Origin of the sequence: Novosphingobium rhizosphaerae (assembly GCF_050920675.1) — a bacterium.
Classification (GTDB): Bacteria; Pseudomonadota; Alphaproteobacteria; order Sphingomonadales; family Sphingomonadaceae; genus Novosphingobium; species Novosphingobium rhizosphaerae.
In genome coordinates, this window is the sequence record NZ_CP137861.1 from 2,856,905 (window position 1) to 2,969,750 (window position 112,846).

The 112,846-nt window shown below is 65.9% G+C and carries 108 protein-coding genes, 3 tRNA genes, 2 pseudogenes and 2 riboswitches (2 of these 115 cut by a window edge); of the genes and pseudogenes, 67 read left to right on the forward strand and 46 right to left on the reverse strand.

The window, feature by feature from the left end; genetic code table 11:
* Both dprA and topA read left to right on the forward strand, forming a co-directional pair.
* Positions 1-252 carry the 3' portion of a DNA-processing protein DprA gene (gene dprA, locus R9J51_RS13025; protein WP_179504684.1) on the forward strand. 888 nt of this gene lie to the left of the window's left edge, so 252 of the gene's 1,140 nt are visible here — the last part of the coding sequence; its start codon lies off the left edge, out of view; its stop codon occupies positions 250-252.
* A 107-nt stretch (positions 253-359) separates the two neighbouring features.
* The gene (gene topA, locus R9J51_RS13030) at positions 360-2,957 is read left to right on the forward strand and encodes a type I DNA topoisomerase (RefSeq protein ID WP_179504685.1); all 2,598 of its coding nucleotides are present in this window, start codon (positions 360-362) and stop codon (positions 2,955-2,957) included.
* Positions 2,958-3,003: 46 nt separating this feature from the next.
* Here the strand turns inward: topA and R9J51_RS13035 are convergent, their stop codons facing one another.
* The 6 genes from R9J51_RS13035 to lepB all read right to left on the reverse strand — a co-directional run bounded on the left by R9J51_RS13035 (position 3,004) and on the right by lepB (position 9,596).
* Entirely contained in the window at positions 3,004-4,362 is a 1,359-nt protein-coding gene (locus tag R9J51_RS13035; protein WP_432787455.1) for a glycosyltransferase family 39 protein, read from the reverse strand.
* 355 nt (positions 4,363-4,717) lie between these two features.
* Positions 4,718-6,184, reverse strand: a complete 1,467-nt coding sequence (locus R9J51_RS13040) for a hypothetical protein (RefSeq protein WP_179504687.1) — start codon at positions 6,182-6,184, stop codon at positions 4,718-4,720.
* 14 nt (positions 6,185-6,198) lie between these two features.
* Positions 6,199-7,002 carry a hypothetical protein gene (locus R9J51_RS13045; protein ID WP_179562276.1) on the reverse strand — a complete coding sequence of 268 codons (804 nt, stop codon included), beginning with the start codon at positions 7,000-7,002 and terminating at the stop codon, positions 6,199-6,201.
* 56 nt (positions 7,003-7,058) lie between these two features.
* Positions 7,059-7,982 carry a GTPase Era gene (gene era / locus R9J51_RS13050; protein ID WP_169474397.1) on the reverse strand — a complete coding sequence of 308 codons (924 nt, stop codon included), beginning with the start codon at positions 7,980-7,982 and terminating at the stop codon, positions 7,059-7,061.
* Between the two features lie 76 nt (positions 7,983-8,058).
* The gene (gene rnc, locus R9J51_RS13055; protein WP_432787457.1) at positions 8,059-8,778 is read right to left on the reverse strand and encodes a ribonuclease III; all 720 of its coding nucleotides are present in this window, start codon (positions 8,776-8,778) and stop codon (positions 8,059-8,061) included.
* The gene (lepB, locus tag R9J51_RS13060) at positions 8,733-9,596 is read right to left on the reverse strand and encodes a signal peptidase I (protein ID WP_432787994.1); all 864 of its coding nucleotides are present in this window, start codon (positions 9,594-9,596) and stop codon (positions 8,733-8,735) included. Before lepB ends, rnc begins: the two co-directional genes overlap by 46 nt.
* A gap of 172 nt (positions 9,597-9,768) precedes the next feature.
* On the opposite strand from lepB, the gene pgi reads away from it, so the two are divergent.
* The 3 genes from pgi to R9J51_RS13075 all read left to right on the forward strand — a co-directional run bounded on the left by pgi (position 9,769) and on the right by R9J51_RS13075 (position 13,877).
* Positions 9,769-11,295, forward strand: coding sequence for a glucose-6-phosphate isomerase (gene pgi / locus R9J51_RS13065; RefSeq protein ID WP_179504689.1), 1,527 nt, complete (start codon positions 9,769-9,771; stop codon positions 11,293-11,295).
* Between the two features lie 106 nt (positions 11,296-11,401).
* Complete coding sequence (gene gorA, locus R9J51_RS13070) at positions 11,402-12,760, forward strand: glutathione-disulfide reductase (protein ID WP_179504690.1); 1,359 nt, start codon at positions 11,402-11,404, stop codon at positions 12,758-12,760.
* Between the two features lie 91 nt (positions 12,761-12,851).
* Positions 12,852-13,877, forward strand: a complete 1,026-nt coding sequence (locus R9J51_RS13075; protein ID WP_179504691.1) for an NAD-dependent epimerase/dehydratase family protein — start codon at positions 12,852-12,854, stop codon at positions 13,875-13,877.
* Positions 13,878-13,884: 7 nt separating this feature from the next.
* Here R9J51_RS13075 and R9J51_RS13080 read toward each other — a convergent pair whose 3' ends face one another.
* The 8 genes from R9J51_RS13080 to R9J51_RS13115 form a co-directional block, all read right to left on the reverse strand.
* Positions 13,885-14,631 carry a molybdopterin-binding protein gene (locus tag R9J51_RS13080; protein ID WP_179504692.1) on the reverse strand — a complete coding sequence of 249 codons (747 nt, stop codon included), beginning with the start codon at positions 14,629-14,631 and terminating at the stop codon, positions 13,885-13,887.
* Positions 14,628-15,422 (reverse strand): cytochrome b/b6 domain-containing protein, encoded by a 795-nt coding sequence (locus tag R9J51_RS13085; protein WP_349237450.1) that lies wholly within the window; start codon positions 15,420-15,422, stop codon positions 14,628-14,630. Before R9J51_RS13085 ends, R9J51_RS13080 begins: the two co-directional genes overlap by 4 nt.
* 70 nt (positions 15,423-15,492) lie before the next feature.
* Positions 15,493-16,473 (reverse strand): phytoene/squalene synthase family protein, encoded by a 981-nt coding sequence (locus tag R9J51_RS13090; protein WP_218843470.1) that lies wholly within the window; start codon positions 16,471-16,473, stop codon positions 15,493-15,495.
* A 5-nt stretch (positions 16,474-16,478) separates the two neighbouring features.
* Complete coding sequence (locus R9J51_RS13095) at positions 16,479-17,060, reverse strand: TIGR00730 family Rossman fold protein (protein WP_168554860.1); 582 nt, start codon at positions 17,058-17,060, stop codon at positions 16,479-16,481.
* Complete coding sequence (locus tag R9J51_RS13100) at positions 17,057-18,535, reverse strand: phytoene desaturase (RefSeq protein WP_168554861.1); 1,479 nt, start codon at positions 18,533-18,535, stop codon at positions 17,057-17,059. Before R9J51_RS13100 ends, R9J51_RS13095 begins: the two co-directional genes overlap by 4 nt.
* Positions 18,536-19,732 carry a lycopene beta-cyclase CrtY gene (gene crtY, locus R9J51_RS13105; protein WP_179504693.1) on the reverse strand — a complete coding sequence of 399 codons (1,197 nt, stop codon included), beginning with the start codon at positions 19,730-19,732 and terminating at the stop codon, positions 18,536-18,538.
* A gap of 93 nt (positions 19,733-19,825) precedes the next feature.
* Positions 19,826-21,076, reverse strand: coding sequence for a PepSY-associated TM helix domain-containing protein (locus R9J51_RS13110; protein ID WP_179504694.1), 1,251 nt, complete (start codon positions 21,074-21,076; stop codon positions 19,826-19,828).
* Between the two features lie 5 nt (positions 21,077-21,081).
* Positions 21,082-23,151 carry a TonB-dependent siderophore receptor gene (locus R9J51_RS13115; RefSeq protein ID WP_179504695.1) on the reverse strand — a complete coding sequence of 690 codons (2,070 nt, stop codon included), beginning with the start codon at positions 23,149-23,151 and terminating at the stop codon, positions 21,082-21,084.
* 407 nt (positions 23,152-23,558) lie between these two features.
* Between R9J51_RS13115 and thiC the strand changes: the two genes are divergently transcribed.
* Positions 23,559-25,424, forward strand: a complete 1,866-nt coding sequence (gene thiC, locus R9J51_RS13120) for a phosphomethylpyrimidine synthase ThiC (RefSeq protein WP_179504696.1) — start codon at positions 23,559-23,561, stop codon at positions 25,422-25,424.
* A gap of 118 nt (positions 25,425-25,542) precedes the next feature.
* The gene (locus R9J51_RS13125; protein WP_246865904.1) at positions 25,543-26,040 is read left to right on the forward strand and encodes a glycine zipper 2TM domain-containing protein; all 498 of its coding nucleotides are present in this window, start codon (positions 25,543-25,545) and stop codon (positions 26,038-26,040) included.
* A gap of 110 nt (positions 26,041-26,150) precedes the next feature.
* Here R9J51_RS13125 and R9J51_RS13130 read toward each other — a convergent pair whose 3' ends face one another.
* The 8 genes from R9J51_RS13130 to R9J51_RS13165 form a co-directional block, all read right to left on the reverse strand.
* Positions 26,151-26,444, reverse strand: coding sequence for a hypothetical protein (locus tag R9J51_RS13130; protein WP_168554866.1), 294 nt, complete (start codon positions 26,442-26,444; stop codon positions 26,151-26,153).
* Positions 26,445-26,689: 245 nt separating this feature from the next.
* Positions 26,690-27,118: an OsmC family protein gene (locus R9J51_RS13135; RefSeq protein WP_169474405.1), complete on the reverse strand. Its 429-nt coding sequence runs from the start codon at positions 27,116-27,118 to the stop codon at positions 26,690-26,692.
* A 61-nt stretch (positions 27,119-27,179) separates the two neighbouring features.
* Complete coding sequence (locus R9J51_RS13140; protein WP_168554868.1) at positions 27,180-27,482, reverse strand: alkylphosphonate utilization protein; 303 nt, start codon at positions 27,480-27,482, stop codon at positions 27,180-27,182.
* Between the two features lie 87 nt (positions 27,483-27,569).
* Positions 27,570-27,932, reverse strand: a complete 363-nt coding sequence (locus R9J51_RS13145; RefSeq protein ID WP_168554869.1) for a hypothetical protein — start codon at positions 27,930-27,932, stop codon at positions 27,570-27,572.
* Positions 27,933-27,945: 13 nt separating this feature from the next.
* Positions 27,946-28,164 (reverse strand): hypothetical protein, encoded by a 219-nt coding sequence (locus R9J51_RS13150; protein WP_168554870.1) that lies wholly within the window; start codon positions 28,162-28,164, stop codon positions 27,946-27,948.
* A 138-nt stretch (positions 28,165-28,302) separates the two neighbouring features.
* Complete coding sequence (gene dapD / locus R9J51_RS13155) at positions 28,303-29,139, reverse strand: 2,3,4,5-tetrahydropyridine-2,6-dicarboxylate N-succinyltransferase (RefSeq protein ID WP_179504697.1); 837 nt, start codon at positions 29,137-29,139, stop codon at positions 28,303-28,305.
* A 41-nt stretch (positions 29,140-29,180) separates the two neighbouring features.
* Positions 29,181-29,858 (reverse strand): pyrimidine 5'-nucleotidase, encoded by a 678-nt coding sequence (locus R9J51_RS13160; protein ID WP_168554872.1) that lies wholly within the window; start codon positions 29,856-29,858, stop codon positions 29,181-29,183.
* A gap of 59 nt (positions 29,859-29,917) precedes the next feature.
* Positions 29,918-31,084 carry a PQQ-dependent sugar dehydrogenase gene (locus R9J51_RS13165; RefSeq protein ID WP_179504698.1) on the reverse strand — a complete coding sequence of 389 codons (1,167 nt, stop codon included), beginning with the start codon at positions 31,082-31,084 and terminating at the stop codon, positions 29,918-29,920.
* A 10-nt stretch (positions 31,085-31,094) separates the two neighbouring features.
* Between R9J51_RS13165 and R9J51_RS13170 the strand changes: the two genes are divergently transcribed.
* From R9J51_RS13170 to folP, 3 genes are all read left to right on the forward strand, one after another.
* Positions 31,095-31,724, forward strand: a complete 630-nt coding sequence (locus R9J51_RS13170) for a ribonuclease HII (protein WP_179506462.1) — start codon at positions 31,095-31,097, stop codon at positions 31,722-31,724.
* Positions 31,725-31,953: 229 nt separating this feature from the next.
* Positions 31,954-33,093 (forward strand): site-specific DNA-methyltransferase, encoded by a 1,140-nt coding sequence (locus tag R9J51_RS13175; protein WP_179504699.1) that lies wholly within the window; start codon positions 31,954-31,956, stop codon positions 33,091-33,093.
* Between the two features lie 18 nt (positions 33,094-33,111).
* Positions 33,112-34,221, forward strand: a complete 1,110-nt coding sequence (folP, locus tag R9J51_RS13180) for a dihydropteroate synthase (RefSeq protein WP_179504700.1) — start codon at positions 33,112-33,114, stop codon at positions 34,219-34,221.
* Between the two features lie 31 nt (positions 34,222-34,252).
* On the opposite strand, the gene R9J51_RS13185 is transcribed toward folP, so the two are convergent.
* Complete coding sequence (locus R9J51_RS13185; protein ID WP_168554876.1) at positions 34,253-35,671, reverse strand: sigma-54-dependent transcriptional regulator; 1,419 nt, start codon at positions 35,669-35,671, stop codon at positions 34,253-34,255.
* Between the two features lie 143 nt (positions 35,672-35,814).
* Between R9J51_RS13185 and R9J51_RS13190 the strand changes: the two genes are divergently transcribed.
* The 13 genes from R9J51_RS13190 to gcvPB all read left to right on the forward strand — a co-directional run bounded on the left by R9J51_RS13190 (position 35,815) and on the right by gcvPB (position 47,012).
* On the forward strand, positions 35,815-35,937 hold the full coding sequence (locus R9J51_RS13190) for an aa3-type cytochrome c oxidase subunit IV (RefSeq protein ID WP_210425463.1): 123 nt from the start codon (positions 35,815-35,817) through the stop codon (positions 35,935-35,937).
* A 15-nt stretch (positions 35,938-35,952) separates the two neighbouring features.
* Complete coding sequence (locus R9J51_RS13195; RefSeq protein ID WP_179506463.1) at positions 35,953-37,071, forward strand: NAD(P) transhydrogenase subunit alpha; 1,119 nt, start codon at positions 35,953-35,955, stop codon at positions 37,069-37,071.
* Between the two features lie 2 nt (positions 37,072-37,073).
* Positions 37,074-37,529, forward strand: coding sequence for an endonuclease domain-containing protein (locus tag R9J51_RS13200; protein WP_432787995.1), 456 nt, complete (start codon positions 37,074-37,076; stop codon positions 37,527-37,529).
* On the forward strand, positions 37,529-37,813 hold the full coding sequence (locus tag R9J51_RS13205) for a proton-translocating transhydrogenase family protein (RefSeq protein WP_110761118.1): 285 nt from the start codon (positions 37,529-37,531) through the stop codon (positions 37,811-37,813). The genes R9J51_RS13200 and R9J51_RS13205 overlap by 1 nt, the downstream gene beginning before the upstream one ends.
* Complete coding sequence (locus R9J51_RS13210; protein WP_179504702.1) at positions 37,813-39,225, forward strand: NAD(P)(+) transhydrogenase (Re/Si-specific) subunit beta; 1,413 nt, start codon at positions 37,813-37,815, stop codon at positions 39,223-39,225. Before R9J51_RS13205 ends, R9J51_RS13210 begins: the two co-directional genes overlap by 1 nt.
* 38 nt (positions 39,226-39,263) lie before the next feature.
* On the forward strand, positions 39,264-39,599 hold the full coding sequence (locus R9J51_RS13215) for a hypothetical protein (RefSeq protein WP_179504703.1): 336 nt from the start codon (positions 39,264-39,266) through the stop codon (positions 39,597-39,599).
* Positions 39,600-39,719: 120 nt separating this feature from the next.
* Positions 39,720-40,415, forward strand: a complete 696-nt coding sequence (locus R9J51_RS13220; RefSeq protein ID WP_169474412.1) for an aspartate/glutamate racemase family protein — start codon at positions 39,720-39,722, stop codon at positions 40,413-40,415.
* 5 nt (positions 40,416-40,420) lie between these two features.
* The gene (locus R9J51_RS13225) at positions 40,421-41,584 is read left to right on the forward strand and encodes a deoxyguanosinetriphosphate triphosphohydrolase (RefSeq protein WP_179504704.1); all 1,164 of its coding nucleotides are present in this window, start codon (positions 40,421-40,423) and stop codon (positions 41,582-41,584) included.
* A complete protein-coding gene (locus R9J51_RS13230) occupies positions 41,577-42,269 on the forward strand; it encodes an NAD(P)H-binding protein (protein WP_179504705.1) in 693 nt (230 codons plus the stop codon). Before R9J51_RS13225 ends, R9J51_RS13230 begins: the two co-directional genes overlap by 8 nt.
* A gap of 38 nt (positions 42,270-42,307) precedes the next feature.
* Positions 42,308-42,415: riboswitch (glycine riboswitch) on the forward strand.
* A 1-nt stretch (position 42,416) separates the two neighbouring features.
* Positions 42,417-42,541, forward strand: a riboswitch (glycine riboswitch).
* Between the two features lie 32 nt (positions 42,542-42,573).
* Positions 42,574-43,719 carry a glycine cleavage system aminomethyltransferase GcvT gene (gene gcvT / locus R9J51_RS13235; protein ID WP_179504706.1) on the forward strand — a complete coding sequence of 382 codons (1,146 nt, stop codon included), beginning with the start codon at positions 42,574-42,576 and terminating at the stop codon, positions 43,717-43,719.
* A complete protein-coding gene (gcvH, locus tag R9J51_RS13240; protein ID WP_179504707.1) occupies positions 43,719-44,090 on the forward strand; it encodes a glycine cleavage system protein GcvH in 372 nt (123 codons plus the stop codon). The genes gcvT and gcvH overlap by 1 nt, the downstream gene beginning before the upstream one ends.
* A 4-nt stretch (positions 44,091-44,094) precedes the next feature.
* Positions 44,095-45,453, forward strand: coding sequence for an aminomethyl-transferring glycine dehydrogenase subunit GcvPA (gene gcvPA, locus R9J51_RS13245; RefSeq protein WP_179504708.1), 1,359 nt, complete (start codon positions 44,095-44,097; stop codon positions 45,451-45,453).
* Positions 45,450-47,012 (forward strand): aminomethyl-transferring glycine dehydrogenase subunit GcvPB, encoded by a 1,563-nt coding sequence (gene gcvPB, locus R9J51_RS13250; protein WP_179504709.1) that lies wholly within the window; start codon positions 45,450-45,452, stop codon positions 47,010-47,012. Before gcvPA ends, gcvPB begins: the two co-directional genes overlap by 4 nt.
* A 79-nt stretch (positions 47,013-47,091) precedes the next feature.
* Here the strand turns inward: gcvPB and R9J51_RS13255 are convergent, their stop codons facing one another.
* Positions 47,092-47,229 (reverse strand): entericidin A/B family lipoprotein, encoded by a 138-nt coding sequence (locus tag R9J51_RS13255; RefSeq protein ID WP_168554887.1) that lies wholly within the window; start codon positions 47,227-47,229, stop codon positions 47,092-47,094.
* A gap of 92 nt (positions 47,230-47,321) precedes the next feature.
* Positions 47,322-48,248, reverse strand: a complete 927-nt coding sequence (locus R9J51_RS13260; protein WP_179504710.1) for a DMT family transporter — start codon at positions 48,246-48,248, stop codon at positions 47,322-47,324.
* A 103-nt stretch (positions 48,249-48,351) separates the two neighbouring features.
* On the opposite strand from R9J51_RS13260, the gene R9J51_RS13265 reads away from it, so the two are divergent.
* Complete coding sequence (locus R9J51_RS13265) at positions 48,352-48,609, forward strand: hypothetical protein (RefSeq protein ID WP_179504711.1); 258 nt, start codon at positions 48,352-48,354, stop codon at positions 48,607-48,609.
* A 3-nt stretch (positions 48,610-48,612) separates the two neighbouring features.
* Here R9J51_RS13265 and R9J51_RS13270 read toward each other — a convergent pair whose 3' ends face one another.
* Complete coding sequence (locus R9J51_RS13270; RefSeq protein WP_168554890.1) at positions 48,613-50,112, reverse strand: CpaF family protein; 1,500 nt, start codon at positions 50,110-50,112, stop codon at positions 48,613-48,615.
* Between the two features lie 157 nt (positions 50,113-50,269).
* Positions 50,270-51,889 carry a hypothetical protein gene (locus R9J51_RS13275; protein WP_218847414.1) on the reverse strand — a complete coding sequence of 540 codons (1,620 nt, stop codon included), beginning with the start codon at positions 51,887-51,889 and terminating at the stop codon, positions 50,270-50,272.
* A gap of 102 nt (positions 51,890-51,991) precedes the next feature.
* Here R9J51_RS13275 and R9J51_RS13280 point away from each other — a divergent pair, with 102 nt between their 5' ends.
* Complete coding sequence (locus tag R9J51_RS13280; RefSeq protein WP_169474961.1) at positions 51,992-52,306, forward strand: HNH endonuclease; 315 nt, start codon at positions 51,992-51,994, stop codon at positions 52,304-52,306.
* A gap of 23 nt (positions 52,307-52,329) precedes the next feature.
* Here the strand turns inward: R9J51_RS13280 and R9J51_RS13285 are convergent, their stop codons facing one another.
* Complete coding sequence (locus R9J51_RS13285) at positions 52,330-53,160, reverse strand: winged helix-turn-helix domain-containing protein (protein WP_246865906.1); 831 nt, start codon at positions 53,158-53,160, stop codon at positions 52,330-52,332.
* Between the two features lie 315 nt (positions 53,161-53,475).
* Here R9J51_RS13285 and R9J51_RS13290 point away from each other — a divergent pair, with 315 nt between their 5' ends.
* From R9J51_RS13290 to R9J51_RS13300, 3 genes are all read left to right on the forward strand, one after another.
* Complete coding sequence (locus R9J51_RS13290) at positions 53,476-54,798, forward strand: MFS transporter (RefSeq protein WP_179506464.1); 1,323 nt, start codon at positions 53,476-53,478, stop codon at positions 54,796-54,798.
* Positions 54,795-56,900, forward strand: coding sequence for an alpha-galactosidase (locus R9J51_RS13295; protein WP_432787463.1), 2,106 nt, complete (start codon positions 54,795-54,797; stop codon positions 56,898-56,900). The genes R9J51_RS13290 and R9J51_RS13295 overlap by 4 nt, the downstream gene beginning before the upstream one ends.
* A gap of 70 nt (positions 56,901-56,970) precedes the next feature.
* On the forward strand, positions 56,971-58,131 hold the full coding sequence (locus R9J51_RS13300; RefSeq protein ID WP_179504713.1) for a glycoside hydrolase family 68 protein: 1,161 nt from the start codon (positions 56,971-56,973) through the stop codon (positions 58,129-58,131).
* Positions 58,132-58,169: 38 nt separating this feature from the next.
* On the opposite strand, the gene R9J51_RS13305 is transcribed toward R9J51_RS13300, so the two are convergent.
* Entirely contained in the window at positions 58,170-59,138 is a 969-nt protein-coding gene (locus R9J51_RS13305; RefSeq protein ID WP_248291632.1) for a LacI family DNA-binding transcriptional regulator, read from the reverse strand.
* A 74-nt stretch (positions 59,139-59,212) separates the two neighbouring features.
* On the reverse strand, positions 59,213-59,449 hold the full coding sequence (locus R9J51_RS13310; RefSeq protein WP_179504714.1) for a hypothetical protein: 237 nt from the start codon (positions 59,447-59,449) through the stop codon (positions 59,213-59,215).
* 13 nt (positions 59,450-59,462) lie between these two features.
* On the opposite strand from R9J51_RS13310, the gene R9J51_RS13315 reads away from it, so the two are divergent.
* Entirely contained in the window at positions 59,463-61,937 is a 2,475-nt protein-coding gene (locus tag R9J51_RS13315; protein WP_169474424.1) for a TonB-dependent receptor domain-containing protein, read from the forward strand.
* A gap of 122 nt (positions 61,938-62,059) precedes the next feature.
* Here the strand turns inward: R9J51_RS13315 and R9J51_RS13320 are convergent, their stop codons facing one another.
* Positions 62,060-63,004 (reverse strand): ROK family protein, encoded by a 945-nt coding sequence (locus tag R9J51_RS13320; RefSeq protein ID WP_168554895.1) that lies wholly within the window; start codon positions 63,002-63,004, stop codon positions 62,060-62,062.
* Between the two features lie 336 nt (positions 63,005-63,340).
* Between R9J51_RS13320 and zwf the strand changes: the two genes are divergently transcribed.
* The 7 genes from zwf (at position 63,341) to R9J51_RS13355 (ending at position 69,473) form a co-directional block, all read left to right on the forward strand.
* Positions 63,341-64,789, forward strand: coding sequence for a glucose-6-phosphate dehydrogenase (gene zwf / locus R9J51_RS13325; RefSeq protein WP_179504715.1), 1,449 nt, complete (start codon positions 63,341-63,343; stop codon positions 64,787-64,789).
* The gene (locus R9J51_RS13330; protein WP_432787465.1) at positions 64,782-65,411 is read left to right on the forward strand and encodes a 6-phosphogluconolactonase; all 630 of its coding nucleotides are present in this window, start codon (positions 64,782-64,784) and stop codon (positions 65,409-65,411) included. The genes zwf and R9J51_RS13330 overlap by 8 nt, the downstream gene beginning before the upstream one ends.
* Entirely contained in the window at positions 65,408-67,231 is a 1,824-nt protein-coding gene (edd, locus tag R9J51_RS13335; protein ID WP_179504717.1) for a phosphogluconate dehydratase, read from the forward strand. Before R9J51_RS13330 ends, edd begins: the two co-directional genes overlap by 4 nt.
* Before the next feature lie 28 nt (positions 67,232-67,259).
* Positions 67,260-68,228 (forward strand): glucokinase, encoded by a 969-nt coding sequence (locus tag R9J51_RS13340; protein WP_168554899.1) that lies wholly within the window; start codon positions 67,260-67,262, stop codon positions 68,226-68,228.
* A 68-nt stretch (positions 68,229-68,296) separates the two neighbouring features.
* Positions 68,297-68,668, forward strand: coding sequence for a tRNA-binding protein (locus tag R9J51_RS13345; RefSeq protein WP_168554900.1), 372 nt, complete (start codon positions 68,297-68,299; stop codon positions 68,666-68,668).
* Positions 68,665-69,117, forward strand: coding sequence for a DUF488 domain-containing protein (locus R9J51_RS13350; protein ID WP_179504718.1), 453 nt, complete (start codon positions 68,665-68,667; stop codon positions 69,115-69,117). Before R9J51_RS13345 ends, R9J51_RS13350 begins: the two co-directional genes overlap by 4 nt.
* 5 nt (positions 69,118-69,122) lie before the next feature.
* Positions 69,123-69,473, forward strand: a complete 351-nt coding sequence (locus R9J51_RS13355; RefSeq protein WP_218847413.1) for an ankyrin repeat domain-containing protein — start codon at positions 69,123-69,125, stop codon at positions 69,471-69,473.
* 155 nt (positions 69,474-69,628) lie between these two features.
* Here the strand turns inward: R9J51_RS13355 and aroB are convergent, their stop codons facing one another.
* Both aroB and R9J51_RS13365 read right to left on the reverse strand, forming a co-directional pair.
* Entirely contained in the window at positions 69,629-70,747 is a 1,119-nt protein-coding gene (aroB, locus tag R9J51_RS13360) for a 3-dehydroquinate synthase (RefSeq protein ID WP_179504720.1), read from the reverse strand.
* A complete protein-coding gene (locus R9J51_RS13365) occupies positions 70,738-71,319 on the reverse strand; it encodes a shikimate kinase (RefSeq protein WP_179504721.1) in 582 nt (193 codons plus the stop codon). Before R9J51_RS13365 ends, aroB begins: the two co-directional genes overlap by 10 nt.
* A gap of 59 nt (positions 71,320-71,378) precedes the next feature.
* Between R9J51_RS13365 and R9J51_RS13370 the strand changes: the two genes are divergently transcribed.
* Genes R9J51_RS13370 through R9J51_RS13385 form a run of 4 tightly spaced genes read left to right on the forward strand, consistent with a single transcriptional unit; the run spans position 71,379 to position 75,413 of the window.
* Positions 71,379-71,615 (forward strand): hypothetical protein, encoded by a 237-nt coding sequence (locus R9J51_RS13370; protein ID WP_179504722.1) that lies wholly within the window; start codon positions 71,379-71,381, stop codon positions 71,613-71,615.
* Positions 71,612-73,501, forward strand: coding sequence for a hypothetical protein (locus R9J51_RS13375; RefSeq protein WP_179504723.1), 1,890 nt, complete (start codon positions 71,612-71,614; stop codon positions 73,499-73,501). The genes R9J51_RS13370 and R9J51_RS13375 overlap by 4 nt, the downstream gene beginning before the upstream one ends.
* A 56-nt stretch (positions 73,502-73,557) precedes the next feature.
* Positions 73,558-74,415 (forward strand): tyrosine recombinase, encoded by an 858-nt coding sequence (locus R9J51_RS13380; RefSeq protein WP_432787996.1) that lies wholly within the window; start codon positions 73,558-73,560, stop codon positions 74,413-74,415.
* A gap of 50 nt (positions 74,416-74,465) precedes the next feature.
* Complete coding sequence (locus R9J51_RS13385; RefSeq protein WP_169474436.1) at positions 74,466-75,413, forward strand: acetyl-CoA carboxylase carboxyltransferase subunit alpha; 948 nt, start codon at positions 74,466-74,468, stop codon at positions 75,411-75,413.
* A 172-nt stretch (positions 75,414-75,585) separates the two neighbouring features.
* Here the strand turns inward: R9J51_RS13385 and R9J51_RS13390 are convergent, their stop codons facing one another.
* Both R9J51_RS13390 and R9J51_RS13395 read right to left on the reverse strand, forming a co-directional pair.
* A complete protein-coding gene (locus R9J51_RS13390) occupies positions 75,586-75,768 on the reverse strand; it encodes a Flp family type IVb pilin (protein WP_168554907.1) in 183 nt (60 codons plus the stop codon).
* Between the two features lie 98 nt (positions 75,769-75,866).
* On the reverse strand, positions 75,867-76,049 hold the full coding sequence (locus R9J51_RS13395) for a Flp family type IVb pilin (protein WP_168554908.1): 183 nt from the start codon (positions 76,047-76,049) through the stop codon (positions 75,867-75,869).
* 111 nt (positions 76,050-76,160) lie between these two features.
* Between R9J51_RS13395 and R9J51_RS13400 the strand changes: the two genes are divergently transcribed.
* From R9J51_RS13400 to R9J51_RS13435, 8 genes and pseudogenes are all read left to right on the forward strand, one after another.
* Positions 76,161-76,637 (forward strand): NUDIX domain-containing protein, encoded by a 477-nt coding sequence (locus R9J51_RS13400; protein WP_179504724.1) that lies wholly within the window; start codon positions 76,161-76,163, stop codon positions 76,635-76,637.
* Between the two features lie 50 nt (positions 76,638-76,687).
* Positions 76,688-76,764, forward strand: a tRNA-Arg gene (locus tag R9J51_RS13405).
* A gap of 57 nt (positions 76,765-76,821) precedes the next feature.
* Positions 76,822-76,898: transfer RNA gene (locus R9J51_RS13410), tRNA-Arg, on the forward strand.
* A 73-nt stretch (positions 76,899-76,971) separates the two neighbouring features.
* Positions 76,972-77,048 (forward strand) — tRNA-Arg (locus R9J51_RS13415).
* A 470-nt stretch (positions 77,049-77,518) separates the two neighbouring features.
* Positions 77,519-78,403, forward strand: a pseudogene (pdhA, locus tag R9J51_RS13420) (pyruvate dehydrogenase (acetyl-transferring) E1 component subunit alpha); the annotation flags it as partial.
* A gap of 712 nt (positions 78,404-79,115) precedes the next feature.
* A pseudogene (locus R9J51_RS13425) lies at positions 79,116-79,886 on the forward strand (pyruvate dehydrogenase complex E1 component subunit beta); the annotation flags it as partial.
* A gap of 23 nt (positions 79,887-79,909) precedes the next feature.
* Positions 79,910-80,476 carry a hypothetical protein gene (locus R9J51_RS13430; RefSeq protein WP_179504726.1) on the forward strand — a complete coding sequence of 189 codons (567 nt, stop codon included), beginning with the start codon at positions 79,910-79,912 and terminating at the stop codon, positions 80,474-80,476.
* A gap of 79 nt (positions 80,477-80,555) precedes the next feature.
* Positions 80,556-81,029: a hypothetical protein gene (locus R9J51_RS13435; RefSeq protein WP_168554913.1), complete on the forward strand. Its 474-nt coding sequence runs from the start codon at positions 80,556-80,558 to the stop codon at positions 81,027-81,029.
* A gap of 13 nt (positions 81,030-81,042) precedes the next feature.
* Here R9J51_RS13435 and R9J51_RS13440 read toward each other — a convergent pair whose 3' ends face one another.
* The 5 genes from R9J51_RS13440 to R9J51_RS13460 are packed head-to-tail and all read right to left on the reverse strand — an operon-like array spanning position 81,043 to position 86,450.
* Positions 81,043-81,891 (reverse strand): HAD-IIA family hydrolase, encoded by an 849-nt coding sequence (locus tag R9J51_RS13440; RefSeq protein ID WP_432787466.1) that lies wholly within the window; start codon positions 81,889-81,891, stop codon positions 81,043-81,045.
* Positions 81,888-83,360, reverse strand: a complete 1,473-nt coding sequence (locus R9J51_RS13445; RefSeq protein ID WP_179504727.1) for a biotin carboxyl carrier protein — start codon at positions 83,358-83,360, stop codon at positions 81,888-81,890. Before R9J51_RS13445 ends, R9J51_RS13440 begins: the two co-directional genes overlap by 4 nt.
* A complete protein-coding gene (locus tag R9J51_RS13450) occupies positions 83,357-84,709 on the reverse strand; it encodes a biotin carboxylase N-terminal domain-containing protein (protein ID WP_179504728.1) in 1,353 nt (450 codons plus the stop codon). The genes R9J51_RS13445 and R9J51_RS13450 overlap by 4 nt, the downstream gene beginning before the upstream one ends.
* A gap of 12 nt (positions 84,710-84,721) precedes the next feature.
* Positions 84,722-85,183: a biotin/lipoyl-containing protein gene (locus tag R9J51_RS13455; RefSeq protein ID WP_218843473.1), complete on the reverse strand. Its 462-nt coding sequence runs from the start codon at positions 85,181-85,183 to the stop codon at positions 84,722-84,724.
* 19 nt (positions 85,184-85,202) lie between these two features.
* Positions 85,203-86,450 (reverse strand): Tm-1-like ATP-binding domain-containing protein, encoded by a 1,248-nt coding sequence (locus R9J51_RS13460; protein WP_169474442.1) that lies wholly within the window; start codon positions 86,448-86,450, stop codon positions 85,203-85,205.
* 123 nt (positions 86,451-86,573) lie between these two features.
* On the opposite strand from R9J51_RS13460, the gene R9J51_RS13465 reads away from it, so the two are divergent.
* From R9J51_RS13465 to R9J51_RS13530, 14 genes are all read left to right on the forward strand, one after another.
* Positions 86,574-87,461 carry an IclR family transcriptional regulator domain-containing protein gene (locus R9J51_RS13465; RefSeq protein ID WP_168554916.1) on the forward strand — a complete coding sequence of 296 codons (888 nt, stop codon included), beginning with the start codon at positions 86,574-86,576 and terminating at the stop codon, positions 87,459-87,461.
* Positions 87,462-87,551: 90 nt separating this feature from the next.
* Positions 87,552-88,565, forward strand: coding sequence for a zinc-dependent alcohol dehydrogenase family protein (locus tag R9J51_RS13470; protein WP_179504729.1), 1,014 nt, complete (start codon positions 87,552-87,554; stop codon positions 88,563-88,565).
* A gap of 138 nt (positions 88,566-88,703) precedes the next feature.
* Positions 88,704-89,276 carry a VOC family protein gene (locus R9J51_RS13475; RefSeq protein WP_246865908.1) on the forward strand — a complete coding sequence of 191 codons (573 nt, stop codon included), beginning with the start codon at positions 88,704-88,706 and terminating at the stop codon, positions 89,274-89,276.
* Entirely contained in the window at positions 89,273-90,550 is a 1,278-nt protein-coding gene (locus R9J51_RS13480) for an MFS transporter (RefSeq protein ID WP_179504730.1), read from the forward strand. The genes R9J51_RS13475 and R9J51_RS13480 overlap by 4 nt, the downstream gene beginning before the upstream one ends.
* A gap of 31 nt (positions 90,551-90,581) precedes the next feature.
* Entirely contained in the window at positions 90,582-91,121 is a 540-nt protein-coding gene (locus tag R9J51_RS13485) for a hypothetical protein (protein WP_432787468.1), read from the forward strand.
* Positions 91,118-91,510 carry a helix-turn-helix transcriptional regulator gene (locus tag R9J51_RS13490; protein WP_432787469.1) on the forward strand — a complete coding sequence of 131 codons (393 nt, stop codon included), beginning with the start codon at positions 91,118-91,120 and terminating at the stop codon, positions 91,508-91,510. Before R9J51_RS13485 ends, R9J51_RS13490 begins: the two co-directional genes overlap by 4 nt.
* Positions 91,511-91,658: 148 nt before the next feature.
* Positions 91,659-94,220, forward strand: coding sequence for a TonB-dependent receptor (locus R9J51_RS13495; protein ID WP_168554920.1), 2,562 nt, complete (start codon positions 91,659-91,661; stop codon positions 94,218-94,220).
* Between the two features lie 56 nt (positions 94,221-94,276).
* Positions 94,277-94,810, forward strand: coding sequence for a 2,4'-dihydroxyacetophenone dioxygenase family protein (locus tag R9J51_RS13500; RefSeq protein ID WP_168554921.1), 534 nt, complete (start codon positions 94,277-94,279; stop codon positions 94,808-94,810).
* A gap of 16 nt (positions 94,811-94,826) precedes the next feature.
* Positions 94,827-95,363 carry a 2,4'-dihydroxyacetophenone dioxygenase family protein gene (locus R9J51_RS13505; protein WP_168554922.1) on the forward strand — a complete coding sequence of 179 codons (537 nt, stop codon included), beginning with the start codon at positions 94,827-94,829 and terminating at the stop codon, positions 95,361-95,363.
* A 10-nt stretch (positions 95,364-95,373) separates the two neighbouring features.
* Positions 95,374-95,907: a 2,4'-dihydroxyacetophenone dioxygenase family protein gene (locus R9J51_RS13510; RefSeq protein WP_168554923.1), complete on the forward strand. Its 534-nt coding sequence runs from the start codon at positions 95,374-95,376 to the stop codon at positions 95,905-95,907.
* Between the two features lie 16 nt (positions 95,908-95,923).
* Complete coding sequence (locus tag R9J51_RS13515; protein ID WP_179504732.1) at positions 95,924-97,015, forward strand: Rieske 2Fe-2S domain-containing protein; 1,092 nt, start codon at positions 95,924-95,926, stop codon at positions 97,013-97,015.
* 29 nt (positions 97,016-97,044) lie between these two features.
* Positions 97,045-97,884 carry an SDR family NAD(P)-dependent oxidoreductase gene (locus R9J51_RS13520; RefSeq protein WP_169474446.1) on the forward strand — a complete coding sequence of 280 codons (840 nt, stop codon included), beginning with the start codon at positions 97,045-97,047 and terminating at the stop codon, positions 97,882-97,884.
* Positions 97,884-98,891, forward strand: coding sequence for an alcohol dehydrogenase catalytic domain-containing protein (locus tag R9J51_RS13525; RefSeq protein ID WP_179504733.1), 1,008 nt, complete (start codon positions 97,884-97,886; stop codon positions 98,889-98,891). Before R9J51_RS13520 ends, R9J51_RS13525 begins: the two co-directional genes overlap by 1 nt.
* Before the next feature lie 77 nt (positions 98,892-98,968).
* Positions 98,969-100,102 carry a ThuA domain-containing protein gene (locus tag R9J51_RS13530; protein ID WP_179504734.1) on the forward strand — a complete coding sequence of 378 codons (1,134 nt, stop codon included), beginning with the start codon at positions 98,969-98,971 and terminating at the stop codon, positions 100,100-100,102.
* Here the strand turns inward: R9J51_RS13530 and R9J51_RS13535 are convergent, their stop codons facing one another.
* Both R9J51_RS13535 and R9J51_RS13540 read right to left on the reverse strand, forming a co-directional pair.
* Positions 100,103-100,831: a glutamine amidotransferase gene (locus R9J51_RS13535; RefSeq protein ID WP_179504735.1), complete on the reverse strand. Its 729-nt coding sequence runs from the start codon at positions 100,829-100,831 to the stop codon at positions 100,103-100,105.
* A 20-nt stretch (positions 100,832-100,851) separates the two neighbouring features.
* Positions 100,852-103,173, reverse strand: a complete 2,322-nt coding sequence (locus tag R9J51_RS13540) for an aminotransferase class III-fold pyridoxal phosphate-dependent enzyme (RefSeq protein ID WP_179504736.1) — start codon at positions 103,171-103,173, stop codon at positions 100,852-100,854.
* Between the two features lie 171 nt (positions 103,174-103,344).
* Between R9J51_RS13540 and R9J51_RS13545 the strand changes: the two genes are divergently transcribed.
* Positions 103,345-104,640 (forward strand): MFS transporter, encoded by a 1,296-nt coding sequence (locus R9J51_RS13545; RefSeq protein ID WP_179504737.1) that lies wholly within the window; start codon positions 103,345-103,347, stop codon positions 104,638-104,640.
* Here R9J51_RS13545 and R9J51_RS13550 read toward each other — a convergent pair.
* Positions 104,606-105,538 carry a LysR family transcriptional regulator gene (locus R9J51_RS13550; RefSeq protein ID WP_179504738.1) on the reverse strand — a complete coding sequence of 311 codons (933 nt, stop codon included), beginning with the start codon at positions 105,536-105,538 and terminating at the stop codon, positions 104,606-104,608. The genes R9J51_RS13545 and R9J51_RS13550 overlap by 35 nt on opposite strands.
* Before the next feature lie 100 nt (positions 105,539-105,638).
* Here R9J51_RS13550 and R9J51_RS13555 point away from each other — a divergent pair, with 100 nt between their 5' ends.
* The gene (locus R9J51_RS13555) at positions 105,639-106,751 is read left to right on the forward strand and encodes an S-(hydroxymethyl)glutathione dehydrogenase/class III alcohol dehydrogenase (RefSeq protein WP_168554932.1); all 1,113 of its coding nucleotides are present in this window, start codon (positions 105,639-105,641) and stop codon (positions 106,749-106,751) included.
* A gap of 79 nt (positions 106,752-106,830) precedes the next feature.
* Here the strand turns inward: R9J51_RS13555 and R9J51_RS13560 are convergent, their stop codons facing one another.
* Complete coding sequence (locus R9J51_RS13560; RefSeq protein WP_179504739.1) at positions 106,831-107,895, reverse strand: Rieske 2Fe-2S domain-containing protein; 1,065 nt, start codon at positions 107,893-107,895, stop codon at positions 106,831-106,833.
* 98 nt (positions 107,896-107,993) lie between these two features.
* Between R9J51_RS13560 and R9J51_RS13565 the strand changes: the two genes are divergently transcribed.
* Positions 107,994-108,662: a TetR family transcriptional regulator gene (locus R9J51_RS13565; RefSeq protein ID WP_179504740.1), complete on the forward strand. Its 669-nt coding sequence runs from the start codon at positions 107,994-107,996 to the stop codon at positions 108,660-108,662.
* Here the strand turns inward: R9J51_RS13565 and R9J51_RS13570 are convergent.
* Positions 108,652-110,961: a TonB-dependent receptor gene (locus R9J51_RS13570; protein WP_432787470.1), complete on the reverse strand. Its 2,310-nt coding sequence runs from the start codon at positions 110,959-110,961 to the stop codon at positions 108,652-108,654. The two genes, R9J51_RS13565 and R9J51_RS13570, sit on opposite strands and share 11 nt — an antisense overlap.
* 108 nt (positions 110,962-111,069) lie before the next feature.
* On the opposite strand from R9J51_RS13570, the gene R9J51_RS13575 reads away from it, so the two are divergent.
* Positions 111,070-112,002 (forward strand): LysR substrate-binding domain-containing protein, encoded by a 933-nt coding sequence (locus R9J51_RS13575; RefSeq protein WP_169474455.1) that lies wholly within the window; start codon positions 111,070-111,072, stop codon positions 112,000-112,002.
* Positions 112,003-112,045: 43 nt separating this feature from the next.
* Entirely contained in the window at positions 112,046-112,513 is a 468-nt protein-coding gene (locus R9J51_RS13580) for a hypothetical protein (RefSeq protein WP_179504741.1), read from the forward strand.
* Between the two features lie 168 nt (positions 112,514-112,681).
* Here the strand turns inward: R9J51_RS13580 and putA are convergent, their stop codons facing one another.
* Positions 112,682-112,846 carry the end of a trifunctional transcriptional regulator/proline dehydrogenase/L-glutamate gamma-semialdehyde dehydrogenase gene (putA, locus tag R9J51_RS13585; RefSeq protein WP_179504742.1) on the reverse strand. Its footprint extends 3,498 nt past the window's final position, so the window shows 165 of its 3,663 coding nt (coding positions 3,499-3,663); its start codon lies off the right edge, out of view; the stop codon is at positions 112,682-112,684.

Here is a 112,846-nt window from a genome sequence, read left to right on the forward strand (position 1 = left end):
GTGGAGAGCTTCACCGGTACCCCGCGCTCCACGTTCCACGAGCCGCCCGCGCCGGCGGCTTTTGATAGTGGCGCTGCGACGAACGACGACCCGGCCGATATCATTGCCCTGCTGGGCACGGCGCCAGTGCCGGTGGACGAACTGGTGCGCCTGAGCGGCGCACCGGCCGGATCGGTGCAACTGGCGCTGATCGAACTGGAACTGGCCGGGCGCCTGGTCCGCCATGCCGGAGGGCGCGTATCGCTTGCCTGAACCCTTCCTGAAAATCGGAGGCCGGAAGATCGGGGGCTTGACGCCGCCGTCCAACCGCTCCCACCCTCGTACGCACGTATACGCGTAAGGACGTTTTGCCAGTCGCCATGCAGCTTGTCATTGTAGAATCCCCGGCCAAGGCCAAGACCATCGAGAAGTACCTTGGCCCCGGCTTCAAGGTCCTGGCCTCTTACGGCCACATCCGCGACTTGCCGGTCAAGGACGGGTCCGTGCGCCCGGATGAAGACTTTGCCATGGATTGGGAGCTCTACGGCGACAAGCAATCGCGGGTGAAGGCGATCACCGACGCCGCCAAGGAGGCTGATGGCCTGATCCTGGCAACCGACCCTGATCGCGAGGGCGAGGCGATTTCCTGGCACGTGCGCGAACTGCTGGCCAAGCGCCGCGCGCTGCCCAAGAATGTGTCTCGCGTGACGTTCAACGCCATCACCAAGCTGGCGGTGACCACGGCGATGAAGGCCCCGCGCGAGCTGGACCAGGACCTGATCGACGCCTATCTGGCGCGCCGCGCACTGGACTATTTGTTTGGCTTCACGCTTTCGCCCGTGCTGTGGCGCAAGCTGCCAGGGGCCAAGTCTGCCGGGCGCGTGCAATCGGTGGCGCTGCGTCTGATCGTGCAGCGCGAGCGCGAGATCGAGACGTTCAAGGCGCAGGAATACTGGTCTGTTGCCGCGCGCATGGAGCATGACGGCACGCCCTTTGTGGCGCGGTTGGTCAAGTTCGATGGCAACAAGCTCGACCGTCTGTCGCTGGGCGACGAAGGCAGCGCCATGGCCGCCAAGGCCGTGGTGGAAGCGGGCAATTTCCGGGTGGAAGAGGTGGATGTGCGGCCCACCCGGCGCAATCCCTCGCCCCCGTTCACAACTTCTACCCTGCAGCAGGAAGCCGCGCGCAAGCTGGGCTTTTCGGCCAGCCACACCATGCGCGTGGCGCAGACGCTCTATGAAGCGGGTGCCATCACTTATATGCGTACCGATGGCGTCCAGATGGACCCGAGCGCCATCGACGCCGCGCGCCGGGCGATTTCCGATCGCTACAACGGCCATTTCCTGCCCGAAAAGCCGCGCATTTATGAAACCAAGGCCAAGAACGCCCAGGAAGCGCACGAGGCCATCCGCCCGACCGATTTCACCCGCGACCACTATGGCAGCGGCGATGAGGCGCGGCTCTACGACCTGATCTGGAAGCGCGCGCTGGCCAGCCAGATGGCATCCGCTGCCATCGAGCGCACCACCGTGACCCTGCGCGAAGGCACCGGCAAGCACGAGCTGCGCGCCACCGGCCAAGTGGTGAAGTTCCCCGGCTTCCTCGCGGTCTACGAGGAAGGGCGCGACCAGAAGCCCGATGCCGAGGATGACGACAGCAACCTGCTGCCGATCATGAACAAGGGCGATTGCCCGAAGAAGCACGGCGTCGATGCCACCCAGCACTTCACCCAGCCGCCGCCGCGCTATTCCGAAGCGAGCCTAGTCAAGCGCCTGGAAGAACTCGGCATCGGCCGGCCTTCCACTTATGCCGCCACGCTTCAGGTGCTGAAAGACCGCGCCTATGTGCGGATCGAGAAGAACCGCTTCTTTGCCGAGGAAAGCGGGCGCATGCTCACCGCGTTCCTCGAACGCTTCTTCGAGCGCTATGTCGCCTATGAATTCACCGCGGGCATGGAAGACGAGCTGGACGACGTTTCCGGCGGCCGCGCCGCGTGGAAGCAGGTGCTGGCCGAATTCTGGCGCGATTTCAAACCCAAGTCTGACGAGGTGATGGAGAAGAAGCCCAGCGAGGTGACCGCTGAGCTCGACGTCTTCCTGGAAGATTATCTCTTCCCGCCGCGTGCCGACGGGCACGATCCGCGCGAGTGCCCCAAGTGCGGCAACGGCCGCCTGGCGCTGCGCGGTGGCCGCTATGGCGCGTTCGTGGCGTGCTCCAACTATCCCGAGTGCAAGTTCACCCGCAAGTTCGCCCAGCCGGGCGGCGAGGGCGATGGCGGCGAGGGCGAGGATGCCGCGCTGGGCAAGGACCCCGAAACCGGGCTGGAAGTGACGCGGCGCACCGGGCGCTTTGGCCCCTATATCCAGCTTGGCGAGGGCAAGGAGGCCAAGCGCGCCTCGATCCCCAAGGACATTCCCGAACTCGACCTGGAATGGGCGCTCAAGCTGCTCAACCTGCCGCGCGAAGTGGGCGTGCACCCGGAAAGCGGCAAGCCGATCACCGCCTCGATCGGGCGCTATGGCCCCTATCTGGCGCACGATGGCAAGTATGCCCGCCTCAAGTCGACGGCAGAGGTGTTCGACACCGGCATGAACGCGGCGGTGGTGCGCCTGGCCGAGGCGGCCAGCGGCGCCGGCGCGCGGGGTTCGCGCGCGGCGGCCGAACCGCTCAAGACCTTTGGCCCGCACCCGACTTCAGGTGGGGAAATCAAGCTGATGGCCGGGCGCTATGGCCCCTATGTCACCGATGGCACGACCAACGCCACGCTGCCGCGCGACAAGCAGCCCGAAAGCCTGACGCCCGCCGAAGCGATCGCCCTGATCGACGAGCGCGCGGCGAAGGGGCCGGCCAAGGGCAAGAAGGCGCCGGCGAAAAAGGCAGCGCCCAAGAAGGCCGCCGCCGCGAAGAAGGAACCGGCGGCCAAGAAGGCGCCTGCTGCCAAGAAAGCGCCGGCCAAGAAGAAGGCCGCAGCGGAATGATCATGCGGTTGGCAGGCCTGCTGGTTTCAGCCGGCCTGCCAACCGATCAGCGCGGGCGGTAGAGGCCGTAGCGCTCGTTCCCCAATGTCATTTCGGCAAAGCGCACATAGTCGCGGGCCAGGGCCTGGTTCACGATCGTGCGCGTTTGTCTATTGGGCAGGTAAAGGTCTTCCTCGCTGGCTTCGGAAACCTGCACCACATCCGGGCGCGCGGCCATGATCCGCGCGACTTCGGTGGCCGGATCGGCACCAACCGCCGGAGCTTCGGTCCAGGTGTTGAGATGGTTGGGAAAGGCAAAGCGCGTGGGGATGCAGGCATCCACCCCGCGATACAGCGCCGGCGCGCCGTCGAACTGGAAATAGCAGCCGCCGTGCACATTGGCGCGCAGCAAGGCGATGGCGCGATGGTATTGGTCTGCCGTGCCATGGTTCTCCACCGCGCCAGCCATCACCACCAAGCCGCCGATCGCGCTGGCCAGCAGCAGGAACCGCCCGCTCCAGCGTGCCTGCCACGGCTTGCCGCCGCGCACCGCTGCCGCCAGCGTCGGGGCCGCCAAGACGGCCAGCGGTGCGAGCAGGGGCCCGGCATAGTGATCGTACCAGGTGCCGAACGCGAGGAAGCCGAGCACCGCTGCCCCGGCCCAGCAGCCCAGCACGCGGCGCGCGCGCGACCGGATAAGATCGCCCCGCGCCGCACGGCGCAAGGGATCGAACGCGATGGCCAGCGCAAAGGGCGATAGCCCCGCCGAAAGCTTGAGCAGCCGGCGCCAACTGGGGGCGCCATCGGGCAGGCGTTCGAGCACGGAGGTGAAATTGGCGAACACGAAGGCGTGGGCCTGCCCCTGCAGGGCATAGGCAGCGAAAGCCGCCAGCGTCGGCGCGAGCGCAAGGCCGCACCACAGCAGCGCCGCGCCGGCCAGCCGGGGCAGGGGCCAGCGCGCGTGCCAACCGCGGGCCAGCAGCAACACCCCCAGCGCCATGCCTTCGAACACCGCCGCATACTTGATCTGCAGGGCCAGGCCGATCAGCGTCATCGCCACGCCGCCCAGACGGAGCAGCGCGGCCGTGTCTTCCTGCTGCCAGCTGCGCAGCACCAGCAGGGCCGCCAGCGCCACCAGCGGGTTGTAGAACACCGGCGACTGGCCCAGGGCGCAGTTGAATGCCGGCATCGCGCAGACATAGACCATCCCGGCGAGCCAAGCCCCGCGTGGCGGTGCCAGTTCCAGCGCCAGCCGCCTGACCACCAGCGCCGCGGCTGCGGTGCTGGCAATGCCCGCCAATTGATAGGCGATCACCGGATCGCCTGGCAGCGCGTGGAACAGGCGATAGAGCGCAAACAGGCCCAGCGGCTTGCGGTCCCAGATGTCGATGAACGGCACGGCCCCATGCGCCCATCGATCGGCCACGAGGAGATAGAACTCTTCGTCAACGTGAACCAGCGGATTGCCAAGGAGAAGTAGGCGAAATATCAGCGCAATGCTGAAATACTCAAGAAAAAGTCTGAAATGATGAATATTCGCACCGGCTAACGATGGCTCTATGGCGAAAGATCTTTGCTGCGGCAGGTGTAGTTGTCTGCCTGCGAATTTGATCATTTTCATTTCCGACTTTTTCAGAGATAATTATTAGTCTAAATTGTCGGATTTGGCAGGGCAAGGGCTGTGGGCGTTATTATCGCATTATAACGTCATGCGGCGCGTTTAATGCAAATATCGCAGCCGTGTGGCAGCCGCTGCCCCGCCGGGGCGGCGCCATGGCGTATCAGCGCGCGGCGAAAAGGCCGAAAGAGCGCGTGCCGAGCTTCAGCGTGGTAACTCGGCGATAGTTGCGGGCCAGTGCATCGAGCACCACGGCGCGTGTGCGCAAGTTCGGAGCATAGGGACGGGGCGATTCGTCGATCACCACCGCACCAGGGCGGGCCGCCATGATGCGCTGCACTTCTGTGCGCGTGTCGATGCCCAGCGCGTCCTCCTCGAACCGGGTGGACAAGTGCGCGGGGAAGGCAAAGCGCGTGGGCAGGCACGATCCCGTGGCGCTATAAAGCGCGCTGTCGCCTTCGTAGACATAGAGGCAATGGCCCGCGTCGATATGCGGCCGGATGATCGATGCCGCGCGATCCAGATCGTTGGTCGTGCCAAACTTGTGCGCCTGCACCGCCGTTGCACCCAGGCCCGCACACAAGCCCACCACGAACAGGGCCCGCCGCAAAAAGCCGGTGGGCCGGCACGTGCCGTCAAGCACCGGCGCGGCCAGGATGGCCAGCGGCAAAAGCACCGGCGCGACATAGTGATCATACCAGGTGCCCGGCGCGAGGAAGCCGGCAACGGACAGCCCCAGCCACAGGCACAGGCCTCGCCGAGCCGCGGCACTGCCCGAACATTGCGGATCGATCCGCGAGCCCAGTGCGAGGGCAAGGTAAAAGGGAATGAGTGCCATGGCCACCTTGAACAGGCGGAAGGACGCTTCGGCCCAGTCCTGGCCACGATTGAGCACCGACAGGAAATTGGCCGTAAAGAACGTCTGTCCCTGTCCGTCGGCGGCATAGGCGGCAAAGATGATCACCGTGGGCAGCAGGGCCAGGCCGATCCAGGCAAGCCCGGCCGCGGCGATGCGTGGCCAGCGCCACCCGGCCCGCCAGGCAGTCCACAGCAGCATCAGGCCAAAGCCCATGCCCTCGATCACCACGCTGGTCTTGATCTGCAGGGCAATGCCCACCAACGCCATGGCCAGGCAGCCGCGCCGCCACAGCGCCGGATCGGCCGGAGCCTGCCCCGGTTGGGGTGCGGGCGCGCACGCGCTGGCCATCGCATCGATCACCATCAGCCCCGCCAGCATCATCGGCAGGTTGTAGAACACCGGCGCCTGGCCCATGCCGCAATTGAACGCCATGAGGTAGATCAGATAGGCCATGCCCGACAGCATCGCGCCACGGGGCCCCGCCAGATGCCGCGCGCAGCGTGCGATCACCACGGCCGTGGCGGCGGCCGCTGCGATGGCCATGATCTGGTAGGCCAGCACGCCGTTGCCCGGCAGCGCCCGCGCTGCGGCATAGATCAGGAACAGGCCCAGCGGCTTGCGATCCCACAGGTCCACATAAGGCAGGACACCGTGCCACAGTTGATCGCCCATCAGCAGGTAGAACTGTTCGTCGGCGTGAAACAGCGGATCGCCCAGCCATGGGGCACGCAACACCAACGCAACCAGGAAAAACACCGCAAAGGCCCGCATGTGCAACGTTTCCGTCAGGGGAGGGCCGCTGCCACGGTATCAAGTTCGCCCTGCGGGACCACGATGGCCCCAGCGCGTGGGCGATCGAGATCGAGCACGGTGACATAGGCTGCGCAAAGCAGCACGAAAAGCGCAAGGGCGGCTGCCGCATGGCGGCGGCTGGATGCGTCCGGGCCATAGCCCAGGATGCCTGCCCCGGCACAGCAATAGAGCGCCAACAGCATCAAGACTTCGGCCGGAAGACGCGCGCTGCGCTCGGCATGGCGGGCAGTGGCGATGTCCCCCAGGCTGTTCCAGGCCGAAACCAGCACCGGCCCGCGCGTGTCGGGCGGCATGGTCCGCAAGGTGCCGATCAGGTGATCGCCGAACATGGTGCCCAGCGTTGCCGCCCGCCCCACGGCGGCTTCCCATTCGGCATCGTCGGGGACGCGCCCGGCCTCGGCGCGGGCACGCGCATATGTGCCCAGCAGCCGCGCCAGCGGGGCGCGCTGCGCCTCGTCCAGCAGGCCAAGGCGCGAGGCCATGGTGCCAAAGGCGTTGGCTTCGTCGAGCGCCAACTGGCGGCGATGTTCGTAACGGCCGATCGCCAGGCTGAAGGCAAACGCCATCAACAGCGCGAGCAGCCCGAAAACCCCTGAAAGAACAGCCCCCTGGTCGCTGCGCCGGATGCCCTGATCCGGTGCGGCGGTGCCTGGCGCGGCCGCTTCGGTCCGTTCCAGCCAGGCATGCAAACGCGCCCCGCCCAAATAGGCCAGGACCATGGCCACCAGCAGAGCCAGGCCCAAAGCGCCCAGCGGTGTCCGGTCAAACACGGTCATGGATCCCGTCAACATCCCTTCAGGCTGCGCCAGCCCAGGTGGCGGGTCAAGCGCCATTACTTCACCCAGTCGAGACCGATTTCCTCGTAGATTTCGCGGCTGTCGGCCCAGTTCTCTTCGACCTTAACGTGGAGGAAGAGATGAACCTTCGCACCCAAAAGATCGGACAACTCTTTTCTCGCGGCTTCGCCGATGGCCTTGAGCTTGGCGCCACCCTTGCCGAGCACGATCCCGCGCTGGCTGTCGCGCGCGATGACGATCTGCTGGTGAATTTCCACCGAGCCATCGCGGCGGTGCTGATAGCTTTCAGGGCGCACCGCGCTGTCATAGGGCAGTTCGTCGTGCAACTGGCGATAGAGTTGCTCGCGCGTGATTTCGGCGGCGAGCAGGCGTTCCGAGGCGTCGGACACCTGGTCTTCGGGATAGTGCCAGGGGCCCTGCGGCATCAGACCGGCCAGCCGCGTCTTCAGTTCGGCTACGCCATCGCCGGTCAGCGCCGATACGAAGAACACTTCGTCGAACTGTCCGGCGCCGCTCAGTTCCTCGGCCATGACCAACAGCGGTTCCTTGGGGGTGGCGTCCACCTTGTTGAGCACCAGGAACTTGCGTTCGGGCCGTCCGGCCAGCGAAGCCAGGATCGGTTCGAGGTATTCGCGCTTCTTCTTGCGCGCGTCCACCACCAGCAGGATGGCATCGGCCTCGCTTGCGCCTTCCCAGGCGGCGTTGACCATCGCGCGGTCGAGCCGGCGCTTGGGCTCGAACAGGCCCGGCGTGTCGGCCAGGATGATCTGCGCCGGGCCTTCCAGGGCAATGCCCATCAGGCGGGCGCGGGTGGTCTGCGCCTTGGCCGAAACGATCGCCACCTTCTGGCCGACTAAGGCATTGACGAGCGTGGACTTGCCGGCATTGGGCGCGCCGATCACGGCCACCAGGCCGCAGGATTGTTCGGATTCGGCGGGGTTGGAAACGATATCGATCATGGAAACAGGATGAACCTCATCGCGCCCGGCCGCAATGGCCGAGCGCAGGATATGGGAATTGGGCGTGTGGCTTTGTTCAGGCGAACTGCTTGAGAAAATCGCGGGCGGCTGCCGTTTCGGCTTCCTGCTTGCTGCTGCCGCGGGCCTGTGCTTCGCCCACGCCTTTCACTTCCACGCTCACCGTGAAAATTGCGGCATGGTCGGGCCCGTCGCGGCTGACCAGGGTATAGACCGGCGGCTTGCGGCGGTTGCCCGCCGCCCATTCCTGCAAGGCGGCCTTGGGATGCTTGCGCTGCCCGGCACCGGTCCGCATCGGCTTGTCCCAGCAGCGGCGCACGAAATCGCGCGCGGCGGGAAAGCCGCGTTCCAGGAACAGCGCGCCGATCAGGGCTTCCATCACGTCGCCCAGGATATTGTCGCTGTCGGCGCCGCCATCGTCGCGCGCCTGCTTGCCCAGGCGGATATGTGTCGGCACGCCCAGCGTGCGGGCCACGTCGGCGCAGGTTTCACGGCTGACCAGGGCATTGAGGCGTTGCGAGAGCTTGCCTTCGGCAGCGTCGCTCGCTTCGTGCAGCCAATCGGCGATCGCCAGGCCAAGCACCCGGTCGCCCAGGAATTCCAGGCGCTGGTAATCGCGGCTTTCGCCCAGCGAACCGTGGGTGAGCGCTTCATGCCAAAGCGCCGGCTGTTGCACCGGCGCCTGGGTCAATTCCGCCAGGAAGGCGGCGGTCTCGGGGGACAGGGGCGTGCTCAGAACAGGCCCCCGATGCGGTTCCAGCGCAGCGCGGTAAACCACGTCCAGGGCAGGAACCAGTTGGCCGACCCGTCGGTGGACCACATCACGATGGTGGCGCGGCCCACCAGGTTGTCCTGCGGGACCAGGCCGATGCCGCCGCCTTCGATGGCGGGGAAGCGGCTATCCATCGAGTTGTCGCGGTTGTCGCCCATCAGGAACAGCTTGCCTGCGGGCACGACGACCGGCGGCGTATCGTCCTGCGGGCGATAGCCCAGGTCGAGCACGTTGTAGGTCTTGCCGCCGGGCAGGGTTTCCTGGAATTGCGGATAGTGGCAGGTCTGCGTGCCATCGGCCTCGGTCACCGCGAAATCGGGTGAGATGCATTCGGTGTTGGCCGAAACCCGGATCACGAAATCGGCGATCTTCACCTTGGGCACGGCCTTGCCGTTCAGGTGCAGCACCCCGCCGATCATCTGCACGGTATCGCCCGGCACGCCGATGACGCGCTTGATATAGTCCACGTCGTTGCCCGGCGGGGCCTTGAAGATCACCACGTCACCACGATTGGGCTGGCCGGCGAAAATGCGCTTGGGCAAGAGCGGCACGCTGAACGGCAGGGAATACTTGGAAAACCCATAGGGCCACTTGGCCGCCAGCAGGTAATCGCCGTTTTCCAGCCGGGGCAGCATCGATTCCGACGGGATGTTGAAAGGCGAGAAGAAGAAGCTGCGGAAGATCGCCACGATCAGCACCAGCTTCACCAGGAACACCGGGAAGCTGTCTTCCTTCTTCTGCTTCTTCGCCGGCGCGGCCGGAATGGGCTGCGGGGCCGTGGGCTGTTCCACCGTCGGGCTGGCGGGTTCGGGCGTGTCGTTCATCGGCTGGGTCATGTGGAGGGCAAGGGCATCCGTCAAGAAGGAATGCACCTGCCATAGTCCCAGGCAAATACGTTTGCACGATCCGTTCGTCGAGCCACGCGCCCGCTTGGAAGATTGTGTGCAAGCGGGCATGAGGGGCGCGACCCCGCAACCGTTAAAGGACACCAGGACAATGGCAGCACAGGACCAGGCCACGCTGTGGCACGCGCTGGAGACGCTGGAGGTGCCCACTCTTGCCGCGCTGTTTGACGATGCCGCGCGCTTGGATCGCTATGCCACCACGCTCGATCTGCCCGGTGGCCCGATTCGCTTTGACTGGGCCAAGACCCATCTTTCCGCGCCAGTCGAAGCCATTCTGGCCGATCTGGCCCAGGCAACCGATTTCGTCGGCAAGCGGGCGGAACTGCTTGCGGGCGCCAAGATCAACAACACCGAAGGCCGCGCGGCCGAACACACCGCCCAGCGCGGCGTGGGCGCCGAAGCCAGCGTGGAAGAAGCCCAGGCCCTGCATGCCCGCATGGCGCTGCTGGTCGACGCCATCCACGAAGGCGTGCTGGGTGACGTGAAAAGCCTGATCCACATCGGCATCGGCGGTTCGGCGCTGGGCCCGGCCCTGGCGATCGATGCGCTGGCGCGCGAAGAGGCCAAGGTGGCCGTGCACGTGGTGTCCAACATCGATGGTTGCGCGCTGGAGCAGGCGATGTCGCGCTGCGATCCGGCGACCACCCTGATTGCCGTCGCGTCCAAGACCTTCACCACCACCGAAACCATGACCAATGCCCACAGCGCGCTGGAATGGCTGCGCGAAGGCGGCGTCGCCGATCCCTATGGCCGCGTGATCGCGCTGACCGCCGCGCCGGAAAAGGCGGTGGAATGGGGCGTGGACGAAACCCGCATCCTGCCGTTTTCCGAAACCGTGGGCGGGCGCTATTCGCTGTGGTCCTCCATCGGATTCCCGGTCGCGCTGGCGCTGGGCAACGAGGCGTTTGCCCAGTTCCTGGCGGGCGCCAAGGCCATCGACGAGCATTTCCGCGACGCCCCGATCGGCGAGAACGTGGTGGTGCGCGCCGCTTTTGCCGATCTGTTCTATACCCAGGCGCGCGGTTGCCAGACCCGCGCGGTTTTCGCCTATGACGAGCGCCTGGCCCTGCTGCCCGATTATCTCCAGCAGCTCGAGATGGAATCCAACGGCAAGCGCGTGCTGGCCGACGGATCGCCGCTGACGCGGCCCAGCGCCCCGGTCACCTGGGGTGGCGTCGGCACCGATGCCCAGCACGCCGTGTTCCAGTTGCTGCATCAGGGCACCCACCTGATCCCGGTGGATTTCCTTGCCGTCAAAGTGCCGGGCCACGATCTTGATCCGGTGCACCACAAGATCCTCTTGTCCAACTGCTTTGCGCAAGGCGCCGCGCTCATGGCGGGCCAGGCGAGCGAGGATGGCGCGCGCGCCTATCCGGGCAACCGCCCTTCGGCCACGATCCTGTGCGATGAACTCAACCCCGCCACGCTCGGCGCGCTGATCGCTTTCCACGAACACCGCGTGTTCGTTTCGGCGATGCTGCTGGGCATCAATCCGTTCGACCAGTTCGGCGTCGAACTGGGCAAGGCGATCGCCAAGAAGATCGATGCCGGCGGCGGCGAAGGGTTTGACGCCAGCACCGAAGCGCTGCTTGCCGAAGCCGGGATCGGCGTGGATTGAAAGTTAGCTGACCTAATCAATTAATCGCCATGCAGGGACTGGCGCCGGAGGGGCATCGTTGCCATATCCGGCGCCAGTTTTCGATTCAGCAAGACGAGGCCCTGCCATGACCGATCCCGCTTACGACTATGACCTGTTCGTGATCGGGGCCGGATCGGGCGGGGTGCGCGCCAGCCGCATCGCCGCCGGCTATGGCGCGCGCGTTGCCGTGGCCGAGGAATATCGCGTGGGCGGCACTTGCGTGATCCGCGGCTGCGTGCCCAAGAAGCTGCTGGTCTACGGCTCGCACTTTGCCGAGGAATTGCAGGACGCGGCCAATTACGGCTGGACCGTGGAAAAGATGACGTTCGATTGGCCCACGCTGCGCGATGCCGTGGCGAAGGACGTGGATCGGCTGAACGCGGCCTACACCAACACGCTCAATTCCAACAAGGTCGAGCATTTCCTGGAACGCGCCACGATCACCGGGCCCAACAGCGTCAAGCTGGCCAGCGGGCGCGAGATCACCGCGAAATACATCCTGGTGGCCGTGGGCGCCTGGCCGGTGATGCCCGAGATCGAGGGCGTGGAGCACTGCATCACCTCGAACGAGGTGTTTCATCTCGAAAGCCTGCCGCGCCGCGTGGTGATTGCCGGCGCTGGCTATATCGCGCTGGAATTTGCCGGCATCTTCAATGCCCTGGGCAGTCACGTCACGGTGGTGAACCGCAGCGAGACAATCCTGCGCGGCTACGACGCCGCGCTGCGGGATCGCCTGCTGCAGATCACCATGGCGCGCGGCATCGAATACAAGTTCAACTGCGGGTTCGAACGCGTGGAAAAGCAGGAGGATGGCAGCCTGCTGGTCTTCATGAAGGGCCAGCCCGATCCGCTTCACGCCGATGCCGTGCTGGTGGCCACCGGCCGCCGCCCCAAGACCGATGGCCTGGGGCTGGAAAACGCCGGGATCGCGCTTGGCACGCACGGTGAGATCGTGGTGGACGACGGCGCGCAAACGTCGTGCCCCAGCATCTTTGCGGTGGGCGACGTCACCAATCGCGTGCAACTGACGCCGATCGCCATCCGCGAAGGGCATGCCTTTGCCGATCGCGTGTTCGGCGGCAAGGACACGCGCGTATCCTATGATTGCATCCCCAGCGCCGTGTTCTCGCAGCCCCCGCTTGCCAGCGTGGGCCTTAACGAAGCGCAGGCCCGCGAAAAGCTGGGCAGCAACGTCAAGATCTTCACCTCGGATTTCCGCCCGATGAAGAACATTTTCGGCCATCGCCCCGAACGCGGGCTCTACAAGCTGGTCGTCGATGCCCAGACCGACAAGGTGCTGGGCGTGCACCTCATCGGCCCCGATGCGCCCGAAGTGCTGCAGGCCGCCGCCATCGCGGTGAAGGCCGGGCTGACCAAGGCCGATTTCGACGCCACCGTGGCGCTGCACCCATCGATGGCCGAAGAGCTTGTGCTGATGCGATAAACCGGTAACTGCTGCGTTAACCCAACTTGGCCGTTGAACTGTGGCGCAGGTGCGGTAGGCTGTGCGCGAAGATGGGTTGGGGGCAGGAACCATGGAAGATGTCGGCGGGACCGTGCTCGTCACGGGCGGGTCTGGCTACATTGCCGGATACATCATCCGCGCGCTGCTGGACGATGGCTGGACCGTCAACACCACGGTCCGCGATCTGGGCCGCGAGGCGCAGTTGCGCGCCCAGCTGGGCGGCAGCTATGCCTCGCTGCGGTTCTTCCAGGCAGACCTGATGGCCGACGCGGGCTGGCGCGCGGCACTGCACGGATGCAGCCACGTCTGCCACGTCGCGTCACCGTTGCACGTCAATGCCCCGCGCCACGAAGACGAACTGGTGGTGCCGGCGCGTGAAGGGGTGCTGCGCGCCTTGCGCTTTGCCCACGCGGCCGGGGTGAAGCGCTTTGTGCAAACCTCGTCGGTGGCGGCGATCGCCTATGGCCATGGCAAGGGCATCCGCCGCTATACCGAGGCCGACTGGACCGACCTGGATGGCCCGGGCGTCCATGCCTATGCCAAGTCCAAGACCGTGGCCGAACGCGCCGCGCGCGAATGGATCGCGCAGTATGGCCAGGGCATGGAATTCGTCTCGGTCAATCCCTCGGTCGTGCTCGGCCCGGTGTGGAGCCGCGACTATTCCGCCTCGATCGAACTGGTGCGGCAATTGCTGGCCGGCACCGTGCCGGGCTGCCCGGACCTGGGCTTTGGCGTGGTGGACGTGCGCGATGTGGCCGCCTTGCACCTGCGCGCACTGACCGAGCCCGGCATCGACGGCGAGCGCTTCATCGCCTCCGGCCCGTTCCTCAAGATGATCGACGTGGCGCGCATCCTGCGCCAGGAACTGGGCCGCGGGGCACGCCGCGTGCCGATGCACCGGGTGCCCGACTGGATGGTCCACGCCATGGGCCTGGTCAGCCCGATGATCCGCCAGGTCACCACCGAACTGGGCAATGTGCGCGATACCGACGCCGGCCATGCCCGCACCCGCCTGGGCTGGGCCACGCGGCCGGTGGAACAGACCATCGCCGATTGCGCAAGCAGCCTGATCGAAACGCGCGTGGTGGCGGCCTGACTCTGCGTCAGATCCCCGCCCACCATTGGTAGCCGGAGTGGTCTTCCCAATAGCCACCCTTACCGCCGTAAAGCCCGGCGAGCGTGGCGACGAGCTCCACCCGCATGACGTATTTCGCCTGCTTGTAGCCAAGCTGCCGTTCCACGCGCAGGCGCAGCGGCGCGCCGTGGCCCACTGACAGCGGCTGGCCGTTCATGCTGTGGGCCAGGATCGTCTGCGGATGCAGCGCTTCGGCCAGGTCGATCGATTCGTAATAGGGCGTGCCGGAAAAATCGTCGGCACAGTGGAACACGGCGTAGCGTGCCTGGGGCAGGGCGCCGGCGCCGTGGAGCAGCAGGCCCAGTGGCACCCCGGTCCACTGGCCGATCGCGCTCCACCCTTCCACGCAATCGTGCCGGGTGATCTGGGTGCGCTGGGGCAAGGCCCGCAGTTGCGCCATCGTCAGGTCCATGGGCCGCGCCACCAGGCCGTCAACACGCAGGCGCCAATCGGCAAAGCCACGCTCCAGCTGCGCGAGATACGCCGCAGCCGTCGGGCGGGTGTTGCCGTTGACGCGGAACACCGGGGAAATGTCTGCGGCGGAAAATTCTGGGGCCAGGGCATTGCCGGCCACCAGTCGCTGCGCGCTGCGGCTGGCCTTTTCACCCAGCGAAAGCACGCTTTTTGCCGTGGGCGAGGCAACGATGCGGTCGCAGCCCGACAGCAAAAGGCCGCCCGATCCGGCCAGCAGCGCACGGCGGGAAAAGCCGCTCATGGCGTGCGCTCCGGCGGCAGGCGATACCAGCCGGTGATCATCGCGCGCAACTCGTTGATCGGCCCGGCGAGCACCACCATGACGAGGTGTACCAGGATGAACAGCGCCAGGCCGGCCGCGCACAGGAAATGCAGCGAGCGCGCCGATTGCCGCCCGCCCAGCACATCGAGCAGCCAGGGCAGCGCGGCATTCATGGTGGGCGACATCGCCAGGCCCGTCGCCACCATCATCGGCAGCAGTACGAAAATGACGGAGAGATAGGCGATCTTCTGCAGCGGGTTGTAGCGCCGGGCCGCTTCGCCACGTGGCAGGCGGCCACGCAGATGTTCGGTCACGTCATGCCACAGCGCACGCGGGCGCCGTTCTTCGCGCGACAATCCCAGATCGCGGCGCAAGTGCCCGGAAACCAGTGCATAGACCAGGAACCCAGCCAGGCTCGCCACCAACACCCACGCGCCCAGGAAATGCCACCCGCGCGCCAGCGAGAGGTTGTAATGCCCCGGCAGCGTGACCAGCGGCGGAAAGGCCAGTGCGGTACTCTGGGCATAGCCGACCAGGCCGGTGCTGGGAATCTCGTGCCCGCCCAGGGCCACGAAACCGTGCGTCCCATGATTGCCGATTTCCAACCATGCGGGATCGAAATTCGCCCCGTCCTTGCCCCAATAGAGCCGCGGATGCGCGTTGAAGATCATCATTCCGCTCATCAGCATGATGAAAATGGTCAAGGCATTGATCCAATGCCACAGGCGCACGGGCCAGCGAATGCGCAGGATGAGAGGTGAGCGGTTCACGGACCGGGTCATGCCATGAAGCGGGCCTGGCGTCATCCCGTGTTCGACGAACGCCCAGCGAGGCGTGGGTTCAGCCCCAGGGCTTGGCCTCTGCCAGCGCGATCAGGCTTTTGCGCGTGTGCCGGCGCGCCTGGGCACCGCGGTGGCAGCTGGCGGGCACGGGGCGCAGCGCCCGCCAGCCGGCGCGACCGATCCAGGCGAGCTTGGCCTTGGCCGAAACCACGGTGCGGCTGTGCCACGCCTTGTCCCCGCGCGCGGCCACCTTGCGGGCAATGTCGCCATAGATCCCGGCCGCCGCCAGGATCGCCCAGCGCTGGCGCGGGCGCAGCCGCCCGGCACCAACGCGCGCCGAACATTCGTGCGCCTGTGCCATGTCACACAGCCGGCGGGCCAGGCCGGCGAGCGTCTCGCGGTGGTGCGGCTTCAATTGTTCGCCCGGCGGCAGGTCTGCTTCGGCCAGCCATTCGGCCGGCAGATAGCAACGCCCGGCGGCATCGTCTTCGGCCAGATCGCGCGCAATATTGGCCAGCTGGAACGCCAGCCCCAGGTCTGCCGCGCGGTCCAGCGTGTCTTCGTCATCGGGTGAAACGCCCATGACCACGGCCATCATCACCCCCACCGCGCCTGCCACGTGCCAGCAATAGCGCATGAGGTCTGCCTCGGTGCGTGGCTGCCAATCGGCTGCGTCGAGCGCGAAACCGCCGATCACCGCCTCGGCCATGGCCATGGTCAAACCCGTTTCGCGCGCCACCAGGCCCAGCGCGTCGAACGCAGGGTTACCCGTGGCTTGCCCCGCCATGGCCTGCGCGGTCAGCCGGCGCACAAGGGCAAGCCGCTCGGCCGCGCCGGATTGGTCCCCCAGCGCGCCGCCCATGTCCTGCGCATCGACAATATCGTCGCAGGCGCGGCACCAGGCATAGAGCAGCCACACCCGCTCGCGCGTGACGCGATCGAACAGGCTGGAGGCAGCCGCGAAACTCTTGGAGCCGCGCCGGATCGTGTCGCGCGCGGCGGCGACCAGCGCGGCGCGATCGGGGATGGCAGAAACCATGGGGTTTACAGGTCCGAAGCCTGCATCGCGATGATCGGGCGGTGCGGCTCGTGCGCGGTCATCCGCGCCAGCAGCAGGTCAAGATCGTGTTCGGCCACCATGATCCCGGCATGGGCCGGACGGATGAAGCCCACTTCGATCATGTGGCGGTTGAATGCGAGCAGGTGATCGTAAAAGCCAAAGGCATTGAGCACGCCCACCGGCTTGGTGTGATAGCCCAGCTGTGCCCAGCTGATCGCTTCCCACAGCTCGTCCATCGTGCCAACGCCGCCCGGCAGCGTGAGAAACCCATCGGCCAGATCCACGAAAGCCTGCTTGCGCGCGTGCATGCCCGGCACCACGTCAAGCCGGGTCAGGCCATGGTGCGCCACTTCCGCGCCGACCAGGGCCTGCGGGATCACGCCGATCACTTCGCCACCGGCGGCCAGGGCGCCGTCGGCCACCGCACCCATCAGGCCCAAGCGGCCACCGCCATAGACGACGCCGATGCCGCGTTCGGCCAGTTGCCGGCCGACATCTGCTGCGAGTGCCACATAGCGCGGATCGGTGGGACTGGCCGAGCCGCAGTAAACCGCAATGCGTTTCATCGCAGATCCTCCAGCATCAGCTTGGCTGTGGCCTTGGCGCTGCCCACCACGCCGGGGATGCCGGCGCCGGGATGGGTGCCAGCGCCCACCAGGTAGAAATTGGCAATGTCGTCGTCGCGGTTGTGCGCACGGAACCAGGCGCTTTGCGTCAACAGCGGTTCCAGGCTGAACGCCGCGCCCTGGTAGGCCGAAAGGTCGGCCGCGAAATCGGTCGGCGCATAGTGGAACTTGGTCACGATGCGGCTGTGGATGTCGGGGATAAGGCGCCGGCCCACTTCATCGAGGATGCGCTTTTCCAGAAGCGGCCCCACTTCGGCCCAATCCACCGGCAGCTTGCCCATGTTGGCCACGGGCACCAGGGCATAGAACGTGCTCATCCCCTCGGGCGCCATGCCTGGATCGGTGACGGTGGGATGGTGCAGGTAGATCGAGAAATCCTGCGGCAGCACGCCGTGCTGATAGATATCCTCGAGCAGTCCCTTATACCGCGGGCCGAACAGGATCATGTGGTGCGGGATGCCCGGCCAGGTGCCTTCGATGCCGAAGTGCACCACGAACAGGCTGGGCGAAAATTTCTTGCGCTTGAGCGCGCGGGCCCGCTTCTTGCCGGTGGCGCTATCGCCCAGCAGATCGCGATAGGTGTGCATGATATCGCCGTTGGAGGCGACGGCATCGAAATTGCCGTGCCAGCCGCTGGCGGTGTGTACGCCGGTGACCCGGTTGCCCAGGGTTTCGACGCGCACCACCGGGTCGCCCATGCGCACTTCGCCGCCGATCCGCTGGAATTGCGTGACCATGCCGGCGATCAGGCGGTTGGTGCCACCCTTGGCCCACCACACGCCGCCATCCTTTTCCAGCTTGTGGATCAGGGCATAGATCGCGCTGGTGCTCATCGGGTTGCCACCCACCAGCAGGGTGTGGAAGCTGAACGCTTCGCGCAGTTTTTCGCTTTCGATGAATTTCGACACCATCGAATAGACCGAACGCCAGGCCTGGTATTTGGCCAGGGCAGGGGCGGCCTTGAGCATGCTGGCAAAGTCAAGGAACGGCACCGCGCCCAGCTTGACATAGCCTTCCTCGAACACGCCGGCGGAATAGTGCAGGAATTCCTCGTACCCGGCCACGTCGCGCGGGGAAATCTTGGCAATCTCGGCGCGCAGCGAGGTTTCGTCGTTGGAATAGTCGAAGTTGGTGCCGTCGGCCCAGTTGAGCCGATAGAACGGCATGACCGGCATGAGTTCGACATCGTCGGACAGCTTGTGCGCCGTCAGGCCCCACAGTTCCTGCAGGCAGGCCGGATCGGTGATCACCGTGGGCCCGGCATCGAACGTGAAGCCATCGCGCTGCCAGTGATAGGCACGGCCGCCCGGCTTGTCGCGCGCTTCGATCAGGGTGGTCTGGATGCCGCCCGCCTGCAGGCGGATGGCCAGGGCCAGGCCGCCGAAACCGGCGCCGATCACGCATGCTCGTTTCATCTACTTGCGCATCCCTGCCAGAGTAAGAGGCCGTGGGCGCGGCCCCGAACCGGTCAGCACCGCCAGAGCGCGGGAGACCGGAACCGGGGGACGGCCCAGGAAAATACGGGCACGATCCAGCACGGTGCTGCGCCCGGCATAGAACCGTTCGATCAACGCCGTGTCGAGACGATAGAAATGTTCCATCATGCGATAACGCGACAGTGGCTCTGCCGCCTGGAACAGCATGGCCGACAGCAGGCGGCCAAACCCGCTGCGTTGCCAATGGCACCGTGACCAGGTTTCGCTGAACGCCGCGAGCGCCGCGTGGCTCAGGTCCGGCTGCTGGGCCAGGGCCAGGGCAAAGCGCACCGCTTCGGGCACGGAATAGCTGGTGACGGGATGGAACAGGCCCGCGCGGGTGCCGGCGCGGGCGATCTGCCCGCCCGATGAACGCCAGAACGCGTCCCAATCGCCTGCGGCCACTACCGGCAAGACCCCTTGCTCTTCGTGCAGCACGCTGGCGACCGTCCAGCCCTGGCTGCGGGCATAGGCGCCGATCCGTCCGGCCAGCGCGGGCTGGTCGATCGTCGGACTATCGGAATAATAGGTGTCTTCGATGAAGATTTCGTCCGGCCCGAACGGCAGGCAATAGACGAAGCGATAGCCATCGACCTGCTCGACCGTGGCATCCATCACGATCGGTTTGGCCAGGCCATGCGGCTCTGCCAGCTTGACCCGCTGGCCCAGGAATTTCTGCCACCCGCCCGAAAGCTGGCCCTGCAGGCGGATGCCGCGCGCATCGATCACCGCGCCACATTCGATCCGCGTACCGTCGGCAAGGGTGACCGCGCCAGTGCCCGCGGCCAGCACGCGCGCGCCGGTCAGGATGGCATCGGCCGGCAGCGCGGCGCGGATGGCCGCGTCAAAACGGGCCGACGTCATCGAATAATAGCTGGTGGCAAGATCGCGCCGATACTTGGGAAAGCGCACGCTGTAACCCGACCATGCGCCATCGACCATGGCGGCCAGCAGGTCTCGCCCGGCCTTGCCCACATCCGATCCAAAGAACGACCACACGTGGTTGCCGCCCAGGACATGGTCCTGTTCAACCAGGACGAGTTGGCAATCGGGACGGGCCTTGCGCAGGGCAAGCGCGATCAATCCCCCGGCAAGGCCCCCGCCCAGGATCGCGATGTCGGCATGGCGTATGCTCATCACCATGGCGTTAAGCCAGGCGGGCCGCCCATGCAACCGCCCCAAAGGGCCTTGCTGTGGAGCGGGCCGTTTTTCTGGCCTAAGCCGATGCATTCATGCCTGAAGCGGGCGCCGCGCGGTCTTGAACTTGCGCCCGGCGCGCGCCGATCGCTTGCGCAACCAGATCAGCACGCCGGTGACCGACAATATCGTGGTGCCAAAGCCGATCACGGTCACCGCAATGCGCCAGGCCAGCCCGCCCACCTGCGCCATGTGCAGTGCCACGATCCAGGTGGTGAAGGTATCGGCGCCGTTGGCACCGGTGGGCAGCGATACCGCCCGCAGGGCGCCGGTTTGGCCATCGAACACGATGCGGGTGCCGCCGCCGTCGCGCGTTACGTCGGCACTCGATTTGACACCATAGACATAGAGGCCAGAGGTCGGCACGTACCACAACCAGGCGCGTCCATCGCCGGGCAGGGCCAGGCCGCGCCGGGCGGATTCCTGCTGCGCCAGATCCGCGCCGCGCCGCGCGGCCGCCGAAAAATCCAACGCCGGGGTCCAGCGCGGGGTGGGCAACACGGCCTTTTCGACCAGCGCCTCGGCGTCTTGCGCGCCCAGCAGGTCCATGACCGGGCGATAGACCTGCGGCAGGTTGAACGACACGCTCGACAGCGCAAAGACCAGCAGGATCGGCCAGAGCCACAGGCCACCCGCGCGATGCAGGTCGAACGTCAGCTTGTAGCCCGTGGTGGGGCGGCGCACTTTCCAGCTCGGCCGCCAGCGCCGCCAGAACCCTGCCGCTTTCAGCGCGCCGGGCGGCAGCGTCAGGTAGAAGCCCACGAAGCAATCGACCGTCCACACCAACGCTGCCAAGCCCATCGCGAACAGGCCCCAGGGTCCCAGCGCCAGCGAATAGTGCAGGCGATAGAGAAACGGCATGAGGTTCACGAGGCCCTGTTCGATCGCGCCGTTGCGGCGATGGCCTTGTTCCTCGCCCGTCCAGGGATTGATGAACACATCGTCCCAGTCGGGGCGGTCGGCGCGTTCCAGGCCGGTCTGCGGGTCGATCCAGGTGGCATAGAGCCGGTCGGCCCGGCCCGGTTCGCGCGTGAGATAGAGGAAATCGACGCGCGCGGAAGGATGCCGGGCGAGCATGGCAGAGCGCACCACCAGCGGATCCATCGCTGCCAGGCCCGGCTGGGGCGGCGCGGCGTTCTGCATGGCAGGGGCCATCGCCGCGTCGATTTCCGAAAACCACGGCAGCAGGGAGCCGGTCAGCCCCGCCACCGCCAGGAACAGGGCCAGTGTCAGCCCCGCCCAGCGATGGACGATGACCCAGAACGGACGGCCGGGCAGCGCCATGGCGATCAGAACGTCACGCGCACAGAGCCGGTCACGTTGCGCGGCGCGGCGTAATAGGCCTGGGTCCAATAGAGGCTGGTCAGGTACTTGTGGTTGGTCACGTTGGCCACGTTCAGATTGAACTGAACGTTCTCGTTCAATTTATACCCCGCCTGCAACTGCAGCGTGGCATAATCGCCCTGGCGCACCGTGCCCGAATAGATCGTGTCCTGCCACTTGACCGCCGCACCGAGCTGCAGCGGCTCCACCGGGTTCCAGCGCAGCGCCAGGTTGGCGGTGTTGCGCGGCACATAGGTGCGCACTTGCGTGCCGGCGCCATCGTCCATCTTGAGCGTGGTGGCGCCGGCCTGGATGGTGAGGGTGGAGGTGATCTTGCCGCCCACTTCGGCTTCCACCCCGCGGCTCACCGCGCGGATGCCGTTGTAGAGAGTCTGGCCTGTGGCGGTGTCATAGCTGCCGGCGTCGGCCAAGTTGCTTTGTTCCGCGCGGAACCAGGCGACCGAGCCGAACAGGCCGCCGCCGGGCGTCTGCGCCTTGATCCCGGCTTCATAGCTCTTGCCCTTGGCCGCGCCCAAGGGCTTGCGATCCAGGTCGAGATTGGCCTGGGGGGCGAAGATGCTGGAATAGCTGGCATAGAGATTGACGCCGGGCAGGGCCTTGTAGGTCACGCCGACGAAGGGGCTCAGCGCCTTTTCATTCTTGTCGGTGCTGACGCCGAAGCTGATGCCCCGCGTCTTTTCCACCAGGTAGTTGGCACCAAGCAGCACGCTGAGTTGGCCGGTGAGCGCCACATCCGTGGCCCCGCGCAGGCGCCATTGGCGATCCTCGGTGTGTTCCTGCTGTACCAGCGCGCCAAACGCGGGCAGGGCCACTTCGCTGCCGGTCCAACTGCCGGGCAGGCCGGGGATTTCGCCCCAGGACGGATCGCTGGCATCGGCCGGGCGGCCATAATATTCATAGGTGCCCACGGTGCGCTGCACGCCCAGGGTCAGCTGCTGGTCGCGGCCGAACAGGCGATAATGGCCCTGCACGCTGCCGTCATAGATCCAGCCCTTGGCAACCGGCGCATAATTGCCGGGATAGCCGTAGAGCCCGCCCCATGCACCGGTCTGGCTATCCTGCGTGGGGGTGCCATAGACATAGAACAGGCGGGAGTCTTCGGAATGGTATTTGCGCGTGACATGCGCGCGCGCGCTCCAGCCGGGCGCAAAGTCCCAGGTCAACTGACCATAGGCGGTCTGGTCGTGGGTGGTCCAATAGGTCCAGTCCATCGTCGTGGAGGCGCTGCTGTCGAATTCCAGCTGGTTGCCGTTGCTGTCTTGCAGCGGCAGGGCGCCCCACATCACGCCGGTGGACTTGCCATCCTGGCGCATGTAGCCGGCCGAAAGGTGCAGGTTGGGCGTGATTTCCCCATCAAGCACGCCCGAAATCGCGGTGCGGCGATGGTGGTAGCTGCGCAGGTAGGAATCGCCGTCCTGCGCCGCGCCGGTCACCCGCACGGCCCACTTGCCATCGGCCGTCAGCGGCAGGTCGAGATCGAATTCGGCGCGCTTCTTGTTCCACGAGCCATACGACAGTTCGGCCGACATGTGACGCTCGCCGGTGGGATGGCGGCGGTGGTAGTTGATCGTGCCCGAAGGGTTGCCCGCCCCGGTCAGCAGCGCGTTGGCGCCGCGCACCACTTCCACATTGTCCCACATCACCGAATCCTGGGCGCCGATCGTCGGGCCCCAGATATTGGGCAGGCTGATGCCGTCGATCATGGCGTCGACGATGTCGAACCCGCGCGCGTTGTAATAGGTGCGCTCGGTTTCGACCTGATCGACGTTGACGCCGGTGACATAGCGCAAAAGCTGGTTGGTTTCGTCGAGGGCGAAGTCATCGAGGAACTTGCGGTCGACGACGCTGACCGATTGCGGCGTATCCATGATGGTGAGTGCCAGGCCCGTGGCACCGGTGGCCACGGTCTGGCCGGTCTCGCCGTTGACCACGATGGTGCGGTCCTTGGCCGCGTCCGCTTCGGCAGCGCTTTCGGCGCCTTCTGCGCGGGCCGGGCTGGTAGCGAGCACTACCATCGACACGCCGCAAGCAAGCGCTGCGCGCCGAAATTGCGAGGGGGCCATCATGTTTATCCTTCCTGAACAACGATCCGTGAAGGCCCGCTAATGCGAATGGTTATCACGTGTCAAGGCGAGTGATAATCATTTTCAATAAATGTCAGCGGAAACGCGCAGGTCGTCCCGGGCAGGGCGGTGGGCTTGCAGGGCGCCATGCTTGGCCCTAGAATGGTTGCACCCCGGGGAGCCAGTGGCCGGGCGGTGCGCAAGCATTGCCAGGTTGATCGATAGGCTGAGAGGGGCTGGTCACGCAGCCCGACCCGTTGAACCTGAACCCGTTAGCACGGGCGGAGGGAGGGCCGGCCGACGCGTTTTCGCCCAGTGCCACAAGCCTTTCGTTCGTCCACACGAAAGGAACCTCGTGTATGGCCGATCTCAATTTCCCACTCGAAATTGGCGTGACCACCGGCCCGATCCGCGGCAGCCGCAAGATCCATGTGGAATCGCCGCGCTTTCCCGGCCTGACCGTGGCGATGCGCGAAATCGCGCTGGAGCCTGGCTGCGGCGAGCCACCGCTGCGCGTCTATGATACCTCGGGCCCTTACAGCGATCCGCGCATCGCGATCGACATCCGCGCCGGCTTGCCGCGCCTGCGCCACGATTGGATCGTGGGCCGGGGTGACGTTGAAACCTATGCAGCGCGCGAAGTGAAGCCAGAGGACAATGGCTTGAAAGGGCCGGATCGTTCGGGCGGCGTGCCGGCATTCCCCAACGTGAACACGGCTCCGTTGCGCGCCAAGGCCGGCGGCAACGTGACGCAGATGCACTATGCCCGCAAAGGCATTGTCACGCCCGAGATGGAATACGTGGCGATCCGCGAAAACCTGGGCCGCAAGCAGTTAAAGGAAGCGCTGGTGCGTGACGGGCAGGATTGGGGCGCCAGCATTCCCGATTACGTCACCGCCGAATTCGTGCGCGACGAAGTGGCCCGTGGCCGTGCGATCATTCCCAGCAACATCAACCACCCGGAAAGCGAACCGATGGCGATCGGCCGCAATTTCCTGGTCAAGATCAACGCCAATATCGGCAATTCGGCGGTGGCATCCGATGTCGCGGCCGAAGTGGACAAGATGGTCTGGTCGATCCGCTGGGGCGCGGACACGGTGATGGACCTTTCCACCGGGCGCAACATCCACGACACGCGCGAATGGATCCTGCGCAACAGCCCGGTCCCGATCGGCACCGTGCCGATCTACCAGGCGCTGGAAAAGGTCGGCGGCATCGCCGAAGACCTGAACTGGGACATTTTCCGCGACACGCTGATCGAGCAGGCCGAGCAGGGGGTGGACTACTTCACCATCCACGCCGGGGTACGCCTGCCGTTCATTCCGATGACGGCCAAGCGGGTCACCGGGATCGTCAGCCGGGGCGGCTCGATCATGGCCAAGTGGTGCCTCGCGCACCACCGTGAGAGCTTCCTCTACGAGCATTTCGACGAGATTACCGAGATCATGAAGGCCTATGACATCGCCTATTCGCTGGGCGATGGCCTGCGTCCGGGCAGCGTGGCCGACGCCAACGACGAAGCGCAGTTTGCCGAGCTCTATACCCTGGGCGAACTGACCAAGCGCGCCTGGGCTCAGGACGTGCAGGTGATGATCGAGGGGCCGGGCCATGTGCCGATGCACAAGGTCAAGGAAAACATGGACAAGCAATTGGCCGCTTGCGGCGAAGCGCCGTTCTACACGCTCGGGCCGCTCGTCACCGATATTGCGCCCGGCTATGACCATATCACCAGCGGCATTGGCGCAGCCATGATCGGCTGGTTCGGCACGGCCATGCTCTGCTACGTCACGCCCAAGGAGCATCTGGGCCTGCCCGATCGCGACGACGTGAAGGTTGGCGTGGTCACCTACAAGCTGGCGGCCCACGCGGCCGACCTGGCCAAGGGGCATCCGGCGGCCAAGCTGCGCGACGATGCACTGAGCCGCGCCCGCTTTGAGTTCCGCTGGCGCGACCAGTTCAATCTCAGCCTCGATCCCGAAACGGCCGAGCAGTACCACGACCAGACCCTGCCCGCCGAAGGGGCCAAGACCGCGCATTTCTGCTCGATGTGCGGGCCCAAGTTCTGCTCGATGAAGATCACGCAGGAAGTGCGCGAATTCGCCTCAAAGCAGAACCAGGCCGCCGACGCGTTCCTCGCCGCTGACGAGGCCGAAGCCGGCATGCAGGCGATGAGCGAGAAGTACCGCGAGGCGGGCAGCGAACTCTATTTGCCGGCGGCCGAATAAGCCCGGCGAATAACGAACCGCGGCAGGAACCGCTACGGTTTCCGATCATTGCCTGTCCATAAGGAAGGCGTGCTGCCTGCCCGGCGCACGCCTCATTCCTGTCAATGGAGATCAAGCCATGAAGAAGGCTTTGCTGGCAATGGCGCTTGCCGCATCGGGGCTAACTGCCGCCTGCACCGATGACTATGCCTATGGTGGCCGCCCTGGATACGACAACGGCCATCACGGTGGTCGCCATCGTGGCGGTTATGGCGGGGTTGAAGGCGGCTGGGCCTATCGCGACGACGGCTATTACCGCCAATATGGCAACTATGACTACAACCGTCCCGACCCGAGCTATGGCGGCTATTACGCCGATCGCTATTACCGCGAAGACCCGCGCTATGGCGAACACCGCGTTTCGATGGACGAACGCGTTTATCGCGGGCGTGACGGCCGCTATTACTGCCGCCGTTCCGACGGCTCGACCGGCCTGATCGTGGGCGGTGTTTCTGGCGCGCTTCTGGGCTCGGTCATTGCCGAAGGCGATTCCCGGCCGCTGGGCGCGATCATCGGTGCGATCGGCGGTGCGGCTGCTGGCGCCGCAATCGACAGCAACAACGTGCGCTGCCGCTAAGCGCGTTCGACGTTCCAAGTCGATCGAAAAAGGCCCTTTCGCGCATCCGCGAAAGGGCCTTGAAGCATGTCGGGTGCGGCAAGAGGTGCGCCTCTTGCCCGATCCGCCAATTACTTGGCGGCGTCGACGTTGATGCCGAGCTTCTTCACGTCGTTGAGCGTGAAGCTGACCGGACGATCGTTGAAGGTGCCTTCAACCGACTTCTTGCGGATGTGCAGTTCGAACGGCACCTTGCCGGCATAGGCCGTGCCACGGACGATCTTTTCTTCGCCCTTGGTTTCGGTGGTGTAGGAATAGCTCACGCCCTTGTAGGCGAAGCTGTCGGCCTGGTTTTCAGCGGCGGCGACGGCGGGAGCGGCAAGCACGAGCGAAGCAGCGGCGGTGGCAATGAAAGAACGAAGCATGGCAATTTCCCCTGATGAAAAAGGTGAGATTGCCTTCGGACACCCGTCTATTGTGTTCTTGTTGCAGCGCGTTTCGCGCATGCTGCGCCTGCGAGCAATTGCTTAGGTTGCGGGCTTGGTTGCGCGAAACGCAACTGCATTCTCGCCTTCCCGCAAAAGCCTTCGTTTTCAATCGCCCCGTGCTGCGCCGGGCTGCCAGCAAGGCCGCCCGGCGCATACGAAAGCGCCAGAAATGGCGCAATAGCTCAGGATTCGAGCGTGCGTTCGAGCGTCACTTCGCAGTTCAGCAGCTTGGAAATCGGGCAATTGGCCTTCGCCTCGTCGGCGATGCGGGCAAAGTCCGATTCGGAGATACCGGGCACTTGAGCCTTGAGTGCAAGTGCGCTGCGCGTGACCTTGAAGCCGTCGCCATCGGCGTCCAGCGTCACTTTGGCCGTGGTATCGAGCGTGCCATCGGCAAAGCCGGCTTTGGCCAGGGCAAAGCTGGTGGCCATGGTAAAGCATGCTGCGTGCGCGGCGGCGATCAGTTCTTCCGGGTTGGTGCCCGGCTGGCCTTCGAAGCGCGTGCCAAAGCCATAGGGCTGGTCCTTGAGCACGCCCGAAGCCGTGCTGATCGATCCCTTGCCGGGCTTGCCGAAGCCCTGGTAGCGGGCGGAAGCGGTGCTGGTGGGCATTGGAGGCGTCTCCTTGAAGTGGGTTCGCCCGTGCAACGCCCCGGCCAGCCGACCGTTCCGTTCAACGCTTGCGCACGAACTCTGCGCGCAGCACCAGCCCCTTGATGCCATCGAACTTGCAGTCGATTTCCTGCGCGTCACCGGTGAGCCGGATCGACTTGATCAGCGTGCCACGCTTGAGCGTCTGGCCCGCGCCCTTGACGTCGAGATCCTTGATCAGGGTGACCTGGTCACCATCGTGCAGCACGTTGCCGACCGCGTCGCGCACTTCCACGCTGTTTTCCGCAGCACGGCGGGTGGCCAGTTCTGCAGCCGTCATCCATTCGCCGCTGTCTTCATCGTAGACGTAATCGTCGTCGCTCATGTCCCGTCCTTGCCTTGGCGTTCCCGGTTGATCCCAGGGCGGCCATGACAGGTTGCGGGCAGCGACGCCAGCCCTCGCCGGGCCGGATCACCACACGGCGGGAAAGAGTTCAACCGCGCCGCCGTCACGCGGTTTCCACGGCATCTGCGCCAGCACGTCGTTGCTTTCGCGGGGGCTGCGCCCTTCGGCCAGCGACCAGGTGATGTGCCAGGTGCCGCCATCGGGACGGTTGGTGCTGCCATCAAGCGCCACGACCAGCGCTTCTACCCCCGATCCATCGTCGACATGGCCCACCACGCGGGCGTGGCGGATCAGGGGGGGCAAGGGTTCGCGAGGGCCAGCGCGCACGTTGCGCGTGACATGGCTGGCCACGATCTGGGCATAGCGCGGCGGAAACAGCGCCAGAAGGCGATCGCGGCACTCGGGTTCCAGTTTCCAGCCGCTGGGCATCGCGATCGTCCCGTCAGGAAGAGGGGGTGGCCTGTCCGCTCACCACGCCGTTCTGGTCGGGCTGAGCACTGTTCAGGGCACCCGTGATCCAGATGGCGGACAGCGCGAGGATGGCCAGCACGAGGCTGATCAGCAAGACCCAGCGCACGACGTTGAGGCCGGTACCGCCGCGGGCTTCTTCGGTAGACAGATGCGCCGAGGGCGGTTGCCCCGGGGTATGGTCGTTCTGCATGGCGACGTCTCCTGCGTCTGATCCGGTTGGGGCGTGCGCCTGGCACGCCCCTTTGCCCGATTCTACGCGCGGAGAGGCCGCGTGTTCCGCGCCCGGTCGCGCAGCGCCGTCGAACTTGATCGCGCAGCGCTGTCAGACTTAGTCGCGCAGCAATTCGTTGATGCCGGTCTTGCTGCGGGTCTGCGCGTCCACCGTCTTGACGATCACGGCGCAATAGAGCGACGGGCCGGGGGTGCCATCGGGCAGCGGCTTGCCCGGCAGCGCGCCGGGCACGACCACGGCGTAGGGCGGCACGCGGCCGATGTGCACTTCGCCGGTGACGCGATCGACGATCTTGGTGCTGGCGCCCAGGAACACGCCCATCGACAGCACCGCGCCTTCGCCCACGATCACGCCTTCGGCCACTTCGGAACGGGCGCCGATGAATGCGCCATCCTCGATGATCACCGGTCCGGCCTGCAGCGGTTCGAGCACGCCGCCGATGCCGGCGCCGCCCGAAATGTGCACGTTCTTGCCGATCTGTGCGCACGAACCCACGGTCGCCCAAGTATCGACCATCGTGCCTTCATCGACGAACGCGCCGATGTTGACGAAGCTGGGCATCAGCACCACGCCCTTGCCGATGTGTGCGCCACGGCGCGCCACGGCGCCGGGCACCACGCGGAACCCGGCCTTGCGGAACGCTGCATCGTCCCAGCCGGCAAACTTGCTCGGCACCTTGTCGAACGCCGGCGCGCCGCCGCTGCCGTTGTCGATCACCACGTTGTCGTTGAGGCGGAACGAGAGCAGCACGGCTTTTTTCAGCCACTGGTTCACGTGCCATGCGCCGTCCACCTTTTCGGCAACGCGAGCCTCGCCGGAATCGAGCAGCGCGAGGGCCTGTTCCACCACCACGCGCACATCATCGCTGGCCGGCGTCACGTCCGCGCGGTTTTCCCAGGCGGCTTCGATGGCGGCTGCAAGCTGTGCGGTCATGGGTAGGTCTCCAGGCAATACGGTCTCTATCGGCTGGCCGCCTAGCCGAGGTGGCCGCCCTCGGCAAGCGCATCGAGCCAGGCGGCAAGGTCGTCGATCGTCTCGTCGATCGCGGCCTCGTCCTTGGCGCGCGCACCCCAGTCGGTGCCGAAATCGAGCCACACCGTCTGCATGCCCATGGCTTTCGCCGGGGTGAGATTGCGGGCCGAATCCTCGAAGAACACCGATCGTTCCGGCGCCACGCCAAAGGCAGAGACGAAGCCGCGATAGGCCGATGGCTCTGGCTTGGGCTTGTATTCCATGGCGTGGATGTCCCAAAGCCCTTCGAAACAGTGGGTGATGCCAAGCGCATCAAGCACGCGGGTGGCATAGGCCGCGTCACCATTGGTGAACACCAGGCGGCGGCCGGGCAGCCGCATCAGCCGTTCTTCCAGGCGCGGCGCGCGTGCCAGCGGCGCCATGTCGACATCATGGACATAGCCCAGGAATTCATAGGGATCGACGCCATGGAAGTGCATCAGGCCGGCCAGCGTGGTGCCGTGATCGTGGAAATACATCTTCTGCACACGCCGCGCTTCGGCATGGTCGCAACCCAGCAGATCGGCGATGTAGGCGCCCATGCGCACATCGATCTGGTCGAACAGGCAGGTCTCGGCCGGGTAGAGCGTGTTGTCCAGATCGAAGATCCAGCAATCGACACGCGTCGGGTCAAAAGGCATCCGTCATCCTTGCAAGGCCATCGTGTTGCTGCGGCCTGCCTTGGCGCCTGCCCGCAAATTCAGCGCGGGGCAAGCCTCCTTAGCCGGGCGTTTTCGCCGTCTTCCAGGATCCATAGCGTACCATCGCCCGCTTCGCGAATCTCGCGAATGCGCGTGCCCAAGTCGATGCGTTCGAGTTCCTTGCCCACGGGCCGTCCGCCAGGGCCGTCTTCCAGACCCACCCGCACGATGTCGGCCGCGCCCAGCGCCGCGATGAGCGCTTGCCCGCGCCATTGCGGAAAGGCCTTGCCCGAATAGAAGATGAAATCGCCCGGCGCGATCACCGGGTTCCAGCTGATCGCCGGCGCGGCGAAATCGGGCCGCGTGGCATGGCGCGGGATTGGCGTACCATCATAATTGTCGCCATCCGAAACCACGGGCCAGCCATAGTTCTTGCCCGGTTCCAGCAGGTTGAGTTCGTCGCCGCCGGCCGGGCCATGTTCCAGGTCCCAGAGCCGCCCTTGCGCATCGAATTGCAGGCCGAGCGGATTGCGATGGCCCAGCGTCCACACTTGCGCGGCAACGCCGCCCTGCGCGGCAAACGGATTGCCCGGCGCGGGCTGCCCATCGAGCGTGAGGTGCAGGATCTTGCCCAGGTTCGTGCCCATGTCCTGCGCCGGGGTGAACTTCTGCCGCTCTCCCGACGAAAGGAACAGGCTCTTGCCATCGGGCGCAAAGGCAATGCGGTGGCCGAAATGGCCGCGCCCGGGAACCTTGGGCGTCTGGCGCCAGATCACTTGCAAGCCTTCCAGGCGGGGTGCCCCGGCATCGAGCACCAGCCGGGCGCGGCCCAGCGCTGCGCCGCGCGTGTCGCCAGGGCCCGCCTCGGCCCAGGTCAGATAGATAAGCCCGCTTTGCGCAAAATCGGGAGCAGGGGCCACGTCGCCCAGCCCACCCTGGCCGCCGGCATCGACTTTGGGCGTGCCGCCCACCACCTGCGCCTTGCCGCCTTCGCGCCACAGCTTGAGCGCGCCGGTGCGCTCGGTCACCAGCACGTCAGGCCGGCCGGGCAGGAACGCCAGCGCCCAGGGATCATCGAAGCGCGCCAGGTCGGTGATGGTAAAACCGTCGCGTTGCTCGGCCCCAGCGGCAGGGCCGGGCGTGCCGTTGTCGGCCTGGGCCGAAGATCCGCAGCTTGCAGCCAGGAACGCGAGAGGCGATAGAGCCAGGAGGATCGCTTTTGTCATGACCGCTACAATGCCTGAAATCGCCCGACGTGCCACCAAAATTGCTCGCGTTTCCGGGCATGTGATCGGCGTGGATGAAGCCGGGCGCGGCCCATTGGCCGGCCCCGTGGTGGCCGCCGCCGTGGTGCTGTGCCGCCGCCCGCCCGAGGGGTTGGCCGATTCCAAGAAGCTTTCGGCCAAGCGCCGCGCCGTGCTGGAAGAACAGATCAAGGCGCGCTGCCGCTGGTCCGTGGGCGTGGTGGAGCCCGAGGATATCGACCGGCTCAACATCTTTGGTGCCACCATGCTGGCGATGACGCTGGCCGTGAAAGGCCTGGTCGCCTCGCTGAGCGATGCTGTGGGTGAAGTGCGCGTGGACGGCAACCTGACGCCGCATGGCCGCCATGCCGACTGGTGCTGGCCGGCGCGCGCGATCGTGGGCGGCGACGCGATCGAACCCTGCATTTCGGCCGCCTCGATCATCGCCAAGGAGCATCGCGACCGCCTGATGCGCGCGGCGGCCGAAGAGCATCCGCATTACGGGTGGGAACGCAACGCCGGCTATGGCACGGCCGAACATCTCGCGGCGCTGCGCACCCATGGCCCCACGCCGCTGCACCGCCGCAGCTTTGCCCCGGTGGCGCAACTGGTGTTGATCTGAAGCGCGGTTTGACGCGACTCGGCGCAAGCCCGGCAAATAAATTTTCCACAGTTGCGTACACCATATCTAGAGTCAGGGGTGCCGGTGCAGACTCAAGATGTGGTTTGCGGACTCGTTCCGTTCCGCTTTCGCGGCGACGCGACTCGGCGCAAATCCGCGAGTCGCGCCTTGACCTGCGAGTCCCGATGATTCAGATTCCACGCCAACAGAGCAGTTGGAAGGAATGATCATGGTTACGGCAGTGAAAACGCGCACCCGCGCCTTGCGGGCCAAGATGCCCACCAAGGTCCAGGCGCCCGCGCTGCCCGTCAACCGCATTCTCAAGGGCGATTGCATCGAGTTGATGCGGTCCTTGCCCACCGGTTCGATCGACATGATCTTTGCCGATCCCCCTTATAACCTGCAACTGGGCGGCGATCTGGCCCGCCCCGATGGCAGCCATGTCGATGCCGTGACGGACCATTGGGACAAGTTCGACAGCTTTGCCGTCTATGATCGCTTTACCCGCGAATGGCTGAACGAAGCCTACCGCCTGCTCAAGCCCAACGGCTCGATCTGGGTGATCGGCAGCTATCACAACATCTTCCGCCTCGGCACGATGTTGCAGGACATGGGCTTCTGGATCCTCAACGACATCATCTGGCGCAAGACCAACCCGATGCCCAATTTCAAGGGCACGCGGTTCACCAATGCCCACGAAACGCTGATCTGGGCGGCCAAGAGCGAAAAGGCGAAGTACACCTTCAACTATCGCGCGATGAAGACGCTCAACGACGAACTCCAGATGCGGTCCGACTGGGTCCTGCCGATCTGCTCGGGCAAGGAACGCCTCAAGCGCAACGGCACCAAGGCGCACCCCACGCAAAAGCCGGAATCGCTGCTCTATCGTGTGATCCTGGCCACCACCAACAAGGGTGACGTGGTGCTCGATCCGTTCTTCGGCACCGGCACGACCGGCGCCGTGGCCAAGCGGCTGGGCCGCAACTGGATCGGCTGCGAGCGCGAGGACGACTATATCGAAGTGGCGCAGGAGCGCATCGACCTGGCCCTGCCGCTCGACGAAAGCGCGCTCAAGACCATGCAGTCCAAGCGCGCCGCGCCCAAGGTGCCGTTCGGTTCGCTGGTGGAAAGCGGCTGGCTGGCACCGGGCACCGTGCTGGCCGACAAGAAGCGCCGCTGGCAAGCCGTGGTGCGCGCCGATGGCAGCGTCGCCGTGGGCGAAGACAGTGGCTCGATCCACGGCATGGGCACCAAGGTGCAGAACGCGGCCTCGTGCAACGGCTGGACGTTCTGGCACTTCATGGACAAGGGCGAGATGAAGCCGATCGACGTGCTGCGCCAGCGCTACCTGCTGGCCGTGGAAGACTGATTTCGCTAGGGGCGCGGGATGAACGAGACGGTTTACCTGCGCCCTATCGCGCTCGCTGAAAGTCCGCAGGCGGATGATCCAGCCGCCGTGCGCCTGGCCGGTGGCCTGGCCTGCGCCAGCCGCTTTGCCCTGTTGGTGCGCAAGGATGGCAGGATCGTTTCGCGCCAGGTGGTTGGCGCCGAAGATGTGCCGGCAGCGATTGCGCGCCTGTCCGATGCGCTTGCTGAAGAAGCCAGCGCGCAGTGGGTGAACCTGCGCAAGAGCCACGCGCCCATCGGCTGCGGCGAGCGCGTGCTGCGCCTGGACCAGCCCCTGGTCATGGGCATTCTCAATGTCACGCCCGACAGTTTTTCCGATGGCGGCCAATTCCTCGACAAGCCGGAAACCGCCCTGGGCCACGCCGCGGCGATGCTGGCGGCGGGCGCGGCCGTGATCGACGTGGGTGGGGAATCCACCCGACCCAATGCCGCCGCCGTGTGGGAAGGGGACGAGGTCAAGCGCGTGGTGCCGGTCATCGAGCGGCTCGCCGCCACCGGCGCGGCCATTTCAATCGACAGCCGCCGGTCGAGCGTCATCGCCGCCGCGCTGGCGGCCGGCGCGCATATCGTCAACGACGTCTCCGCCCTGCGCCACGATCCGCGCAGCCTGGAAATCGTCGCTGCCAGCGGCGCACCGGTTGTGCTGATGCATGCGCCGGGCGGGGCAGACGACCTGCACGCCGACGGCCATTACCAGGACGTGGTGCTCGATGTGTTCGACGACCTGCGCGCGCGCCGGGATGCCGCGTTGGCTGCGGGCATCGCCGCAGACAAGATCCTGCTCGATCCCGGCATCGGCTTTGGCAAGACGCTGGCCGACAACCTTGCGCTGATCAACGCCTTGCCGTTGTTCCATGCACTGGGCCAGCCCATCCTGTTTGCCGCCAGCCGCAAGCGCATGATCGGCGCGCTTTCGAACGAGGCGCCCGCGCCCCAGCGGCTGGGCGGTTCGATCACGCTGGCGGTCAAGGCATTCGAGGCCGGTTGCCACATGGTGCGCGTGCACGATGTGGCCGATACCGTGCAAGCCATGCGCGTGTGGCGCGGGTTGCGCGATGCGGCGCTGACCGACTTTTCGCAGTTGGCGTGAGGCTGTCGAAGCCCCTTTCCCGCGCAAGCCCTCAAGCCGCGTTGTCGATGCCCAGTTCCGACAGCTTGCGATAGAGCGTGGATCGGCCGATGCCCAGCCGCCGTGCCACTTCGGTCATGCGCCCGCGATAGTGGCCGATCGCCAGGCGGATGACGTCGGCCTCGATTTCCTCCAGCGGGCGCAAGTTGCCATCGGCGGTGAACAGCATCACCCCGGCACCATCGCTGATCGGGGCGGCGGTACGCGGCGTTTCACCCACCATTGTCGAAAGGTTGGGAAAATCCTGCGCGGTAAGGGTTTCGGCGTCGCAAAACACCGCGGCGCGGAACAGCGTGGCCTGCAACTGCCGCACGTTGCCCGGCCAATCATAGGCCTTGAGCAGCGCCAGCGCCCCGTCGGTCACGCCCAATGGTCGCAGTCCCGGCTGTTCGCCAATCCGCGCCAGGAAATAGCGGGCAAGGGCGGCAATATCGCCCGCTCGCTCGCGCAGGGCCGGCAGGTGCACATGCACCACAGTCAGCGCGTCGACCAGCGGCGCGTGATAGAGGCCGGCGTCGGCGAGATCGCGCAAGGGGGCGTTGCTGCAGGCAAACAGGCGCACGTCGATGCGGAAGGAATGGCGCGCGCCGATCGGCTGCACGTCGCCGCGCGTCAGGAACTGGGCCAGGCGCTCCTGCACATGGGTGGGCAGGCGGTCCACCTCGTCGATCACCAGGGTGCCGCCATCGGCGTGCTGCAGGGCGCCGATGTGCCGGTCGAACGCGCCGGGAAACGCGCCCTTTTCGTGGCCGAACAGCACGCTTTCGATCTGGTTGGCGGGAATGCCACCGGCGTTGACGATGCGCAGCGGCGCCTTTGCACGCGGGCTGGCGGCATGCATCGCGCGCACCAGCATTTCCTTGCCCGTGCCGCTTTCGCCTTCGATCAGCACGGTTTGCTGCGTGCGGGCGGCCTTGGCGGCAACGGCAAGCGCGGCACGAAAGGCAGGGGCGGCGCCGATCATCGAATCGAAATCGAGCGTCGTGCCGATCTTTTCGGTGAGCGGTTGCAACTCGGCGACCGGCGCTTCGCGCAAGGTAGCGCTGCGCAGCGCCTGGAGCAGGCGATCGGGCGCCACCGGCTTGATCAGGTAATCGGTGGCCCCGGCGCGCATTGCCTCCACCGCCAGCAGAGGCGACGCGCTCGTCGTGAGCATCAGGATCGGCAGGGCCGGTCGGCGGGCCTTGAGTTCGGCAATCAGGGCGCAGGCATCGTCACCCGGAACCCATTGATCGAGAATGATCGCGCCCAGTTGCATGCCCTGGCGTGTGCCGAGCGTGGCAATCGCGGTTTCGGAATCGCGCGCCACGATGGTGCGCCAGCCCTCGCGCGCGGCGAGCGCCGTGATCAGCCGGCATTGGGCAGGCTCATCATCGATCAGCATCAGCAGGCGGTCGTCGGCGTCGGCCATGGTTTTCCCGTCATTGCAACACCCCCGGCTTAGGCTTTTCTGGTAAAAACCTGATTAAACAATCAGGCCGTTCAATCGCCCTTGAGGCACGCCGTGCTGCGGGATAAGGTGCCCGACAAGATAATGACGAGGGATGAGTGAGCATGACGTCTGCCAACGACTTGAAGGCCGCACGCGAAACCTATGAAGGCTTTCTTTCCCTGATCAAGGTGGCCGTACCGGTGATCGCGTTGATCGTCGCCTTCGTGATCCTGATCATCCAATAAGGAATGTCACATAATATAACGATCGCCGTTCTTGCCGAACGCGCGACGGGAGAGAGCCGCGTTGCCGCAACGCCCGAAACGGTGCGCAAGCTGGCGGCGTTGGGGGCAAGACTGGTGGTGGAAAGCGGCGCAGGGAAGGGCGCCGGCATTTCCGACAATGACTATGCAGCCGCCGGGGCAGAGATCGCCAGTTCCGATGCCGCCGCCGGCGCACAGATCGTGCTGGGCGTGCAAGGGCCCGATCCAGCCGCGGTGGCGTCTGCGGCGCCGGGGGCCTGGATCGTCGCTTCGCTCGATCCCTTTGGGCAGCGTGGCCGCGTGGATGCCTATGCCGCCGGTGGCCATGAAGCGCTGGCGATGGAATTCATGCCGCGCATCACCCGCGCGCAATCGATGGATATCCTTTCGTCCCAGGCGAACCTTGCCGGGTACAAGGCCGTGCTCGTGGCGGCGAACCTCTATGGCCGTGCCTTTCCGATGATGATGACGGCGGCCGGCACGGTGAGTGCGGCCAAGGCCTTCATCATGGGGGTGGGCGTGGCGGGGCTTCAGGCCATCGCCACGGCGCGGCGCCTGGGCGCTCAGGTTTCGGCCACCGACGTGCGTTCTGCCACCAAGGAGCAGATCCAGTCGCTCGGCGCCAAGCCGATCTTCGTGGAGAACGTGGCGGGTATTGAGGGCGAAGGCGCCGGCGGCTATGCCACCGAGATGAGCCCGGAATACCAGAAGGCCCAGGCCGAACTGGTTTCCAGCCACATCGCCAAGCAGGACATCGTGATCACCACCGCGCTGATCCCGGGCCGCGCCGCGCCGCGCCTGATCACCGATGCACAGATTGCCACGATGCGGCCCGGCTCGGTGATCTATGACCTGGCGGTGGCGCAAGGCGGCAATGTGGAAGGCAGCCTGCCCGACCAGGTGGTGGAACGCCACGGGGTGAAGATCGTGGGCTATGCCAACACGCCCGCACTGCTCCCCGCCGACGCTTCTGCGCTGTTTGCGCGCAACCTCTTCAATTTCCTCTCTGCGTTCTGGGACAAGGACCAGGGCCGCCCGGTGCTGGACGAGGAAATCGGCAATGCCATCCGCCTGACGCAAGGCGGCCAGGTGGTGCACGAAAGGCTGAAGGGGTGAGTGTGTTTCCTCCCCGGCACGGGGAGGGGGACCGCCCGCAGGGCGGTGGAGGGGACTCGCGGCCAACACCACGCCGCGAAGTCTTGCTCGCACGAAGCCTGCGCCGAACGATGAGTGTGCCTGAGCGTTTGCTGTGGCGGCAATTGCGGCAAAGGCCCTATGGCCTGAAGTTTCGCCGCCAGCATCCAATCGGGCCCTATGTGGCCGATTTCTGCTGCCTGTCACACCGCCTCGTGGTCGAGGTGGACGGCATGGCCCATGACAACAAGGATTGCGCAGCCCGCGATGAAACGAGGCGGCGCTTCATGAACGAGAACGGGTTCAGGGTGTTGAGGGTTTCTGCAAGGCGCGTGCTGGCCGATGCCGTGGGAACGGCAGAAGCGATCGTCGCGCGCGCGGCCAGTCCCCTCCACCGTCCTGCGGACGGTCCCCCTCCCCGTTCCGGGGAGGAAACCTGATGGACTTCATATCGATCCTGAGCATTTTCGTGCTCGCCTGCTTTGTCGGGTATTACGTGGTCTGGTCGGTCACGCCGGCGCTGCACACGCCGTTGATGGCGGTGACCAATGCGATTTCGTCGGTCATCATCGTGGGGGCGCTGGTCGCTTCGGCGGCGGCGGGGTCGCCCTTGGCCAAGTTCCTGGGGCTGGGCGCGGTGGTCTTGGCTTCGGTCAATATCTTCGGTGGCTTTGCCGTCACCCAGCGCATGCTCGCGATGTACAAGAAGAAGGAGAAGAAGTGATGGAGCATGTCACCTCTTCCCCCTGGGTAGGCTTTGCCTACCTGGTCGCTGGCGTGCTGTTCATCATGGCGCTGCGTGGCCTCTCGTCGCCGGGCACCAGCCGGGCGGGCAACCGCTATGGCATGATCGGCATGACCATTGCCGTGGCGACCACGCTGGTCACGCATTCCATCGCCAGCCTGCCGGAAATCGCCGTGGCCATCGCCATCGGCGGCGGTATCGGCTTCGTGATCGCCCGGCGCATCCAGATGACGGCGATGCCGCAACTGGTTGCCGCGTTCCACTCGCTGGTGGGTCTGGCCGCCGTGCTGGTGGGGCTGGCGGCCTATGCCAATCCCGAGGCGTTCGGCATTCTCAACGCGCAAGGGCTGATCGAGCCGCAGAGCCGCATCGAAATGGGCCTGGGCATTGCCATCGGTGCGATCACCTTTTCGGGTTCGATCATCGCGTTCCTGAAGCTGGCGGGCAAGATGAGCGGCGCGGCGATCCTGCTGCCGGGGCGGCACGTGCTCAACCTGGGCACGCTGATCGCCATCCTTGGGCTGGTAGCCTGGTTCACGCAGGATCAAAGCGCCTGGGTCATCGCCGCGATCACCGCGCTGTCGTTTGCCATCGGCTTTCTGCTGATCATCCCCATCGGCGGGGCAGACATGCCGGTGGTGGTCTCGATGCTCAACAGCTATTCCGGCTGGGCGGCGGCGGCGATGGGTTTCACGCTGCACAACACCGCGATGATCGTGACCGGCGCGCTGGTCGGCTCTTCGGGCGCGATCCTGTCCTACATCATGTGCAAGGCGATGAACCGCTCGTTCCTCTCGGTGATCGCCGGCGGCTTTGGCGCCGAGGCGGCGGCGAGCGGCGGCGCGGCCAAGGAGCAGCGCCCGTGGAAGCGCGGCTCGGCCGAAGACGCCGCCTTCCTGATGAAGGAAGCCGAAACCGTCATCATCATCCCGGGCTATGGCATGGCCGTCAGCCAGGCGCAGCACGCGCTGCGCGAGATGGGCGATGTGCTGAAAGCCAATGGCGTCAGTGTGAAATACGCGATCCACCCAGTGGCGGGGCGCATGCCGGGGCACATGAACGTGCTGCTCGCCGAAGCCAACGTGCCCTATGACGAAGTCTTCGAACTGGAAGACATCAACAGCGAGTTCGCGCAGGCTGACGTCGCCTTCGTGATCGGCGCCAACGACGTGGTCAATCCGGCCGCCAAGACCGACAAGTCCAGCCCGATCTATGGCATGCCGGTGTTCGACGTGGACAAGGCCAAGACGATCTTCTTCGTCAAGCGCTCGATGGGCGGGGTCGGCTATTCCGGCGTCGACAATGACGTGTTCTACATGGACCAGACCATGATGCTGCTGGCCGATGCCAAGAAGATGGTGGAAGACATCGTCAAGGCGCTGCAGCACTGACGTTGACAGACCCGGTGTGCCGGGGCGAGAAGGCGGGCATGAAGCCCATTGCCTGTCTTGCCCCCACTGGCCTAGTCTTGGCCGCGCTGGTCCTGTCATCCTCTGCATGCGTATCCAAGCTGGCCGAGGGCCGCGTGCGCAGCGCGCTGGTCGATGCCGGCGTTTCCCCGTCCAACGCGGCCTGCATGGCAGAGCGGATGACCGACCGGCTTTCCATCGGCCAGTTGCGCCGGCTGGAGGCCTTGCGGGCGCCCAAGCGCAGCCTGAGCGACTATGTCTGGACGGTAAAGCGGCTGGATGATCCGCAACTGGTGGATGTGACGGTCAGTGCCGCAGCCCTGTGCGCGATGGGATTGGCCCCGGAAAAGCGGTGAACCGTGCGCGCGGGCGGGGCGGATTGCCGCCTGCGCCCGCTGGACCTGGGATCGGGCCTTGCCTAAGGCTTGGGGAACGGGAATGGCCGGAATGGGACTGGCCGGCAGGAGAGACACGTTTTGCGCAAGATCGGCCTTATCGGCGGCATGAGCTGGGTTTCGACCCGCACGTATTATGAGCATATCAACAAGCTGGTCCAGGCGCGCACGAGCACGCTGTCCAGTGCGCCCTTGATTATCGAAAGCCTTGATTTTGCAGGACTGGCACGGCTTTCCTCGGCTGAGGAATGGAACCGCGCGGCGCAAGTGCTGGTAGAGAGCGCCAAGCGCCTGGAGCAGGCTGGGGCCACGGCAATCCTGATCGGCGCCAATTCGATGCACAAGGTCTATGACCAGATCACCGCGTCGGTGGGCGTGCCGGTGATCCACATTGCCGACGCCGTGGGCGCGCGGATGCAGGCCAATGGCGTGAAGACGGCGGCCTTGATCGGCTCGCGCAATGTCATGGTGGAAAGCTTTTACCGCAAGCGGCTGGTGGCCCATGGCGTCACGCTGCTGCCGCCGGTGATGGACAATGTCGATGAAATCGACCGCATCATCTACGAAGAGTTGATGCAGGGCCGCGCCACGCGCTCGGCCGAGCGCACGTTCAAGACGCTGCTGACCACGATGGGCCAGGCCGGGGCAGAAGGCGTGGTGCTGGGCTGCACCGAACTGGACATGGTGATCGATGTCGACGCCAACGTGCTGCCGATCTATGACGGCACGCGCATCCATGCCGAGGCGGCCGTCAACTGGATCCTGGACGAAGGGTGACAGCCATGCGCGCGCCCTGGGCCTGCGATCCGGCCGCTTCGCGCGGGCGGGAATTCGCGCTGGAGCAGGGCGGTGTGCGCGGGCCACGCAGCGCATTCCAGCGCGACCGCGACCGCATCATCCATTCGATCGCGTTCCGCCGCCTGCGCCACAAGACGCAGGTTTTCATCGCGCCGGACGGCGATCACTATCGCGTGCGGCTGACGCACAGCCTGGAGGTGGCGCAGATCGGCCGGGTGATCGCCCGCGCGCTGGGGGCCGACGAAGACCTGACCGAGGCGCTGTGCCTGGCGCACGACATTGGCCACCCGCCGTTTGGCCATGCCGGGGAGGATGCGCTGCAATCCGCGTTCGCCGATGCCGGCGGGTTTGATCACAACGCCAATACCTTGCGCGTGCTGATGCGGCTGGAAAGCCCCTATGTGGAGCACGATGGCCTGAACTTGAGCTGGGAAATGCTCGAAGGGCTGGCCAAGCACAATGGCCCGGAGAAGAAGCCCACCTGGGCCTTGGCCGAACTCGATGCGGCGTTCCCGCTCGATCTGGCCAGCCACGCTTCGATAGAGGCGCAGATTGCGGCGATTTCCGATGACATTGCCTATGACAACCATGACATCGACGATGGCCTGCGCGGCGGCTTCCTGACGCTGGACGACCTGCTGGAGCTGCCGTTCGTGGCCGAGCAGTGGTATGCGATCGAAGCGCGCCATCCCCGCGCCCCGCGCGAACGGCTGTTGCGCGAATTGGTGCGCGGGCAGATTGGCCGCATGGTCAACGACGTGATCGGCGAAACGCAGGCGCGCCTGGCGAGCAGTGGCGTGGACAGCGTGGCAGCCGTGCGCGCGGCTGGCCGTGCGCTCTGCGGCTTTTCGGAAGCCGTGCGGCGCGAGGAGCGCACGCTCAAGCAGTTCATGTATGCCCGGCTCTACCTGCATCCCGAACAGGTCGCCGCCGCCGACCGCGCCCGCGCGGTGATCGAAACGCTGTTTGCCGCCTATCGCGCCGATGCCGCGCTGATGCCGCCCACCTGGCATGCCCGCTTGCCATTGGGCGAACCGGCACGCAGCCGCGCGATTGCCGATTTCATCGCCGGCATGACCGATCGCTATGCCATCGACAACTACGTGAAGATCACTGGGCAAGTACCTGAAGGGCTTAGCAATGTCTGATCCGGTCCGGGTCCTGCTGATCGGCGCGACCGGGCTGGTGGGGCAGGGCGTACTGGCAGCGGCGGTGGATCGCCCGGCCCTGCGCCTGGTTGCCCTGGGCCGCCGCGCAGCACCCCTGCCGCAGGGAGCGCGCATGGAGCAACTGGTGATCGAGCCGGCGCAATGGCCCGATGCGATCGCGGCCGCGCGCCCCGGCGTGATCGTGCTGGCGCTGGGCACGACGATTGCGGCCGTTGGGGGTGATCGCGCGGCGTTTCGGGCGGTCGACCATGACCTCGCTCTGCGCTGCGCGACGGCGGCGCGCCAGGCCGGCGTGGCCCACGCCATCCTCGTCTCCTCGGTGGGCGCCGATCCAGACGCGCGCGCCTTTTACCTTGCGACGAAGGGCGAGGTGGAACGTGACGTGGCGGCGCTGGGCTTTGCCCGGCTTGACGTGCTGCGCCCCGGGCTGCTGCTGGGCCGCCGCCAAGGCCCGCCGCGCCCGGCTGAGCGGCTCGGCATGGCGTTGGCGCCGTGGCTGGATTGGGTGCTGGCGGGCAGCGTTTCGCGCTATCGCTCGATCCCGGCTGCCACTGTCGGCCGGGCGATCGCAACCCTGGCGCAAGCCCAAGAGACCGGGCATTTCGTGCACCACTTTCGCGAAATCCACAGTGCCGCGCTCGGCAGGCCTGGCGGAACCGGTTGACTTGCATGGCAGCCTTGCGCGAAAGGGCATGCCTGTCGCTGACCCGCGCGGGAGAGTTCGCTGCCGATTCGCATATGTGAAATGGTAGTGGCGCCGAAGGAGCAACCGCCCCGGAATCTCTCAGGCCAAAGGACCGCACGGGGTCTATAGCGACACTCTGGAAAGTGCTGCCACTCCCGCAGAGGAGAGGAGCCGCCGAAGGGGTAACCCCATGATGCGCCGCAGGAGGGCGTGGGGGAAAGCTCTCAGGTTTCCGTGACAGAGGGGGCACCGTTGGGTGCACCTCTGTGCGGAGTTGAAACTTGTGAGTGACACATACGATCTCGCCCGTTCTGCGGGCGAAAAGCCGCCTATCCTGGCGCTCCCCCTCGATGCCTGGCACCGTGCACGCGGCGGCCGCATGGTCGAATTCGCCGGCTATCACATGCCCGTGCAGTACGAGGGCATTCTTGCCGAACACCTGTGGACCCGCGCCCATGCCGGGCTGTTCGATGTGTCGCACATGGGCCAATTGGTCTTGCGCGGCGCCAATGCGGCGCAAGCGCTGGAAAGCCTGTTGCCCGGCGCCTTTGCCACGCTCAAGCCGGGCAAGCAGCGCTATTCGCTGCTGCTGGCCGACGATGGCGGCATCCTCGACGATCTGATCGTCACCAACCGCGGCGATCACTTCTATGTGGTGGTCAACGGCGCGACCAAGCATGCCGACATCGCGCATATCGTGGCACGCCTGCCCAAAGGCGTGACGCTGGAGCATCTTGAAAGCCACGCGCTGCTGGCCTTGCAGGGGCCGGAAGCCGCCCAGGCGCTGGCTGCACTGGGCCTGGCGGTAGATAGCCTGGTGTTCATGGAAGCCGCTTCGTTCCAGTGGAACGGCGTGGCGCTGGGCGTGAGCCGGTCTGGCTATACCGGCGAGGATGGTTTCGAAATCTCGGTTCCGGCGGCGCAAGTGGAGGCGCTGGCCGATGCCCTGCTGGCGCAGCCGCAGGTCAAGCCGATTGGCCTGGGCGCGCGGGATTCGCTGCGCCTGGAAGCGGGCCTGCCGCTCTATGGCCATGATCTTTCGCCCGATATCGACCCGGTCGAGGCTGACCTCGGCTTTGCCATTCCCGTCCGACGCCGCGTGGCCGATGCCGGCTATCCCGGCGCCGCGCAGCTGGCACAGGCTTTTGCCCAAGGCCCGGCGCGCCGCCGCGTGGGCCTGCTGATCGAAGGCCGCATGGCCGCGCGCGAAGGCGCCGAAGTCATGGCCGATGGCCGCACGGTGGGCACCGTCACCTCGGGCGGGTTTGCTCCCAGCCTGGAACGTCCGATCGCCATGGCCTTCGTGGAAACCGCGCTGGCCGTGCCCGGTACCGCGCTGACTCTTTCGGTGCGCGGCAAGAGCCTTGCCGCCACCGTTACCCCGCTTCCCTTCATCCCCCACCGTTACGTGCGCAAAGGAGCCGCCTGATGACCCGCTATTTCACTGCCGACCACGAATGGCTTGCGGTTGAGGGCGACACCGCCACCGTTGGCATCACGGACTATGCGCAAAGCCAGTTGGGCGACATCACGTTCGTGGAACTGCCCGCCGTGGGCGCTGCTCTGGCCAAGGGTGACAGCGCCTCGGTGGTCGACTCGGTCAAGGCCGCGTCGGACGTCTATGCCCCGGTTTCGGGCGCGGTCACCGCAGTGAACCCGGCGCTGGAAGAGGCGCCCGAACTGGTCAACTCCGCCCCCGAAGGCGAAGGCTGGCTGTGGAAGATGACGCTGTCCGACGCCGGCGAACTCGACGGGTTGATGGACGAGGCGGCCTATGCCGCCCATGTCGCGGGGTTGTAAACGCATGCGCTATCTTCCCTTGAGCGACCATGATCGTGGCGAGATGCTCGCCACGATCGGGGTTCCCGATGTCGACGCGCTGTTTGCCGATGTGCCGGCCGACGCGCGCCTGACCGGGCCGATTGCCGGCCTGCCGGGCCATGCCAGCGAAATGGCGGTGGAGCGGCACATGGCGCGGCTTTCGGCCGAAAGTCTCACCGCTGGCCAGGTGCCGTTCTTCCTGGGGGCAGGGGCCTATCGCCACCACGTGCCCGCCACGGTCGATCACCTGATCCAGCGCGGCGAGTTCCTCACTGCGTACACTCCCTATCAGCCGGAAATCGCGCAGGGCACCTTGCAGGTCCTGTTCGAATTCCAGACCCAGGTCGCGCGCCTCTTCGGCACAGACGTGGCCAACGCCTCGCTCTACGACGGTTCTACCGCGTGCTGGGAAGCGATCGCCATGGCCGGGCGGATCACCCGCCGCAACAAGGCGGTGCTCTCGGGCGGCCTCCACCCGCATTACGTGGGCACGGCGCAGACCATGGCGCGGTTCACCGGAGATACGCTGGTGACGGCCAAGCCGGAACTGACCGCCGCGCCCGACGATGATGCGGTGATTGCCGCGATCGACAGCGAAACCTCGTGCGTGCTGGTGCAATACCCCGACGTGCTGGGCCGCATACCCGACATTGCCCGCATTGCCGCCGCCGCCCAGGCCAAGGGCGCGCTGCTGATCGCCGTGGTGACGGAGCCTGTGGCGCTGGGCCTGATCGAAAGCCCCGGCACGCTGGGCGCCGATATCGTGGTGGGCGAAGGGCAATCGCTGGGCGTGGGGCTGCAATTCGGCGGGCCGTACCTGGGCCTGTTCGGTTGCCGCGAAAAGTTCGTGCGGCAGATGCCGGGGCGCCTGTGCGGCGAAACCGTTGATGCCGATGGCAAGCGCGCCTTCGTGCTGACGCTTTCCACGCGCGAGCAGCATATCCGGCGCGAGAAGGCGACGAGCAATATCTGCACCAATTCAGGGCTTTGCGCCCTGGCGTTCAGCATTCACCTGAGTTTGCTGGGTGGCGAAGGGCTGGCCCGCATGGCCCGCGCCAGCCACTTGCGCGCGGTGCAGACGGCTGAGGCCCTGGCTGCGGTGCCGGGCATTGCGCTGGTGAACCAGACGTACGCCAACGAGTTTACCGTCACGCTGCCGCGCCCGGCGGCCGAAGTGGTCGATGCCCTGGCCGCGCGCCGGGTGCTGGGCGGCGTGGCGCTCTCGCGCCTGGCGCCGGGCCAGGCAGACCTGGCCAACGCGCTGATCGTGGCGACCAGCGAGTTGACGAGCGAGGAAGACATCGCGGCCCTGGCGGCCGCGCTTGCGGAGGTACTGGCATGACCGTTCTCAATCCCTCGGGCTGGCGGCCCGAAATGGGCGAGCGCGTTGCCGCCGCCCTCGATGCGCCCGAAACCGTGACCGGGAACCGTGCGCTGCACCTGGAAGAGCCGCTCTTGTTCGAAGTGGGCCGCATGGACCACTGCGGCGTCGATTTCGACCAGGTGCCCGGATCGCCGCTGGCGGCCCTTGCCCTGCGCGCCGCGCCGGTTGATCTGCCGGGCCTGAGCGAGCCGGAAGCGGTGCGGCATTACACCCGCCTGTCGCGCCAGAACTATGCGATCGACCTCGGGCTGTTCCCGCTGGGCAGTTGCACGATGAAGCACAACCCGCGCCTGGACGAGAAAGTGGCGCGCATGCCCGGCTTTGCCGACGTGCACCCGCTGCAACCGGTGGGCACGGTGCAGGGCGCGCTCAAGGTGATCGACCAACTGGCCGATTGGCTGGTCAAGCTGACCGGCATGGCCGCCGTGGCGATGACGCCCAAGGCCGGCGCCCATGGCGAGCTGTGCGGCCTGCTGGCAATCCGCGCCGCGCTGGACGCGCGCGGGGACAAGCGCGACGTGATCCTGGTGCCCGAAAGCGCCCATGGCACCAATCCCGCCACCGCCGCGTTTGCCGGGTTCAAGGTGGAATCGATTCCCGCCAGCGAAGATGGCCGGGTGGACACCGCCGCTTTGATTGCCAAGCTGGGCACGCACGTGGCCGGCGTGATGATCACCAACCCCAACACCTGCGGGTTGTTCGAGCGCGATCTCAAGACCATTGCCGATGCCGTTCATGGCGTGGGTGGCTATGTCTATTGCGATGGCGCGAACTTCAACGCCATCGTCGGCCGGGTGCGGCCGGGCGATCTGGGCGTGGACGCCATGCACATCAACCTGCACAAGACCTTTTCCACGCCGCATGGCGGGGGCGGGCCAGGTGCCGGGCCGGTGGTCTTGTCCGAAGCGTTGGCGCCTTTTGCGCCTTTGCCCTTCGTGGTGGCGGGCGGCAACGGCATGCTGCGCCTGGTCGAGGAAGCCGAAGGGGCGGCCGATGCTCCGCAAGCCTTTGGCCGCATGTGCGCGTTCCATGGGCAGATGGGCATGTTCAGCCGCGCCTTGGCCTATATCCTCAGCCACGGCGCCGATGGCCTGGCCCAGGCTTCGGGCGACGCCGTGCTCAATGCCAACTATGTCTTGCGCCGGTTGGAGCATGTGCTCCACGCGCCGTTCGGCGCGGCCGGCCCCTGCATGCACGAAGCACTGTTCAGTGATGACAACTTTGCCGAAGGCTTTGCCACGCTGGATCTGGCCAAGGGGCTGATCGACGAGGGCTACCACCCGATGACGGTCTATTTCCCGCTGGTGGTGCACGGGGCGATGCTGGTGGAGCCGACGGAAACCGAAAGCAAGGCGGGGCTGGACCAGTTCATCACCGCGATGGAAAGCCTGGGAGCACGCGCCAAGGCGGGTGATCCGGCGCTCAAGACCGCGCCGCACTTCGCCCCGCGCCGCCGCGTCGATGAAACCCGCGCCGCACGCAAGCCGCGCCTGGTGTGGAGCGCGCAGGGCGCCTGAAGACCTGACGTAACGACGTGAAAAAGGCGCCGCAAGATGCTGATCTTGCGGCGCCTTTCCATTTCAGTCGAGAGCGCGATTACTTGCCGTTGATCGCGTCAGACCCGGCCTGGCCAACCGATTGCACGTCCTTGCCGGCGCCCTTGACGGTATTGCACGCTGCCGTGCCCAGCAGCAGGCCGCCCATGGCGGCGGCGATGATGATCTTGCGCATCATTAAAAGGCTCCCTTGCCTGTGGGACGAAAGGCCGATCGAGCCTTTCCGAACGCGCACAGAACGAGCCAGCCTGCTTGCGGTTCCTTGCCCTTTCAGGCGATCGACGGGGCCGGGGGCACGGGCGGCGCAGGCGCCATGCTGTTGCGGGCACGATGGCGCACGTGCTCGCGCCAGGCGATGATCAGGCCCGCGGCAATCACGACCGGCGCGCCCAGCCAGGTCGTGGGCGGGGGCAGGTGATCGAACACGATCCAGCCCCACAGCGTTGCCCAGCCAAACTGCGAATAGTCCATGACAATCACGCTCGATACCCGGCCAAAGCGCAGCGCTGCCGTCATCAACAGCTGTGCCGCCAGCCCGGTGACACCGATGCCGACGAGCATGAGCCAACCCAGCGCGTCGTGGTGCACGCCGGTGTGCAGCAGGAATGGCGCCAGCACCGGCACGCTCATCGCTGAAAAATAGAACACGATGGTCAGGGGCTCCTCGGTCCGCCCCAGGTCGCGCAACTGGATCGATACGAGCGCGACCATGAACGCCGCGCCAATGCCCACGCACAGGCCGAGCACGGGCAGCTCGGCCTCGGCCGGCCCCGCAATCACCACGATGCCCAGCAGGCCGATGGCCACCGCCGTCCAGCGCCAGGGCCCGACTTTCTCCTTGAGCAGGAGCGCCGAAAGAATGACCGCAAAGACCGGTGCGGTGAAGCCCAGGACGGTGGCTTCGGCCAAGGGCAGGATCTGCACCACGCCCAGCGTAAGGAACATGCCGGCGGTGCCGATCATCGCGCGGCGGAAATGCACCCAGGGCCGCGTCGTGCGCAGCCGCCGCAATTCGCCGCGCGCACCCAGCCAGCCGAGCAGCATCAGTGCCGGGAAGGCCTGGCGCCAGAACATCGTTTCGGGCAAGGGCATGCCCCGCTCGCCCGTCAGCTTGACCAGCAGCAGCATCAGCGACAGCATCGCCATGGCCGCCAGGCGGAGCCCAAGGGCCAGGAACGGTCTTTCGTGCGCGCGCATGGCTCGCGCGCCTAGGGAGCAGCGGCGCTCTATGCAAGCCCATTGCACAGGCGCGGACATCGGCCCTCTTGCGCGGGCGCCGGACGGTCGCCATGGCGCAGCCATGATGGAACGTTGGCTTGCGATCGACTGGGAAGGGCTGTGGCAGCGGCTTTGGACGGGCCCGTGGCAGGGCACGGCCACGGTGGGCGGCGCGCTGCTGGCCATTGCGTGCTGGGCGGGAATGGCGGAGCGCCGGCGCGCCAAGCGGCAGAACCTCGATCGCGTGGGCTGCATGCCCTGGACGATGATCTACGTGCTGTGCTTTTTCCTTGGCTGCGTGCTGGTGGGCGGTGCCTTGCACACCGCCCTGTCCGGCTGACGCTTAGAGGCAGGCCTCCAGGAACGCCTGGTCGAACCCGAACTGGCGGGCCTTTTCCAGGGTATAGGGGCGCAAGCCCGAAGGGCGGAACTCGCCGATGATCTTGCCCTCTTCAGTTTCGTCCAGGTATTCGAACTTGAACAGTTCCTGGGTCACGATCACATCGCCTTCCATCCCGATCACTTCGGTGATGTTGGTGGTGCGGCGCGAACCGTCGCGCAGGCGCTTGACCTGAACGATCAGATCGACCGATTCCGCAATCTGGCGGCTGATCGCTTCCTTGGGGATCTTGATGTCCCCCATCAGGATCATGTTTTCCATACGGCCCAGGCATTCGCGCGGAGAGTTGGCGTGGAGCGTACACATCGAGCCATCGTGGCCGGTGTTCATCGCCGCGAGCAGGTCAAAACATTCCGCGCCGCGAATTTCGCCCAGGATGATGCGGTCAGGGCGCATACGCAGCGCGTTCTTCACCAGATCGCCGATGGTGATCGCGCCCTGGCCTTCCAGGTTGGGCGGGCGGGTTTCCAGCGGCAGCCAGTGCGGCTGTTGCAGGCGCAGTTCGGCCGCGTCTTCGATGGTCAGCACGCGCTCGCCCGGATCGATCATCTTGGACAGCGCGTTGAGCATCGTGGTTTTCCCCGAGCCGGTACCGCCCGAGATGACGATGTTCATGCGGCAGGCCCCGGCGATTTTCAGCGCGGTGCACATCTTGTCGCTCATCGAACCGAAATCGCGCAGCATATCGAGCGTGATCGGCTTTTCGGAGAACTTACGAATGGAAATCGCGGTGCCGCGCAAGCTGAGCGGGGGCACGATCACGTTGACGCGGCTGCCGTCCTTCAGGCGGGCGTCGGCCAGCGGCGTCGTCTGGTCCACGCGGCGGCCCACCTGGTTGACGATGCGCTGCGCGATCTGGAACAGGTGGCTTTCATCGCGGAAGCGGATCGGGGCGAGTTGCAGCTTGCCCTTCTTTTCGATGTAGGTCTGCTCCGGCCCGTTGACCATGATGTCCGACACGTCGGGATCGTTGAGCAGCTCTTCCAGCGGGCCGAAGCCGAGCAGTTCGTCGATCAGCACCTTTTCCAGCGCGAACTGTTCGCGCCGGTTGAGCGTGACTTTCAGTTCCGCCAGCACTTCCATGATGATCGGGCGGAATTCCTCCGACAGTTCATCCTTGGTCAGCGTGGCGGCCGCTTCGGGATCGACACGTTCGAGCAGGCGCGGCAGCACCTGTTCCTTGATCTTGTGGACCGAGGCTTCGAAGCCTTCGGCCTGGTAGGTGTTGTCGACCACGCCGTTGATGCGTTCGGCCAGGCGGCTCATGGCGTCGGCGTGCTTGCCGCCCATGTCGTCGTTCGCACCGGGCAGCGGGCTGGGTTCGGGAATGCCCATCGGCACCGGAGCGGCCGTGTCACCGGCCTTCATCGGTCGCGCAACGCCGAACGAAGGGCGCGCGGCGGCGGTCCCACCCAAACCTGTCTTCCGGCCAAAAGCGCTCATGCGTCTTTTCCTGTCAACTCGTTCCATGGCGCCGTAGCCTGACAATGGTCAGGAACGGCTTGGTAGACGTAGTGAATACGGGGGAAACCTTCAGGATTTCCTAAAATAGCGGTGATCGGGTGACGCCGGCACGACTCCGGCAGGGCTGGGCCCGCCATCAGAACCGGCCGATCGGGCGCAGCACTGGGCCACACCAGGGCGCGCGCGCCCGGCCTTCGGGCGCGTCGCTGCCGATTTCGTAGAAGTGAAAGTCGGATACGCCCAGGCCGCCGGGCACCATTCCCAGGTGGCGGATCAAGGGCGGGTGATCGGCAATCTTCATTTCCGACAGCAGATAGAAATGTCCTTTGGTGGCAACCGCTTCGCGGAGCAGCCGGGAAAAGGCGGCATCGCGCACGGGGGTTCGGTTGACCGGATTGTCCCAGCGCACCCATTGCTGCCCGCAGGGACGGCCAAGCCGTTCGAACACGATGCCGGTCTGCATGTGGATGCGCTGCCCGTTGCCGTCGGGGTAGGAGAACCACCGCACCTGGGCGAGGCCATGGCTGCGAATGAACGCGCCGGCTTCGGCAGAGCGATCGAACGGCACGGCCAGAGCGGCTGCGGCCCAGACCAGGCCGCAAGCCCCTGCCGCATAGGCCCAGGCGCGCAGGCCATAGGCGGGTGCAGGGCCGCCGCGCAGCCGCCGATGCCATAGCAGCAAGACCAGCAGCAGCACGCCAAGCATCAGGTGGCGCGGCGACAAGACATAGACCATGACGCCAAAGGCCATGGTGAGCAGCATGAAGCCGGCCATGATCCAGGCGTCCTGCGGCCGGCGGCGCAGTTCCATCGTGATGATGAAAGCAAACACGCATAGCGCCAGCGCGCCCAGCACGGGCGGTGGAGGGCTGTTCCAGTGCAAGCCACCGTCACGCCATTGCAGCGGCAGCGCCAAAGTGCCGATGTTGGCCAGCCAGGTGGCAAAGCCCGTCAAGGGGCCGAGCAGGGGCGCTGCCGGCACCATGCCGGGCGCGGGCCTTACGGTCCAGGCGGCCAACATGCCCGATGCCGCAAACACGATCGACCAGGGCCAAGACCAGCGGCGATCCTGCCAGCGCAGCCCGACCAGAACGAGGCCAATGACGCCGAACAGGAAATCGCATTGTGGCAACAGCACGAGGAACGGCCAGGCCCACTGTCCGCGCTGCCACAGCGCCATGGCCAGCAGCGCGCATGCCACGCCCAATGTCAGGCTGCGCGACAAGGTAAAGAATTCGAACAGGAAAAACGGGCTGATTGCGAGCGCAAGGCGTAGCGTTCGAGCAAACGGGGCGCGGGCAAGGATGGCCAGTTGCGCCGGCAGGGCGAGAAGCCCCGCTGCCAGCGGCAGCACCCAGCGCGGATCGGGCAGCACCGCCGCAAGGGCACGGAGCAGCGCATACCACAGCGCGGGATGCCCTTCATAGCGCAAGGTCGCCAGCAGGTCGCTCCAATCGGCCGACTGCGCGGCGATTTGCAGGGCCTGGGCTTCATCCAGCCAGGGGCGATGGGTGGCGATCAGCACGATCTGCAGGCAGAGCACGGCGGCCACCGCCACCGCCCAGGCCGCGTCGCGCGCCAGCCAACGCCCGCCCACTTGATCGATCCGCGCCACCACTGCGCGCAACCGGCGGTCGGCAGCCAATAGGCGGGGGCCAACGCCCGGCAGATGCCTGCGCATCCAGCGTCGCAGCGCAAAGCGGCGCGACGCGTCGCAGCCCTGGCGCCTCTTGTCGCTGATGGTTGCTGCTGGCATCGTGGAATGCACTGCCCCGGCTGTTGATCGAGGCCGAGACCTAGGGCGGCTTGGTTCAAGGAATGGTTAATGCGCAGTGACCCGCGCGGGCGCAAGCAACGCATTCGGCCCGATGCGGAAGGCCCGGAAAACGGCAGGCCGCTATCGGCCGATGGGGCGTGCTGGCTGTGCCAGCGGCCGCTGGGCCGCAAGGTGGAATGGCATCATCCCGTGCCAAAAAGCCGGGGCGGGCGCGAGGTCGTGCCCTTGCATCCGATCTGCCATCGCACGGTTCACGCCTGTTTCGACAATGCGCAACTGGCAAGGCTTGGCTGGGACCGGGCTGCATTGTCGCAGGATGCAGCCCTTTCCCGGTTTCTTGCGTGGATCGCGAACAAGCCGCCCGATTTCCACGCGCGAACCGCACCGCGGCGCTGAGGGAGGCGCCGGGTGCGAGGAGTTCAGATGCGTGCCGCGAAAAGATAGCCTTCGCCGCGCACGGTGCGGATCAAGGCGCCGCCGCCGTGACGCACCAGCTTGGCGCGCAGGCGCGAAACCGCCACGTCGATCGCGCGATCGAACGCTTCGGCTTCGTCGCCATGAACCAGGCGCAGCAGCGCTTCACGGCTGACGACCTGGCCCGCGTTGGTGGCGAGGGCGTGAAGCAGCTTGAATTCGCCGCTGGTCAGGTCAACGTCGCGGCCGGCCGCATCGCGCACCACGTAGAACGTGGGATCGAGCACCCAACCGGCAAAGGTGAGCACCGGCGTGGCGGCCGCGCGCGCGTTGGCGGCATGGCCACGGCGCAGCACCACGCGCAGGCGGGCCAGCAACTCGCGCGGGTTGAACGGCTTGGCCAGGTAGTCATCGGCACCCAGTTCGAGGCCGACGATGCGATCGATGTCGCTTGCCACGGCAGACAGCAGCATGACCGGGGGCGTGCCGGGCTGTTCGGCCATTTCACGCAGCAGGCCGAGCGAATCTTCGCCACGTGCCATGACATCGAGGATCACCGCGTCGATCGGTTCTTGCGCCACCAGATGGCGCAGTTCGGTGCCGTTGGCGACGGAGATCACATGCATGCCCTGGCCTTCCAGGTATTCGCGCAGCATGTCGCGGGTCTGCTGGTCTTCGTCGAGCAGGGCAATGCGAGCGTCGTGCGTGCGGCGGGTTGCCGGCTCATAGCCGTTGGCCGCAGCCGAAGCGGGCATGGCCCCCTCGTTGCGGGCAAAGCGCAGGCCTGCGTGGTTGGGGTTGGGGTTTGGGCGGAATTCGGAGTGAGCAAGGGGCATTCGTCAGGGTCCATCAGTGGGAGGGAGGGATGAGGGACACCCGCTTAACGAGGGGGTCGGGAAAACCCTTCGCGGGAAATTTCTTATTCTTGCGGTTCGCGCTGCTTTCCTGCCGAAGATGTATGGCGGATGAATGCAATCGATTGTTGTAAGGCGAAGAACTCTGTGCCATGGTGCTTGCGAAGGGCCGGTGAAGCCCCTTGGGAGAGCGTCATGGAAATTGCCCACAATCCGGCCGAAACAGGGCCCAGCAGCGCCGGAGCCGGCATCGCGGGCCCGGTGCGGCCGCATCTGTCGTTGGCGCGGATTCTGGAAATGAACCTGGGTTTCCTGGGCTTGCAGTTCAGCTTTGGCCTGCAGCAAGGCAACATGGGGCCGATCTACAGCTATCTGGGCGCGAACGAGGCGCAATTGCCGTTGCTGGGCCTGGCCGGGCCGATCACCGGCCTGCTGGTGCAGCCGCTGATCGGCGCACTGTCGGATCGCACCGCCAGCCGCTGGGGCCGGCGCACGCCCTATTTCCTGATCGGCGCGGTGCTGTGCGCGCTGGGCCTGTTCCTGATGCCCCTGTCATCATCGGTGCTGATGGCGGCGTCGCTGTTGTGGCTGCTCGACGCGGGCAACAACATCACGATGGAGCCCTATCGGGCCTATGTCTCCGACCGGCTCAATCCCAACCAGCGGCAGACCGGCTTCCTGTCGCAAAGCGCCTTTACCGGTCTTGCCCAAATGCTCGCGTTCCTGACGCCCTCGATCCTGGTGGGGCTGGGCATGAACCAGGACTGGGTCGATGCCCATGGCATTCCCTATACGGTGCGCGTGGTTTTCACGCTGGGCGCGGTGCTCTCGCTGGTCACTATCCTGTGGTCGGTGTGGCGCGTCCCGGAACTGCCCTTGACCGTGCAGGAACGCGCGCAGATCGAAGCCGCGCCCAAGGGGTTCGGCGCGGCCCTGGCCGAAATTGCCGACGCCATCGCCACCATGCCGGTAGCCATGCGCAAGCTTGGGCTGATGAGCCTGTTCCAGTGGTCGGCCATGTCGGGCTATTGGCTCTACGTCACCTATTCCATCGCGCGCACGGTCTATCACACTGCCGACGCCCACAGTTCGGCATTCCACAGCGCCGTTCTGACCAATGGCGAGATGGCTGCGTTCTACAACGGTATTTCGTTTGTCACCGCCTTTGCCATGGTGCCGCTGGTGCGCCGCATCGGGCCCGGGCCGCTGCACGCGTTGTGCCTGATGGCCGGCGGCCTTGGCATGCTGGCCCTGCCGCACGTGACCGACAAGGCGCTGCTGTTCGTGCCGGCCGTGGGCGTGGGCCTGGCCTGGGGCAGCATCATGGGCAATCCCTATGCCATCCTGACCAACTCCATCCCGCCGGCGCGCACCGGGGTTTACATGGGCATTTTCAACATGATGATCGTCATCCCCATGTTGCTGTTCGCCGTGGTGATGAGCGAGCTTGACCTGGGCTTCGTCAAGCTGGGCCTGGGGGCCTATGCCCATGTCCTGGGCAGCGATCCGGGCAATATGCTTTCGCTGTGCGGTGCCTTGCTGATCGCGGCGGCGTTTTCGGTGCTGTGGGTGCGCGAAGGGCGCCCGCAGGCGCTGCGCCTGGCAGAGGCAGCCGCGTGAGCCCGCTCTTGCTCAACCTGACCAGCGGCGCGGCGGCCATCGTGCTGGAGCCGCGCGCTGGTCGCGCACCCGCGTGGCGCCACTGGGGCGCGTTCGCCGATCCGGCCGGGCTTCCTTCGCTGGCCGACATGCGCGGGCCAGCCTCGTTCTCGCTGGATGAGGACGTTCCGCTCGATACCGCACCGCTGAATGGATTGGGCTGGTTCGGCCCTGCCGCGCTCAGCCTGCGCGATGGCGCGGGCAGGGGCATCGCCGTGGCCTGGACCGATTGCGATTGGGCGCGCACCAGCGACGGCGCGATGATCCGCCTGGAAGATGCGGCGCGCGGCGTGCGGCTGGTGCAGACGATCATGGGCGATGGCCGGGGCGGATTTCGCCTCGCCGCCACGCTGACCAACACCGGCCCCGCGCCCGTCACGCTCGATTGGCTGGCAAGCGCGGTGCTGCCGCTGCCCGCCGATGCGACGCGGCTGGTATCCTGGCGCGGGCGCCACAATGCCGAACTCGTCGAGCAGGTAGAGCCGATGCCGGCCCAGGCGTGGGTGCGTGAAGGGCGGCGCGGGATTGCCGGCCACAGCGGGCCGCCGGGCCTGTTCGTGCTGGGGGAGGGCGCCGGCCACGCCAAGGGCGCGGTTCATGGCCTGCAACTGTGCTGGTCGGGCGACAGCGTGATCCGCGTGGAGCGCGACGACGAAGGCTTTTTCGTGGCTCTCGCCGGGGCAAGGCTCGCGCCGGGCGAAGTGGTGCTGCACCCCGGCGAGAGCTGGTCTGCGCCCGAGGCGCTGGCCGTCTATTCCGACGAGGGGCGCAACGGCGCCACGGCGGTGTTTCACGCCGCCGTGCGCGCCATGGTGCGCTGGCCGGGTGGCGCCATGGCGCCGCGCAAGGTGCATCTCAATTCGTGGGAAGCCTGCTATTTCGATCACGACGAGGCGCGCATCCTGGCGCTGGCGCAAGCCGCCGCGCAGATCGGGATCGAACGTTTCGTGCTGGATGATGGCTGGTTCGTGGGGCGCGGCGACGATACCGCTGGCCTGGGCGACTGGACGCCAGACCCGGCCAAGTACCCGCAAGGCCTGGCGCCGCTCGCCAACCAGATCACGGCCATGGGCATGGAATTCGGCCTGTGGGTTGAGCCGGAAATGGTCAATCCCGACAGCGCGCTGTATCGTGCGCATCCTGATTGGGCGCTGGCGCTGCCAGAGCGCGCGCGGCCCACGGCGCGCAACCAGCTCGTGCTCGACCTGTCGCTGGGCGCAGTGCGCGATTACCTGTTCGGCTGCCTCGATCGACTGCTGCGCGAGGTGCCGATCGGCTATCTGAAATGGGACCACAACCGCGACCTGGCCCCCGCCGGTGGAGCCGCCCAGGTGCGTGGGCTCTACGACCTGCTGGCCCGGCTACGCGCCGCCCATCCCAAAGTGGAGATCGAGGCTTGTGCCGGTGGCGGCGGACGCAACGATGCCGGCATGGCGCCGTTCGTGCATCGCTATTGGACGAGCGATAATATCGACGCGGTCAGCCGTGTCGCTATCCAGCGCGGCTTCCTGGCGTTCCTGCCACCGGAAATGATGGGCAGCCACGTCGGCGCCAGCCCGGCCCATGCCACCGGGCGGGCACAGGCGCTGGCGTTCCGCGCGGCCGTGGCCCTGCCGGGGCACTTTGGCGTGGAAATGGATCCGCGCACGCTCGCGCCTGCCGAGCGCGATGACCTTGCCGGCTGGATCGCGTTTCACCGTGAATGGCGCGATCTGCTGCATGGCGGCCAGGTCTGGTTGGGCGAGGGCAACGATGGCCTGGTCTGGCAGGCGCAGGGCGCCCCAAATCGGCAACTGCTGTTCGTGATCCGCCGCGCACCGGCGCAAGATCGGCGGCCCCAGCCGCTGCGCCTGCCCCATCTGGCCGGGCAGGGCGTGCTGAACGTGCGGCTGCTGCGCCTGGCCGGCGGCACCGGCGGGCACGCTGCCCCCACCACGGCGCTGCACCGGGCGATGCATGATGCCCCGGTGGCGATGACCGGCAGTTGGCTGGCCCATGCCGGCCTGCCGCTGCCGCCGATGAATGCCCAGACCGTGGCGATCTTTGCCATCGAGGCCACGTGACAATGCCCCGATCCCCACGCCCCTTCTCTCCTTCCTTGCGCGCCTGACGCGCCAACCTGCACGAGGTCGCATGTCCGCCGATCCCCTTTCGTCCGTTTCCGATGCGCAATCGATTGCTCAGATCTTGCGCCGTCAGCCCAGTCGTTGGGAGCCCCATGGCTATGACCCGGTCCCGGAAATTCCGCTGGTTACGGCGGCCGATGTGGCGCCGATCATGCCGGGGCTGGACCTGTGGGACTGCTGGCCCCTGGCGCACGAGGATGGGCGCACTGCGGTGCACGCCGGGCGCACCTGGTGGTTCTTCCTCAGCGCACCCTGCTTTCCCGATCCCGTGCAGCGGCACGACGTGGCGCGCATCCGCCTGCTGTCCCATGGGGACGACGGCTGGCGCGATCACGGCAATGCCCTGCCAGATGGGCTGAACCCCGGTACGCGCGAATGGGCGGGCTGCGCCGTGCTGATGGATGACGGCGTTTCGGTGACGCTGTTCTACACTGTGGCCGGGCGCCAGGGCGGGGCATTTTCCTATGAGCAGCGGCTGTTTGCCGTGCCGGGCACGCTGGGCGCCGACGGCCCCGGGGCATGGCAGGCGCCGCAAGAGATCGTCGCCGCCGACGGCGTGCGCTATGTCGCCGATCGCCAGGAAATCACCAATCCTGCGCCTGGCTCGATCAAGGCCTTTCGCGATCCCGCCTGGTTCCGCGATCCCGCCACGGGCAAGGCCCACGTGGTGTTCACCGGCAGCGCCGCCTGGACCAGCAATCCGCACAACGGGCTCGTCGGCCTGGCCACCCTGACCGCTGATGGCTGGCTGCTGGAAGACCCGCTGGTCGAGGCGATCGGCACCAACAACGAGATGGAGCGGCCCTGCGTGGTGTGGCGCGACGGGCGTTACTACCTGTTCTGGTCCACCCAGCGCCACACGTTCGCTCCCGGTGCGGTCGATGGGCCCAATGGTCTTTATGGGATGGTCGCCGAAAGCCTGACCGGCCCCTGGCGCCAGCTGAACGGCAGCGGCCTGGTTGCGCCCAATCCGGCCGGAGAACCGGGCCAGACCTATAGCTGGTGGGTGACCGGCGAAGGCACGGTGTGGAGCTTCATCGACTATTGGGGCATGGCCGGGCGCAAGCTGGCCGACCATCCCGAACTGCTGCGCGCGCAATTCGGCGGCACGCCGGCGCCGGTGTTCAGCCTGGTGTTCGAGGGCGATCGCGTAACGGTCGCGCCATAAGGCGGGGCAGGGTGCCCGGGCTGGGCTCTTTGAACTGGTCAGGCGCTCTCGCGCACGACCAGTTCGGGGGCCATGATGGTGGAAGGGGTTTCCACCCCGGCAATGCGCTGGGTCAGCAGATCGACCATTGCGCGGGCACCGCCGGCAATGTCCTGGCGCACGGTGGTGAGGCGCGGAACGGTCTGCGTGGCGATCGGCACATCATCGAACCCGGTCACGGCCACGTCTTGCGGCACGCGCACGCCGCGTTCGTGCAACAGGCGCAACGTGGTCATGGCGATCACGTCTGATGCGCAGACGATGCCGTCGATACAATTGCCCAGTTCGTCCAGATGCCCGGCCACCTGCTCGGGAATTTCGTCATTGGACAAGTGGGTGGAGCATGCGCGCATTTCCGGCGCATCGGCGCAGGCCGCCACGGCATCGCGCGCACCGGCCAGGCGATCGGCAATTTCCGGCGCGCCGGTATCGCCAAAGAACACCAGCCGCCGCTTGCCCTGGTCGAGCAGGCGTTGCGCCGCCAAGTGGCCACCCAGGCGATTGTCGGTGCCCACGGTGCAGTGGATCTGCCCCTCGCGGTGGCTGCCCCACACCACCATCGGCAGATAGCGCTCTGCCACCTTTTCGATCGCGTCCATCTGGTTGGACTGGCCGATCACCAGCGCGCCATCGAGCATGCCGGAATCCACGATGCGGTCGAGCCATTCATCGTCGCCGGGGATGACGCGCGAAAGCATCAGGTCGTGCCCGCTTTCGGTCAGCGCATCGGCCAGATGGCCGAACAACGTCATGAAGAACGGATCGGAAATGTGCTGGCGCCGCTCGTGGCCCAGCGGAATGACCACGCCGATGACCCCGGTTTGCTGGGTGCGCAGGCGCCGCGCCATCTGGTTGGGGCGAAAGCCGTGTTCGCGGGCAATCGCCTGGATGCGTTCGCGCGTTTCGGCATTGACCAGGCTTTTGCCGGCAAGTGCGCGCGAAACGGTGCCCGCCGAAACCCCTGCCATGCGCGCAAGTTCCGCGATGTTGCGGATCCTGGGTTTGCTTCCCTCTCTTGCGGGCTTGTCGTTGGACGTTTCTGTCATGGCGATGCTTTTAACTGGGCAACCTTTGAAAGCAAGGTGCAGGGCATAATTCCGGCATGGCGCAGCAGAAAGCATAAGGGGTGCCACTGATGCAGCCATGCCACAGCTTGCAGCAAAGTGTCAGCTGGCGATGCAATCCTTTGCATATGTCCAAAATCGGCATTGCAAACGATTGTAGTGCTGCTTATCACACAATCCATCGATTCCCGCGCCGCATGCGGGAACGTGTTCATGGGAGAGTACCTGATGAAGCCGTCCGCCTATTTGTCGTGTGCGTCTGCTGCCGCCCTTGCTGGCGCGCTGATCGCTGCGCCTGCCCTGGCCCAGGATGCCCAGCCGGCAGCCGCGCCCGCCGATGACGCCGCCGATGTGGCGCCGATCGTGGTGACGGCCGCTGCCGGTGGCAAGTCTGCCCAGCTTTCGTCGATCTCGGTTTCGCAGATCAACCAGGAAGCAGTGGCCAATTTCACCCCGCGTTCGCAGGCCGAAGTGCTGCGCACGATCCCCGGCCTCAACGTGCAGGACACCGCCGGTCCGGGCGGCAACGCCAACATCGGCGTGCGCGGCATTCCCGTGTCGACCGGCGGTTCGGAATATGTCGGCCTGCAGGAAGATGGCCTGCCGGTTACCCTGTTCGGCGACATCCAGTTCGGCAACAACGACTATTGGGTGCGTTTCGACAACAACGTGAACCGCGTGGAAGCGGTGCGCGGCGGTTCGGCCTCCACCTTCTCCAGCCAGGCGCCCGGCGCGGTCATCAACTACGTGTCGAAGACCGGCGAGCGTGACGGCGGGGAAATCGGCCTGAGCCAGGCGCTCAACTATCGCGAAACGCGCGTCGATTTCGATTACGGCGGCCACCTGTCGGACAGCGTGCGCTTCCACCTGGGCGGCTATGCCATCGACGGCAACGGCCCCACGCACCTGCCCTACAAGGCGCAGAGCGGCTATCAGATCAAGGGCAACATCACCAAGGACTTTGACGACGGCAAGGGCTACATCCGCTTCAACTTCAAGCGGTTGGACGACAAGGAGCCGACCTTTACCTCGATGCCCAGCCTGGTCACGCTCTCGGGCAACAAGATCACCGGCTACAGCACCTTCGACGGCGTCGACGCGCGCAAGTATGCCTCCACCGGCATCTACAACCAGAACTTCCAGATCCTCGATGCCAACGGCAACGTGCGCACCGTGGCGATGGAAGGCATCCATCCGGTGGCGACCGCGCTGGGCGGCGAATTCCACTATGAATTCACCCCCGCCTTCACCGTGACCGACAAGGCCCGTTGGACCTCGATGAGCGGCACCTTCGCCAACCAGTGGACCGGCGAAGCGACCACCGCCTCTGTCGCCGGCAGCGGCACGCTGCGCTATGCCGCCGGCCCCAATGCCGGGCAGGTCTACACCGGCCGCTTCGTCAGCAACAGCGCGCAGGCCTATGTCGACATGAAGGACGTGGGCAGCCTGGTGAACGACCTGACGTTCAGCGGCAAGTTCGACGTGGGCGACAATGCCAAGATCAAGGCCAACGCCGGCTGGTTCCACATGCGCCAGACCATCGCGATGGATTGGCGGATCAACAACGTCACCCAGTCGCTCAACGGCTCCAGCAACCCCGTGCCGCTCGACCTGTTCGATTCCTCGGGCAACCAGCTCACCGCCAATGGCCTGACCGGCTTCAACAACCAGTGGGGCGGCTGCTGTGGCGGGCGTTCGTACGACGTCAGCTATACCGACGATGCGCTCTATGGCCAGTTGGAAGGCCAGATCGACCGCCTGAACCTCGATGCCAGCGTGCGCTATGACAGCGTCAAGGCTTCGGGCGCCGCCTATGCGCCCGAACAGGTCGCCAACGTGACCGTGACCGACGCACTCGGTTCGGCGTCGATCCCGGCCTACAACACCAGCTCCACCCCGGCGAACCTGCTCAACTACACCAAGGGCTATGTCAGCTGGTCGTTCGGTGCGCTCTACGAAGTCAGCAGCGATACCAGCGTGTTCGTGCGCGTCAGCCGCGGTGGCCGCTTCAACGCCGACCGCCTGCTTTACAACAACGCCAACTTCACCGCCGATGGCAAGCTGACGGCGGGCGGCGATCACCTGTCGGTCAACTATGTCAGCCAGCAGGAACTGGGCCTCAAGCAGCGCGGCAACGTGGCGGGCGGGCGCTATCACGCCGAAGTCACGCTCTATCGCGCGCAAGTGAAGGAAAGCAATTACGACTTCACGGCGCCCTCGCGCGGGGAAAGCCCGTTCATCGATGCGATCTACCACTCTTATGGCGTGGAAGCATCGGCCGGGGTTTCGGCAGGCAAGTTCTCGCTCGATGGCTATGTGGTCTATACCCACGCTGAAAACGTCGGCACCAAGACCACCCCGGTGGCCATGCCCAAGTGGACCTGGCTGGTTTCGCCCAGCTATGACGCCGGGGTTGCGGCCGTGGGCTTCTCGGCCAGCGGTCAGTCCAACTTCCTGGTTTCGGGTGGCTACACCGCGCCGGGCCGCACGTTCGTGAACAGCTTCGTCAAGGTGCGTCCGGCCGACAAGCTGGAAGTGAGCTTCAACGTCAACAACCTGTTCAACACGCTGGGCTATCGCGCCAACAACGGTTCGATTGCCGTGGCCGCCGGCACCGGTGGCCTGGCCGCCAACCAGGCGATCTTCGACAACAGCGCCATGCTGGGCCGCACGATGACCGCGGCGGTGCGCTACAAGTTCTGACGGGATGTGGTGGTGGCCGGGCCCAATCCCGGCCACCGCGATCTCGATCGGGTCGCAAAAAACCCGGCAAGGTATCTGACCTTGCCGGGTTTTTTATGTTCTGGCGGCGGGCGCCCGGTTTGTCAGCCGGGCAGCGCCACGTCCAACGCCTGGCAGCCCAGCGCGATCGCGCCGGTGATGCCGGCATCGTCGCCAAGCCCCGGCGTGACGATATAGGTGGCCAGCCCGGCATCGAGGCGCGGATGGCTTACATAGCCGTTGAGCTTCGCCTCGGTCTGCCGGCGGACGGATTCCACCAGGCCGGGTGCCTTCATCACGCCGCCGCCGAAGATCAGGCGATCGGGCATATGCAGAAGCACCAGCGTGGCCGCCAGATGCGCGATATAGCCGCCGATCAGATCGACGGCCGCGCTGTCGCCGGCCAGTTGATCCAGGCTCTTGCCCCAGCGCTTTTCGATCGCCGGGCCGGATGCCAACCCTTCCAGGCAATCGCCGTGATAAGGGCACGATCCGGCAAAAGGATCGGCGGTGCGATCGCGCGGCGGCAGGATATGCCCGCTTTCGAAATGCGAAATGCCCATGAGGGAGCGGCCATTGCTGACCACGCCAGTGCCAACGCCCGTGCCGATGGTGGTATAGGCCAAAGTGCGGCAGCCTTGCCCGGCGCCCTTCATCCATTCGCCCAGGCAGGCGCCGTTCACATCGGTATCCACCACGATCGGCGCGCCGAACTGGCCCAGCACATCGTGGAAGCGCGCACCCTGCCAGCCCGGCTTGGGCGTGGTGGTGAACGTGCCATAGGCGGGCGAGGCCGGATCGATGTCGATCGGGCCGAAACTGGCGACGCCAAAGGCGGCGACCGGGCCATGTTCTTCTTGCGCTTGGGCAAAGAAATCAGCCAGCGCGGGGAAGCAGGTTTCGGGTGTCTGCGTGGGAATGCGCGTGCGCGCCAGGATTTCACCTTCGGGCGTGGCCAGGGCAGCGATGAACTTGGTGCCGCCGGCCTCGATCGCGCCGATCAGCGGGGCACCAGCCACGGGGGCGCCAATCTGGGGGGCAGCAGGCATCGTTTCTCCCTTTTGGAACACGCACAGGCGACAATCCGTGCACCGGGTCCTTGAAGGTGGGATGCCAGCATGGTCAACCTCTTTGCAATCGAATTATCTCGAAAATGGAAGTGCCCTGGCGCCTCTTTGCGGTGGGCAGCGAAATTGCGCGCGCTACCACCGTCGCGGACGGAAAGATGCTTTGCAGGCCGCTTCCCGCTTGCATACTTATGCGACGTGCATCCTGGGTCTTGAGCGACTAGGGCATGCATCGACAAGGACCCATTCCAAGGGGTCGCACGTTGCCCTGCATGAACGCATGGGTATGCGTGATGCGAACGATAAGGAGATCCGCCGATGGCCGACAGCAGTTGTTCTGCGCTTTTGCTTTTTGGCGCGACCGGCGACCTTTCCCGCCGGATGCTGTTGCCCTCGCTTTATGCCCTGCACGAAGACGGGCTGATCGATCCGGGCCTGCGTATCGTCGGCACCGCGCGTTCGGCACACCAGGACGAGGATTTCCGCGAATTCGCGCACCAGGCGCTCGATGAATTCCTGCCCGAAGACCGCAAGGACGAGACCAAGCTGGCCAGCTTCCTGGCGCGGCTGGAATACCAGACGCTCGATGCCTCGAACGTCGATGGTTTTGCTGCCCTTTCGGAAAAGCTGGGCGATACCAGCTGTGGGCTCTCGATCTTCCTGTCGACCGCGCCCGCGTTGTTCGAACCCACCATCGAGGGCCTGCGTCGTGCTGGCCTGGCCCATGAAAATGTGCGCATCGGCCTGGAAAAGCCGCTGGGCAACAACCTGGAATCGAGCCGCCGCATCAACGATGCCGTGGCCGCCGGCTTTGCCGAAGACCAGATCTTCCGCATCGATCACTATCTCGGCAAGGAAACCGTGCAGAACCTGATGGCGCTGCGCTTTGCCAACATGATGTTCGAGCCGCAGTGGAACGCGGGCAATATCGACCACGTGCAGATCACGGTGAGCGAAACCGTGGGCCTGGAAGGCCGCAAGGGTTTCTACGACGATACAGGTGCGCTGCGCGACATGGTCCAGAACCATATGCTCCAGCTTCTCGCGCTCACCGCGATGGAGCCGCCGCGCGATTTCGACGCCACCTCGATCCGCGATGAAAAGGTCAAGGTGCTGCGCGCGCTGCGCACGGTAAAGGCCGAGGAAATGGTGCGCGGCCAGTATCGGGCCGGCGCGGTGAAGGGCGGCGGCGTGGCCGGCTATCAGGAAGACCTGGGCCAGGCATCGGACACCGAAACCTTCGTGGCGATCAAGGCGCATATCGACAACTGGCGCTGGCAGGGCGTGCCGTTCTATCTGCGCACGGGCAAGCGCCTGGCCGAGCGTCGCTCGGAAATCGTGGTGCAGTTCAAGCAGGTGCCGCACAACATCTTTTCCGAACGCGGCGGCAAGCTGCGCGCCAACCGCATGGTCATCCGCCTTCAGCCCGAGGAATACGTGCGGTTGCAGGTCATGGCCAAGGAGCCGGGGCTGGATCGTGGCGGCGTCGTGCTGCGCGAGGTCAACCTCGACCTGTCGCTCACCACCGCGTTTGCCAAGGCGCGCCGCCGGATCGCCTACGAACGCCTGCTGCTCGACCTGATCGAGGGCGAGCAGACGCTGTTCGTGCGCCGCGACGAAGTGGAAGCGCAGTGGAAGTGGGTCGATGCGATCCGCGCCGTCTGGGCCAGCGAAGACATGGAGTGCAAGCCCTATGCCGCCGGCAGCTGGGGCCCGAACGCGGCCATCGCCCTGACCGAGCGCGATGGGAGAAGCTGGAATGACTGAGGCAGCAAGCGCGCGCGTAAAGTGGGCCAAGCCCGGCGATGCCGCCGCCGTGGCCGACCGCATCGCCGCTGAGCTGGCACGGCCGGGGGCCAAGCGCCTGGCCATGACCGGCGGCTCCACCCCGCTCAAGGTCTTTGCCTTGCTCAAGGATCGCGGCCTTGACTGGAGCGGCACCACCTTGGCGCTGACCGACGACCGGCGCGTGCCCGACGATCATCCCGCCAGCAATTTCGGCAAGCTTTTTGCCGCGTTGGGTGACAGCGGTGCCAGTTTCGAGCGCCTGGAAGAGGGCGCCCCGGTGGCCCCGTTCGACCTGGTGTGGCTGGGCATGGGCGAAGACGGCCACGTCGCCTCGCTGTTTCCAACCATGCAGGCGCTGGTGCGTCCCGGCGCCACGGTGATTGCCACCACGCCCATCCCGCTGCCGCCCGAAGCGCCGTTCGACCGCCTGACGCTGACGGCGCGCGCCCTCAAGGCGACGAAGGAGATCATCCTGGTCGTCACCGGTGCTTCCAAGAAGGCGCTGATCGAAGAGGTGCTGGCGGGCAACGCCGATTATCCTGTTTCCGATTTCCTGCGCGGTGCCGATGGCCCGCCGGTTACCATTTACTGGAGCGAATGATGGCCCTTCATCCCACGCTGGCCAAGGTCACCGACCGTATCGTGGCGCGCAGCCGCGATAGTCGCGCCGCCTATCTCGACCTGATCGATCGCGCGCGCGATGCCGGCGTCAACCGCCCTCAGTTGACCTGCGGCAACCTGGCCCACGGCTTTGCCGCGGCCGGGGATGACAAGTCCACGTTGCGCGATGGCAAGGCGCTCAACATCGGCATCATCACCGCCTTCAACGACATGCTTTCGGCGCACCAGCCCTATGGCCGCTATCCCGAACAGATCAAGGTCTTCGCCCGTGAAGTGGGGGCCACGGCGCAAGTGGCGGGCGGCGTTCCGGCAATGTGCGACGGGGTGACGCAGGGCCAGGATTCGATGGAACTGTCGCTGTTCAGCCGCGATACCATTGCCATGAGCACGGCCGTGGGCCTTTCCCACGGTATGTTCGAAGCCGCGCTGTTCCTGGGGATCTGCGACAAGATCGTGCCCGGCCTGATCATCGGCGGCCTGCGCTTTGGCCATCTGCCCACGATCCTGGTGCCGTCGGGCCCGATGCCCTCGGGCCTGGCCAACAAGGAAAAGGTGCGCATCCGCCAGCTCTATGCCGAAGGCAAGGTGGGGCGCGAGGAACTGCTTGAATCCGAAAGCGCCAGCTATCACTCGGCCGGCACCTGCACGTTCTATGGCACGGCCAATTCCAACCAGATGATGATGGAAATGATGGGCCTGCACATGCCCGGTTCCAGCTTTGTCTTGCCGGGCACCAAGCTGCGCCAGGAATTGACGCGCGCCGCCGTGCACCAGGTGGCCAAGATCGCTTGGAATGGCGACGATTATCGCCCGCTTGGCCACTGCGTGGACGAAAAGGCCATCGTCAATGCTGTCGTCGGCCTGCTGGCCACGGGTGGCTCCACCAACCATGTGATTCACATCCCCGCGATGGCCCGCGCCGCTGGCGTGCAGATCGACTGGGACGACATGGACGAGCTTTCGCGCGTGGTGCCGCTGATCGCCAGCGTCTATCCCAACGGGGCGGGCGACGTGAACTATTTCCACGCCGCCGGCGGCATGCCCTATGTCATCCGCGAGCTGCTGGATTCGGGCCTGGCCCATGGCGATATCCGCACCGTCTATGGCGCCTCGCTGGCCGAAGGCGCGCAAGAGCCGGTGATGGATGGCGACACGCTCAAGTGGAACCCGGCGCCGGTGAAAAGCAGCGACGACAGCATGCTGCGCCCGGTCTCTGCCCCGTTCCAGCCCGAAGGCGGCCTGCGCCTGCTCCAGGGCAATCTCGGGCGTGGCACCATCAAGCTCAGCGCGGTGGACCGCTCGCGCTGGACGATCGAAGCGCCCGCGCGGGTGTTTTCGGACCAGAACGATGTACTCAAGGCGTTCAAGGCGGGCGAGCTCGAACGCGACGTGGTGGTCGTGGTGCGCTTCCAGGGGCCGGCAGCCAACGGCATGCCCGAACTGCACAAGCTGACGCCGCCACTTGGCGTGTTGCAGGATCGCGGCTTCCGCGTGGCGCTGGTCACCGACGGGCGCATGTCGGGCGCTTCGGGCAAAGTCCCGGCCGCCATCCACGTTTCGCCCGAAGCCAAGCTGGGTGGCCCGTTGGCCAAGCTGCGCGATGGCGACGTGGTGCGGGTCTGCGCCGATACCGGCCGGCTTGAAGCGCTGGTCGATGCCGATGAATGGGCAGCACGCGAAGAAGTTGCCGCCCCGGCCGAAGCGATGGGCGTGGGTCGCGAACTCTTTGCCCTGATGCGCCATCATTCCGATCCGGCCGAACGCGGCGGTTCGGCGATGCTGGCCGCAGCCGGCCTGTAACGCCTTGGCGCATTTGGGGGAGGATACCATGGAACTCGTAGCCGTCGACATCGGCGGGACGCACGCGCGCTTTGCCCTGGCCACCGTGGAAGGTGGCCGGGTCACCCACCTGGGCGAAGCGGTGACGCTCAAGACCGCCGAACATGCCAGCTTCCAACTGGCCTGGGAGGAATTCGCCCGCCAGAACGGCGGCACCGTGCCCAAGGCCTGTGCCATTGCCGTGGCCGGGCCGGTGGGGGGCGAGGTGATCAAATTCACCAACAACCCCTGGATCATCCGCCCGGCATTGATCCCGGAAAAGCTGGGTGCGGATCGCTATGTCGTGGTCAACGACTTTGCCGCAGTGGCCCATGCTGTGGCCCAGGCCGATAACGAGCATTTCATCCACTTGTCCGGCCCCGATGTGCCGCTGCCCGAACAGGGCGTGCTCAGCGTGGTTGGGCCGGGCACTGGTCTTGGCGTGGCGCAGCTCTGGCGCCATGCCCAGGGCTATCAGGTGCAGCCCACCGAAGGCGGGCATATCGACTATGCCCCGCTCGACGGGATCGAGGATGCCGTGTTGGCCCGCCTGCGCAAACGGCATCGCCGGGTTTCGGTGGAGCGGGTGGTGGCCGGCCCCGGCATCGTCGATATCTACGAAACCCTGGCCCTGATCGAAGGCGCGCCGTTCATCCCGCGTGACGACAAGGCGATCTGGACCTTGGGCAGCAGCGGCGAAGACAGCCTGGCTGCCGCCGCGATCGACCGCTTCTGCCTGTCGCTGGGCAGCGTGGCGGGCGATCTGGCCCTGGCGCATGGCGCCTCGGCGGTGGTGATGGCCGGCGGCCTGGGCCTGCGCATCAAGGATTGCCTGGTGCGTTCGGGCTTTGCCGAACGCTTCCGCGCCAAGGGCCGGTTCGAGCAGATCATGGCGCAAATGCCGGTAAAGCTGATCACCCACCCGCAGCCCGGCCTGTTTGGCGCGGCGGCCGCGTTTGCCCAGGCGAACAAGGACTGACCGGCAAGGACTGATTTGCTGCCCCGGCCGCCTTGCACAAGCGGGGCGGCCGGGGCACAATCGGCGCCATGCATGTCATTCACGATCCCACCAGCGAACCGGAAGAAACCATTGCCTTCAGCGATTTCCTGAAGGTGGATATCCGCATCGGCACGGTGCTTTCCGCAGAAGAACTGGTGGGCGCGCGCAAGCCCTCGATCCGGCTGGTGATCGATTTCGGTCCCGGCGTGGGGCACAAGAAAAGCTGCGCGCAAGTGGCCGCGCTCTATGATCCGGCCGAACTGGTCGGCCGCCAGGTGGCCGCCGTGGTCAACTTCCCGCCGCGCCAGGTGGGCAAGGCGATGTCCGAAGTGCTCACCCTGGGCTTTGCCGACGCGGAGGGCCGCGTGGTGCTGGCCAGCCCCGAACGCCCGGTGCCCAACGGCGCGCGCCTGCTGTGAGCGCGCCGACGATCTGGACCATCGGCTATGAACAGGCGACGCTAGATAGCGTGATCGGCGCCTTGAAGGGGGCAGGGGTGGAAGTGCTCGCCGACGTGCGCGCCCTGCCGCTCTCGCGCCGCCCCGGCTTTTCCAAGACGGCGCTGGCCGGCGCGCTGGCGCAGGCCGGCATCGCCTATGTCCATTTCAAGGCCCTGGGCACGCCAGCCGATGGCCGCGCCGCCGCGCGGGCGCACGATCACGCGGCGCTGGAACGCATCTATGCCGGCCAGCTCGAACTGCCCGAAGCGATTGCTGCCGGCGCGCAATTGCACGCGCTCGCCCAGGAAAAGCGCGTGGCGCTGCTATGCTATGAACGTTCGGCGCCCGAATGCCACCGGACGTTGCTGCGCCAGGCGATGCTGCCGGAATTTGCAGCGGTAGATCTTGAGCCGTCTAGTGGGGTTTGATTGAAATGGCCCCGGATCAACGCGCTTTCCTGCTCGATCGCTTGCGCGATGTTTTTCTATTGGATGAAGCGCCTGATAATCTACTGAACTATCGGCTGGCTGATGATGACAGCCTTCTTCACGCGGCGGCGTGGCGGCGCGATATAGAAAGTGCCAGAATTCTGTTGGAGGCGGGCTTGGACCCCAATGTCCGTGGCGACATGGGCCAAACGCCGCTGCATGTTGCAGTCAGCCAAAATGACCCGGCCATGTTCGCGTTGATCCTGTCGTTTGGCGGGCAAACAGACATCGAGGATGAGTTCGGATGCTTCGCTCGCCTCGAGGACCGCGACGAGCTGGCCACAGAAAAGCGCTAGTCGTCACCGCAGAGTTGGTTCTCGGCTTGCTTTAAGGCCTCACCCCTCCACCAGCCTGCGGCTGGCCCCCCTCCCCACAAGTGGGGAGGACCTTCTAGATTCTCCCCATGAAATGGAGAGGGGGACCGCCGGCGAAGCCGGGGGTGGAGGGGCGCCTAGCGCGCCAGTTCCTCGTCCAGGAACGCCGCCACATCGGCCAGGTCCACGTCCTTGGCCAGGAACGTCTGCCCGATGCCGCGCATCAGCAGGAAGGGCAGGGTGCCCGCGTCCATCTTCTTGTCGTGGAGCATATGGTTCTTGAGCGTCTGCCCGTCGCAGCCCCCATCACGGCCCATCGCGAGCGCCTTGAGCGAGGCGGGCAGGCCGACGGCAGCAATATGGGCGGCCACGCGCTCGGCATCCTGGCCGCGCATCAGGCCGATCCGCGCCGAATAGCGCGCTGCCAGGATCATGCCCAGTGCCACGCCCTCGCCATGCAGCAGCCGGTCGGAAAAGCCGCACTGCGCTTCCAGCGCGTGGCCGAACGTGTGCCCCAGGTTGAGCAGGGCACGCACGCCGGTGGTTTCCTTTTCGTCGGCCGCGACGATCCGCGCCTTGGCGGCGACGCTATGGGCGATCGCGTGTTCGCGCGCGTCGGCCTCGCCGGCCAGCAGGCGCTGCGCGTTGGCTTCGCACCAGAAGAAGAATTCGGCGTCGTCGATCAGGCCGTATTTCACCACTTCGGCATAGCCGGCGCGCACATCGCGCAGTGGCAGCGTATCGAGGCTGAGCGGATCGGCCAGGACCAGGCTGGGCTGGTGAAACGCGCCGACCAGGTTCTTGCCCATGGGGGTGTTGATCGCGGTCTTGCCGCCCACGCTGGAATCGACTTGCGCCAAAAGCGTGGTGGGCATCTGGATGAAGCCGCACCCGCGCTTGAGCATCGAGGCGGCAAAGCCGGTCAAGTCGCCGATCACGCCGCCGCCCAGGGCGACAACGTTATCCTTGCGCTCCACTTCCTGGGCCAGCAGCCAATCGACCACGCGGGCCAGGCTTTCCCATGATTTGGTCGCTTCCCCGGCAGGCAGCACCAGCCACTGGCTGGCAATGCCCTGCGCGGCGAAGCTGGCCGTCACCGTCTCGGCCCAGGCAGCGGCAACATTCTCGTCGGTCACCACGGCCACGGTGTTCTTGCGCAGGAACGGGCGGCACAGCGCACCGGCGCGGGCAAGCGCGCCTTCCTCGATCACCACGTCATAGGGGGCGCCGGCAATGGCGACGGGAATTACAGCCATGCGTCTATCGCTTTCAGGATGCGGCTGGCCGTCACGCCGTGGGGCAGGTTGCCGCTGGTGATGTGGATCGCGGCCTGTTCATAGGCCGGCCGCCGTTCGTCGCGCAGGCGAGTGAGGATTTCGCGCGGGTTGCCGCCGCGCAGCAGGGGGCGGTTGTCCTTGCGGCCCACGCGCTCCACCAGGGTGTCGATATTGCTGTCGAGCCAGACCGACACCGCCTTGTCGAGAATCAAGGCCCGCGTCTCGGGATCGACGAAAGCGCCGCCGCCAGTGGCCAGCACTTTGCGCCGGGCGGGCGTGACACCATCGAGCAGGCGCGCGATCACGCGGCGTTCGCCGCTGCGGAAATAGGGTTCGCCATAAGTGGCGAAGATTTCGGGGATCGGCATCTGCGCGGCGCGCTCGATCTCTTCATCGGCGTCGATGAACGGCACGTCGAGCAGGCTGGCCAGCTTGCGGCCCACGGTCGTCTTGCCCACGCCCATCATGCCCACCAACACCACCGGCCGATCGAGCCGGCGGGCGATGCGGACGATTTCCGCCATGGAAAGAGGAGCGCTGTCGTGGTCCATTGCCGCGCCGCCTATACTTGCGCTAGGGCCAAGCGCAAGCGCCGTGGCAGCGAGGCAACGTGAACAATCAGGGTTCGATGCAAAGAGGCAAGCCGGAGACGGAAAAAGAGCGCCTGCCATGGCCGGCGATCGGCGGCGGACTGGTGGCGGCCGTGGCCCTGGCGCTGTTGGTGCTGGCCTGGAAACTGGGCGGCTCCCGTCGCGCCGATTGGGTCGAACAACCCGTCTCGACGCCTGCCTCCGCATCAGCTCCTGCCTCTGCCACCACGGGCGTCAATTCGGGAAGCAAGCCATGACACCGCGCCTTTTCCGCCATGCCCTGCTGGGCTGCGTTGCCGTGGCCGGGATGACCGGCGCCCTGCTGGCGCAGGAATCACTGCTGCCGCCCGGGTTCGACAAGCCGGTGAGCCAGCCGGCCCGGCCCAAGCCGGCCACGCCGGCGGCCAAGCCTGCTGCCGCGCCCGCGCCGCGTCCCGCAGCACCAGGTGCCGCCGCAAAGCCCGCCAATCCGGCGCCGGCTGCCACGTCTTCGCCGGTGATCCAGCCTCTGCCGCTCGATGACAACGCCGATGTGATCGCCGGCCCTGCCGATCCGATCGATTCGATCGATCCGGCCACGCTCGATGCGCTGATCGCCAAGGCCCAGCCCAAGTACGATATTCCGCCCAGCGCGCAGCGCAGCCTGGCGCGAGTGGGCGTGATCGACCAGGTGGATGGTGGTTTCCCCGCCACGTCCACGCACTATCTCAACGGCGCGTTCGTGGAACAGCTCCTGGGCCGCATGCGCGGGCCGATGGTGTCGCGCTGGGGCCACATCCTGGTGCGGCGCGCGCTCGCCAGCCGGATGGATACCCCGGTGGGGATGAACGGCGCGGATTGGGCGGCGCTGCGCGCGGGCCTGCTGCTCCGCATGGGCGAGGCGGATGCCGCGCGCGCCATGGTGCAATCGGTGGATAGCGGCTTTTTCACGCCGGGCCTGGAAGATGCTGCCATGGGCGCATTCCTGGCGACGGCCGATCCCGTGGGCCTGTGCCCGATCACCGCGCTCACCGCCGCCGGGCGCCAGGGCGCCCAGTGGGACCTGACCCGCGCGATCTGCTCGGCGTTTACCGGCGATGGCCCGCCGGCCATGGCCCAGCTTGACCGCCTCATGCGCCGGGGCGGAACCGATAAGATCGATATCCTGTTGGCGCAGAAGCTGGCTGGTGCCACCTCGGCCACCCGCCGCGCGGTCAACATCGAATGGAAGGATGTCGACCAGCTCACCCCGTGGCGCACCGGCCTGGCCTTTGCCGTGGGGCTGGAGCTGCCGCAAACCCTGCGCGAACAGGCCTGGGCGGACTATGCCGTGCTGGCCGTGCGTGCGCCGATGCTGCCTATCCCTGCGCGCTGCGCCGCGGCCGACGTGGCGGCCGGGCGCGGCATTCTGTCGAGCGCGGCGATGGTCGATCTCTATAGCCAGCTCGCCGAAATCAACGCCCAGGACGGCGCCGATCAGGACAAGACCTGGGGACCGCTGGCCGACAAGCTGCGCACCGCCTATACCGCAACCGACGCCGCCGATCGGCTCGCCGCGATCAAGGGGCTGTGGGGCACGGCCGATGATCCCGATCGCGCTTATTCACGCCTCGTGCTCACGGCCTATGCCGCGGCGCGCATGATGCCCAGCCCGGATATGGCGGGCGATGCGGGCGGGCTCATCGCCTCGATGCTGACCGCCGGGCTCGATGCCAATGCGATGCGCTGGGGCACAGTGGTGCCGGTGGGCAGCGAGCCCTGGGGGCTCATCGCACTGGCCGCCCCGGTCAAGACCGCTGCGATCGGCGGGGATGCGCTGGACACGTTCCACAAGGATGATGACAGTTCCGGTGCCCTGCGTTCGCAGTTCCTGCTTGCCGGGCTGATGGGCCTGGGCCGGGTGGACGATGGCACTGCAGGCGCCTTTGCCGGCAAGCTCAAGATCGACATGGGCCGCCAGACGCGCTGGACCCGCGCGATCGACGATGCGGCCGAATCGAACAATCCCGCGCTGGTGGCGATGCTCGCCGGGTTCGGCATGCAGGCGGCCAGCTGGGACAAGATGACCGCGGTGCATCTCTACCACATCGTTTCGGCGCTGCGCCGCGTGGGCCTGGATGGCGAAGCGCGGATGATCGCGGCCGAAGCGGTGGCGCGGGTGTGACCAAAGGCCGGGCTCGGGGCCAGCCCAAACCTGGGCCCGGCTCGGCTTCCCCGGCGGTGGCGGCGTTCCTGGCGATGATGGCGGCCGAACGCGGCGCGGCTGCCAATACCCTTGCCGCTTACGCCCGCGACCTGGCGGGGGCGGAAAGCGTGGTGGGCGATCTCCTGGGCGCCGATGGCGATGCGCTCACTGGCCTGGCGCAAAGCTGGGCAAACCTGGCGCCGGCCAGCCAGGCGCGCAAGATCTCTGCGCTGCGCCAGTTCATGGCCTTTGCCCAGGACGAAGGGCTGCGCGCCGACGATCCTTCCACCGCGCTGGTGCGTCCGCGCGCCCGGCGCCCGCTGCCGCGCCTGCTCGACCATGCCGAAATCGGCCGTTTTCTGGAAACGGCGGAGGCCGATGCCGCCGCCGGCACGCCAGAGGGGGTGCGCCTGCTGGCGCTGGTTGAACTGCTCTATGGTTCGGGCCTGCGTGCCACCGAACTGGTCTCGCTGCCGTTGGCGGCCTTGCCGCGCGACGTGCCGTTCCTGGCGATCACCGGCAAGGGCGGGCAACAGCGGCTGGTGCCGGTATCCACCCGCGCGCTCGCCGCGCTGCGGCGCTGGCTGGCGGTGCGGCCGGGTGGCTCGCGCCATCTCTTTCCATCTCCGCGTGGCGGGCATCTGACGCGCGTCAGGCTGTTCCAACTGGTGCGCGATCTGGCCCTGCGCGCCGGAATCGATCCCGAAAAGGTCAGCCCGCATGTGTTGCGCCACGCCTTTGCCACGCATCTGCTCGAGGGCGGGGCGGATCTGCGCGTCTTGCAAACCCTGCTGGGCCATGCCGACATTGCCACCACCGAGATCTATACCCACGTCGATGCCGCGCGGCTGGTGGCGCTGGTCAACGAAAAGCATCCCCTGCGCCATCGCTGATCCGCGCGCGACCATTGACCAAACGCGCGCGTGTCCCTAGCGCAGGCGCCATGATTTCGTACCTCGAATTCGAAAAGCCGGTCGCCGCCCTGGAAGCCCGTATCGCCGAACTGCGCGATACCGCCGCCGCCAGCGGCGAACTGGACATCGCCGCCGAGATCCGTCGTCTTGAAACCAAGTCGGCCGAGCTTCTGGCCAGCACCTATCGTGCGCTGACGCCCTGGCAAAAGACCCAGGTGGCCCGCCATCCGGCACGGCCGCACTTCCGCGACTATGTGGAGCGGATGTTCACCGGGTTCATGCCGCTGGGCGGGGACCGCCTCTATGGCGAGGACCAGGCGATCATTGGTGGCTTTGCCCGCCTGGGCAACCGCCGGGTGATGCTGATCGGCCATGAAAAGGGCAACGACACGCAAAGCCGCATCCGCCACAATTTCGGCATGGGCAAGCCCGAAGGCTATCGCAAGGCGGTGCGCCTGATGGAAATGGCCAGCCGATTCGGCTTGCCGGTGGTGACCCTGGTGGATACCTCGGGCGCGTTTCCCGGCGTCGAGGCCGAAGAACGTGGCCAGGCCGAAGCCATTGCGCGGTCTACCGAAGCGTGCCTGGCGCTGGGCGTGCCGATGGTGGCGACGATCGTGGGCGAGGGCGGCTCGGGCGGGGCGGTGGCGTTGGCCAGTGCCGAACGCGTGCTGATGCTCGAACATGCCGTCTATTCGGTGATTTCGCCCGAAGGCTGCGCCTCGATCCTCTGGCGCACGGCCGAAAAGGCACCCGACGCTGCCGAAGCGATGAAAGTGACCGCGCAGGACCTGCTTTCGCTGGGCGTGATCGATCGCATCGTGCCCGAACCGGTCGGTGGTGCGCATCGCGACCCGGCGGCGGCCTGCACCGCTCTCTCCGCAGCGATCGGCGAGGAACTCGATCACCTGGCCGGCAAGAACGCCGATGCGCTGCGCGCGCTGCGCGCCGAACGGTTCCTGCGCATCGGCGCCTGATTCGACAGCGATACAAGAAAAGGCCGCCGGACAGCGCATGTCCGGCGGCCTTTTCGTTGCGCGCCATGTAGCGTGTCGGCGGCCAACGAAAAAAGGCGGAAAAAGGCCCCCGCCTTCTTCCGCCCTTTCCGTTTTGTTCGCCCAGCCTGTTTTCGCCGGGCGGCGGCGCCTCTTAGAGGTGGCCGTCCTGAGCGTTGTTCATGTCGTTCGACACGAGGTTGAAGGTGCCCGAGAGCGAGTTGCCCAGCGCGCCCATGGCGGTGATGGCAGCAACGGCGATCAGCGCAGCGATCAGGCCGTATTCGATGGCGGTGGCGCCTTCTTCGTTGCGGAACAGGTCACGGATGAGCTTCATAATTGGTCTCCTGAAGAGGTCTTCTTTTCCCGGCCCGCACCGGCGTCTTGTCTCGCTGCGGACGACTTGGGATCTAGGCAAAAAAACCTAAGATGCGCTTAATGCGCCTGCTGCGCATTTGTGCTGGCCTGGTCGATAATATGCCAAAGCCGGTAGAGTTGATTGGTAAACGCGTTGAGGCCAAAGACGATCGACAGCCCCAGCACGCCAACCAGCAGGCCGTATTCCACGAACGTCATCGCGTCGCTCTCGCGCACGATCTTGCGCAGGAAATTCTTCATCGAACGGCCCCATCCACCTATGCATCTTTCCGCATAGCCGCGGCTAACCTAAGAAACCGTTGCACGCTGGCTTGCCGCCATGCCCTATTTCCTGCCGTAACGGATTGATCGATGTCTGCATCTCTGCCTGCTCTTGCCGTTTCCACGCCTGCTCCGCTGCTGGTGGTGGCGGCCGCGCTGGTGGCGGGTGAAGGGCGCGCGGCGCGCCTGCTGCTGCAGCAGCGGCCGCTGGGCAAGCATCACGGCGGCCTGTGGGAGTTTCCCGGCGGCAAGGTGGAACTGGGAGAAACGCCGTCGCTGGCCCTAGCGCGCGAACTGGCCGAGGAACTGGGAATCGCAGTTGCCCCGTCCGATCTGGCACCGCTCACCTTTGCCGTGCGCGAGGCTGGGAGCGCCGATCGCGGCGGGCGCGATCTGGTCCTGCTGCTCTACCGTTGCGACGCCTGGGAGGGTGTCCCCAGGCCAGAGGCGGGCGCCGCGCTGCAATGGGTGGACGGCCCGGGCCTGCGCGCGCTGGCCGTGGAAGAGACAATGCCGCCGCTCGATATTGCCTTGTGCATAACTGCGCAAAATCTGCTCGAGCCCTGAACAAGGTGCTTGCCAACCTGCGCAGTCTGACATAGAGGCGCGGCTCCCCGGCACCCGTAGCTCAGCTGGATAGAGCATCAGACTACGAATCTGAGGGTCGGACGTTCGAATCGTTCCGGGTGCGCCATTCCCTTCAAGGGTGTGGGGCAGGGGAAAGGCTCCTTACCGGGCCACACATTGGCAGGCACCCGTAGCTCAGCTGGATAGAGCATCAGACTACGAATCTGAGGGTCGGACGTTCGAATCGTTCCGGGTGCGCCATTGCCTCCTGCGGGCTGCTGGCCCTAAGGCAGGCCGCCCGCGCGTTGATCGCAGCGGGCACAGACATCGGCAGGCACCCGTAGCTCAGCTGGATAGAGCATCAGACTACGAATCTGAGGGTCGGACGTTCGAATCGTTCCGGGTGCGCCAGTCGCTTTTCCACGCTTCCATCATCGATCTGATATCAGGCGGGCGCCGCAATGGGGCGTTGCGTCGCTTTCGCGTTTCCGCTGTCCATCGGTGCGCCACGATGGCGCGGTGCCGTGCGTTTGGCGATGCGGGCGCACGGTCTGCGTGGGTAAAACGGTGCCGGCATCTGGGCTTGGCAATCCTGCCTTGGGCGCCGCGGTCGGCGGTGATTTTGGGTGCACCGCAATGCCGCAATGCAGCACTTTTGCGTTATACTAGTATAAACACCGATGATCTGTGTTCCCTGCGTATCATTTATCATCTTGGCATGCGTTCGGCGTTGCGAAAGCCGCGATGATGGTTCAATGGGAAAGCCGGTTTTGCGAATACGCAGAGCCTTGAGGCAGCCAGAATAAGGATATTGAGACTTGGCCAAGTCCGCCAGGCCGCGTGCCGCCAATCCCCGCTCCTCCGCCCCCAAGCCTGCTGCCGTGGCCGCGTCGGTTCCCGACGTTTCCGCAGCGCTCAGCAGCCCGGTCGAGGACGATGCCACTTTCGCCCTGCGCAGCCTTCAGCAGGCGCACGCGAACAACAAGCGCTATGACGCCTCGGACGCCGAACTGCTCAAGTTCTACGAGCAGATGGTGCTGATCCGCCGCTTCGAGGAAAAGGCCGGCCAGCTTTATGGCCTGGGCCTGATCGGCGGCTTCTGCCACCTCTACATCGGCCAGGAAGCCGTGGCGGTGGGCCTGCAGTCGGCGCTCAACGAAGGGCACGACAGCGTCATCACCGGGTATCGCGACCATGGCCACATGCTGGCCTATGGCATCGATCCCAAGGTGATCATGGCAGAATTGACCGGTCGCGGCGCGGGGATCTCGCACGGCAAGGGCGGGTCGATGCACATGTTCTCGACCGAGCACAAGTTCTTCGGCGGCCACGGCATCGTCGGCGCGCAGGTCTCGCTCGGCGCGGGCCTGGCCTTTGGCCACAAGTACCGTGAGGATGGCGGCGTGTGCATGGCCTATTTCGGCGATGGCGCGGCCAACCAGGGCCAGGTCTACGAAACCTTCAACATGGCCGCGCTGTGGAAGCTGCCGATCGTGTTCGTGGTGGAAAACAACGGCTATGCCATGGGCACCGCGGTCAAGCGCGGTTCGGCCGAAACCCACTTCTATCGCCGTGGCACCGCGTTCCGCATCCCCGGCATGCCGGTCAACGGCATGGACGTGCTCGAAGTGCGCCAGGCGGCCGAAGTGGCGCTGGAATATGTGCGCGGCGGCAATGGCCCGGTGCTGATGGAACTCAACACCTATCGCTATCGCGGCCACTCGATGTCCGACCCGGCCAAGTATCGCAGCCGTGAAGAAGTGAAGGGGAAATAGAGTGATTGATAGTTAAGTTATTAGAGATGGATTGGAAAGGATAAGCGCGGCGTAACCGTCTGAAGAGTGTCATAAATAGTAATGAAGATTAGAAGAAAGTGGGAAATGGGAAGACGGATATTTGAGTTTGATAGGAAAATTGAAGGTTATGGAAAGGGATGTTTCAGTATAATTGGGTTTGTATGTTGATTGGGTTATTTTTGAAAGAAATAGAAACAAAGTGGTTTGATAGATGAAATGGGATGATTGAAAGTATAGGTTGGAGGTATGAAGGAATTTGAGGGGTTAATATTTGGATATGGATGTTTTGAAGAAAGTTGGATTAGTACTAGTTAACGGGGGGGAAGTGTTGAGTAATGTTGGGATGTGGTGGTAGGGAGGGGTGTTTGTAAGTTGCGTAGGGGATGCGGAGTGTGTGAGAATTAAGAATGATTATAAGAAAAAAAAAAGAAAGTTAAAAAAAAAAAGAGTGATTTAAGAATGAATTTAAATAAAAAAAATAAAAAAAAAATTATATAATTAAAAGAAATAATTTAAAAAAATAATATGGGAAATAATAAGAATTAAATAATGAATGACTTTTTAAGAATTAAGGGGAGTGAATTTGGAAATGTAATGGAGAAGATTGGTCACAAGAGGATAATTGGCGACCTCATTGAGATGTTATATAAAAGATAAGTAGACAGAAGATTCGGCGCGGGGCGCGATGGGCGGGCTCAAGCCCGTGATCGAGTTCATGACGTTCAACTTCGCCATGCAGGCGATCGACCACATCATCAACTCGGCCGCCAAGACCAACTATATGTCGGGCGGCCAGATGCGCTGCCCGATCGTGTTCCGTGGCCCCAACGGCGCAGCCGCGCGCGTGGGCGCGCAGCACAGCCAGAACTATGGCCCGTGGTATGCTGCGGTCCCCGGACTGGTGGTCATCGCGCCTTATGACGCTGCCGATGCCAAGGGCCTGCTCAAGGCCGCGATCCGCAGCCAGGACCCGGTGGTCTTCCTCGAAAACGAACTCGTCTATGGCCGCACCTTCGATGTGCCGCAGCTTGACGATTTCGTGCTGCCGATCGGCAAGGCCCGCGTGGTGCGCGAAGGCAAGGACGTGACGATCGTGTCGTACTCGATCGGCGTGGGCTTTGCCCTGGATGCGGCCCAGCAACTGGCCGATGAAGGCATCGACGCCGAAGTGATCGACCTGCGCACGCTGCGTCCGCTCGACAAGGAAACCGTTCTGGCCAGCCTTGCCAAGACCAACCGCATGGTTGTGGCCGAGGAAGGCTTCCCGGTCTGCTCGATCGCGTCGGAAATCATTGCCATCGCCATGGAAGACGGCTTCGATCACCTCGACGCCCCGGTCCTGCGCGTGTGCGACGAAGACGTGCCGCTGCCCTATGCCGCCAACCTCGAAAAGGCCGCGTTGATCGACGCGGGCAAGATCGTGGCTGCGGTGAAGAAGGTCTGCTACCGCTGAAACGCGGTGGCTGATCCGTTTTGATGCAGGATCTGATCGATGGCTTGCCGCCGCTGGAGCGGTTGGCGGCAAGCTATGCCCCGGCGGCCACGCGCCCGTTGTGGATCGGCTATTTCGCGCTGGAACAGCGCCTGGCCGATGCCGCGCGGGAAGGGCGCGATGCAATCATGATCCAGTTGCGCCTCGCCTGGTGGCGTGATCGCCTGGGCGAGGATGCAGCCCGCTGGCCCAAGGGGGAGCCCTTGCTCGCCGCCCTCGGCCCCTGGAACAGCGCGCGTGATGCGCTGGCCGGCCTGGTCGATGGCTACGAAGCGCTGCACGTGGGCGAAGAAGGCCCGGCTGCGCTCGATGCCGCCCGCGTGGGCGTGATGGCCGCGCTGGCACAGCTTTCGCACGTTACCGATATTGCCCCGGTGGAACAGGCGGCGCGCGAATGGCGCGGGCTGGTTCCCCCGTCCTTGCCGGCACCGGGCTTGCCCCGCGCGATGCGGCCACTGGCGCTGTTGCGCGGCATGGCCTTGCGTGAAGATGGCGCATCGCCCTTGCGGCGTTTTCTGGCGGCCATGCGCCTGGGCCTGCTCGGCCGCTGATCCTGCCAAATCGGTCTCGCTTCCCTCTATGGAAGCGCCCCGCGCAAACGTAAAATTACGTAACGCGAGGGGGATGGCAATGAACAGGACATTGGTGGGCGCGCTGGGTGCATTGATGCTGGTGGCCGCGGGCGTATTCTGGTGGCAGGGCCACGCCGCCGTGCAGCGTAGCCAGGCCGTTGCCGCCGTCCCCACCGGCAGCCCACCATCGGGTGCGGCGGAGGACGAGAGCCTGCCAACGGCCGATGGCGATGGCCTGCAGGGCGCTGCCCTGCCGCATGCGAGCGAGGCGACGCGCGAACAACGCCGCTTCGACCGGTTCGACAAGGATCGCGATGGCCGCATCACCCGCAACGAGATGCTCGCCCCCCGCGCCAAGGATTTCCGCAAGCTCGATACCGATGGCAACAACTTGCTCAGTTTCGAGGAATGGGCGGTGAGCACCGACAACAAGTTCAAGGCCGCCGATGCCAATGGCGATAGTGCCCTGACGCGCACCGAATTTGCCACCACCAAGCAACAGGCGAAAAAGCCCGCCTGCAAGTGCCATTGATGGCTGCGCGTGATCAGCGCAGCGCGGCAAGCACCGGTTCGAGCGTATCGAGCAAAACGCTGGGGGCATCGCGCGGCGCCAGGTCTGCGCCGGTCTTCATGATTCCGGTGGTCAGGCCCAGGGCCATGGCGCCAACGCTGTTGGCCATGCGCATTTCCAGGGCCGGATCATCGCCCACCACCACCATCGACCGCGCGGCGCTGCGCGGCAGGCCCATGACATCGCGCGCCACGTCGAACGCGACGCGCGCCGGCTTGCCCAGGATACGCGCGCGCTTTCCGCTCATGGCGGTCAGCATGGCATTGATCGCAAAGCTCGATCCGATGGCGCGCCCCGTGGCCGTGGCAAAGAACGGCACGTTGCTGGCGGTAAACAACCGCGCGCCGTGCCACAGCGATTCGCACGCGGCCTCCAACGCGGCGAAATCGAATTCGCGAAACCAGCCGGTATAGACGGCGTCCACTGGACCGGCCGGCTCTGCCGGATCGATCACGTCGAGGCCCAGGGCATGCAACGGCGCGGCGCACCCGGCGTTGCCCAGTACGCGCACGCGGCGAAGGCCTTGGGCCGCAAACCACGCCGCCGCGGTGGCCGAAGGCGTCAGCATCTGATCGTCTTTCACCGGAAAGCCGGCTGCCCGCAACGACGCGGCATAGTCGGCCGGTGCCTTGGCCGTGCCATTGGTGAAGACCACGTAGGGCGTGCCGCGCGCTTTCAACGCTTCAAGCAAGGCGATCGCATGGGGCAAGGCCTTGTGCCCGCCGCTCTTGGCATCGCCCAGCGCAATGGTGCCGTCCATGTCGAAGATAAAGCCGGCGGCATCGCGCAGGCGGGCGGCATGATCGGGGGAAAGCAGGCTCACAGGCTGGCTCCGGCATGAAGGGCAAGGCGAAATCCGGGGCGCTCCACCACCAGGTTGCGCGCGTGCGGTTGCGCCGCGAGTTGGCGCAGCAGGGAAAGCAGGGGTGCAGCCTCGGGCGTGTAGGTGGCGCGCGATGGGCCGGCCGCCAGCATCGCGTCCACCTGTTCCCCCGGCATGACCGCGCGCAGCAGGAATTCCTCGTCGGGCAAGTGGTGGCCGAACTGGCGGCGCAAGTCCGCCAGGGCGGGGAACGTGGGTTCATTTTCCAGCTCGCGCGCGCGCGGACGGTCCATGATCGTGGCAAGCACGGCCGGGTCGATGGGGGAGGTCGGCTTGCCGAACTTGCCCAGGCAATAGCGGATCACCTGATCGGAAACCTGGGCATAGCGATGCGTGCCGATTACGTTGAACAGCGCCTGGCTCATGACCATCTGCGGAAACGGCGTGACCATGATCGGATAGCCCAGTTCCGCGCGCACCTGCCCGGTTTCGGCAATCACCGCGTCGAGCCGGTCGGCCAGGCCCAGTTCGGCCAACTGGCGCGCGGTGGTGGTCATCACCCCGCCGGCAATCTGGTGGCGCAGGAAACTCGCATCGAAGTTCTGCGGCGCGCCGGGCGGCAGCCCTTCGGCCAGGGCCACGCGCTGCCAGTAATGCGTCAGCCTTGCGAGCGCAGCCTTGTCGATTTCCACGCTGTGGCCGGCGTCTTCCAGGTTGGCCACCATGCGGTTGGCCTCGGGCAGCGACGAGCCGTCGCCTCCTGGCCCGACGCCCACGTGCACTGCGGCAATGCCCAGCTTGGCCGCTTCCAGGCTGGTCAGCATGCCTTGGCCGATGGTGGTGTGGGCATGGATTTCCAGTGGCTTGGCGCCGATCACGGCCTTGACCGCCGGTACCAGCGTGCGCACCCGGTCCACCGAAAGCAGCCCCCCCGGGTCCTTGATGTAGAACAGGTCGATATCCGGGCACTGCGCCAGAGCGCGGGCGAATTCGGCATAGAATGCGTCGGTGTGGATGGCCGAGAGCGTAAAGGTCAACGCAGCCATGACCTGGGCGCCGCCTTCCTGCTTCACCAGGCGCGCCGCCTCGATCACCGCGGGCACTTCATGCATCGGATCGAGCAGCACGAAGCGGCCCACGCCGTTGACCTGCAACGCGCGATAGACCAGCCGCATGAATTCCGGATCGGCCTGCTGCCAGGCGATGAAGCGCAGCCCGGTGGTGATGAACTGCAAAGGCGTGCTGGGCATGGCGGCGGCCATGCGGCGCAGGCGCTCCCACGGGTTGTTGCGGAAATAGCGGACGGCCACGGCCATGTGGCTTGATGAGGTGAAGTCGATCGCGGCAAACCCGCAGGCCTGGGTAAGCGCGGCAGCCTGCAGCATGTGCGCCGTGTGGAGGCCGGTGGCGCCCCACAGGCTCTGGTTGCCATCGCGCATGGTCACGTCGACAAGGCGGATCGCGGTCATGGGTTTGATCCTGTTGGGTTAAGGCCTTCAAGAAAGCCGGTATCGACACCGCCCGCGACAAAACGGGGATCGGCCAGGATGCGGCGGTGAAGCGGGGCGGTCGTGGGCAAACCCCCGATCGCCAGGTGGCGCAAGGCCGCGTCCATGCGCGCCACCGCCTCTGCGCGGGTGGCGCCGTGAACGATCAGCTTGCCCACCAGCGAGTCGTAGAACGGTGGCACTTCGCCGCCATTGGCAATGTGACTGTCGACGCGGATGCCCGGGCCGGCCGGCCAGGCCGCGCGGCGGACGGTGCCGGGGGAAGGGCGGAAATCGGCATCCGGATCTTCGGCGTTGATACGCACTTCGATCGCGTGGCCGTGCGGGCGCACCATGGCTTGCGTCAGCGTCAACCGATGGCCCATCGCTACGAGCAGTTGCTGCTCCACCAGATCGACGCCGGTGATCGCCTCGGTTACCGGGTGCTCGACCTGGATGCGGGCGTTAAGTTCGAGGAAATAGAACGAGAAATCATCGGCATCGACCAGGAATTCGGCCGTGCCCGCGCCGCGATAGGCAATGTGGCGCGCCAGGCGCACGGCGGCCTGCTCGATGGCGGTCCGCGCTTCCTCCGGCATCGCCGGGGCGGGGGCTTCCTCCACCAGTTTCTGGAAGCGGCGCTGGATCGAACAATCGCGCGTGCCCAGGTGGATGGCATTGGTGCCATCGCCCAGGATCTGCACTTCCACATGGCGGCCGCGCGCCACGAACCGTTCGACATAGACCGCCGGATTGCCGAACGAAGCCTGCGCCTCGGCCCGCGCCATGGCCAATGCCGCATCGAGTTGGTCGGGCGCGTCCACCCGGCGCATACCCTTGCCGCCACCGCCTGCGACCGCCTTGAGCAGCAACGGATAGCCGGTCTGCGCGGCACGGGCAGCCACGTCCTGCGCCGTTTCCGCGTCTCCGCCGGGCAGCACGGGCAGGCCGGCCGCCAGGGCCAGCGCGCGGGCGGCCAGCTTGTCGCCCATCCCTTCCAGCGTTTCCACCGCCGGGCCGACGAAGACCATGCCCGCCTGCGCCACCGCGCGGGCAAAGGCAGCGTTTTCGGACAGGAAGCCATAGCCGGGATGCACGGCGTCGCAGCACTGCGCCTTGGCCGCGGCCACCACCGTTTCGATGGCGAGGTAGCTTTGCGCCGAAGGCCCGGGGCCCAGCAGCACCGTGGCACCGGCGAGCTGCGCCGGTAGCGAGGCACTGTCCGCCTCGGATACCCCGAGCACGGTCTCGATCCCCATCTTGTGGGCCGTGCGCAGCACGCGCAAGGCGATCTCGCCGCGATTGGCGATGAACAGGCGCTTGATTGTCATGGGTTTTCGCTTTCAGCAGAGGCGCAAGAGCGGCGCACCCTTGGCCACCAGCGCGCCGTTGGCGGCCAGCACCGCCGCCACCGTGCCGGCGCGCCCGGCATGGACCGGGTTCATCAACTTCATGGTTTCGACGATGCCCACCACGGTGTCGGGCGTCACCGCATCACCCACCGCAACGAACGGCGGCGCGCCGGGCTGGGGCGCATGATAGAATGTGCCGGGCAGGGGGCTGGCCACCACGTCGGGATCGGCAGCCGCTTCAGCAGCGGTCTCATTGCTGGCGGCAGGGGCATTGCCGGCCCATTGCCATTCCTGCGTCATGCCTTCCTCCGCCCCTGCTTCGCTACCTTGCGGGCGTGACACGCGCAGGCGGAAGCGGCGGGTGGCCAGGTCCATCTCGCGATAACCCGAATGCGCCAGGATTTCGGCGATCTCGGCAACGTCCTCGGCAGTCAATGGCAGGTCTGCGGTCATGTCGGTCCCTTCGGGCGGATCAGGCCGCGCACGCGGCGGTTTGGGCCAGCAAGGCGCGGGCAGCGGCGATCACCGCATCGGAAAAGGCTTCGTCGTTGAAATGGGCGTCCACCACGTTCACCGGCACGTGCGCAGGCATCACCTCGCGCAGGTATTGCGCAAAGGGCGGCGGCACCGACGGGTCCATGATATGGCCGGCCGGGCTGTCATGGCTGGAAAAGCCGTGCAGCGGCGTGATCACCTGAACCGGCCCCTGGGCCGCGCGTACGTTGGCGGCCAGGTGATCGGCCAGCACCTTAAGGTCGTCCAGCGTGGTGCGCACGGCGGTAAGCTGCGGGTTGTGTTCGTGATAGCGGCGGCCCGGGAACTGGGTGCGTGCCACGTCGATCGGCCCGGCGATGATGAAATCGGCGTTGCCGGGCGCCAGGATCGTGGGGATGCCACGCGCCAGCGCCGCCCGCCCACGATCGGGCCCACTATCGGCCAGGCCGCCCATCAGGTGATCGAGAATCTCGGTCTGCGAGAGATCGAGCACCAGCGCCACGTCCTTGGCCTGGGCCAGTCCGTCGAGCGTCGGCCCGCCCGCGCCGGACGAATGGAACACCATGACTTCGCAGCCATCGCTTTCCAGCGCCTGGCGGATGCGGCGGACCGAGGCCTCGGTCGTACCCAGCGTGGTGATCAGCACCAACGGCTTTTCGGCCGGGGCATCGCGATCGAAACCCAGTGCCATGCCCGCCACGGCGCGGGCCGCGTTGCGAAACACATCGCGGCTGATGGTGTTGAGGCCGGAAATATCGGTCACCGCGTTCATCATCGCGATGTCCTTGATGCCCATGTACGGCTTGGTGAAGCCCGAGGCCATGGTCGAGACGATCAGCTTGGGCAGCCCATAGGGAAAGCTCTGCATCAGGGCACCGGCCAGGGCCGAACCCATCGAGCCGCCGATGGCCAGGATGCCCGAGATCGGCTCGCGCGCGTCCCAGGCATGGGCCGCGGCGATGGCCCCCTTGATCATCGCGGCCTGGCATTTCCCCTCATGCCCCAGCGCGCGCACGTCCTCGATCGTCAGGCCGGCCGCCTGCGCCACGTCTTCCGGGCTGATTTCCGCCCCGCCCACGGTGCGCCGCACGCTGGGATCGAGATGCACCACCCGCACGCCGGCCGATTCTAGCGCGGCACGGGTAAAGCGGGCCTCTTCCTCCTTGGTATCCTGCGTGATCACGAGCAGCACGCTGGGCGCCTTGGCTCCCTGGCTTTGGTTCATGGTCGTTTTCCTCTCCCTCGCCATGATGTTGCGCCAACGGATTTGACTTTGCCACTGGCTGCGCCATTCTTCCGTTTCACAAGATGAAACCATAACGAGCCGCGCATGCGGCCGGGGGACGGGATGCAGGATCGGAAGGTAAAGACCGTCCGCGCGCTGGAGCGTGGACTCGATGTCTTGCTACAGGTGCAGGCGCGTCGCGCGGCCAGCCTGCATGAAATGCACATGGCGCTTGGCCTGCCCAAGGCCACCTTGCTGCGCATGCTGCAAACACTCGGGCAGAAAGGGTTGATCTGGCAACGGCTTGCCGACGGCGCCTATCTGCCGCACGTGGACGCGCGGGCGCGCTCGCAGGCACTGACGCTAGAGCATGTGGCCGAAGTCGCCTCACCCTGGCTCAAGGCCTTGTCCACGCGGGTGTCGTGGCCCTCGGTGCTGGCCATGCCGCGGCTTGATCACATGGAGATCGTCGAAACCAACAGCCCGCTGTTCCGCCTCGATTCGGCCACGCTCGGCCCGGTGGGGGTGAAGCTCTCGTATATCCACACCGCCACCGGCCGCGCCTATCTTGCCGCTTGCCGCGAGGAAGAGCGCGAGGCGATCATCGCCCGCCTGCGCCCGCGCCATCCGCAAGAGGGCAGCGAGGCGGATCTGCGCACGATTCTCGCCGAAACCCGCGCACGCGGCTATGCCACGCGCGAGCCGCTGCATCCCTGGCCCGACCGGTCGCGGCAATTGGTCCTGCGCGACGGGCGCCGGTCGATGGCCGTGCCGATCCTGCTCGACGGCGTGCCCGTGGCCTCGATCAACATCACCTGGCCAGCCAAGCGCGGGACCGACGATGCCGTGATGCTGCGCCACTTGGGCGCGCTCAAACACACCGCGCGCGAGATCGCCATGGCGATCGAACGGGCTGCTCTCGCCGCAGAAGGGCGTGCGCCCGCTGGCGCCGTAATCGCCCGTTTTGCCGGCGCGGCGGTGGAAAGCGTTTCACCCAGTGAAAATAGTTAGTGTAGCTGATTAATTTGCGCGACGGCTGTGTCATGATCGGCAACAAGGCGTAAGAACATACCAGATGCCTTGGGGGAGATGGACGGCTGTATGCGGCAATGGCTTATTCGCAAGGGCGCGCAATCGCTTGACGACATGGCTTTGGCCCAGGTGCCACAGCCACGGCCCGGCCCCGGCGAAGTGGCAGTGCGGGTTCACGCCTGTTCGCTCAACTATCGCGATCAATTGATCCCGCTCGGGCACTATTTCGGTGGCGCTGTCGATCGGGATACCGTGCCGCTGTCCGACGGCGCGGGAGAGATCGTCGCGCTGGGCGAGGGGGTGGCGGGCCTGGCCGAAGGCGATCGCGTCGCCGGCCTGTTTTTCCAGAATTGGCAGGACGGGCCGCCCAATCCCGGCGCCGGCCCGGCCCTGGGGGCGCCGCCTGCGACCGGCATGTTGCAGGACGTGGTGATCCTGCCGGCGCATGGCGTGGTCAAGCAAGCACAAAGCCTGTCGTATGACGAAGCCGCCTGCCTGCCTTGTGCCGGCGTGACCGCGTGGAACGCACTGATGGAAGGGCCGCGTCCGGTCGGGCCGGGGCGATCGGTGCTGGTGCTGGGCACGGGCGGCGTGTCGCTGCTCGCCGCGCAGATTGCGCTGGCTGCCGGCGCGCGCGTGATCGCCACGTCGTCCTCCGATGAAAAGCTGGAGCGCGTGCGCGCCTTGGGCGTGCACGAAACGATCAACTACAAGACGATCCCGGATTGGGGCGCCCGGGCGGCCGAGCTGGCCGGGGGCGGCGTCGATCACGTGGTCGAGGTGGGCGGCGCGGGCACACTGGCGCAAAGCATCCAGGCGGTGGCCTTTGGCGGCGAAATCGCGCTGATCGGGGTGCTGACGCGCAGCGGTGACACCAGCCCGCACGGACTGATGATCAAGGGCGCGACGTTGCGGGGGATTTTCGTGGGGTCTGCCGCCATGGCGCAGCGGTTGCATGCGTTTGTCGATGCGCACGGGATCAAGCCGGTGATCGACCGGCGCTTTGCCATGGAAGAGGCCCAGGACGCCTGGCGTTATCAAGCCTCGGCAGGATTGTTCGGCAAGGTCGTCATCACGCTGTGATGGGCGGTTTGCTGCAAGACGCGTGACACGGCCCGCCAGCGGCCGGCACGCACGAAGGGAAGAGGATGTCGCGGGGCAGGGCCCGGCGCCGGGTGTTCGGCGACGTCCCTGCACGCGCAAGGGAAAGGACAACGTGCCTTGGACAAGGTAACGCCAGCCGCCACGCGCCCAGCCATGCTGGGCTATGGCCAGCCGATCGGGGGGATCTGCCAGACGGCGTTCGTGGTGCGCGATATCAACGCGGCCATCGATCACTTCATTCGCGATTGTGGGGCGGGGCCGTTTTTCCTGCTCCCTCATTTCCTGACAGAGGGCCAGATCTATCGCGGCACGCCTTCAAATGCCGACGTGGCGATCGCCATGGGCTTTGCCGGGCACATGCAGATCGAACTGATCCAGCCGCTCGACGATCACCCCTCCGTCTACCGTGAAACGGTGGAGGCGCGCGGCTATGGGTTTCATCATGTCGGGATTGCCTGCCTCGACGTGGATGCCGTGCTGCCGGGCTATCTGGCGCGCGGCTACACCCTGGCTTTCCGCGCCCCGGTGCCAACCGGCGGCGCGGTGGCCTACCTGGAAGGCGGCCACGATGCGGCCCCTGGTTTTGTCGAACTGATCCCGGCCACCGCCGGCATGGACAGCCACTTCACCGCCATGTGGCGCGCGGCCTGCGATTGGGACGGCCGCGATCCCGTAAGGCCGTTCCTGTGAGCCCGGCCCCCTTGGCGGGCAAGGCCCGCGCCGGCAGCGGCTATCAGGTATGGGTTACCGGGCTTCTCAGCCTCAACTTCGGTATCCTGTTCTTCGATCGCAACGCGCTCAACTTTCTCATGCCCTTCGTGCAGCCCGACCTGGGGCTGACCAACACGCAAGTGGGCCTGTTTTCCTCCGCGCTGTCGCTCACCTGGGCGCTGTCGGGCTTTGTCGTCGGCCGTGTGTCAGACCGGCTGGGCGCGCAAAAAGCGGTGGTCGTGGTGGCGACCCTGGCCTTCTGCCTGTGCTCGGTGGTGTCAGGCTTTGCCACGTCGTTCCTCATGCTGCTGGGCGCGCGTTTGCTGATGGGCGCGGCCGAAGGCGGGGTGATGCCGGTCAGCCACGCGATGATCGTGGGCGAAGTGGCGCCAGAGCGGCGCGGCCTGGCCATGGGCGTGGCGCAGAACCTGGGATCGAATCTGCTGGGATCGGGCCTTGCCCCGATCCTGCTCGTCCCTCTGGCGGTGGCCTATGGCTGGCGCGAAGGGTTCTATCTGGCTGCGGCGCCGGGCGTGATCACCGCCGCGTTGATCTGGTTCACCCTGCGCGAACCACCTGTGGTGCACCATGATGGCGATGCGCCGCGCGTCACGCTGCGCCAGGCCTTTGGCCACCGCAACGTGGTGCTTTGCGCGCTGATCGCGATCCTGCTGGTGTCGTACCTGGTGGTGTGCTGGGCGTTCATGCCGCTGTTCCTGACCAAGGGGCGTGGCTTTGATCCGGGCACGATGGGCTGGCTGATGGCCACGCTCGGCATTTCTGCCGGGATCGGCAGCTTCGCCGTGCCCGCGCTGTCCGATGCGATCGGGCGCCGCCCGGTGATGATCGGGTTCTCGTTCCTCGGTGCGATCCTGCCGCTCGGCGCGATCCATTATGGCGGATCGGCCTGGGTGCTGGGCGCGATCTTCTTCTTCGGCTGGGCGCTGAATGGCCTGTTCCCGATGTTCATGGCCACGATTCCCGCCGAAAGCGTCGATCCCCGCCTTACCGCCACGCTCACCGGCGTGGTCATGGGCATCGGTGAAGTGCTGGGCGGCGTGCTCAGCCCGTTCCTCGCCGGGGCGCTGGCCGATGCCTATGGCCTGGCCGCGCCGGTCTGGCTGATGCTGGGGTTGTGCCTGCTGGCCGGAATTCTTGCGCTGGGCCTGAAGGAAAGCGCACCGCGCGTGGTGGCCCGGCGCGCCAATCGTGCCTTCCCCGCTCCCGCGGCGGAGATCGGCCTGCGGACCTGAAGTTTCGTTTTCGTTGGGGGAGTTCACGCTGATGAATGTCGTGCAACGCTACGCCACCGATGCCATCGCGCCCGACCAGCGCCTGGCCTATTGGAACGACTTGGTCGATCGGATCTACACCGGCACTTACGTGAACACGCAAGGGCGCGATTTCACGGGCGAAATGTGGTCGTGGACGGTGGGTGACCTGGCCATGATCCGGCCCCGCTCCACCGCCTCGTTCGTGGGGCGCCAGGGGCACGATGCTGCGCAGGAGCGGCTCATCCTGCACCTGCAATGCCGGGGGCGCAGCCTGCATCGCCAGGGCCGGGCCGAAAGCTTGCTGGAAGCGGGCGATTTCGTGATCGGATCGCCGCACCAGGCCTATACGCTCGATCTTTCCGCGCACGAACTGCTGGTCGTGGAATTCCCGCGCGCGCCGCTGGCCGAGCGGGTGCCGGGGCTGGACGACATGCTCAGCCGCCGCCTGTGCGGGGCAAGCCCGGGGGGCGGGTGTTCCACGATTTCCTGCGCTCGCTGTGGCACCAGGGGGACCAGAGCGGACAGGACCCGCAATGGCAGCAGGGCGTGAGCGGTGTGTTCTTCGATCTGGTCGCCCTGGCCATGCGCGGCGCCACGCGGCCCGAAGAACGGGTGACCGATCATGCGCTGCGCGACAAGGTCTTGGCCCTGGTCGACGCGCATCTGGGCGATCCGGCGCTGCGCACGCTGACCCTGGCGGATGCCTGCCACACGTCCGTCCGCACGATCCAGAACCTGTTTGCCACGATGGGCACCACGCCCAGCGCCTATATCCTGGAACGCCGCCTGGTCCGCGCGGCCGAGCGCATCACCGGCAACCCTGCCGCCAGCATTACCGAAGTCGCATTCGAGATGGGCTTTAACGACAGCGCCTATTTCGCCCGCTGCTTCCGCCAGCGCTTTGGCGTGGCGCCGCGCGCATGGCGCACGCGCAACTGACATCTTTTTCGGGGCGCTTTGCGCGAGAATCCTGATCGGATTGCGCGCCAATGCAAGCGCGGGCGGCCCTGAAAGCCTAGCATCGACCACAGCGGAACAGGTGTCAGGGGCACTTGTGACAAACCGCACCAAAAAAGGGAGAGAGTCCATGAAGTTCGCACCGGTATCGGTGGGCGCGCTGGCCATTGCGCTGGCCAGCCCGGCGATGGCGCAACAAGCGCCGCAGGCCAACGCCGCAGCCCAGGGGGAGGCTCAGGCCAGCGGCAACGGCGGCATCCAGGAAATCGTGGTGACCGCGCAGAAGCGCGCGGAAAACGTCCAGGACGTGCCGATCGCGATCAGCGCCTTCACCGCGTCTGCACTGCAAGAACGCGCGGTGACCAGCGTGTCTTCGCTGTCGAACATTGCGCCGAACGTGACGCTGGACGCTGGCACGCCGTTTTCGGGTTCGAGCCAGGTGCTGGCCGCCTATATCCGCGGTATCGGCGCCAATGATTTTGCCTTCAACATCGATCCGGGCGTGGGCATCTATCTCGACGGGGTCTATCTGGCCCGCTCGGTGGGGGCCAACCAGGACCTGCCCGACGTTGATCGCGTCGAAGTGCTCAAGGGCCCGCAAGGCACGCTGTTTGGCCGCAACACCATCGGCGGCGCTATCTCGATCGTCACGCACGATCCGGGCGACAGCTTCCGTTTCGTCGGGTCGGCGATGACCGGCAGCTACAGCCTGTTCAGCGCCAAGGGCACGGTCGACATGCCGCTGGCCGACAAGCTGTCCTCGTCGGTCAGCTTTGCGATCACCAAGCGCGATGGCTACCTGCACCGCATTCCCTATCCCGGCGCCAGCAACTATGCCTTCGATCCGATCACCTCGCTCAAGGCGGCCGGCTATGGCAACCAGGGTTATGGCACCGAAGGCGGTGACAACACCTGGAACCTGCGTGGCAAGATCCGCTACAACGGCGTCGGTTTCAAGGCGACGCTGACCGGCGACTACAGCAAGACCGATACCTCGCAGATCGCCAACAAGGTGATCACCACGTTCCCGGCGGTCTTTGCCGGCACTTATAACTGCGCGATCGCCGGCAATCCCACCGTCACCGTGGGCGGGGTGAGCGGCGCGTGCGACAGCTTCATCGGTGGGCCACCCTCGGCGGCATTCCTCTATCGCCGCGGCGGGCTCAACTCGATCCTCGATCTGCCGGCGATCTATGGCGTCAATGCCGACAACAATCCCGACAACAACCGGCTGCCCTATGACAACCGGTTCGTGACCAACAACATCGACACCTCTTATGCCAACGGCAACAACTTCAACAAGTTGAAGCAGGGCGGCGCGGCGCTGACGCTCGATTTCGATCTGTCCGACACGGCCTCGATCAAGTCCATCACGGCCTATCGCGAACTGCACTGGGTGGTCGGGATGGATCTCGACAACTCGCCGCTCAACTTCCTCCACACCAGCTTCTCGATGAACCAGAAGCAGTTCAGCCAGGAGCTGCAGCTCACCGGCACGGCGATGGAGAAGAAGCTCAAGTACGTGCTGGGCGCCTATTACTTCCGCGAAAGCGGCGACCTGCACGACTATGTGACCTTTGCCGAAGGGCTGCTTCAGGTTGACGGGCCCAACACCCTCGCCACCAAGAACTATGCGTTCTACGGCCAGGTGGACTATGCCCTGTCAGACCTGCTGGCCTTCACGGTGGGTGGCCGCTACACCCACGAAGACAAGGAGTTCGAAGGGTTCCAGTCCGACGCCAACGGCCTGAACTACAAGCTGGCCAACTATTTCGGCGATCCCAACTGCGCTTCGCTCAATCCGATCAGCGATGCCTGCCGGGTGGACAACGGCTTCCCCAACGCCGGTCAGCCGCTGCGCTATTACGTGGCGGGCGTGCAGCACAAGAAGTTCTCCAACTTCTCGCCCAAGATCGGCGTGCAGCTTCACCCGAACGACGACGTGATGATCTACGCCAGCTGGTCCAAGGGCTACAAGACCGGCGGCTGGACCACCCGCCTGTCCAACCCGCTGCCCTATGCCCCCGGCTTTGGCGAGGAAAAGGCCACGACCTGGGAAGCCGGGCTCAAGTCCGAACTGCTCGATCGCCATCTCCAGATCAACGGCGCGGTGTTCCTCACCGATTACAAGGGCATCCAGCTCAACTTCCAGCAGGGCGTTTCTCCCACCATCCAGAACGCGGGCGATGCGCGGATCAAGGGCTTTGAAGTGGAAGTGGTGGCAGCGCCCGCGCGCGGGCTCACCGTCACGGGCTCGCTGGGCTTTACCGATGCCAAGTACACCAGCGTCGATGGTCCCGCACAGGTGGCGGCTTCCACGCTCCAGGCTGGCGTGCGCGAAGGGGTGACCCTGCCCAAGACGCCCAAGTGGAAGTTCAACGTCTCGCCCCGCTACCAGGCTGACCTGGGCAGCCACGGGACGGTGGTGTTCCTGGCCGACGTCACGTTCACCAGCACGATGAAGAACGATACCGAAGGCACGTTCCTGCTCGATCGTCCCAGCACCACGGTGGTCAACGGCTCGGTCACCTATCGTGCGCCCGGCGGTGTGTGGGAACTGACGGCCGGTGGCACCAACCTCACCAATGAGCGCTATCTTACTACCGGCCAGGCGCAGCTTGCCGGCGGCCAGATCTACGGCACCTACAGCCGCCCGGCCGAATGGTATGCCCGCGTTGGCGTGAAGTTCTGATCTTTCGCACCGGGCGGCCACCCCTGGCCGCCCGGTGTACCCCCTGGAGAGCGACGATGCCCGAAGCCGCACACACCGAATTCTGGAAAGACATCAAGCCGGTGGAGAAAGTCTTCCGCGATGGTGGCTTGCCCGAAGTCTACCTGCCCAAGATCGCCGAGGGCGACGAACGCTATTGGGTGCCGATCAGCGAAACCGTGTTTTCCAAGCCGGTGTGGATCAGCCCGGCCAAGAACATGTGGGCCGACGTGCTGATGAGCAAGCAGGCCGGCCTGGTCAACCGCCACTATCACCCCCACCCGATCTGGGCCTACACGATCAGCGGGAAATGGGCCTATCTCGAACATTCCTGGACCGCCACGGCCGGTGATTTCGTCTACGAGACGCCTGGCGAGAGCCACACCCTGGTCTGCTATGAACACGAAGACCCGATGAAAGTGTTCTTCGTGGTTTCCGGCCCGCTGATGTGGCTGGACGAGGCGGGCAACACCATCGGCCACTATGACGTGTTCGACTATATCGCCGCCGCCCGTGCGCATTATGCCGCCGTCGGCATCGGCGCCGATTACGTCGACACCCTGATCCGCTAAGCCAACGGAGCCCTCCATGACCGTTATGACAGCCCCTCCGTCCGACAAGGCGGCCATCGTTGATGTGAAATTCCCGCACAAGGCACTGGTCGAGCGGCTCAGCCCCGGCGGCCGCTATATCGACGCGGCCACCGATGTAGACAGCCCCTGGGTGCCGTTCGGCGACAATGCCGCGATCAAGCACCTGGCGTTCGATGTGCGGCAGAACCTGTTTTCCAACATCCTGTGGGTCAAGGCGCCGGGCGTGATCGGCACGCATTTCCATCGCGGCACGATCACGATGGTCTGCCTCGAAGGATCGGTTCGCTATCTGGAGTATGACTGGGTGGCAACGCCGGGCGGGCTGATCCTGGAAACGCCGGGTGAAAGCCACACGCTGGTCACCGACCACCCGCAGGGGTGCAAGCTGTTCGGCTGGATGCAGGGCCCGATCGATTTCTACGACGCGGACGCCAACCTGGTCGATACCACAGACGTGTGGTGGTTCATCAACCACTACGAAACGCATTGTCGGGCCCACGGCATCCCGATCAACCCCAAGCTCTATCTGTAAGGCGCCCACCATGGCATCGATGAAAGCACCGCCGTCTTCGGCCTATGAAATCGTCCAGGTTCCCGAGCTTTACGGCGACCTGATCCGCGCACGCGGCGTGGAAGGGACTTATATCGGCGCCAGCGAAGCGGAAAGCCCGTGGGTGCCGTTCGGCGACAACGCGGCAATCCGCCACTTGGCGTTCGACGTGCGCGAGAACGTCTACGTCAACATCCTGTGGATCAAGGGGCCGGGTGTGATCGGCACGCACAAGCACCGTGGCCGCGTCTGGGCGATCGGGCTGGAAGGCTCGTTCCGCTACCTGGAATACGATTGGGTCTGCCGGCCCGGTGAATTCATCACCGAAACGCCTGGCACGGCCCACACCCTCGTGACCGACGATCCCAACGGCATGAAAGCGCTGTTCCACATGCAGGGCGCCAACGAATTCTTCGACGCCCAAGGCAACCACGTAGAAACGCTGGATGTCTGGTGGTTCATGAACCACTATGAAAGCTACTGCCGGGAACACGGCATTGCCATCAACAAGCAGCTCTACCTCTGATTGCAGGGGCGGTGTGATGCAGGCGCCCTCGCTTTCGCTTCCCGTCCTCGGCGGGCCGCCCCGCGGCACGTACTTGCGTGATTGCTGGTACGTGGCCGGCTGGGCCGATGCTCTGGGCGAAGCGCCGATCGACCGCGTTTTCCTGGAAGAGCCGGTTGCGCTGTTTCGTGACGAGGCGGGCGCGGCGCATGCCGTGGGCGGACGCTGTCCCCACCGCTTTGCGCCGCTGGGGCAGGGCAGGGTGGTTGAGGGCGCCCTGGCCTGCCCCTATCACGGGCTGCGTTTCGATGGCAGCGGTGCCTGCGTCTTCAATCCCCATCCCGGTGGCCAAGTGCCCGCCGCGCGGCTGCCGGTCTATCCATTGGAAGAGCGGCACGGCTTGCTGTGGATATGGATGGGCGCGGCCGATCGGGCCGATCCCGCGCAGATCCCCGATTTTGCCTGGCTGGTCGATCCGGCCTGGGCGGTGGTGCGCGGGGCCACGCGGGCCGAGGGACACTATGAACTCTACAGTGACAACATCCTCGATCTCAGCCACGCCAATTTCGTCCATCCCGCGCTGGTCGCCCGCGCCTTTACCGAAGGCGAGCGGCGGTTCTGGCAGGATGGGGAAACCGTCCACGCCGAATATGTGCGCCTGAACGATACCCTGTCCGACGGGATCGGCGCCATGCTGGGCCGGGTGGGCCAGCCGCAGGATTTCTATGGCGAAGTCACCTGGCATGCGCCCGCGGTCTTGCGCTTCGACTATATCGCCGGTCCGCCGGGCATGCCGCGTGCGCAGTGCACGCTGCTGCCCTCGCTCCATGCCTTCACGCCCGAAACGCCCGACACCACGCATTACATCTGGGCCACCGGCCGCGATTTCGCGCTAGACGACGCAGGTTTTTCCCAGGCCATGCAGGCCGCGCTGGAACACGCGTTCGAGCGCGAGGACATGCCGATCATCCGCGACAGCCACCGCCTGATGCGCGGGGCCGATTTCTGGGACTTGAAGCCCCTGGTGCTGGGCGGCGATGGCGGCGGCATCCGCGCCCGCCGCCTGTTGCAGCGCCTTATCGCGCGCGAACGGGGATCAGCCCCGGCCGAACACGAAGCCGCCGTCTGAACGGCGCGCCCCCCTTGGAGAGGAATATCATGGCCATTCTCGATCGTTTCAGCGTTGCCGGCCGCAGCGCGCTGGTCACCGGCGCGGCCAGCGGCATCGGCCTCGCTTATGCCCAGGCCATGGCCGAAGGCGGTGCGGCGGTAACGCTTGCCGATATCGACCTGGAGGGCGCCGAGCGCGAGGCCGCCCTGCTGCGCGAGGCCGGGCACGATGCGCGCGCTGCGCACTGCGACGTGTCCAGCTTTGAGGCCGTGGCCGCCGCGTTCGACGATCACGCCACGGCCTTTGGCGGGCTCGACATCTGCTTTGCCAATGCCGGCATCGATGCCGGCGCCGGCTTCTGGAACCCGGCGGGGCATCGCAATCCCGAAGGACAGGTCGATACTTATGACCCCGCGCGCTGGGACAAGTCGATCGCGGTCAATCTCAACGGTGTGTTCTACACCATCTCCAACGCCGTGCGCATCATGAAGCAGCCGGGCCGCGCCAATGGGCGCAGCGGCGGCTCGATCATCTGCACGGCGTCCAACGCCGGCCTCGTTACCGAACCGATCGTGGGCCTGCCCTATATGCCCGCCAAGGCCGGCGTGCTGCACATGGTGCGTGCGCTCGGGCTGGAACTGGCCGAGTTCCGCATCCGCGTGAACGCCATTGCGCCCGGCCCTTTCGTCACCAACATCGGCGGCGGCTGGCTCAAGAAAGACCCGGTGGCCCGCGCCGCCTGGGACGCGATCGTCCCGCTGGGCAAGCTGGCCGAAACCGAACAGATCAAGCCGCTCGCCCTGCTGCTGGCTTCTGACGCATCGGATTACATGACCGGCAGCCATGTGGTGATCGACGGCGGCATGATGCTGGGCAAGTACCAGTAATGCGTGCGGTCGTGATGCAGGGGCTGCACAAGCCCCTGGCGCTGGAAACCGTACCCGATCCCGCGCCGCGCGAGGGCGACCTGGTGGTGCGGGTGGGCCGCTGCGGCATCTGCGGGTCTGACCTGCACATGACGGAGGACGCCGCCTATGGCCAAGGCGCGGGATCGATCCTGGGCCATGAATTTGCCGGCGAAGTGGTGGCGCTGGGTCGGGGCGTGGAAGGCTGGCAGATCGGCGATCGCGTGGCGGTCAGCCCGCTGAAAAGCTGCGGCACCTGCCCCGCCTGCGTGGCCGGCGACGTGCAGTGGTGCGACGCCTTCGGCCTTCAGGGCGGCGGCTATGCCGAATATGCGCTGACCCGGCCCAACCAGTGCGTGCGCCTGCCGCAAAGCGCCAGCCTTGCCGATGGCGCGATCATCGAGCCGCTGGCCGTCGCGCTCCATGGCCTGGGCCTTTCCGGCCTGCGCCGGGGAGACAAAGTGCTGGTGCTGGGTGCAGGCCCGATCGGCCTGGCCGTCGCGTTCTGGGCGCGCCAGTTGGGTGCCGGGCGCGTGGTGGTTCAGGACATTGCCGATTGGCAGCGCGATCGCGCGCTCGCCATGGGCGCGCACGATTTCGTGGTGGCACCCGATGACCCCGTGGGCGCCGCGCACCGCGCGCTGGGCGGGCCGGCCGATCTGGTGTTCGAATGTGTGGGCGTGCCCGGCCTGATCGCGCAAGGCGTCAGCCAGGTGCGCAATCGCGGCACGATCGTCCTGCTGGGCCTGTGTACTCGGCCAGACACGCTCAACACCTTTGCCATGCTGTCCAAGGAAGTGCGCCTCGTCACCTCGGCCTTCTTCACCCGCCAGGAATATGAAGCCGCGCTCGATGCGCTCGATCGCGGGCTGGCGCAGCCCCGCTTGCTGGTGACCGACACGATCGCCTTGGCGCAAACCCCCGATGTGTTCGAAAGCCTGCGCCACCGCACCCACCAGTGCAAGGTGCTGATCGAACCGGGCGCCTGACGCTCTTTCGCCCGCCCCGCTTTGCCGCTATGTCTTTGGCAAGCCTGCTTCCAGCCAGGCGGCAAAGGGGGCAAGCGATGGGCATGAAACGGTATGGCCGCACCTGGATGGCAGCCCTGGGCGCTGGGCTGGCGGCTGCGGCGCTGCTGGTACCGGCGGGCGCTGCGGCTCGTGCGCCGCTCGACTGCCCGATGCGCGATGCGCCATTCTCGGCCGATCTGCCGCTGATCGACGTGCTGGCGGATCCCGCTGCGGCCGCGATCCTGCGCGGCCAGGCAGGCGCGCAGTTGGACAAGGCGCCACCCGGCTTTCTGAGCACCACGGCGCCCAGTTTCGCCGCGATCCTTTCGGTCCGCCAGGGTGGGCCATTCCTCGGGCTGGAACCTGCCGCCATCGCCCGCATCGATGCCGCCTTGCGCAAGCTGCCGGTCACCGCGCAGGCCAAGGTCGCCCGCTGTGCCCGATATGACGCCACGCCGCTGGGCGCGGTGCCCCAAGGCCCGCACCCGCGCGTTCTGATGTTTGAAAAAATCAACGGGTTCAAGGATAAACCCAGCGTAGACGCGGCGCATGCTGCGCTGCTCGATCTGGCCAAGGCGCATGGCTGGACCATCTTGGCCACCGATCGCGGCGGCGCGTTCACGCTGCCCACGCTGCGCCATTTCGATGTGGTGGTGTGGAACAACATTTCGGGCGACGTCCTCACCGTGTCGCAGCGCAAGGCCTTTCGCCAATGGCTGCAGGCGGGCGGAGCGTACCTTGGCATTCACGGCAGCGCGGGTGATCCCGTTTGGTTCTGGCCGTGGTATGCCGATACCTTGCTTGGCGCACGCTTCATCGGCCACCCGATGACACCGCAATTCCAAGCCGCGCGGATCGCGATCGAAAGCCACGATCCGGTGCTGACCGCCGGCCTGCCCCAAAGCTGGACCTGGACGGACGAGTGGTATTCCTTTGCCAAGAGCCCGCGCACCACGGGCGCGCGCATTCTCGCCACCTTGGATGAAAGCACGTACGATCCCAAGGGCATGCACGGCGAAAGCCTGGCAATGGGCGATCATCCCATCGCCTGGACGCGGTGCATCGGCCGGGGGCGGATGTTCTATTCCGCGATCGGGCATCGGCCCGAAAGCTATGCCGATCCGCGCTATCGCACGATGTTGGCCAATGCGGTGGCCTGGGCCGCGGCGCCGGCCAGCTGCGCGCGTTGATCAGGCGCCGTCCGCTGCCGCCATGAACGCGCGCAGTAACAGTTCCCCGTGCGCGCTGTCGGCATTGGCGGCGCGCAGATCGGGCACCGAAAAGCCCGCGCGGCCAATCGCGTCGGCATAGACGTCATAGCTGCCGGCCATGATCTGCGCGTCGAATTCCGGGTGGAACTGCACGCCCCAGGCATTGGCGGCATAGCGCACCGCGTGGTGCGGATCGTGGCCGCTGGTCGCCAGCACGTCCGCCCCGGCCGGCAGCGACAGCACCGACTGAAAATGGAACACCATCATTTGCGCCAGGTTGGGCAGGGGGGCAAACAGCGGGTCTTGCGCGCCGGCTGGCGTGCGCGCCACATCCACCGTGCCGAACATCGCCCCGCGCGGATTGTCGGCCACCGTGCCGCCCAGCGCATGGGCCAGCAACTGGTGGCCAAAGCACACCCCCAGGATCGGTGCGCCTTGCGCCATGGCCGTGCGCGCCCAGGCGGCGGTGCGCTCGATCCACGGGTGGCCATCGGTCACCATGTCGATCGCGCCGGTGATGATCGTGGCGCGCACGTCTGCCGGATCGGGCAGGGGCGCATCCTGATAGACTTTCACCGACAGGATCTCGTCGGGCGCCACGCCACAGCCGGCGCCGAACCACGCCAGTTCGTCGCCGCGCAGGGCGCAGACGGCAGGCATGTCGTCATAGGATGTGGCGGGCTGGATGATCAGCAGTGGCTTGGCCAAGGCTCAGGCTCTTTCGTCGGTCAGAGGGATTGCAGGCTCTGGCGCAGCGCGTTCACGAAGAACGCCACTTCGCCTTCGCTCCAGGTCAGCGCGGGGCGCAGCTTGAACGCGGCGCGGTGTGGGCCAGACGTGCCCACCAGCACGCCATTCTCGCGCATCCGCTCCACCAGCAGGCGGGCCTGGGTGGTGGCAGGGCTGCGGGCGGCCGGGTCGGTCACGAATTCCAGCCCGGTCAGCATGCCGTGCCCGCGCACATCGCCGATCAGGGGAAAGCGGCGGCCCAGTTCCACGAGTTCGGCGCGCAGCATGCCGCCGATACGGTTGGCTCGGGCGAGCAGGTCCTCGCGCTCGATCACGTCGAGCACCGCTTGCCCGGCGGCGCAAGCCACGCTGTTGCCGCCAAACGTGCTGAACACTTCCACCTGGGCATAGAATGCCTGCCACAAGTCCCGCCGGGTCAGCACCACGCCCAGCGGATGGCCATTGCCCACCGGCTTGCCCAGCGTGATCACGTCCACGCTGTCCAGCCCCTGCACGGCAAAGCCCCACCAGTCGCCCAGTCGCCCCAGGCCGGCCTGAACTTCGTCGGCAATGACCAGGGCGCCGTCGGCGCGGGCGGCGCCGGCCAATCCTTCCAGATAGCCCGGTGCCTGGCGTGGCATGCCATTGCTGGTGAGCGCGGCATCGATTATCAGGAATGCGGGCTCGTGGCCGGCCCTGGCCAGTTGCGCGCGGGCCGCCGCCCAACTTTCGGCGGGATCGGGTGCCACGCCGCGATAGAGATCGTGCGCGGGCAGGCACGCCACCTGGGCTGGCGCCGCCTTGGTCAGCGGCGAAAGATCGACCGTCGCCGCCGTGATCCCGTGATAGGCGCCTTCCATGACCACGGCACCCTGGCGGCCGGTGGCAAAGCGCGCGATCTGGCTGGCGAGGTCGTTGGCCTCGCTGCCCGAATTGACGAAGGCGCACACATCGAACCCCGGCGGCGCGCGGTCCAGCAGCGCCTGGGCATAGGCGCCCGCGCTGTCGGTCAGGTAGCGCGTGTTGGTGTTGAGCGCCGCAGCCTGCCGCGCGATCGCGCGCACGACGTGGGGGTGCGAATGGCCCACCTGCGGCACGTTGTTATAGGCGTCGAGATAGCGCGTGCCATCCGCGCCGATCAGCCAGGCGCCTTCGCCGCGCGTGATGTGCAGCGGCGCGTGATAGAAATGCCAGATACGGCCCATCGTGACCTCGCGCTGGGCCACCAGCGTTTCGCGCGTCGCCACAGGATCGGGCGCCAGGGCGGGCACCGGAAAGCCACAGGCGCGGCGCAGCACGCGGGTTGCCTCTGCACGCCCCAGGGCCATCAGCCTGGCCAGCATCGCGCCATGCTTGTGCCCGCCGCCGAGGTGCGTATCGGGCGCTTCGTCGGCCGGGTCACGCCTGGCATTGGCCACCAGCACGGTGTTGGCCAGGCGCAGGCAGCACATGTCGTAGACCAGGTCGATCTCGGCCTCTTCCAGCGGGCACACGGCGTCAAACCCTTGCGTCACGTGCGTCAGGATCGCCAGTGGGTCAGCGTCCGCATCGGGAAAGCAATCGGCCGCCGTAACCAGGTCGGCCAGCAGGCTGCCATGCAGCATATCGCCAAAATCGATCACGCCCACGATGCGCGTCGGGGCGGCCGGGTCGCACAGCAGATTGCCCATGTGCGCATCCTGATGCACCACCTGGTGGCGGGTGCGCGCAAGGGCCGGGTATATACGGCTGTCCGCCTCGGCCAGGACCTGGCCGCACAACGCGCGCAAGGCGGGATCGGCAATGCGCGGCAGCGCCGGACGCAGCGCCGTCACGCGCGACAGGTCCCAATCGTGGCGATTGCTGCCCGCGTGGCTGTGGAAATAGCCGCGTAGTGCCAGGGCCAGCCGCGCCACAAAGCCGCCGATGGCCCGGCGCAAGGCAACCGGATCGGGGCAAGACGGCACCACATCCTGCACGATCGCGCCGTCCAGGTAGGTCAGCAGGCGCAGGATATGCGGCGTACCATCGGCCGCGCGGATCGTGGTGCGCCAGGCGCCGTCATGCGTGGGCACCATGCGCGGCACCGCCATATCGGGATCGACCCGCGCAATGTGATCGAGCGCGCCGATCTGGAAATCCACCGTGCCTTCCTGCTCGTCGCGATGCGACAGCTTGACCACATAGCCTGGCCCGTCGTCAGATGTGAGATGCCAGGTCTGGTCGCGCTCTGATCGCACCGGGCGCCAGTATCCTGCGAGGCCCCACTGCGCCAGCACGCATTCCTGCACCTGATCCAGCGCAAAATCGGGCGGATCGGCAGAAATGGTGGCTGGTTCCATCAGTCTGTCCGCCATGCCTGTCACGCCCCGCCTCGTCTCACCGCCACCACTCTAAATGGCCATATCGCTGCATCGGCTGAGATCGCAAGAGCATTGTGGTTGCAGGCCCTCGCCAGCGGGTTAAAGCTGCGGTCAAAGCCAGCCCTATCGCATCGAGGAAAAACGCCGGACATGGCCAGTCACCACAACGAGGGCACTGCCGCCGCGCTATCCGATGGACAGCGCCTGCGTGCGATCCTGGCCGGATCGGCCGGCAACCTGATCGAATGGTACGATTTCTACATCTACGCCTTCACCGCGCTCTATTTTTCGGCAGAGTTCTTTCCGGAAAGCGATCCGCTGGTCCAGGTGATGGCCACCAGCGGCATCTTTGCCGTGGGCTTTTTGCTGCGCCCGATCGGCGGGTGGTATTTCGGGCGTTTTGCCGATCGCCACGGGCGGCAGCGGGCCATGGTCGTTTCGGTCCTGATGATGGGGCTGGGCGCGCTGCTCATCGCGGTCTTGCCCACTTACGCCCAGGTGGGCGTGGTGGCGCCGGCCTTGCTGTTGCTGGGCCGCATGCTGCAGGGCTTCTCCACCGGCGGGCAATACGGCACCGCCGCCACGTATCTGAGCGAGATTGCCGGGCGCGGGCGGCGCGGGTTCTGGTCCTCGTTCCAGTATGTCACGCTGATCGGCGGGCAGTTGCTGGCGACGCTGGTGATCCTGGCCTTGCAGCACGGCTTGGGAGAGGCGGCGATGAAGGCCTATGGCTGGCGCATCGGCTTCGTGCTGGGTGCCGGCGGCGCGGCGCTGATCCTGTGGCTGTCACGGCACATGCATGAAACGGGGCAGGCCGCGCAGGGGCAGGCTGGCGCCGGTTCCTTGAAGGAACTCTTCGCGCACCACACGCGCGCGTTCCTGCTGGTCATGGCGCTCACTGCCGGTGGCAGCCTCTCGTTCTATACCTTCACCACCTATATGCAGAAATACCTGGTCTTGACGGTCGGCATGACCAAGCCTGATGCCACCTTGCTGATGACGGTGGTGCTGGTGGTGTTCATGGTGATCCAGCCGGCCATGGGCGCGCTGTCCGATCGGATCGGGCGGCGCACCAACATCATCCTGTTCGCCGCGCTGGCCATGCTGCTTACCGTGCCGATCCTGACTGCGCTGGCCGCCGCACCGGATGTCTGGGCGGCAGGGCTGCTGGTCACGGCAGGCCTGGTGATCAACAGTTTCTACACCTCGGTCAGCGGGCTGTTCAAGGCAGAGCTGTTTCCGATCCACGTCCGCGCGCTGGGCGTGGGGCTGGCTTACGGCGTGGGCAATGCGCTGTTCGGCGGCACGGCCGAGAACGTGGCCCTGGCATTCAAGAACATGGGCCATGAAAGCGGGTTCTATTGGTATGTCACTGCGCTGGCAGCGGTGGCGCTGGTCGCCGGCCTGATGCTCAAGGACACGCGCCGGGAAGATCCGCTGGGTTAGCGGAAATCGCTCCCAGGCCACCGGCCATGGCGCCAGGCAGTTCGGCCGCCAGCAGAGCAATGAAGTCTGCCACCTTGCGCGGCACCAGGCGGCGCCGCGGGTGCATGGCCCAGACGGCTTCCTCGGTGGCGCGGAACGCTTCCAGCACCGGCTCCAACTGGCCTTGCGCCAGGGCGCGCGCAGCATAGAAATCGGGCACCTGGCAAATGCCCAGGCCCGCGACGGCTGCGGCGGTCACCGCCGGCCCGTTGTTGCAGCGCCAGCGCCCTTGCGGCTGATAGGTGGTTTCGGCACGATTGCGGCGGAAATGCCAAAGCTCCGCCGATCCCACCAGGCAATCGTGGCTGTCCAGTTCCTCGATCTCCTCCGGCCGTCCGCGCCGGGCCAGATAAGCCGGCGCCGCGCAGGTCACCAGATTGCGTCCGCCCAGTCGGTGCGCCGCCAGCCGCAGGTCGCTTTGCGGGCCGGTGCGGATCGCCACGTCGAACCCTTCTGCCACGATGTCGACCACGCGGTTGCTGAAATCGAGTGTCACGTCGAGCGAGGGATTGGCCATGGCATGGCGCAAGGCCAACGGGGCGATGAAGTATTCGCCCAGTGCCGTGGGGCAGGTAATGCGCAACGATCCGCGCAGGCCAGGATCGCCACTCGCCACGGCCAGCGCGGCGTCACGCTCGTCGATGATCCGTCGCCCGCGCTCGGCCAGTTCGCGTCCCGCCGCCGTCAGCGAAACCTGCCGCGTCGTGCGGTGCAGCAGGGTGGAGCCAATGCGGTGTTCAAGCTGCGCGATCGCGCGGCTGACATGCGAGGTGGAACGGCGCAGCTTGCGCGCGGCGGCCGCGAATGTGCCGTTTTCGGCAATGGCGACAAGTTCTTCCAGACCGGTCCAGTCCGACATGGCATTATCCCAGGCAGGCAATAAACTTTTGCGCAAATGCGCTCTTTGTGCCTGCCATGCAATGATGTAGGCCACCCTGATCGATAAGGAGGAAACTTCGATGAAGACCCGTGCCGCCGTGGCTTTCGAGGCCAAGAAACCGCTTGAGATCGTGGAACTCGATCTCGAAGGCCCCAAGGCGGGCGAAGTGCTGGTGGAAATCATGGCCACCGGCGTGTGCCACACCGACGCCTACACGCTCGACGGGTTCGACAGCGAAGGAATCTTTCCCTCCGTGCTCGGCCACGAAGGCGCCGGCATCGTGCGCGAAGTGGGGCCGGGCGTCACCAGCGTGAAGCCGGGCGATCACGTGATCCCGCTTTACACCCCCGAATGCCGCCAGTGCAAATCGTGCCTTTCGGGCAAGACCAATCTGTGCACCGCGATCCGCGCCACGCAGGGCAAGGGCCTGATGCCCGATGGCACCACGCGCTTTTCCTACAAGGGCCAGCCGATCTATCACTACATGGGCTGCTCCACGTTCTCCAATTTCACCGTGCTGCCCGAAATCGCGGTGGCCAAGATCCGCGAAGACGCCCCGTTCCAGACCAGCTGCTACATCGGCTGCGGCGTGACCACGGGCGTGGGCGCGGTGGTCAACACCGCCAAGGTCCAGGTGGGTGACAATGTCGTGGTGTTCGGCCTGGGCGGCATCGGCCTCAACGTGATCCAGGGTGCGCGCCTGGCCGGCGCGGGCAAGATCATCGGCGTGGACATCAACCCCGATCGCGAGGAATGGGGCCGCCGCTTCGGCATGACCGACTTCCTCAATTCCAAGGGCCTCAGCCGCGAGGAAACCGTGGCCAAGGTCGTGGAAATGACCGATGGCGGCGCCGACTACACCTTCGATGCCACCGGCAACACCGAAGTGATGCGCACCGCGCTGGAAGCCTGCCATCGCGGCTGGGGCACCAGCATCATCATCGGCGTGGCTGAAGCGGGCAAGGAAATCGCCACGCGCCCGTTCCAGCTGGTGACGGGGCGCAACTGGCGCGGCACCGCGTTCGGCGGGGCCAAGGGCCGCACCGACGTGCCCAAGATCGTGGATTGGTACATGCAGGGCAAGATCGAGATCGACCCGATGATCACCCACGTCATGGGCCTGGAAGAGATCAACACCGCTTTCGACCTGATGCACGCCGGCAAGTCGATCCGCAGCGTGATCGTGTTCTGATCGCCCGATCAGGATCGAAACAAGGGGGCCGGTCCGCGCAGGACACGGCCCCTTTTTTCGGCGTGGTCAGGCCGAAGCCTCACGCAGCCAGAGCTTCGGCCTCGCTGCGGATCTGCGCTTCGAGCAGGCGCCTGACAAGCAATGCGCCGTTGTCCACGCGCGCACTCACTTCACGCGGCAAGGGCACGTCGCTGCGCAACACCGCCTCGATCGCGCTGATCGCCTCGACGTCTTCGGGCTGGATGCGGGTGCCCATGGCAATATTCATCGCCCCCAGCGCCGGGTTGTCGTGCCCGAAATCGCGCGCCGTCGCCACGAAGTAATGCAGCCGGCCGGGCGCGGCGGGCGTGATCATGTGGATGAAATTCTGCGTGCCCAGCGCCCGCCCGCTGGCATGGTCGCTGATCGTGCCCCCGGTACGGATCAGGCACGGCCCCATGTATTGGGCATCGAATTCCTGGTCCACGAGCCCTTCCTGATCGGGAAACTGCAGTTTGATCAGCGGATTGGGCGCGATGCCCACGGCCTTGCGGGCCACGGTCAGGCCCGCGCCGTGAGTCTGCACCGTCACATCCAGCGCGGCGACTTTCTCGCCCGAAGGGATCGTGGCTGCATGGATGAAGGTCACATGACTGAGGTCCAGCAGGTTCTCGATCAGCAGGGTATAGCGTGCTTCCACCGTGGCCAGCGCATGGATTTCCACCGTCCAGCCTGGTGCATCGAGGCCGATTGCCGCCAGATCGGGCAGTAGCGCCGGATCGGCCAGGGCGTCTTCACCCGTCCAGATCCACACCACGCCACCGCGCTCCACCACGGGATAGCGGCGCAGCGCGGCATGCTGCGGCACCCCGTTCTGGCTCGGCACGCGCTGGCACGCGCCATCCGCGCCAAAGGTGAAACCGTGATAGCCGCATTGCACGCTGTCGCCCACCAAACGGCCCTTTTCCAAGGGAAAGGCACGGTGGGGACAGATGCCCGAAACCGCCACGGCGCTGCCGTCCTCCTTGCGATAGAGCAGCACGCGCTCGCCCAGGATGTCGCGCGCCATCAGGCTGCGGCCCACTTCGGCTGCGGTGGCGGCCGCCCACCATTGCCGGCGGGGATAGGGTTGTTCGGTGGTGAGTGGATAGCTGGCATGGGCCATGGCCCGGTCTCCCGAAGTTGTTCTGCGCTATGTTTGTCGCACGACAAAACATAGTTTGTCAATTGACCAAGATGGCGCCGCCGGGCATGACAGCCGCCATGACCGTTTCCGCCGCCAAACCCGCCAGGACGCGCCGCCCGCAACGCTATGACGGGGCGGACAATCGCCGCGCCGTGCTGGATGCGGCGCTCACCGTCTTTGCCGATCTGGGTTTCGAGGCGGCCAGCACGCGCGCCATCGCGGCGGCTGCGGGGCTGGAGCAGGGGCACTTGGCCTATTACTTCCCCTCCAAGGCCGCGCTCTGGCAGCAGGTGGTGGAAGCCTTTGCGCGGGAAGGGGAGGAAGTGCTGCGTGGCCTGCTTGCGTGCGACGACCTTGCCGATCCTGAACGGACAGCGCAGGCGGTGCTACCCGAACTGCTGCGCGTGTTTGCCCGCAATCCGCGCCTCACGCGCTTGATGCTGCAGGAATTCTCGGTCAATTCGCCGCGCCACCAATGGGTGGTGGACACGTTCGGCGCGCCGGTGTGGCGCTTGCTGGAGCCGTTGTTCGGCGCCCTGCGCGACAAGGGGCTGCTTTCGGGGGCGCCGCCCGCCGTTGCCTATTTCAACCTCGTCGGCGCCGCGCTCATCACCTTTGGCAACCAGGCGCTGATCCTGCGCCTGGCCGGGTGTAACACGGCCGAACCCGGCACGGTTGATGCCGTCATCGCCTATATCCTGGGGCCGGTGCTGGCACCGGCCCCGTCGTCACTGCTCAGAACTTGAGCGTGCCGCGCACGCCATAAGTGCGCGGTGGGCGGATCTGGTTGTAGATCACGCCGGGCTTGCCCGGGCTTTGCGAGGAATTGGCAAAGACCAGGGCATTTTCCAGGTTGTTGACGAAGCCGGTGATCGCCAGCGACCCCGGCGCGTTTTCCCAGGTCAGCCGCGCGTTGGACATCATGTAGCTGCCCTGCCGGCCCAGATCGAGATAGTCGATCGAGAGATAGCGCGAGCTTTCGATCCGCGTATCGGCTGCAGCCACGACGCGGCCGGCGCTGCCCAGGTCGAACGTATGGTCATACCCCGCATTGACCACCCAGCGCGGCGCGTTGACCAGCGGCTTGCCCGAGCAATCAACGTTATAGATCCGCGCCGCCGCGCTTGCCCCGATCAGCGCCGTGGGCGTGATCGCGCAGCCCACCACCGGGGCCGGGCCCGTGGTGGAATAGGCCTGGTACTTCAGGTTGTCATAGCTGGCGTGCAGGTATTGCACGTTGAGCGAGAACAAGTCGTTGCGGGTCGGCTGCCACAGCACTTCAGCTTCTGCGCCATAAAGCTTGGCCGCGCCCGCGTTCTCCGTGGCAAAGACCGGCCCATAGATCGCCCCGCCGGGGGTGGAAGCCACCTGCACCGGCGCCAGGTGCGAGATCTGCTGGTCGCGATAGTCCCAATAGAACCCTTCGACGTTGACCTGCAAGGTATTGCCGAAGAAACGGTTCTTGGTCCCGATCGTATAGGCCGTCAGCCGTTCGGGGCGCGAATAGTTCTGCCCCAGGGCGGAAAACAGGATGCCCGATTTGAACCCGGTGGAAACCGTCGCATAGAGCAGCGAGTGCGGCCCGGCGTCGAATTCCATCCCCGCCTTCCACGTCAGCTTGCTGAAGCCGACATCGCTGGTGGCGTTGGTCTTGAGATCAAGGATGATCGGGATGAAATTGGGAAACGCCGGCGGCACGAAGCCGACAAACGGATAGGTGTGCGCTTCGGTGATCTGCGTCTTGGTGTCGTGGGTATAGCGCAGGCCGCCGGTCAGCCGCCAGCGCGAGGTCAGCGAATAGGTCGCCTCGCCAAACGCGGCATAGCTGTCGGTGTTGAGGTTGGAATTGATCCGCGTGCCGTTGCTGCCCTGGTCGAAGAACTGCCGCGCCTCGACGCTTTCGGTGAAGTAATAGCCGCCCAGCACCCATTTGAGCTGCGCGTTCTGGTTGCCCAGCCGCGCTTCCAGCGACATCTGGTCGGATTTCTCGGTCACGTCGATGAGGAAGCTGGACGAGTAGTTGACGAAATCCAGATCGGTGCGGCGCCAGGCCGGGATCACCGTCAGCTTGGCAAAGCCCAGGTCGGCGTTGACCGTCACCATCGCGCCGTAATACTTGTTGTTCTGATAGCCATCGCCGCGCGCCACGATCTGCGGCACCGGTGCGGTGGGCGTGCGCGAAAGATATTCGGCCAGCACGCGCGGGTCGCTGGGCCCCAGGCGGTTCTTGCCATCGAGCAGCGGCATGATCGTGCCACCCGAACCCTTGCCGCCGACATCGCCATAATCGACCATCAGGTTGGCGTTGAAGCCATCGCCCGTATCGAACCGCAGTTGCCCGCGCACGGCCGTGGTGTCTTCATCGTCATAACCGTCGCTGAAATAGCCGTCATGCTGCGCGTGCTGGGCCGAAATGCGCAAGGCCGCCTGGCTGCCGAGCGGCAGGTTGATCGCGCCCGATGCCTTGATCGCGTTGTAGTTGCCGTATTCCCCGGTGACGAAGCCCGAGCTTTCGCCCAGTTTGGGCTTGGCCGTGATCACATTGACCGCGCCGCCCGTGGCGTTGCGGCCATAAAGCGTGCCCTGCGGCCCCTTGAGCACTTCCATGCGTTCCAGGTCATAGAACAGCGCGGCCGGTGCTGCCGGGCGCGAGAGATAGACGCCATCCAGGTTGAACGCCACGCCTTGCTCGGCAAAGGCATTGGCCCCGAACGTGCCGATCCCGCGCAGATAGATCTGCGTGAACGAGGCGGCCGGCGCCACCTGAAGCGCGGGCACCAGTCGGGTGAGATCGTCGGCGCGCGTCACGCTCTGCTTGGTCAGCACGTCGCCCGCCACGGCGCTGACGGGAATGGCGGCGCGTTGCAGGTTTTCGGTGCGGCGCTGTGCCGTCACGACGATTTCGGCAAGGCCGGCGGGCGGCTGCGCCTGGGCAGGCGCTGCCTCGGCGGTGGGGGCCTGTTCCTGGCCGTGGGCGATGGTCGGCATGGCAAGTGCCGTGGCAAGCGCGGCAAGCGACGCAACCGGGGTAAAATTGGAACGCAAGATGCCTCTCCCTTTTATTTGATTATGGATTGCAACATCCCGATCCATCGGCATAATGGAAATGATTTGTTTTTATCGGTTTCAATCTGATTGAATTATGGTGACGGGATGCGATTCAAAGGGCTCGATCTTAACCTGCTCGTCTGCCTCGATGCGCTGCTGGATTTGCGCAACGTGACCAGGGCTGCCGAGCATCTCAGCCTCAGCCAACCCGCCATCAGCGCCGCATTGGCCCGGTTGCGCACGTTCTTTGCCGATCCGCTGCTGGTGCAGAACGGCAAGCGCATGATGCCAACGCCTTTTGCGCTGCGCCTGCAGCCGGCGATCCGCGCCATTCTGGAGGATGTGGACGGGTTGGTGGGCAGCTCGCCCCACTTCGATCCCGGCAGCAGCACGCGCGATTTCCGCATCTGCCTGTCCGATTATCTCGCCAGTGTCCTGCTGGCGCCGTTGCTGCGGCACATGGCGCAGGTGGCGCCGGGCGTGCGGATCGACATGGTGCCCTTGAGCGATGACGCCACGCAGCGGCTCGATCGGGGGGAAATCGATCTGCTGCTCACGCCCGAAAGCTATGTCAGCGACGAACACCCGTCGGAATTGCTGTTCGAGGAAGAACACGTCGTGGTGGGCTGGCATGGCAACCCCGCCATGGCCGGCCCGATCGACGTGCCCACGTTTGCCGCTGCGGGCCATGTGGCGGTGGAAATCGGCCGCTTCAACCGCGTGTCCTTTGCAGAAAGCTATATGCGCGCGCAGGGGATCGAACGCCGGGTGGAAGTGCGCGTGGCTGCGTTCACGATCATCCCCGAACTGCTGGAGGGCACGCATCGCCTGGCGGTGATGCACCGGCGCCTGGCGGAAAAGGCCGCCCGGCATTTCCCGGTGACGGTGGCACCCTTGCCGTTTCCCATCCCGCCGATGCGCGAAATGGTGCAGTTTCACCGGGCCCGCGCCGAAGATGCCGGGCTGCGCTGGATGATCGATGCATTTCACGCCGTGGCCCGCAGCGAAGGGGATGGACCCGGCAAAGCGTTGGTATAAGACCACCCGCAATATCGAAAACGCCCGTTTGGAGAGTGACCCGATGAACAGCGCCGACCTGCATATCCGCCGCGAAGTGGCCGTGAGCATGGCGATCAACACCGTGTTCAGCGGGGCGTTCTTCCTGGCGGTGTTTGGCCTGGGCAGGCCGGTGCCGGTCTGGGGGCTGGGGCACTATGTCTTCGATTTCGGGCCCCAGGCCTTTGCCGTGGCGTTCATGAGCACGCTCGTTCCCAGCGCGCTTTCGCGCAAGGCGCTGCGTGCCGGGCGAGTGGCGTCGCGCCCATCTTCCCTGCGCCTGCCAACGCATCTGTTGCTGCGCGCGCTGGTCCTGGCGGCGCCTGCGGCCGTCGTGGCGCTGGCGGGCGCTGCCGCCGCTTTTGCCGTGCTGGGCGTGGCCGTGCTTGGCTGGGGCGTCGCCCTTGCGATCAAGCTGGCGGTGGGCGCGGGGCTGGCCCTGGTGATCACCACCCTGGCCCTGCGCGCCACTTTGGCCGAACACGTGGCCTGAACGCGTCGCGCCGGTTCGCGGCTTTAGGGTGTGTGGGGATTTAGGTCAGGGTGGAGCGAGAATGGCTGATTTTCGCGACCCGGAGCGCAGCGTACGTTCGGTACGTGAGCACCGGAAGCGCGAAAAGCGGCCGTTCGCAGCCCGCCATGGGCTAAATCCCCACACACCCTAGACCATCGCCATCAAGCTGGCATTGCCGCCGGCGGCGGTGGTGTTGATCGACAGGCTCACTTCCTCCAGCAGCAGGTCCAGCGGATAGGCGCCGTTATCGTCGGCGGCGTGCAGCGCCACGATCATGCCCTCGCGTGCGGCCAGGTCTTGGGCGGCATGCAT

Coding starts and splice junctions, on each gene's coding strand:
- topA (WP_179504685.1), top strand. CDS start 360: ATGCAGCTTGTCATTGTAGAATCCCCGGCCAAGGCCAAGACCATCGAG.
- R9J51_RS13040 (WP_179504687.1), bottom strand. CDS start 6,184: ATGCGGGCCTTTGCGGTGTTTTTCCTGGTTGCGTTGGTGTTGCGTGCC.
- R9J51_RS13045 (WP_179562276.1), bottom strand. CDS start 7,002: ATGACCGTGTTTGACCGGACACCGCTGGGCGCTTTGGGCCTGGCTCTG.
- era (WP_169474397.1), bottom strand. CDS start 7,982: ATGATCGATATCGTTTCCAACCCCGCCGAATCCGAACAATCCTGCGGC.
- lepB (WP_432787994.1), bottom strand. CDS start 9,596: ATGAACGACACGCCCGAACCCGCCAGCCCGACGGTGGAACAGCCCACG.
- pgi (WP_179504689.1), top strand. CDS start 9,769: ATGGCAGCACAGGACCAGGCCACGCTGTGGCACGCGCTGGAGACGCTG.
- gorA (WP_179504690.1), top strand. CDS start 11,402: ATGACCGATCCCGCTTACGACTATGACCTGTTCGTGATCGGGGCCGGA.
- R9J51_RS13075 (WP_179504691.1), top strand. CDS start 12,852: ATGGAAGATGTCGGCGGGACCGTGCTCGTCACGGGCGGGTCTGGCTAC.
- R9J51_RS13080 (WP_179504692.1), bottom strand. CDS start 14,631: ATGAGCGGCTTTTCCCGCCGTGCGCTGCTGGCCGGATCGGGCGGCCTT.
- R9J51_RS13090 (WP_218843470.1), bottom strand. CDS start 16,473: ATGGTTTCTGCCATCCCCGATCGCGCCGCGCTGGTCGCCGCCGCGCGC.
- R9J51_RS13095 (WP_168554860.1), bottom strand. CDS start 17,060: ATGAAACGCATTGCGGTTTACTGCGGCTCGGCCAGTCCCACCGATCCG.
- R9J51_RS13100 (WP_168554861.1), bottom strand. CDS start 18,535: ATGAAACGAGCATGCGTGATCGGCGCCGGTTTCGGCGGCCTGGCCCTG.
- crtY (WP_179504693.1), bottom strand. CDS start 19,732: ATGAGCATACGCCATGCCGACATCGCGATCCTGGGCGGGGGCCTTGCC.
- R9J51_RS13110 (WP_179504694.1), bottom strand. CDS start 21,076: ATGGCGCTGCCCGGCCGTCCGTTCTGGGTCATCGTCCATCGCTGGGCG.
- R9J51_RS13115 (WP_179504695.1), bottom strand. CDS start 23,151: ATGGTAGTGCTCGCTACCAGCCCGGCCCGCGCAGAAGGCGCCGAAAGC.
- thiC (WP_179504696.1), top strand. CDS start 23,559: ATGGCCGATCTCAATTTCCCACTCGAAATTGGCGTGACCACCGGCCCG.
- R9J51_RS13125 (WP_246865904.1), top strand. CDS start 25,543: ATGAAGAAGGCTTTGCTGGCAATGGCGCTTGCCGCATCGGGGCTAACT.
- R9J51_RS13130 (WP_168554866.1), bottom strand. CDS start 26,444: ATGCTTCGTTCTTTCATTGCCACCGCCGCTGCTTCGCTCGTGCTTGCC.
- R9J51_RS13135 (WP_169474405.1), bottom strand. CDS start 27,118: ATGCCCACCAGCACCGCTTCCGCCCGCTACCAGGGCTTCGGCAAGCCC.
- R9J51_RS13140 (WP_168554868.1), bottom strand. CDS start 27,482: ATGAGCGACGACGATTACGTCTACGATGAAGACAGCGGCGAATGGATG.
- R9J51_RS13145 (WP_168554869.1), bottom strand. CDS start 27,932: ATGCCCAGCGGCTGGAAACTGGAACCCGAGTGCCGCGATCGCCTTCTG.
- R9J51_RS13150 (WP_168554870.1), bottom strand. CDS start 28,164: ATGCAGAACGACCATACCCCGGGGCAACCGCCCTCGGCGCATCTGTCT.
- dapD (WP_179504697.1), bottom strand. CDS start 29,139: ATGACCGCACAGCTTGCAGCCGCCATCGAAGCCGCCTGGGAAAACCGC.
- R9J51_RS13160 (WP_168554872.1), bottom strand. CDS start 29,858: ATGCCTTTTGACCCGACGCGTGTCGATTGCTGGATCTTCGATCTGGAC.
- R9J51_RS13165 (WP_179504698.1), bottom strand. CDS start 31,084: ATGACAAAAGCGATCCTCCTGGCTCTATCGCCTCTCGCGTTCCTGGCT.
- R9J51_RS13170 (WP_179506462.1), top strand. CDS start 31,095: ATGCCTGAAATCGCCCGACGTGCCACCAAAATTGCTCGCGTTTCCGGG.
- R9J51_RS13175 (WP_179504699.1), top strand. CDS start 31,954: ATGGTTACGGCAGTGAAAACGCGCACCCGCGCCTTGCGGGCCAAGATG.
- folP (WP_179504700.1), top strand. CDS start 33,112: ATGAACGAGACGGTTTACCTGCGCCCTATCGCGCTCGCTGAAAGTCCG.
- R9J51_RS13185 (WP_168554876.1), bottom strand. CDS start 35,671: ATGGCCGACGCCGACGACCGCCTGCTGATGCTGATCGATGATGAGCCT.
- R9J51_RS13190 (WP_210425463.1), top strand. CDS start 35,815: ATGACGTCTGCCAACGACTTGAAGGCCGCACGCGAAACCTATGAAGGC.
- R9J51_RS13205 (WP_110761118.1), top strand. CDS start 37,529: ATGGACTTCATATCGATCCTGAGCATTTTCGTGCTCGCCTGCTTTGTC.
- R9J51_RS13210 (WP_179504702.1), top strand. CDS start 37,813: ATGGAGCATGTCACCTCTTCCCCCTGGGTAGGCTTTGCCTACCTGGTC.
- R9J51_RS13215 (WP_179504703.1), top strand. CDS start 39,264: ATGAAGCCCATTGCCTGTCTTGCCCCCACTGGCCTAGTCTTGGCCGCG.
- R9J51_RS13225 (WP_179504704.1), top strand. CDS start 40,421: ATGCGCGCGCCCTGGGCCTGCGATCCGGCCGCTTCGCGCGGGCGGGAA.
- R9J51_RS13230 (WP_179504705.1), top strand. CDS start 41,577: ATGTCTGATCCGGTCCGGGTCCTGCTGATCGGCGCGACCGGGCTGGTG.
- gcvH (WP_179504707.1), top strand. CDS start 43,719: ATGACCCGCTATTTCACTGCCGACCACGAATGGCTTGCGGTTGAGGGC.
- gcvPA (WP_179504708.1), top strand. CDS start 44,095: ATGCGCTATCTTCCCTTGAGCGACCATGATCGTGGCGAGATGCTCGCC.
- gcvPB (WP_179504709.1), top strand. CDS start 45,450: ATGACCGTTCTCAATCCCTCGGGCTGGCGGCCCGAAATGGGCGAGCGC.
- R9J51_RS13255 (WP_168554887.1), bottom strand. CDS start 47,229: ATGATGCGCAAGATCATCATCGCCGCCGCCATGGGCGGCCTGCTGCTG.
- R9J51_RS13260 (WP_179504710.1), bottom strand. CDS start 48,248: ATGCGCGCGCACGAAAGACCGTTCCTGGCCCTTGGGCTCCGCCTGGCG.
- R9J51_RS13265 (WP_179504711.1), top strand. CDS start 48,352: ATGATGGAACGTTGGCTTGCGATCGACTGGGAAGGGCTGTGGCAGCGG.
- R9J51_RS13270 (WP_168554890.1), bottom strand. CDS start 50,112: ATGAGCGCTTTTGGCCGGAAGACAGGTTTGGGTGGGACCGCCGCCGCG.
- R9J51_RS13275 (WP_218847414.1), bottom strand. CDS start 51,889: ATGCCAGCAGCAACCATCAGCGACAAGAGGCGCCAGGGCTGCGACGCG.
- R9J51_RS13285 (WP_246865906.1), bottom strand. CDS start 53,160: ATGCCCCTTGCTCACTCCGAATTCCGCCCAAACCCCAACCCCAACCAC.
- R9J51_RS13290 (WP_179506464.1), top strand. CDS start 53,476: ATGAACCTGGGTTTCCTGGGCTTGCAGTTCAGCTTTGGCCTGCAGCAA.
- R9J51_RS13300 (WP_179504713.1), top strand. CDS start 56,971: ATGTCCGCCGATCCCCTTTCGTCCGTTTCCGATGCGCAATCGATTGCT.
- R9J51_RS13305 (WP_248291632.1), bottom strand. CDS start 59,138: ATGGCAGGGGTTTCGGCGGGCACCGTTTCGCGCGCACTTGCCGGCAAA.
- R9J51_RS13310 (WP_179504714.1), bottom strand. CDS start 59,449: ATGAACACGTTCCCGCATGCGGCGCGGGAATCGATGGATTGTGTGATA.
- R9J51_RS13315 (WP_169474424.1), top strand. CDS start 59,463: ATGAAGCCGTCCGCCTATTTGTCGTGTGCGTCTGCTGCCGCCCTTGCT.
- R9J51_RS13320 (WP_168554895.1), bottom strand. CDS start 63,004: ATGCCTGCTGCCCCCCAGATTGGCGCCCCCGTGGCTGGTGCCCCGCTG.
- zwf (WP_179504715.1), top strand. CDS start 63,341: ATGGCCGACAGCAGTTGTTCTGCGCTTTTGCTTTTTGGCGCGACCGGC.
- R9J51_RS13330 (WP_432787465.1), top strand. CDS start 64,782: ATGACTGAGGCAGCAAGCGCGCGCGTAAAGTGGGCCAAGCCCGGCGAT.
- edd (WP_179504717.1), top strand. CDS start 65,408: ATGATGGCCCTTCATCCCACGCTGGCCAAGGTCACCGACCGTATCGTG.
- R9J51_RS13340 (WP_168554899.1), top strand. CDS start 67,260: ATGGAACTCGTAGCCGTCGACATCGGCGGGACGCACGCGCGCTTTGCC.
- R9J51_RS13345 (WP_168554900.1), top strand. CDS start 68,297: ATGCATGTCATTCACGATCCCACCAGCGAACCGGAAGAAACCATTGCC.
- R9J51_RS13355 (WP_218847413.1), top strand. CDS start 69,123: ATGGCCCCGGATCAACGCGCTTTCCTGCTCGATCGCTTGCGCGATGTT.
- aroB (WP_179504720.1), bottom strand. CDS start 70,747: ATGGCTGTAATTCCCGTCGCCATTGCCGGCGCCCCCTATGACGTGGTG.
- R9J51_RS13365 (WP_179504721.1), bottom strand. CDS start 71,319: ATGGACCACGACAGCGCTCCTCTTTCCATGGCGGAAATCGTCCGCATC.
- R9J51_RS13375 (WP_179504723.1), top strand. CDS start 71,612: ATGACACCGCGCCTTTTCCGCCATGCCCTGCTGGGCTGCGTTGCCGTG.
- R9J51_RS13385 (WP_169474436.1), top strand. CDS start 74,466: ATGATTTCGTACCTCGAATTCGAAAAGCCGGTCGCCGCCCTGGAAGCC.
- R9J51_RS13390 (WP_168554907.1), bottom strand. CDS start 75,768: ATGAAGCTCATCCGTGACCTGTTCCGCAACGAAGAAGGCGCCACCGCC.
- R9J51_RS13395 (WP_168554908.1), bottom strand. CDS start 76,049: ATGAAGAATTTCCTGCGCAAGATCGTGCGCGAGAGCGACGCGATGACG.
- R9J51_RS13400 (WP_179504724.1), top strand. CDS start 76,161: ATGTCTGCATCTCTGCCTGCTCTTGCCGTTTCCACGCCTGCTCCGCTG.
- R9J51_RS13430 (WP_179504726.1), top strand. CDS start 79,910: ATGCAGGATCTGATCGATGGCTTGCCGCCGCTGGAGCGGTTGGCGGCA.
- R9J51_RS13435 (WP_168554913.1), top strand. CDS start 80,556: ATGAACAGGACATTGGTGGGCGCGCTGGGTGCATTGATGCTGGTGGCC.
- R9J51_RS13445 (WP_179504727.1), bottom strand. CDS start 83,360: ATGACCGCGATCCGCCTTGTCGACGTGACCATGCGCGATGGCAACCAG.
- R9J51_RS13450 (WP_179504728.1), bottom strand. CDS start 84,709: ATGACAATCAAGCGCCTGTTCATCGCCAATCGCGGCGAGATCGCCTTG.
- R9J51_RS13455 (WP_218843473.1), bottom strand. CDS start 85,183: ATGACCGCAGACCTGCCATTGACTGCCGAGGACGTTGCCGAGATCGCC.
- R9J51_RS13460 (WP_169474442.1), bottom strand. CDS start 86,450: ATGAACCAAAGCCAGGGAGCCAAGGCGCCCAGCGTGCTGCTCGTGATC.
- R9J51_RS13465 (WP_168554916.1), top strand. CDS start 86,574: ATGCAGGATCGGAAGGTAAAGACCGTCCGCGCGCTGGAGCGTGGACTC.
- R9J51_RS13470 (WP_179504729.1), top strand. CDS start 87,552: ATGCGGCAATGGCTTATTCGCAAGGGCGCGCAATCGCTTGACGACATG.
- R9J51_RS13485 (WP_432787468.1), top strand. CDS start 90,582: ATGAATGTCGTGCAACGCTACGCCACCGATGCCATCGCGCCCGACCAG.
- R9J51_RS13495 (WP_168554920.1), top strand. CDS start 91,659: ATGAAGTTCGCACCGGTATCGGTGGGCGCGCTGGCCATTGCGCTGGCC.
- R9J51_RS13500 (WP_168554921.1), top strand. CDS start 94,277: ATGCCCGAAGCCGCACACACCGAATTCTGGAAAGACATCAAGCCGGTG.
- R9J51_RS13505 (WP_168554922.1), top strand. CDS start 94,827: ATGACCGTTATGACAGCCCCTCCGTCCGACAAGGCGGCCATCGTTGAT.
- R9J51_RS13510 (WP_168554923.1), top strand. CDS start 95,374: ATGGCATCGATGAAAGCACCGCCGTCTTCGGCCTATGAAATCGTCCAG.
- R9J51_RS13515 (WP_179504732.1), top strand. CDS start 95,924: ATGCAGGCGCCCTCGCTTTCGCTTCCCGTCCTCGGCGGGCCGCCCCGC.
- R9J51_RS13520 (WP_169474446.1), top strand. CDS start 97,045: ATGGCCATTCTCGATCGTTTCAGCGTTGCCGGCCGCAGCGCGCTGGTC.
- R9J51_RS13525 (WP_179504733.1), top strand. CDS start 97,884: ATGCGTGCGGTCGTGATGCAGGGGCTGCACAAGCCCCTGGCGCTGGAA.
- R9J51_RS13530 (WP_179504734.1), top strand. CDS start 98,969: ATGGGCATGAAACGGTATGGCCGCACCTGGATGGCAGCCCTGGGCGCT.
- R9J51_RS13540 (WP_179504736.1), bottom strand. CDS start 103,173: ATGGAACCAGCCACCATTTCTGCCGATCCGCCCGATTTTGCGCTGGAT.
- R9J51_RS13545 (WP_179504737.1), top strand. CDS start 103,345: ATGGCCAGTCACCACAACGAGGGCACTGCCGCCGCGCTATCCGATGGA.
- R9J51_RS13550 (WP_179504738.1), bottom strand. CDS start 105,538: ATGTCGGACTGGACCGGTCTGGAAGAACTTGTCGCCATTGCCGAAAAC.
- R9J51_RS13555 (WP_168554932.1), top strand. CDS start 105,639: ATGAAGACCCGTGCCGCCGTGGCTTTCGAGGCCAAGAAACCGCTTGAG.
- R9J51_RS13560 (WP_179504739.1), bottom strand. CDS start 107,895: ATGGCCCATGCCAGCTATCCACTCACCACCGAACAACCCTATCCCCGC.
- R9J51_RS13565 (WP_179504740.1), top strand. CDS start 107,994: ATGACCGTTTCCGCCGCCAAACCCGCCAGGACGCGCCGCCCGCAACGC.
- R9J51_RS13575 (WP_169474455.1), top strand. CDS start 111,070: ATGCGATTCAAAGGGCTCGATCTTAACCTGCTCGTCTGCCTCGATGCG.
- R9J51_RS13580 (WP_179504741.1), top strand. CDS start 112,046: ATGAACAGCGCCGACCTGCATATCCGCCGCGAAGTGGCCGTGAGCATG.